This window comes from Pseudomonas sp. FeN3W (assembly GCA_030263805.2).
Classification (GTDB): domain Bacteria; phylum Pseudomonadota; class Gammaproteobacteria; order Pseudomonadales; family Pseudomonadaceae; genus Stutzerimonas; species Stutzerimonas stutzeri_G.
Genome location: CP136011.1, coordinates 402,783 through 518,125 on the forward strand (window position 1 = coordinate 402,783; position 115,343 = coordinate 518,125).

A 115,343-nucleotide genomic window follows, 5' to 3' on the forward strand; every position below is an offset into this window, starting at 1 on the left:
GAATTTCCCCTTTGGTGTAATCGAACTGGTGGTTCAACTTACGCACCGAATCTACAATCACAACCTCTTTCTCACCATTGCGCTGAACTGGCCGAAGAATGACGCCACCATACATACCAGAAACAGTGTTACCACTGATCATGTCAACGACGCGCTTACGGGTGCCGAGTTCATCGGACATGTTCAATCTCTCCAGAAGATGATATTGAACGTCTACGCCAATAAACCATTGCTTACTTGCGCTGTTGTAGAGCGAATGCGCCAAGGCGTCGCGCTCAGCAGAAAATTCGAGCGTTGACATGCCCATGATGGTGTCTGCATCAGGATTTTTCAGGGTGGCTTCCTTGAACGCCTGGTTCATTGCGATCAGCTTGACACGCATTTCCTCAGCCTCTGCGGTCACGGCGAGCTTGCTATTAATTTCCAGAAAGCCGATTCCCGCTCTCGGTTTGGGTGCGTCGTCTACATCTCGCAGAATCGACAGCCAATTGGCCTTATAGTGATTCTTAGCCTTGTCGACCACCTGAACCTGCTCAGCCAAGAACACACCACCACTCATCGTAACGGGGCCATTGTCGGGCGCACAGAAGCATGGATTCCGTGCTTTACGGTGGGTTTCAGCAAGCGAGGCGACCTCAGGAATACTGATGTCTGTTTTCTTTTTGGCCTCTTCAATGAAGCGCTCAGGAATTGAGAGCTCAAGGATGAAAGGATCGCCCGCCTGATCAACACCGCGAATAAAGCTGGTTGATGCGGTTGCGCCGATAACATACTCGCGTGGATAGCCAACGAAACCGGTCGTCTTGCCCGCTTCAAGCCCTTTAATGCTGCCGATAGTGATCATTGGAATTGCGTACCTCTCGTCAATTTGCGCGTATCATATAGAAATGGTTTGTCAATTTCAACCCATACCATAGCTGGATTCATGGCGTGGCTTGTCCTGCTTGAAGCTATTTAACATCTTGCCCCAAAGCCCAGGCTCCTTTGCTTCAATAGCCAGAGGCTCTGGTGATCTGAACGTCGTGAGTCCCTTTGCTACCTCAGTGCGGTGCTCATAGGTTTTGCCAATATCCTTGGTGAGTCGGCCTTTCATCATGTCGCCAAGCCCGGCTGCGTTTTCAACAGCAAAACGGCTAGAGAGCTTCCACGTGCAGGTCATTCGTCCTGGGATGGTAGTTGAGTTTGGCGCGACATCTCTAAGCAGGCTCATTTCTTCGGCATTTAGCCCGGTAGTCACCAGCATCAGCCGAGCTTCTATACCTGTTTGTTTATTGTTGGCTCGTCCAGCGAGACGCGTCTCAAAACTTGACTGTTCAACGACCTTTAAAAGTTCTTCAATACGCACGCTTTGTACGTTCTTCTTCATGTCTTTGGCGAAAAAGTTATCTGCAACTGCCATGACGATACTCCCTGGCAAAGTATATATCCCCACTTTGACAAAGAATCAAAAGAACGATCAATAAGCATATTTTAGATTAATGGTTATACTCTCGATATATAACTAAAACTAAATTAAATGGTAGCGATGAAACTAAAAAGGCCATGCTTGAGCATGGCCTTTTGATTAAATCCCTACGATTAGTCTTCAGACTTCTTCGTTTGGATTGTTTTCATCAGCTCATCAATTGTCTTGCTGATTACGTCCTTTTTAATTCTTTCAGGCTGTGGTTCTCCAGGGTACTGAATCCTCTCATCAATGATCTTCATGCCCCTCTGAGCTTCTTTTCTTGCTAGCTCTTCATCACCGCCATGCTCGACCTCAAGTCTGTACAGTTGCTCAACAGGCGTTGCTTCTGCTTGCGCTTTTGGCGAGAAGCTATCCGGGTGATCATTGATTTGCTGTTGAATATTGGCATTAATAATATCAGTCAGCGAGTTGAAGATAGTTTTAGCTTCATCTCTAATCGTTGCGTCGGTTTCGAAGTGCTCCCTCATAAACGGCATACCAGAATCAAGCTGTTCATCGAGATCTGAATCAGAACTTGATTCGTTGATATCGCTCAGCAACTGTTCTGCCCGATCTTCAGTTGTGCTGCGCGCCGAACCACTGGTTTTCGCCCTGGAATTTCCACCTTTTTCCAGGCTTGGCCCAGGGACTTTTTGATCAGACTTATTACCGCCAAGCAGTGATGAGACAAACTCGTCGTCAGTCAATTGCTCTTTATATTCCATCATCCCAAATGAAAGCCTGGCTGCATTATTCATGTCTTCATCGCGATCCTGGCACAGCTCAAATCCGTTAAACAATGCCTTGAGTCCGCTGTCGAGCTCAAGGTGACCAAGCCTGGATTCATCTGCGCCGCCACGCTCAAACAGGCCATCAATGATCGATTTTGATTCACTAATTTTGTCAACGAGCGTTCTGTTTGGGCGATTGACCATCAGCATTCTATTGATTCGGTACTCAGCCGATGTCCTTGGGTCTGCGAAGAACAGATCACAGCGAACAATGAGGTCAGCGAACATAACATGCCCTTGTCCGGGCTTTTGATTCACCAGGTCGCGAATGTTATTGCGCTTGCGTTTCTCGACTCGCGTTTGAAGGTTGTCGGCATAGCCAGAAAATATCTCTCCCTTAACTTCATGGCCAGCTGTTACAACCGTATCGGCCTCACCTCCGCGCTCCATTGCAAGTTGCAAAGTTTCACCGGCATCTTCAAGTTTCATGAACACCTTGACGTTAGTGTTTGCAATTACCGACTTTGCTTCGTCTTCTCCGCCCTTTTTAAAGCTTGGCAAGTCCTGACCTGCGAAAATTACAGCTACACCAAGGCTTCTGGCCTGCGCTGCGACCACGCTGAAACCTTTAACACTATAGTATCCGTACTCATCTAATATAAGTAGGAAGGGTACGTTTGAGTTTGTTGGCTTGGCGTCCATAACCTCTTCATGGGAGCCCTCGACTTTTTCACCAAGTGCTGGGGCAAGAGCGCTTCGCACACCTGCTACAACAAGCTTTCCTAGACCGGACAATGCATCAGGATCTTTTTCGAGAGCTGGTAGCATTACGAACAGAATACGACGGTTATATACCAAGTCTTTATAGTCAATTTCACCCAGTTCTGCGCCGAAAATATGACTATAGGTTGAGGACAACTCAGACATAACTTCAGTTAGCTGCATGGTTAGATAACCATGTTGCTCATAACATTTGGGGCTTAGTGAGCCAGACAATGCATCTTCTTCGGTGTAGCCTGGAAGGTCTAGCAGGTATTTACGCAACTGATTCATTGCGGGTTCTGGTATGTCGTCACGCTGTGTAAGTTCAAGCACGCGATCTAGTGGCAAAAACTCACGAATCTTGCCAATGTCCAGGTTGATATCACCACGGTCACGCATAAAACAGAGAACATGCAAAACAGCACCGAGCAGAGAAGATGCTCGACCTTTCCACATATCGTCTCCACCTGAATCGCGCATTAGAGATACAATCAAGGATCTCAGTTGCTCAGACGGCCCATAGGCGAATGGGTTTGTGGTATTTGACAATCTGCTGCCATCATTGGCCGCATTTGGATTCTTGGAGCCTGTCAGATAGTTAATGAGGAGAAGGTCGTCCTCGCGCCCCAATCTTCTGACCATCGAGAACACAAGACCGAATACTGTTGTATCGCCCTTACCGTCGACATACATAACTCCCGAACCCAGTAAGAGGGCTTGGTAAAACAGGCTGAGCAGAAATCTTGTTTTGCCACTACCTGTAGAACCGAATACAAGCATGTGAGTTCTGGCATCATCGTTATTAATCCAAACCGCTTCGCGAGTAACAACGTCGTTACCCACGAGAATAATGCCGTCACCTTGCGCTTTCTTGCGCTGTTTTTCATCCTTATGGCTCATGGATGGATCAAGATCGGTTGGATCCATTGGGCGACGAAGTGGATAACTTCGTCTGTTTGACCTGGCTATGAACCAAAAGATAACGGCAAATAGTAGGAGAAAGTCTGAAACTGTCGCGTAACCAAGAAATGGTGTGATGACAGCCGATAGGGCAAGCATTGCAGTAATAGCCCCACCACCAAACTGCATCGCATCCTTGAACCGCATGCCCATAGGCCTGACTTCTCGTTCTAGGAGCGATGGATCGAGATCGGCGTTTTTAGTAACTCCGTGAACCATATCAAGCCCTTCTTATTTTTATTGTAATAGCTTTGTCAATAATACCACTATTTAATCGATGTGGGGCTTAACCCCACATATCATCTTGATCTTTACTCGCCAATTTAGAAGACAAGCCAAGAGCCATACGAAGCGCCTCAATTGCCTCTGTAACTTCAGCATGTGGAACAGCCATCTTTGCTTCCTTTTCAAGAAGCCAGTGCGCAAAGGTGCCTGCCGACTCCGTAAACGCCACCTTCTTTCCGACGCAATTGAGCGCGTACCATAGGGTTCTATTGCGACCTTTCAACCACCGGAACGAAGATGGTGGCAGGGTCGAGCCTTCACGGGCAGCCTCAAGCAAGGTCATTAGCCCCGTAGCTGTGAAAGCATGCCTCGACATCCTGTCATCAGCCATGACGTGACGCAGCACGGACTTAAGATCTGATGAGGAGGCCATTTTTCTTACGTCAATTTCCTTAATACGATATGCACTTCCTTGTTCGACAAGTTTTTGATCAACAAACTGCGTTAGTTTTTCAACCAGCATCTTGTGGGATGGGAAATCGGCGAGATACTTGACTGAAGGCTTGCCGAGCTCATTGATTTTCACTGCCTTGTTTGCCTTGGGGTCTTTTCCAAAGACCTTTTTATTCAACCTGTCTATAAGAATCTGCTTCATATAGTTGGTGAGTATAGGCATTACCTCGTTACGCCTAATGAGAATCTTATTCCTGAATAAATCGAACAGCTTCTTTTCGTCATCATCAAGCTTGTTATAGCCTCTATAGAGCCCACCAACCTGTTTTTCGAAAGATTTGCGACACAGCTCGTTGTCGAATTTTTTTGCTCCATCCCAGATAGGACGCTTAAGGCTTTTATCTTTCTCGGCCTCCTTCATCAGACCAAGAGGCGGAATGCATTGACCAAATTGGCGTTCAGTCATAGCCATGGAATATTCATAACTAGAGGGGTCATCCGGATAGAAATCCAGGGGAGTTTCCTCAGGATGAACATTTAGGAAGCTTTTGTTCCCCGGAAACGCATTTGACATCTTAAGCATCAAGGTTTCCATGTTGTATTTTATGGAAACATTATCGGCGCTCATGAATATTTTTGCGCCGGACGCGGCTATAACTAAACCCGGCAACCAGTTGAAGAACCTTAGATAGATATTATCAAAGCCCCCAATTATTTTGGCGTTCAAATCTTCTGGCTCTGCCTCCAGAAGAAAGGCAAGGCCTCCATTAAAATCCCACCCTGTGAATCGCTGGATGAAATCAGGTACGGCATAGGATGCAATTCCGAGTTCGGCAATGCGTAGCCATCTCCATCCTGTAGCATATATCCAGAAAAGCTCGCTGAATGCCCAGAATACGAGTATAAAAATTACAACGATGAGGAAGACCCACATCTCCATGTTGTTATCTGCCCCGCCACCCCCTTTTGGTTGTGCCATTTCTTATCTCTCTTCAGTCATTTTTTGTAATAAGGCCAGAGGATCCTCGAACACTTCGATGTCTTCTGGCTCGTTGAAAGTAGGCGCAAGCACCTCGGGATTATCAGTAGCAACAATTGATTCAGGAGTCAGTGACGAAGGCTGATGCACCCGCCCCTCATCAAATGATTCGCTGGAATTGACAACATCTTTTGCTTCATACGTGCGCGTCTTTCGTTTGGGTGCTGATTTTTTGGATGTGACGAGGGCACGTTCAATAACGGGCTTCTCTTGTGCGCCAACCAAACGAGCAACATCAGGGTTTCTTGCTTTGAAATAAGCCTCAGGCCCACTTTCGTGCTTTTCAATAACTCGAAAGCCCACAAGCGCCATCTGAAGTAGCGCTTGTTGTCTTCGAGTGTCCCCTTCTATCGCCTCCAGGAAATCCAGCAAGTCCGCATGAGCCGGTTCATCGAGGTAGAAGTTAAGGACTTTTCTTACGCGCATCAGCCCTTTTTCCCCATTACGAGTTCAGCATACTTCAGCATGCCATCAGCATTCGCATAGACAGGGTCATCCATAATCTTTTGATTTTTGAACCAGTCCTGGATATGGCTTTCAAGAAACTTTGTCGTGCCGCCGACAAAAAACACGTTATCAATATCACCGGCCTCTTTGAGGCGGCGCTTGATATTCGAACGCAACCCATTCACAGTCGAAAGTATGCTGGCTTCAACAAGACCTGCAACATCATGCGTCTGCCCATAGACCTTCATTCGACGCGTCATGATGGCTTGCTCCACCTGCTCGTCACTCAGATCCAGTCCATCAAATTCGTCTGAGAGCCTTTCCCTTGCCCCATTGATGATCGAGATCATTCCAATTTCCTCGGTTCCGCTTCGATCTCCATCAAGTTCCCAGTTCTTTACAACCGCAATGTCGAGGGTGCGGCCACCGATGTCGACAATTGCGGTGCGCTCCATCAAGCGCTCACGCTCGACAAATACTTTGCCTTCTTCATTGCGCTGAAGAATATAGGAGATCCATGCAGCAATACCTTCTGACAGAACATCATGCTTCATGATCTGGGCAGGCTTGTATCCATCAAGCCCCTGCACATCACGCTTCAAAAGATTTTCTTTCTTAGCGCTGATGATCTGAGCATTCGGCTTGCCCTTGAGGTAATAGCGCTTAAGAGGGAGCCCTGTGACGACATTGATCATATTTCGATCATCAAGGCCAGCCATCCGCAAAGCATGAGCCACGATAACTCTATTCTGAGCGCTTACCGGATAGCCGTCGTAGGCTGTATCATCGGCATTGTCAATATCGCCTAGTGAAAATGGGCCTTCGGCAGTGTTATAGCTGTATACACTGTTCTTGGAGCCATTGATTGAAATTTTGTTCACGATGCCGCTTGCCGCTCGTGACGCAATTGTCAGTTGAAGGCCGGTCGAAAATTTCGCTTTAAGCTCTCGGTGGCCATCATCAATTCCTGCAAAAATTATTTTCTCGTCGCTCATGCTAAATAGCCCTTTCGTCAATAGACCTAATATAGATTAATAAAACCAACCCCTCAACCCCTATTCTGTAAAATTGATATTGACAGATCATTGCGTGATCGAAGCGGCCTGGTGTAAAATTGCGCCATCAAAATCAGTTATAAATGGCACAATCATGCAAATCTCTACGATCAGGCAGAAGGCCTATGCCACGCCACAGGATCATCAGCAGGCGATTGATCTGCTTGGTGGTGCGATTGAGCCAATTATCGCTGAAATTAATGCTGACATAGCGCGCTGCCAGCAGGCAGTTGAGAAAGGGGATGTGATCGCGTTAGCCATGGCAACGGGGCTATCAGAAGAGGTCGTCATGGCCATGGGTCATCATGGCGCTGCATTTATTGGATCGCTCAGGATGTCCGTTCGAAAATCCATAACTGATCTTCCAACGAAAGCGTTCAAAACCGCCTCTATCAGCAACCCCCACCAGAAGCTTGAGCTCGTAGACGATTCTTTGATTAACGAGGAAATTGCCGCCTCAGCCCTGATCCATCGCGTACACGCAACGACGCAATCACATTCCCAGGCTCTCGCTACGCGGTTGAGCCGAATTTGGCCGAAGGCCTATATCACGGAAAATGACGTCCCCATTTCTGCGGCATTTATGGTTACCCACATTTTGCAGTCTTTAAGAGTCATTGATAGGCAATTTATGACCTCTCAGGCTCGCATTGATATCTTGAAGGGTGCTGCGTTTAAATGGCTGTCAGCACTAGGAAAGTCAGCTGAAACATCTAACCAATCATTGGCAAATAACGGCTGGCTGCCCAGGATTGATCATAAGGATATTGCATCCTGGAAGAACAACCTACTGAGATTTGAGGGTTCTCACAATACTTCAGCGCGTAACAATGATGTTAAATCTACAGAATCACAAAAGATATCAGATTATCAAGAGGCGCCCCGAGCTACATTCACTAAACACCATGTAAAGGCTGATACATTACTTTCATCCATGCACTTCGCGCCTGTGCAAAATGACTTTGCCGATAATGAACGCACAGAATCATCTTTTGGTTACGAAGAATTAGACTTGGGAACAATTCCAGCCATTACTACTATGGTTGCGAATAACTTGCTCAAGCGATATGAGAAAATAGTCTCTGAGTCGCTTCCCCCATTGCTCCTGGAGCAGAATTCGTTCGCCGAGCCCGTTCTAAGTCACATCCAGGAGGTCGTTCGACATCTAGAAGACCCCAAGGTCTTGAATACAGTCGGCATTGTGAATAAAGAGGCGGCTAAAAGAAATAAAGCTCCATTGTCTGATGGGCATGTCAAGCGCATGATTGCGGCTCAGCAGATGATGCATGCAATTCTTGCTGATAAAACGATACCGAGCCAAATTAAGCCTTTCCTGGTTAAGTTTCAAATACCTTGGACACGCTATATTCTTTCGCATCCTGATTCTCTAGCTTCCATAAATGATCCTTTCAAAAATCTACTATGGCGCGTATGCGTTATCAGCAGAAGATCAAGTGAGCCTTTGATGGATGGCACTAAGGAAATTCTGCTTGATGCTTTGGCATTATTTGACCGGGCCACAAGCATTAATAGTGCAGTGATTGAAAAGGCCGCAGGGCTAATCAACGACAAATGGTCGAGCATCTCTAGACGCTCAAAACTTGTTTTAGATAGAGCAAAGATGGCCTGGCAGGGTGAGGCCACAGTAGAACAGGTAAAAGATGAGATACGCTCTACCTTACGTACTTCTTTGGAGGCAAAATTTATATCTGCTCAGTTCGGTTTGGTTATCGATAAATGCATTGTGCCTTCACTGGTGGTGCTAAGACTGAAACAACACCTCTCAGAGCAAGATAAAAGCAATTACAGTCAAGCTCAATCCACTCTTTCTGCATTTATTGACTATAGAACGGGGGGTGCGAGGCTCACTGCCTCTCAACAGAACGATCTTTATGAGAAATGCGAAAGGCTTATTCTTGATTGTGTGGGTGACGCTTCTGCGCTTATAGAAGATAGGCAGGCTGCTTTTAAAGAAATAGCCGCCACCAGTGGCGAATCGGCGATAGGCACAGCCTCTGCGCCCTCCCCTGGTATTTCTGTTGCTCAGCTGTTGCCTATTAAAACTGATGAAGTGTTAAGTCAACACCATAATGCACCCACTGAGTACATAGAGAAAGCAAGGAAGCTAAACGTTGGCGCATGGCTGCACTTTCAAACAGCGGAAAAGGAATGGCGTGGCAGGCTTGCAGCCCGAATCGAGTTTAAAAACACCGTAGTGATTGCTGACCGCAATGGCATGAAAATTGATGAAGTCTCTCATGAGCAGTTGGCTGAATATTTGTACTCAAAAACCATTACGGTCGTAGATGACCTGGCCTCTTTTTCAAAAGCATTGGAATCAATAGTTGTTTCTGTGAGAAAGGCTAAATTACCAAGCTGACGGGTGTCACAGCCCTTCCCTTTTGACCCTGTATGGTAAAATGTCACAGTGTGCTGTTCGGTATGCGCACTCCGCGCAACCGATACAAAAGTCAAAAGGCCCGACTTTACGAATCCCAATTGCCCCCTTTTCGATTCTAATTGAATCTGACATGGAAAAGACCTTTACCTGATAACCAAAAAGGTTTTTCCTTTTAAGCTCTGAGTCTATCCACCCTCTTTCACGAAGTTGCCTTGAAATCCACTCTGGTTTTGCCCATAGAGGTTTGCTGTTATGTAAAAAACCTGTCAGCCCAAGAATCGCCCGCATCCGTAATGATATTTCGATCAGCGTAAACTCCCTCATGCCTTCGCTTGCCATTTTTTCAATGACATAATCAAGCGCATGGTCAGGTGATTTAAAAGTAGACTTTTTTGACTTCTGCTCACCAAGAGCAACGTCGATCATTTCCTGCGCAGCAGGGATTTGGCTTAGTTTTGCCAGAGCCTTCAGCGGTGCGGCTATCTCCTCGTCACGCTGCGAACTCCCTGCGGTTGCTTCCTGATAAACCTCATCGACTACAGCGACATTGTCGAAGGCCCATATATGTAAATCATTTCTGAGCTCATTAAGCTCGCTAATGGATAAGCCCTTACGTGATAAGAACTCGTCAAGATCCTGGCTGCCCATATTTTGAGTTTGGATATGGAGCATTCGACTACCAAGAATTGCATCCACCCCTTTTGTGTTCGACACAATTTTAATGCCGAAGAAGTTCATTACTTCTGTCTTCTTGCGTGCGTTCGTAACAATCTTCGTCGCGGAGGCTTTTTTGTAACTAATTTTAAGAACTTGAACCATTTCCGAGAATTTCTCTTTCCCGCTCGAACCTCCTGTTGTTCCAATGGATTCTAGATCATCTATCACCACCAGCCCTCTTGCCTCATCCATGAGACGCATCATTGTGGATGCACTACTTTGCCCTATCATCAATGCATTGCAAGATACTTCAGTCATTGCAGCACCCAGCTCACTTTTTCCCGTACCAGGTTTACCGTGAAGCAATATCAACGGAACAGCGTCGAATATGGGTTGCAGGTAAGAAGTGATGGCCGTAAAAGTCAAAAGCCAATAATCAGACTCTTCAGGCAGCCAGACTCTGCTCCTCAGGTGCTTATAGACATTGATGGCTAGAACACTTAACGGCTTAGCAACGTAACTACGGGCTAGATATTCCTGAATACTCGACCATGACCAGGTCGAATGGGCAGAAGCCGTAGGCTTTTTCTGCAATAGCGTTCCGTCACCAAGCCTGTAGATTCCAGACAGTTTTCCACTCTCATCAAGCGATTCCTCAATTGTCTGCAAGGTTCTGTCTGACCGCACAACAGCGATATCAACACGCTCAGCCTCCCTAACAGCTCCATCGTATGATTTGACAACTGTGCGCAAAAGCGTCTGGATCGGATAATAAAGACAGCCTCGGTGGTAAGCAGATCCCAGGTTTACAGGTGCATAGCTTTCCCGTTTGACCTGTGTGCTGATTATTGGCTTACCGCTCTTGTGGGATAGCCACTTCAGTACACACTTTTCAAACTCATCCGTTTCGGAAAAACCTACGTCTTGCAGATGATCACGCATTGTCTGAATGGCGTCTGAAAACGCCTTTTCATTTTCGACCACTGAGATCAACCCTTCCTCATCCAAATCATTAGCCGTGCAGAAAGCCTCCAGGGCCATGATGGCTGTAGGCGCAAGGGCTGGGCCAAAGACGTCAATGATTTCAGACTTTGTCATTAATTCGCTCTCACAATCGAACCTGATAAAAATCTACGCAACTCATTGTTTTTAAAGGTTTATTTGATACTCAAGCATAGATCAAGACACTAAAAGTTGATGCCTGATTCTACAGATTTCAATCAAGCAACTCCAACCTGAAATTAACTTGATTTTGAAGTTCTTCAACTTAAGCAGCGCAAAATGGTGATTCACGCAACAGAGTCATCAAGTAAAGACATACATGATCCATACTTGATTTGGATTAAACGTATATAAATCAATGACTTACATCGCCTTTGATCATGTCCAGCCGAATTACGCAGACAAAGTAAACCCATACTGTATATATGTACAGGCAGGTATCCTCCATAGGTGACACGAACAAAGGATGCCACCGTCTTCATTGGGACAGCTTTTCTTTCAGTAACATTCCATCACCCTACTCATTTTAAATAACCACCACCCTTCTCCAATTAGTGAATGCCAACATATGACTTCGGGCCAGATAGTTGTCTTGAAAAAAATCGAAGCTTTCATCATGACCGAAACCTTCAATGTTTCTCGGCAAGACAGGCGCCTAAACAAACTCTTTGAAGGTAAATTCCTCATCTTTTCTCGCACTTGTGGAAGCAAGCGCACCAAAAGACGACCAGCTCAGACATTCTTCTTTATGAGGAATTTTTCCAAAAGCTTAGAAGAGATCAAGAATTTATCTAACTTGATCCACTCCCCATATGCACCCACACCCTGTTTTAAAAGAGCAACCCCCTGTACGCCCTGCTGTATTCAAGTGATCAAACGTTGGTGCTACTAACCCTCGTCCAGGTCTGCATTATTGAATGCTTAAACATCAAATCCATTTTTCTTATTTGTTGGCCTATTCCAGCAGACATGACACGTTTCCATGGAAACGCATTAATATGAAGCGTGTTTGCTGAAGCTTCCATGACATCTAGAATGACGCTGGCTTATGAGCGCCCTCAGGGATAGGCATTCTTGAAGAATTAGAATTGACCCAAGAGTGCTGATTGCGTGACTGGGATGTTTATCAAGCAGTTCCATGGAAACACGCTAGATTTACAGTCCGAGAGATCCTGGTTACCGATAATACACCTACGTTAACCAGACACCCCCTAGCACATGTTTCAATGGATGCTTTCAGTCACCTTAGGCATGGCGGCACTCCCGAGATGGTGCATCACTTACTCAATGCCGCCGTCGTCCTTCCATTAGGGTGTTTCCATGGAAACACGTGAACCTTGTGTGCGGAAACCGGTTTGCCTAGCCTCATGTTAAAATCTTACGCTCACCTTAGCTTCCAGCTGTTTCCATGGAAACATGCGCGACCTCCTGAATCGAGTCCTGGCTTGGCATGTACATTGCCCCTCGTGCTACGGTCATAGCATCGAGCTCGTGTTTCCATGGAAACACGGAATGAGCAAACATTTGCTACAAAGCGGCGCGCCAGAAACACAACCCGCCGCACGCCTATAGGTGATGTGATGAGGCTGTTTCCATGGAAACATGTCAATCATGCTTGGCTTGACATGTCCTGCTTCAACGTGAGCATCAATCCCGCTCACGTTATGCAGCGCAGCAGATACCATGTTTCCATGGGAACACTTAGCATTTTCCTCAAAGCGGCATCACATTTAGTTTCGTGACCCAGATGCGGTCGCCATCATCCCTATTGCGTCTCCATGGAGCTTTTATGGATGCGATTCTGCATAATGCCAGGCAAAGCAAGTCCAGTTCGACTATGGAAGCCGACATCTTTCCATGATTGAGACTCAGGTGTTTCCATGGAAACACTACAAGACACCTTCACACGAAGCGTCTTGCTTCCATCACTGCATGAGCCTCTCATGCGACGCCCAACCATGACATAAGTCCGCTCCCATGGAAACACGGCTTAGTGGCTGAAGCCGCAACCCTTTCTGGAGATGAAGGGCATTTGGCTGTTTCCATGGAAACAAGGCTGGCGACCGTCACATGATGTGTCATGCTCCAATCACGTCATCAGCCTCTCATCCGCCCCAGTCATGACTTAGACACGCTGGCTGGCAACACGGCTTAGCTGGCTGAGGCAGCAACCTCTTTTGGAGATGTAAATGCTTGGTCGTTTCCATGGAAACACTAAAAGCGTCCTGAACACGATTTGTCTAGTATCAATCGCGACATCAACTACTCATGCATCACATGCCAGACATTTATCGAATCCCCATGGAAACGCAGCTTAGCGGTTTAGGGTCGACGCTCAGTCCGTTGATTAAGTTCAATAATCTATTTCCATGGAAACAACCCAGAACATAATAATGCATGCGATGTCAGCACTTTACCTATTGATATTATTTGAAAACGGATGTCGAGTTAGGCTTGGTCGCAGGCTGCTATAATCAAACAATCAAGTGTCACCCGAACTAGGCGCAGCATTGATAATTATCGCGCGTTTCCATGGAAACAATTGAAAAGACTGCTGGTAACAAACAATATCAAAACGCCTTAATGCATAGATGTATTCATATGGAAACTGTTGTACTAGCCTGGGTCTATGCAGCCTTGATTAACAGATCTTTTCTTTCCTAAGAGATTGGCAAAAATAATTGTCTCCATGGAAACACTAGAAACTTCTTAATTGGAAAGTTACGGGAATTAGACATTCAAGGTTCATATTTTCATTAAGTATAGAGAATGCATTAATCCCCAGGCTCACTGGTTTTGTTTTTGATCCCGTGTTTCACTGGAAACACAAGTTCACTCCCTTCGAATTAATATGAGCAATGCAACCACTGAGTTTGCGATTTCATACAGTTTCCATGGAAACGTTAGCAATACCTGTCGTAAACCCGAGATGCATGCATCGGTGCTGAGTAAACACTATAAGCTCTCAGAATATATGCTCACTGGCTGATGTTTCCATGGAAATTTGGTTTTGATGGCATGACTCGTTGGATATTGAAATAAGCTGTCTGCGCGATTTCATTAGTAATGTGTGAGGGGGAGGGGATGGGGAGAGGGTCAGACAGGGGATGCATCGCCCCTTTAAAGCACTAGAGCCACATGTTTCCATGGGATAACTTTGACATTGTGACTGTTCATGGTCTACATTTCTGACTCTTGGTATCGCTCAGAAGGATCTTAATGTGAACGCTTCTCAATTCAAAAAGAAATTCGGAAAGCCAGTGGTAACACTGGATAAATGTCCAGTTCTAGCTATAGGCAATCATAAAGGGGGCGTAGGAAAATCATGGGTCAGCTGCTGGTTTGCAGCAGTTGCGGCCTATGCTGGCTTTAGGGTGCTGCTGGTTGACCTCTGTCCACAGCGCAACGCTACGGATAGACTTGTTGACTCAAGAGAGCATTTCGACAAAAAGTACCTGGATGTTCTTGATCTAATTATTGACCCGGTGGTCAATGTTCCTGATGTGATCGTTGGGAGCAAAATTGAGAATCTGTTCCTCATCCCCTCTGCTCGTGACATTGATGATCGCTTCAATGCCGTGGCCTTCACTCGCTTTTCCACACCTGTTCTGAGTTTAAAAAAGAAACTCGACCCCTATCGCCAGCACGTTGATCTCATCATCATCGATACTGCGCCTAATCTTGGCCTACTTAATAAAACGGCCTTTGGGGCTGCCAGCCACTACATGTATGTGCACGATGGAAGCAGGGACTCAGACTCCGGTGTAATGGGCACCGAAGAGGCATTAAACGCCACCATAAAAGATGTAAATGCAGAACTTCGCTGCCTTGGCGTTTTGTGGAACAACATCCACACTCAAAGCAAGACCATGAAAATTGCGGAACAGACAAATGAAATCATTGATTTGTTTTATTTTCCAAAGGTTATTCCTGCGAGACAGAACGCAAAAAACTCCACCTGGGATGAGCCCGACGAGGCATTCCATTTGAGAAATATTTTTACATCAGATACAAGACTAAAAGATATAGAAGATGCTGTTTATGAAAATGCCTTACATGCTTTTGTAAGCATGGGTCTTTTGATTGATAAGTCTCAAAATAAAGCGGAAGGAAAAGTAAAAAAATTGGATGGGGGTAATTTTAAATGACCGATCTAGTTGAAAAAGCGAGGAAGACCAGGGCTGCTTTTGATATGGGAAGCAAAGCCAAAAACGATACTTTCGCACCCCATCCTGGCGAAAAAGTTCTCAGTGTTTCACCGGATCTGGTGGATGCCAATCCATTCCAATATCGAAAGTCATTCGATGGTCTTGATGAGCTTGCAGAAGACATTAAAAAGAACGGTCAGCTTCAGCCATGCGTTGTTCGCCTTCGTGAGGGTCGCTATCAAATCGTGGCAGGCGAGCGCAGGCTAAGAGCTTGCAGGCTTGCACAGGTCGAGGTTTTGATCATCGTTCGTGAGTACACCGATGTTCAAGCCGCAATACTTTGCCAAGTTGAAAACCAAAGCAGGCAAGATACATCAGCCATCGAAGATTACTACGGAATCAAGATGTTGAAAGTCAATTTCAACATGGGCATTAACGAGATTCTCGAAGAGCGGAAGATATCTAGAACATCACTGTGGCGTATCAATGCATTTGATGATGTGCCCGAGAGCGTTCTTGAGTGTCTTCTCGAAAGTCCTTTACGAGCAATTTTTGTTACAAGAGATGCTCAGTTCATGGGGGATGTATTTAAGAATAATTTTGACCATACCGATGAGATGGCAGAAAAGCTAATTTCATTAATTGGCGACTTAAATATCAAGTTCAACTCACCGAGCGATAAAAACGTAAACAAGGCAAAGGAGGATATGTTCGTCTTTTTCAGCAAGTGGGTTCAGAATAAATATGCAAAGAAAGACGAAAAAACACAGAGCGTTTCTTATAAGGCGGAAAAGGAACCACTTGTTATTGATGGATGTTCTGTTGGCACCATTTTGGAGGGGACTAAAAAGTTAAGTCTCGAAATCAAAAAGGAGGATATGCCGCAGGATAAGTATCAGGAGTTTAAAACCCTGATCCTGGACTTTTTCGCCAACAACAAAGAAGTCCAGGAGTAAAGGGCTTATGCAGCTTTTTCAATATTGTCCGACATTAGTGCTGTAATACCTTCGTGACCTATATGCTGTACGGCCATCAGATAAAACTGATGGCTGTACTCATTGGTTGAGATAGCCATAAGTCGTTCGCGAAAATACTTGATCTTTCCGCATTGCCTGGCGAAATATCTTTTCGACTTTGCAAGCGCATGCTCAAGTCTTGCTTCCCACTCCAGATCTTCTTTTCCACTTAACTTTGCGAGATGCTTTTGCCGAACCATTGACGCCTGGTCTTTGAAGGCGTTCTCAAGCTTTCGGTAGCAGGCTGCGCGCTGCTGGAAGATGATCTGCTTTTCAATTTGATCCTCACCCTGGTGTGCTCTTAGCGCATCTTCTATTTTGAAGAAAAGAGTGGCATTAACTCTGGCAATTTGCTCTATCAGACGTGACTCAAAGAACCTTCGCTTCAATAACTTCAGATTGTATTCCAGATCCAAGTATTCTGATCTGATTTTATTGCGATTATATCGCTTCTCATCCATTTGCTGGGATACGTGCCACAAGTTACCGCCTGTCGGATTCTCACAGGCTACCAGGAGCGCGTTAATGTCGAGTTCAATCTGGCGAAGAGACTCTTCTTTTTCCTGTATTAGTCGCTTTACTCCTTTAAAGTCTAGGTTTTCTTGGCTCATGCTTTCCCACCGCACTGAATCTATTTGAAACTATCCTAATCTATAATTGATTTATTGACAAGTACAAAGTTGTTGTTTTTACTGAGGATCATGGCCAAACTTCATGCATGTCACGGAAAAGGGGCTCTGTCATGAATCTTGATATGACATTACTCGACGTAAAACAAGAAGATGGCTGCATTAAGATATTAAAAAAGCCGATGTTCGCTTACATCGATTACGAAACCATGCCCGGTAGGTGCCTTTTATATCTAGTGGACACCAGCGACTGCTGGGACTACGGATCGTTTGACGGAAGCAAGGCTAAGATTAAAAGGCAGGTGCCTCGCTCATACAACCCTGACAGGGTCGATGGGAAGCTTGTGCCTAATAATCCAATGATGAGAGGCAAATCGGGGGTTTATCAAACGGAAGCGAAAGAACTTTTTGCGATCAAATCTAGGGTTCCATTCTTCATTAACGACGTCGATAGTGAACAATGTAGAGTTCTAGGTTCTAAGGGCGACTGGATTGTTTCTGATGGAAACAAGAACAAGTTCTACTCAGACAATGAATTGAAAGACCAATTTGTTCTTGCAAAGCCATATGATCTGAAATTGGATTTGCGCAGACCCGGCTGGGAGAGAGATAGAAAGGGAATGCCGACAACGGACTTTAAGCTTCTTTCGTTCGGTCGTTAAAAATGGGGCCGGGGCCCCATTTTGATTTAAGCAAGCCTTACAGGCCAAAACCCTTAAGGGTCTTGATCGTAACAACTTTCTTGGCGGCGATTTGTACAATCTCACCGGTCTTGGGGTTGCGTCCTTGGCGAGCAGGCCGATCTTTGATTTTGGCGATGGCAATGCCAGGAACCGTCACGCGGCCAGTGGCCAGGAGCTCTTGGCCTAGCACGAGAGGCAGAGTATCAAGCACTTTCGTGATGTCCGTTTTGGAAGCGCCAGTGGTGTCAGCCAGTTTTTGAATCAGTTCTTTTTTGTTCAAAACCTTTCTCCTCAGAAAGTATAGTTGCATGCGCTTTTAAGAATACCCAAGCTTTCACGGGTTATCTTGTTTATTTGGCTTAGGGGGATACCCTTCGCCTTTTGATATGATGAAACAGTATCATAATCGGGGTGCAGGTCAAGCGCCAGCATGGTTGCATCCTGCTGTTTTTTGTCTAACTTATCAAACGCTGATGATACTGAATCAAGCATTGCATCCATCGAGGCACGATGCTCAGTATCAAAACATGAATACAGCGCTTCAATTTCATGATCACAATTCTGTATGTGCTGAAGTGCTTCAACGGACTCTCTGGATATCTTAAGTTTTTCAGATATCTCAGCAGGCGTCTTGATGCCTGACATTGCGTTGATTCTATATGCAATTTCCTGAGTTCTGGTTGGCATGGATACCATACTCATATTGGCCTGTATGTAGCGCTCTACGTAGACCCGGATCCAGGGCACCGCGTAAGTGCTAAACTTCAAGCCGCGAGATATATCAAACTTTTCGAGGGCTTTCAGCATGCCGAACGCAGCTTCTTGATACAGATCGTCCATCAGATTTTGGGCGTAACCATAACGCCCAATAATCTTCCTGAGCAAGAGGCTGTTGTCCTTCATAAAGACGTTCTTAGCCGTGCGATTGCCTTCTTGAGCAGCAATAAACGTTTCGAGACTTGATCGCGTACCAAATGCAGTCATTTTATCTCTCCCTGTTCTCCTACTATAGCACAAGCTTCTGTTTTGTCAAGCGTTTATTGTTTGCGAAAGGCTTGAATTGACATCGTATCCAAAAGCATATTGAATATATTGATACAGATTTTGAGGCATTTGACATGGCGAGCAAGCAATCACCCTCGGGCAAAAAGCTGATGGCTAAGGCTACACACCTTGTGTACGGCTTTCCTGGCGAGCTTATGGTCGGCTGGGAAGCTCACCCTGCGGGTCTCGACAAGTATGAAATCGTCAGACATGACGGGTCAAGGCGTGTCATGAGTGTTGGCGAGCAGATCAAGGTGAGGGAGCGAGGAGGGCTTGAGCCCTCTACCTCTATCGTGAATCGTAGCGAGTCTGGTGTGCTCATGGTTGGCAATAAAAGCGTGCTGATTGGGGCTGGTTTGAAGCATGGTTATCAAGCTCGCGCACTTGCCCAAAGGAACACGTACCTGCTTCTTTCCGATCAAAAGCATCAGCTTGGCAAGGTTACAATTGGTGAGCATGTTGACGGCCAGTCTGTCTGCCTGGTTGATGGTCACCTTCTAAAGGTTGGCGAGAATATCTACCCGATTGTCCCAAAGCAGCGCGAGATTACGCTATTGGTGATGGGGTCGTCCTATGAAGGTGGATATCTCAGCTACGTCAATATCGTGGAGAAGGGCAATATGCTCAATCGCAAGGACGGCACGATGGGCGCACTGATTCCACCTAAAAACGAAGGAGAGCCTGCTTTGTTCACCGAGGTTTACGGTGGCAAGATGGTTGTCACTGCCAGGTTCTGGGTAGAAAGCAATGGAAGAAAATTAGGCTATCAATTCAGAGATGGTGAGACCGCACTTCAGGAGCTTGTGGCAGAAGAGGCGCTCAATAACGCCCGCAAAATTGCTATCGAGACAGGTATCGAGCCAGAAGAGTATGCTGAGTACATTATTGCATCTGAGAGGCTCGATGCATTCAAGGATCAGTGGCAGAAGGAGGGCATGAGCCTTATCCTGGGTGAAAAATACTTCCGCCCACATGATCCTCGCAAGGAGCTTGAGGATCGTGGGCTATCCTTCTAGAAATCTTATCAGCGCTTAAAGAAGCCCTCTCTTTTTGATGAAGTCCGCAAGGCCACCTTTTTTGGGTGGCTTTTCTGATTTCAGGGCTGCCTCTGTTTTGTCTTCAGAAAGGCTCTCATCGCCGCTGCTTGTGACAATGTTAGCCGCCTCGCTCGGCGAGGTGGTCGGTTGATCAGCTTCGGTTTCCTCGGAATATGCATCTGGCGCTTCATCCAGCTTGGCAATCAATTCCTCATCATCAAGCCATGGAGAGAGTATTTCACTGGAGACAGCCTCATCCATCGCATCAACCACGTCAGCCGTAGCGGTCTGAAATTCTTCCTTCGAGATGTAATCACCATCACCCTTATCGATTGTGAGGATTGCCTCCTCCATGAATGGGTCAAGTTTTATTTTATCAAATGAAATATCCGACTCTCTTCCAAAAAGAGTTTCTCCATCTTCCATGTCGTCACTTTCAATAGGATCTTCATAGTCATCAGATTCCGAAAATAGCTTATCGAGATCATCATCAAGTGTAGCATTGCCCATGCTTTCATTAATTAGGCTTCCATTTTGTTGCTGGTTGTGGGCGCCATCTTTGTAATCTGCTTGGTCAATGATAGATAGCGGATGGTCTTTATGATGGATAATCAAATTATCTTGCTCGACTCCTCCATGCAAATCAGCATTCACTTCAATTACGGTATCAAAGATATTGTCTGTGAGAACATAGGCGTCTTCCGATAATGGTGTGGCACTTTCTTGATCATCAGTCTTTTTGCTTTCTTCATAGACTGGGCTACCAGCCTCACTAGAAGGAGTCGAGAGCAATCGTTCATCCATTCCATCAAGTGATTTAATTTCAACAGGCTTTGGCTTATACCATTGGGCAAATCCTGGGTTTGCTGTAATACTTAAGCCGCTGCTGACAGCTTCAACTTGTTTATCTTCTACTTCCTCATTTACGTTCATGACGTCTAGGCTTGCCACTCCTGATTGACTGAGTTGCAAAGGGGAGCCGACAGACGGGCCAAGTAGGTGGATCTTGTTTAGCAGGCGCTCTTTATTCTCCAGCCGATCAATCTTTACCGCCACCGGGAAAATCCTTGGTTCTCCATTAATAAAATAAGTTTCTTCAAGCTTCAAAAAGTCAGACTGACTTCTAATGCCGTCTTTAAAAACCTTTTTGCCAGCAAACCGCACGATTGGCATTACACGATATTTAAACTCACCAAATCCATCTAGATCGGGATTAAGGTTCCTAAAGTGCTGAAACATTTCTGCCGCGTGCTGATAACGCATGTAGACTTTTTGATAAATTGGAAATATTTCATTATGTATTTCATGCACTACATGCCCGCTGGGTAACTCAACTCGCATCATAAAGCCAATTTCGGGCGTATTCTCATGCTCTCCGAGCTTTTCATTCATGAACGAGAGCATACTTTCCTCATCCCCTTTGCCAAAGAGTTGTTCTTTGTCATAGAGATACCCAAGGAAATAGAAATCAAAACTCTTATGGTCATTGATGACGGCCTCATTTCGCTGAACCGCATCCTCCCATTCATCAGGCTTTGACGTTTCAAGAAACTGTATGCTCTCACGAGCCTCTTTTATCTTCTTCGTCTCCTTGTCAATAAAAAGCCGACCCAGACCGATAAAAGGAAGATCTCCAGAAGATCCATATGCTCCAGCGTTATGCCCACTGCGAAGAATCTGCGCCCATCTTGAGATATAGCTTACAACTGACTTCCTGTTGTTCGTGTCTTCCTCGCAGTCGGTGAAGACAAGTATTCCAGAAGGGTTGTTTGGCCCATTATCCTCAGAGGCCAAGCAGGAGAGCTTGCTCTCTCGGATATCTCGCTTTGCAAAGCGTGAAATGCTTGGGGTCGCCTCCGCCATACGCACGTTGCCCTGGACGCGCAGCTTGATATTGACCAGCCTTCCGTCATGGGTAAGCCCCTCAACAGAGTGAAGGCTTTCGACACCCCGCTGATTGTATGTCCTGGGGTACAAAATGATGATTTTCGATTCACTGCTCATGAATGGCCTTGTCAATAAATGCGCATTCATTTATGATGCGCGACCTCGATGACCTCATTCTACCAACTGATGGACAGAAATCCATGTCAATAGATGCAGAATTGACAAAATGCATGCTTGAATCGAAATTCAGCTTCATGGAGCGGGCTATCGCAAGGGAGCTGCTATCGCTTTTGACCGAAAGCAAGACCATCGGCTCTCATAGCCTGGTGACGAATCTGTGGGCAAATGAATGGATGGTGGAGGAAGCCATCATCTGGAAGGTCATCCAGGCAATTGAAATCAAGGGCATCTGGGAAGTTGTGTCGGGCATGGACGGCGATCTGCTTGTCAGCAAGGCAATCGGTGGGGCGGCCAAATCGATCAGCAAAGCCAAGAAAAATGCCTCGCTGAAAGCGATTAAAAATCGCTCATGCACAGAGCGGGCGGCTGACCTGACCCTTTCTGACGCAAACATCGCGCACCGCTCCATGTTTGCTGAGGTTGTGCAAACCATTCCCTTCGAGGATCGTTTTACTGCACTCAGAAAGCCGTATGACGGCTGGCTCCCTTGTGCTACGTACACGGCTTCTGGCATGGTATATAGGCCTGATGCAGCCCTTATAGACCGCCTAAGACGTGAATACCCAGCGCTGGACATGGAACTCGCTTTTGCACTCATGTATGAAGATCTTCGTGATGCCAAGCGGGATCGACCAAGCATGGACGCCTTTGGCTATTGGATCCGGAACTGGCTAAAGAGCAATACTCAACGCCTTATCGTTGCAGCTGATGCTACAGCGCACTCTGCTGCCATAGACTCACTTTTGGAACAATATTAATGAATCCACCTGATCCAACCAAAAAGACCATCGACCCGGATTTGCTACAGGCATGCCAGCGAATCGCGACCGGCCTTGTTGTGCGATATGGAAACTCGCTTTTCAGTCGCATTCACGGCGAAATGAGCGAGTTTTCAAGGATGCTTGCCATTGTGCTGGGTCGCGCAGGTTGCGACGAGGCAAACGCCATTGCTTTGCAAAATTGGCTACAGCAAGGCTTGAGGCCGCTCAGCGATTATCCGCCAAGCATTGAAGTCCTATTGCACTTGTCGTATCTGATTCGCACATACCCAATGAGCGAATACCAGATGAAAATGAAGCATGTCTGGTATGCCCTGGATACGGCCTATTCACAAACATACTTCAAGAACTGGCGAAACGAAAAACCTCTTGATGAAATGACCCGCGAGCGTGTGTGGCTTAGCGCGTTTGATGAATTGTGCCTAACCGAGGCCGAGGTTACCCAGATACGCCAGCAGTTCAACCAAAGTGGGCTCTTTAGGCAGTTCCCGCCCTCGCTTGAGCAGTTCAAGGACGCGGCCATGGCCATCAGAAAGGGGGCCCCTCTTGTGGAGGTCGCATGGCTGGAGGCGACCAATCGTCAGGCTCAAGACACCCATCCACTGGTTATACAGGCCCGTGGTGCGATTAGCTCACATGACCTTAACGTTCACGCCCGTGAGCGGGATACCGAATACAGATTTAAGGCCATTTACAGAAAGCTCTTGAGCGATGAATACGTGGCGCCTGTGAATGTGATTGAGCACGTTCCTCGCCCAACGGAGTACGAGTCCCGAGAGTCCATCGCTGAGCGGCTGGCTCGCTGGGCCAAATAATGACAAAGCCCGCTTAGGCGGGCTTTTTTTGACTAATGAACTGCCAAGATTAAAATCCTGACGGTATTGCAATCGCAAAATGAGAATTGGTTTTCACTCAAGCATCGAGCGAAGCTTTTGAAGGCTTTTTCCTTCAATCACCCTCACTCTCTCTATTGAAATTCCTAGCGTTTTAGCCAGTGTTGACAGCTTCTGGCGCGGATCCTCAAGAAATCTGGCGGCGATAATCAATCGCTCACGTTCGGACAACCGTTGAAGTGCCGCATCAAGGCGCATCTCAGCCTCTTCATCCATCACAGACGATTCGAACTCCGTCAGCGCTTCTGATGATTCCTGATAGACATGCGCGGTTATAGCGCAATGACTGGAGTACCAATAGGCCACAATTTGCTGAAGGCGGAAAGGATCGATCCCGGTTTCCTCACCAAGACTCACCATAAGCGCCGATGAGATCATTTGGCCTTGCCTGAGGTACTTTTTCAGGAGCTTTAGAAGATCAAGCTCGCGTCGAGATAGGGTAGGGCGGTCATCGGCCTTTTCGGTCAGGTAAGTGAACAGATTGCGGCGCATGACGTAGTGCGCGTAATGATCAAATGAGGCACCCAGGTCAGCCTGCCATGTGAGCGTCGCCTCCCATAGGCCCAGCATCACCTCCTGGATCGCATCGTCCTTGTGCATCGCATTGAAAACATAATCCTTGACCATGGCATGCGCCATCGGGCGAGATGACTGCCAAAGCTGAAGGCGATGAGAGGGTTCCAGTGAATTCATTACACGCTAATTGACGCAATATATGTGAATCACTATAATCGCACGACACTGATGGCCAGGCAACCATCAAATGAACGCTTCGGAGCCGTGCAGGATGATTTTCAAACACCTAAATCTTTACCGTATTGGGGGCAAGGTTGAGCAGGATAGGCTGGAAGCATTCCTGTCGGACAATCCTTTTGTCCCCTGCCTGCCGAATCAGGAGCGATCAGCCGGTTTTCCGACCATCGTCGGCCTGGATCGGCGTGTCTTTTCAGCGCAGGGGTGCATGCTGTTTAACCTGATTGTTCAGGAAAAAATCATTCCCGCCGCAGCGGTGAAAGCCGAATACCAAAAGTCGCTGCAACTCCAAGAGCGAAATGGCGTGAGACTCAAGCGCGAGGAAAAGAAGGCGCTCAAGGAGCAGGTTCGCGAAAGCATGCTGCCCCGCGCGTTCATAAAAAACACGGATCTCTGGGCTTATGTGGACAATCTGAATAAGCTTCTGGTGATTAACACGTCCTCTCGCAAGGCTGCCGATGGTCTTGCCCAGGCGCTACGCGGCGTAATGGACGAAGGTCTCATTTATCCCATCAGGCCGCAGCACGATGTGTCATCACGAATGACCTTCTGGGTCAGTGAGGATCAGGTGCCGGAGCCATTCACCATGGGATACAAGTGCATGATCACTGACGGCGAGGGCTCGATCCGGTATTCCAAGCGCTCGCTAGAGGACGACAATTTACGCCAGTATCTCAGGAGTGACATGTCAGTGACTGAGATGGCACTCGACTTTGGCATCAGAAGTAGTTTCTCACTGGTTGAGGACTTCATGATAAAAGACTTCTCACTAAGCGAAAAGACGCTGGCTGACATCGACCAGGGGAATGGTGAGCCGCTAGAACAGCTGGCTGGGGACATTGTCTTGATGCGTAATGAGGTTAACGATCTTCTAAATAGCCTGCTAAATGTTCTCGGTGGAGAGCCCGCATCGTCAATAGAGTGAAATAAAAATGAAGATCGCTTGGCTATTTAATTGATTGCGTTTAAAATAGCGTGTAATTCAATAACCAAGCCCAGAAGGTTTGTCTTCGCTTGGAGGTGTTGTTGCAACTCAGGCTCCGCAGGGGAACGTGTATAGCAAATACTGTGCATAACAGGTCACGTCTACCACGGGCCACCTTGTGGAGCTTAAGATCAGCCTAACCAGCAGTGATCGAGCAGCCAACGACACACCCAGTTTTGTACAGGCCTTGCTGAGGGATCTTCTGGAGATCGCTCATATGAACATGTCCGCCGAAAAAACACTGATGGATCTTCTCCCTCAAGAAGCCTTCAAGGTTGAGATGCTGCTTAAGGAAGCCGAGCTTTTTGAGCATGATCTTCAGTTTATCTCTTTCACACATGCCCCTGGCCCTGTCGCTGGCATGTTATCCCGCTGGATTGAGGGTGAAGACAACCTTCACACGGGTCGCTTGACTCTATTTATTAAATCCTCCCACGACGAAAGGGCTTTCATCGCACATCCAAAGCGAAAACTGAAGCTGATCGCCGATTCAATTCGTGTCAAGGAAATTCATGAAGCCATTTTGATTGGGCGTGACATAGCCGTCATCAACGTTGAAGGCCATGTTGGCATCTACCGCGACAAGCGCTTCGTTGACTCGCTCAACAAAATTATCAAATCGGTAATTCGCATCTCCCTGATTGAGCAGCAGAGGGAGCAAGTATGAGATATGCATTGGCGATTCTGTCGCTAATCGTTCTGCCTGCAACCAGCGTGCTTGCAGAAAAGAACCCGTTTCTGAAGCCTGATGTTCGAAATCCACCGAAACCTGTTCAGATTGCGCCTTCTACTCAGCACATGATGGGTGTACCAGGTGCCAGTGGTGCTATGCCAGTCATCGATAACGCGATGGCGCCGCCTCAGGAAACAGGCGCGGTTGCAAACGCCAAACTGATCGCCGTTATCAATGGTGAGGAAGTCTGGTTCAAGACCGATGAAAAAATCTACGTTCGGCAAAAGGAGCGCGACGGGTCGAAGATCCGCCTCCAGGAAGCCCTGACCACTCAGCCCGACTCACAAAAGAGTGATCTGCCAGTCGTACCAGCGGGCAGGCCGTCGCACTACCAGGAAATTAGAAGATGAGCACGAACTATAAGTCATTAAAGCTAGCCATTCTGGCGGCAGCGCTGGGCATTGCCGGATGTAGCGGTCTGGATATTCCGCAAGAAGTCGAATTGCCCTCCAAAGAAGAGATGACAGATGGTCTTAAACAGCAGTGGGCGACCACAACACCGGCCATCCGTGAAGTCAGGATGAAAAGAAGCTTTGTCATCGATTCGCCGGAGCGAATTCCTGACAGCATCGCCAAAAAGCGGGTTCAGGTAACCTTTAGCAAAGACTCAACACTGGATGATCTCTCAAGCGTGCTGAACCCGCTTGGGTTCTACATGGTGGTTCCTAATGAGGAGCTGCGAAAGAAAAGCATGGTCATCTATGAGTATGAGGGAGCATTTGGTGACTTCATGAATGCCTTATCCTTTGCTCATGACCTGAGCTTTAGCTGGTTGCCGGGCAATGTCATGATGGTTCAGGAGGATAAACCCTACATTCTTCAAATTCCTCAGAACGAGAACGTTTCCAAGGCCATTCAGGAAAACATCACAGCCCTCGGCGCCAAGGATGCCAAGGTTTCGGTTCAGGCAGGCACCATTCATTATCGGGCGAGCGAGAACAATCAGCGCAAGATCGTTGAGATGGTCAAATCCATGGGTCTCAACGCAGCAGTCGTGTCGATGCAAGTTGCCATCGTCAACGTCACGCTCGACAGGGAGCGCAACACCGGTTTTGACTGGGGATCGCTCAAGGTGGGTATCGGCGCTCAGGATCTTGCGAATACCGAAGAGGAAACTGTAACCCTGCCCACCACAGGAACCGATACTACAGGCACGCCCACGAGCTCAACCGAGGAAAAGGCGACACTCGGCAGCAATCTCAAGGACATGGCGGCCTACATGGGTCTTACGAAAGAGGGCATTGCACTCAACCTGGCAAAGGGTGATTTCAATTTCATGAGCGCCTTCCGCATGCTCTCAACCTACGGTGAAGCCAGAACTGCTCAGTCAGTACTGATGGACTCCCTGTCTGGAGAAGAAGTGACGCTCAAGTCGGGGCAGAAGGTGCCTTACATCAAATCCGTAGGCGTCAACTCATCGAATAACGTAAACAGTGCCAATAGCCTTGGTAGTACAAATATCAGCGAGGTCGATATCGGCCTTGAGCTTAAACTCACGCCGTTCTATGACCATCGCTCGCAGACTGTAACCATCGGCGTCGATTTGTCCTTAAGCTCATTGCTTCGCTATGTGGAGCTCTCGGCGGGTAATCAGCTGGGCTCGGTATCGCGTCCCCTTACCCAGGAGCAGGCGTTCACTGATCTGGTGCGCGTACGGGCGGGTGAGAGCCTGATCATTGGCGGTTTGACCTACGATTCGATCAATGACAACCGATCAAATCTGACGTTTCTCGAAAAGACCGACACAGCCTCTCAGGCCAAGAAGATCAGCAGAACTGCCATGTTTATCTTGATGCGCCCTACAGTCACCGTGTTTGAAAGCAGTGAGGCGCAATAAGATGCCAAACGTTCATGATGATGAATTAAAAAGCCTGCTGAATGATTTGGCGATTGATTCGTCAAGCCCTCATGACCAGGAGCGGCTGATCGATTTATTGCTTGATGATGTAGAGGGCGTGCCAAAAAGCCTGCCTCTAAGCAACCCTGCCAAGGCTGAAGCGGATACCGACGAGGATGACCTCGATGTCAATATTTCTTTTACGAAGGACATTGACTCAACTGACTTGAGTGCAGACGGAATTGATGGGGATGATGTCGATAAAGAGTTATTGCAGCCTGATGAGACTGTCAAAACGGCAGAATTCCCACGTGAGGCTCCGATTGCCCCGATCAAGCTCAAGGCAAAGCGCGAATCGCTATTTGCAAAACTGAAGGGCTTTTTTGATCCCAAAATTTGGCCACAGGATATTCATGTAGGAGATCCTGCCTTTTCCTTGCCAAAGAAGATCTACATTGGCTATCTGACGAATATTCGAAAGAAAGACCTGATCGGATATATCAATGAGTGGGTCTTTGACAACAACTGCAACCGCTCAAGTTGTTATTACCAGACCCTGGCCTGGAATGGGGGGTTTGTTTTCGAGATTCAGGAAGGTGGTTCAGGGCATGGTGTGTTACAGTCTGTGCTGCGAAATCTACAAGCGGAAGATGAAATTACCGTTCCAAGCATTGACCGCTATATCAAAGTGGCCAAAAAGTTTGATGGCTTTTCCGTTTACATGCTCAACGAATATGAGAAGCATGAGGAAAGTGCCTGCATCGAATTCACGGATTCACTGACTCCGTTTTATAAGCGAAACCATGGCCTGATGCTGGGCGGAGTTATATCATCGACTCTATCAATTGGTTTTCTTTTGACTTCATGGTTTATGGTTAACGTGGTTTATAACAAGGATACAGTGCCCGTATACGGGAAGACCTCGTATGAGTTGCCGTCTCAGCAGATCAATAAGATTTCAGACATAGCATCAAGAGAGGATGCCTTTCTCAAATCGCTGACCTTTGCGGCAGGCAAGTGGAAGATCAATCTGGAGACGGTACAGGTTGAGCCGCAGGCTGAGCCAGAGCCTGATGTGGTGCCAGCGGGTGAATCGCCAAGCATTGAGGCAACCGGGCTACCACCCCTTGTCTCAGACGCTCCGCAGGCACGTGTAGATGTTGATCTGATAAACCTGCACCAGGATCTTGTCAGAACCATGGCGGAGGAGGCCAAATGACACGAGGAAATGCTTTTTATAATGCGGTCATCGGTACGTCTGGCCTGGTTGTCTCAGTATTGGCTTTGACATTAAGTACGGCTTTATTGCTGGGGCCGAGACAAGAACCCGATCTCAATGCCATCCGCAAGTCTAATATCGAAAGCTGTCAGCTGGCAGGGCAGCGGGAGGGCTATATAGTCTCCAAACAGGGTATCGGTGTGGAAATGAAGATATCGGGAATAAAGAACTACAGGGAAAAGCTGATGAGCAGTTCATTGGTCATCAAGCAGTGCGAGGGCATGGTATTGAACACATTCTGCATGGGGGAGTGCCTTGACAGCAAAAATTCCAAGTACCAGGGCATCATCATGGACTTGCAGTATAAAGAACCTGTTCTTAAGTAACTTATTTACTGCATAGAAGCGCAAAGCCTGTAAACGGGCTTTGCGCTTTTTTATTCGCTGAACTTTAGTGTGCTCCTTAGGCTTTGCCTGTATTTGACAACCTCCAGAAACAACTTATAGAAATAATTTCATATATACCCGAAACTAATTGATCGTCAATATTTACATATCGAAATAACGTGCGTAATATTCAAAACATCGAAAGGCAATAGAGCCGAACGATTCAAAATAACAAGAAAGAGGCTACGCACCATGTTTGCACTGATTATCGCCATTATCGCTATCGCACTGACCATCTACCTCGCCGTTTCCACCCTGTTCTACGGCGGCGACGCTCTGTCCAACGGTTCGGCTCGCGCCATCGCTTCGGCCTTCATCAACCAGGGTCAGCAGATCAACGGTGTTCACACCCTGTTCAAGAACGACAACGCTGGTGTAAAGGTTGGTGACGAAGGTTTCGGGCTGGCAGCCCTGGTTGACCAGGAATACCTGAGCTCGATCCCAGTACCAAGCAAGGGCAGCGCCTGGACTGTTGACGCCGCGTTCGACACTGGCACTGTTACTAACCTGCTGGTCGTGAAGTCCACTGGCGTCGCCGAGGGCGCTGGTAGCGGTAATGTGGGAGACTCTGGTTATGTTGCTCCTACCGACGCCTCCATCATTCCTGATGAGGTTTGTGACCTGATCAACGAGCAGGCTGGTGTTGGCTCCGAGACCTTCGGTTGCGTAGTTGGCACCACCGACGTTGAAAACACCGTTTGGTATCGCTTGTAATACCCACGGAACAGAAAACCCCGCTTCGGCGGGGTTTTCTTTTGCCCAATCATTATTGATACGCTATTATTGAAAAAAGAGGTGACACATGAACCCAATGAATTTACTTAAGCTTTCACAATCACGTTTTGTTCGTATCCTGGATTTTATCCTTCCCGTTCTGGCGCTTGGTGTGGCCGCGTTTTACTTCTGGGGCAAGGGTGATAACGGCCAGGCATTGATTTGGCTGATAACTGCGCTCGTTGGCTTTGTCCTTACGATTGCCAACATCACAAAAATCATGCACCGCATTTTGACCCGTAAAGTCAGCAACAGGGCCTAACCATGGTTCAGCTAATCGTCATCATTATGGCCATTGCGCTTGGCAGCTATGCCATTATGGCTGGCGTAAGCTATCTGGATCTGGGTGCTATACAGGTTAAAGAGCGTGAGGCAGTGTGGTCAAACACCTCACTCACGCTCTCTGGGGCATGGGTCAAGTTTGGGCACAAGTACAATCGTGCCCCACTTAGTGCTGAAGAGCTCTTGTCCGAGTCTTCAGCGTTCTACGTTGTGCCTGATGGATTTACCCTGACCGTGCCATCTGATTACAAGGGCTGGTGCTTCACGGGGCAGGCCGATGAGCAAGACTTTCTTGCGCTCGCCAGACTGTCAAGGAAGCTCAAGCAAAATTATGGACTGTCGTCCGCATGTGGCCACCATGGCGGAGTCAATGAATCCTGGTATGAAGGCCTGGATAATCAATATCCAAAATCCGTCGCGTTGACATTCAGGATTGCCGAGTAATGATCGCGATGCTGATGCTTGCTGTGCTATTGGTAGGTTCAATAGGCTATATCGTGCAAGCTGAAGTAAAATTGAATATCAAGACTGACAGCCTCAGGCTTGAAAGAAATGAGCGCATAGTTGAAGGGCTGCTTGGAGACGCTGCGCTTCGATCACTCAAGCCCATAGGCCCTGGCGGCGAATACCTTCCGCCAATTGGAACAACCCTGACTGATAGCAATCAGATTCTTGGGCAAACAATGCCTGATTTCTTGGCCATGCCAAAGTCAATCAGTGCTAATAACAAAATCCTTTACTGTCCAGTCGGAAACCAAAAGACTGAGGAGGGATCCGGCGATTTAATGCAGATACCGGATTCGTCACTCAACAATTACAGCATTGAACCCATAACAGTTAATGGTTGGCCGTTTGTTTATAGTAGCTCTTTGTATAATATTCCACCCGACTATAACAAAAATGTAGTAGCATTCATTTTAATTACTAAAAATGGTTGGCAAGGCGCATCCTGTCAGAACATTCAATATGTCTCATCAAGATTCCTTGTGCCAAGACGGGCCGATAAGGTTATTCCAGTGATTGCGCCAGAAGCCAAGACCGCTCCAGTGGATCCGTCTCCCGGCCCTGGCAAACCTGTGGATCCACCTAAGCTTGATCCGAGTGACCCTGCAAACCCAAGTGAGTCTGTATGCAAAAAAGTAAAACCCAAATATTGGCTGTTCCCCTGGTTCTGGAAATGCCTCTCCTTATGGCCATGGTTATGGTAGGCAGTCTTTCATGATTTCAATTCTGATCCTGTCTATTATCATTATCGGTCTGGTCTCCCTCGTGGCTCATTCGATTGTCGGGCTTTATTCAAGCGCGGCTTCTCTTGATCTGCTTACCCAGGAGATGAGACTTGAGGCGTTATGGGTTGATGCGATCTCGCGGCACCTTGTAGCGGCAGGGCCAAATGGCGAATATATTGCCCCAATTGGACAGCCAATCCTCTCGGATGGGGGGCTCGTTATAGGTCATGGCCTGCCAGCCTTTGTAGAGGCTCCAAAGCAGAATAGCCTGGGCATGCCCGTTCGTTATTGTGCGTTAGGCCATGAGCCAGTTTTATCACCCGATAATTCTTTCAATACCAAAATATGGCTTAACTCAACAGCAACTTACCTGGTTGAGGCGATGACGATTAATGGCAAGAATTATGCCTATCGAGGTGATAACATTTCTGGAATGACGCGCAATAGTCACAACATTGTAGCGTTCGTTATTTCACCGACTGAGATAAACGACAACCTCTCATGTCAAGATGTAAGATATGATCATGACAATGGAACCTATCGTGTAGTCGGGATGGATGCTTCAGTGCTGCCAGTTTTGGCACCTCACGTGTTTACACCCTAGTGATTCTTTGGCATAATTTATGACTAATTAGACAGAACACACGCTCAAATAACGAGAATAAGAATGAGCCTTATCAAGCCACTTCAAACCCTGCTGACACCCAGGGAGCATGAATTAGAAAAAATCCTGCTGAGTCGAAATCTTGCCACTCAACGGGCCATTAACGCAGCCAAGCTTGAAAGTTCTATTTCCAAAGAATCAATCGGCACAATTCTTGTCAATAACGGTTTCCTGCGCCAAGTTGACCTCGTTAATGCGCTGCTATGCATTGACCCCGAGTCATTAATTGACGAAGAGCTCGTGCTGGCGCACGTTCCGCTTGATCTGCTGATCAACAACAAGATCATGATTGCCGCAGAGACTGTAAATGCAGTTTACGTGTCCTGCCTATGTGAAACAGCTCGTGCAAAATCACTTCTACGGCCACTGTTTCCAAAGCAAGAAATCATCTTTATCCCGGCCTCAGCTGAGCGCGTCCGAAGCTACGTTGAAAAGCTTAGAATCATTCACGATTCAGACGCCTCAATTCTTGAGATGCTGTTGCGTGAAGCCATTCTGGGGCAGGCATCGGACATTCATATTATTCCGCGCCGCAACTCATTCAGCGTCTTGATGCGCTATCTGGGCGTGCGAACACTCGTTTATGAAAATGAGCTGGATGAATACCTGACCCTATGCGCCAAGATCAAGGACAGGTCGCGCATGGACTTGGCTGAGCGCAGAATTCCTCAGGATGGAAGCTTCTCAATCGAATATAACGGGCGCGTGGTCGATTTGCGGGTTGCTACGATCCCGACTCTTTTCGGTGAGTATGTGGTTATCCGTATTCTCGATCCTGAGCGCGCACAGTTCAACCTGGAGAGCCTTGGTATCAGCTCCGTTGATCAGTGGCTACAAGCATCATCGCGTTCAGACGGGCTATGCCTGATTTGCGGCCCAACTGGATCCGGTAAGACTACAACCCTGAACGCCACAACGCGACAATTGGATCGATTCGAAAAAGCGATCTACACGGTCGAAGACCCAGTTGAATACAACATTCCATTCGTTGGGCAGGTCAACATCAACGAAACCGTGGGCCTGACCTTCCCTCGTGCAGTTCGGGCATTTATGCGCGCCGACCCAGACGTCATCATTGTGGGTGAGGTTCGAGATAACGAAACCGCTCGACACGCCATCAAGGCTGCCGAGACCGGCCACCTGGTATTTGCGACCTTGCACACCGGTTCTATTCATGGTTCTGTACAGCGATTGCGCGATTTGGATGTCGATCCGCATGAATTGAAATACATTCTGCGCTCCGTGATGGCTCAGCGTCTCATGCGTACGCTGTGCCCCGTGTGCAATGGTGTCGATCCGCATTATCAAAATTGCCCTCAATGTCGTGGTCGGCGGTACACCAGCAGAACCATTGTTTCTGAATGCCATTATTTCCCAACCATTGAAGATGTGACCGGACTGCTTGAAAGTCATGAGATCAAATGGACAACCATGCTTGAGGATGCATACGGCAAATATATGGCAGGCATAACGGATGAGCTTGAGTTGATCCGGGTATTCGGCGCCGAGGCTGAAAAAATGCTGCAAACACGAGGCAGGCGCCCATGAAAACCTGGAATATCACGCTCGAAGACCCCGTTAAGCGGAAGATTTCTCAAATCGAGGTTTATGCCGATACAAAAGAGGAGGCGCTTGTAAAAGCCAGGCGCAAGGGTCGCGTTATCTCGATCAAAAAGCAGTTGGCCTTGCTCGAAATGCTCAAGCCAAAGCTCACCCTCGATGATCGTCAGGTTTTCCTTCAGCGCCTGGGCACTATGCAGGAATGTCGCATGGGCGCCTCCGAAGCACTCAAGCTGATCGGCAGCACGTTTAATGGATCCATCCAAAAGGTCGCGCACAAGATGCTCCGCTATGTCGAGCAGGGCGATGACATTCCAACCGCGATGGAGAGCATCGGAGAACCGGATTTTCCTAAAAATATGGTCGCCCTCGTCAAAGCCGGGTCTAAATCGGGTAGCACAGGTACTGCGATCAAGCACGCGGCTGCCTTTGAAATTGAAATCGAGCAGGTCAAGAAAAACAACGTATGGGCCCTATGGTTTTCAGTGATTGGATTCGTGTTTGCTGCAATCACGATTTTTGGAACCAAATTCTATTTCGCACCAGCAATCATGAACTCTCAGCTGGTCAAGATGGCAGGCTCGGCTGTCGACAGCACTTGGGCCATTAACCTCATGAATTGGTCTGCTGTAGCCATGGGTATTTGCGCAATCTTATTCGTGATGCTTGTCAGCCTTGGGACGCTGGGTCGCATGGTTATGCCCATTCAGGCAGACCAGGTCGTTGTCAGGATTCCTTTCTACAAGGATCTGGTGCTGGCCAGGAACAACTACATCACCCTGTACGCCCTGGCCACCCTGGTTGGGAATGGTGTGCCGATGGAGCAAAGCCTGCAACTGGCTGCCGAATCTACACCCAAAGGCATCATGAAAAATGACCTGGAGATGGCGGTCAGTGCCGTCAAGCGCGGCAAGGACTGGGCAGGTGCAATGCGCTATTTGCATCCGACCGACCGAGCTGCACTTTCCTCTGTGCAAGACAGGGATCAGGCAGCCAAGACACTTCGTTCCCTTTCTGATCAGTATCGCTTGATGTACGGGCAGAGGGTGAAGGCAACCACACCTATCTTCATGCTGATTTCAGCCTCATTCCTCGTCGTGTCTGGCCTTGTTTTGTTCGGCATGGGTGTCGAACCTGTTCTTCAAATCGCCGCCAAAGGCGCAATCTAAGGATATTCCTATGAAAAAAATGTTAACAGCACTCGCACTGGCAGCTATGGCCTCAAGCGCCAACGCCGGTTATTTTGCAGAGCGCTCTTTGATTCAGCTCGCAAAGCAGCCAGGAGACACTGAGCTTCAAGCAAAAATTCAGACTCAAATGAGCCAATCACCAGACGCTGCACTGAAGTGGTTCAAAACATGGGCCTCTTATGAAAACCAGCCGGTGATCAGCGCAGCGTGGAGCGAGGTTGGTCTTAACCTCTTACGATGGTCGCAGCCAGGAAAAAGCTACGAGTGGCGATCTGCTGTTCGTGTTGATAACTTGAGCGTCCCAGTCTATCAGCAGGACAGCCTGATAGATCTGGAAAGAGCGCATGCTTACCACCTGAGCTTCCCTATGACGACAGGCACGGTTCACAACTATCAGATCGCCGATACCAGCAATCCAGCGTTCCAGACTATTGCCACCTCTGAGCGTAGACTAACCATGGGCCTGCCACCTGTAGGCCCCGACAACGCCCTGGTCAAGGTCTGCAAGATGGGAAGATCCAGTGCGGCCCCATACATCGAAATGAGCGAAACGCAGCGCCTGGCCTTTGCCCAGTCAAGTGGGCTGGATTTTAATCTCTGCCTTAGCGGGAAGCAGGCCAGCGCCTATTGGCAGGCGCGTTACGATGATTTCGTAGATCGCTTTTACGACCGAACTGAAAATCACAAACCCGGTGCATCATGGTAACGGAATCAGGCGCAGAGGTTGATTTCGCAGCCTTTTTCAATGATCTGCAAGGTTCGATTCTAGCGGTCGCCAATAAACATGGAATAAAGGTTCATCCGTTCCAGGCGCTCTTGGAGGAAGGTGGGCTCCATCTTTCCATGAGTGCCACTAAACATGGAGCCTTGCAGTTCTATGGGGAGATTTGGACTCAATACGGCGAGCAATTGGGTCTTCCTGATTATCTTAAGCCAGGCATGCTCGTTATTGACCCGGACACTGCTGAGCAATGGACGATTCTGGGCCTGGATCCTCTTTACCAGTCTACACCTGTCAGGGTTATGGACGAGAAAATGGCACACCACTGGCTGAGCGTTGAAAAGACCGCACAATTACAGCCAATCTAAATTCTGAATAAAATCAATGGGGCTTTTTCCTAAAGACCCCATTTGAAAATTTTCATACAGCAAGTCCGTCTAATTTACGACCGTATTTTTCAACGTACTCATTCAGACTCTTTCCGTATTGCTTGATCCATTGCTTTGGTACGCCAGCAAGCTCCAGATCATCGGACTCGAATGAATTGGCTGCATGAATCTTTCGCAGAAAGGCTTCCGTCGCAATCGACATCTCGGACGTATCATGCATATAGGCAGCTGCCTTTCTCCATTTATGCAGACACTCTATGGGAAGGCCATGAGCACTACCTTTTGGCTTGGATTCCTCCGTGCTCTTGCATAGCGCATCATCCAGTTTCTGATCAATCAGCTTGCCTTCAAGCCATAGGTCTCCACGATCCGTAACTGAGTGCTGTTTATCCAGCAACCCCATCTCTATCAGTCGCTTTAGCCATCGCTCTAGGTCTCCCAGTGCATAATGCGCAAATCGAGCATACCAGGGCTCTTCTCCCTTGCTCAGCTGTGTCGAAGGGATGGTGCCAAGCAGAACCACTTTCCACCGAGGGCCTACACTGCTGATCGCGCGTGCGAAGTTCATCAGGGTGATCGGACGGACATAGGGTAGTTTCCCTGCCACTTTTGATTTTGAAAGTGCCTCTGACAAACAGGTGTCACAGGTGCCGCAGCGATGATGTGCGGACTTGTCTCCGAAATACTTGAGAACTGTCCAGCGTCTGCATAGGGTTGTTTCACACCATTGCTGCATGGCATTGACTTTCTGCCAGTTATTTCGCCTGATGTCGTCAACCCATGAGTAATCGGCATCAGGCATCCAGTCACCTATTGCATAGACACTGTCCTCACGCTTGATGAGCTCTCCCTGACCCACCAGCAGGTTGAGTGCGGCCTGCACCTGATGTGGGGTTATCTTGGCCCGCGAGACCTTGGCCATCCAATTAACGTCAATAAATTGTGGCCCGGACATTAACTGCTGTAGCAAAAACAAGCGAATCCCTTTCATCGTTTCAGAAGGGGGGACTCCCATTTCGATGAAGAAGCGATGAATGCCCCGATCATTAGAATCATAAAACAAGACCGCTTTTGACGGCTCACCGTCCCTTCCTGCGCGCCCAGCTTCCTGATACCAGGCCTCCAGGGATCCAGGCATTTGCGCATGCAGCACAAGGCGGATGTCTGATTTATCAACACCCATGCCAAAAGCACTGGTTGAAATAAGTATGCGTGTATTTCCCTGAATGAAATCATCCTGAACCCGATCTTTTTCCTCGGGTGACAATTTCCCGTGATAACGATCTACTGGCAACCCAGCGCTTTTGAGGTAGGCACACAGCTGTTCGACTCTTTTTACCGTAACGCAGTAAATGATCGTGCAATCATCGGGATGCTCACCCAGAAACGCCTCAATGTCCTGATCACGATGCTTGCCACTAGGAATAACCGAGTAGGTCAGATTTTCGCGGTCAAAGCCCTGCTGATGAACCACAGGATCACGCAGTCCGAGGATCTTGCAGATATCTTCCTGCACAAGGGCTGTGGCTGTGGCTGTGAAGGCTACTCGCTGCAACCGCTTGCCCAGACTGGTTTCAATGGTTTCGATGGATTTGCCAATCTTGGCATAGTGAGGCCTGAAGTCATGACCCCATTGAGAGGCGCAGTGAGCCTCGTCAATCGCTATGGTATGAATGCCTGATGTCATCAGCGCCTGAATGAAGCCCGAGTCCTGAAAGCGCTCTGGCGCAACGTAGAACAGTCGATAGCCGCCCTCAGCAAGGCGCCTGTAGCGCAGCTGCATATCCTGCGACTCAAGGTTCGAGTTCACATAGGCGGCAGGAATGCCTTTTGCCTCAAGTGCGTCAACCTGATCTTTCATCAGAGAGATCAGGGGGCTGATAACAAGTGTGAGTCCGCCCCGATGCACGGCGGGCAGCTGGAAGCAAAGGCTCTTGCCTCCCGACGTTTTCAAGATAGCCAGGATGTCATGCCCATCCATGACCGATTCGACGATAGGTTTTTGTGCATCACGCAGGCTATCAAAACCAAATACCGACTTCAGGGTCGGCAGCAAAATATTCACGTTATCTTTCATTTTGATAGCCTTGTATTGACAAACCAGCGTTCCGCATTATATACATTACGCAGCGTCATTCATAGTCATGGAGCCTTCGATGGATACTCAGAGCAATTCAGTTGTTTCACTCACTTCACACAAGATCAATTCCCAAGCAAAGATTGAGCTGGACGGTGTTCGTCGCTCTCTTTCCATGTTGTCATGGGATCTTCAGACCCAGCAAGTGCTCTCGTTCGCGGGCCTGCCGGTTTCCGAATCCGTGCTGGCCGAGGATGTGTCCATCGCCATGAGCAGCAACGCGGCTCAGGTGGGGCATACCACCCTCAAGGAGCTGGTGTCTCGTGGCGAGTCTGAATTTGGCCTGGGGCTTGAGTGGAAGGATTTCTCCACCAAACTACTCGCCCTGGTAAACCGTCAGAAGTACTCGATTCAGGAGCGCGACTACAAGGAAATCAATGCACTTGTAGAGGACGCTACCTTCATCCTGGGGCGCAAGCCTGTTGATGTTGCCGAGTTCCACGGCGCCAAGCAGCGCGCACTTCAAGACCAGGTTGCGAGCGTGCAACGCGAAGCGCAGATGCGCACGCAAGATCTTCAGGACAAGAACACTGGATTGATGCGCTCACTGACCGATGCTCAGGCTGAAATTGCGGGCCTGCACGACCAGAACAAGCAGTTGATGACAGAAAGCGCTGAACGCATTGCCAGCATGACACGCGAAATGGCGATGAATCAGGAAATTTTCGAGCGCAAGGCTAGCGAGCGTGTGCGAGACGAGGCCAATCGTCTAAAAGCTGAATTTGATCAAAATCTGGCTCAGCGCGAAAGCGACATGTCGATGCGGATCCGTGAGGCTGACAACAAGCGCATGTTGGCCGAAAATCGATTCAACGAAATACAGATTCGAATCGACCGTGGCGAGCTGATTTCCTCAGAGCAGCTGCGCGACATGGAAGCACGACTCGAAGAAGCCAGAATGGCCGAAGTCGCGCTGCGTAATCAGCTCCTTGAGATGAATTCAGCTCTTACCGACGCCCAGAAGATTGCTCAGGCGATGCGTGAGGAGAATGGTGAGCTTCGCCAGCAAATTGAAAGCCTGAACAACCACGTTGGCAATCTGGAATTGCGCATGCGTGACATCATCGAGGACAAGCTTGGGTCAAGTGAGTTTGCGGTTCTTCAGGAGCGCCTGACAATGGTGCGCAATGAAAAAACTCAGCTCGAACAGTCACATGCACAGCTTTCAATGCTCTCTGACAAACAATCCAGGGCACTGCATGAAATGCGTGGTCGTTTCCAGCAAATGCGCCAGGTTGGTCGAGAGCATCTGCGCTCGCTGCACGCCGACCTGACCAAGGCGAACGAACTCAACCTTGCCCTGGCCACTAACCATGCCCATGCGAAAATCATGGTAGGCATTCTTACCGGTGTCTCACTGACTGCGACGGCAGCTTTGGCTTTGAAATCGCTGGGCATCATCTAAAACAAAAAGCCGGGGCCCGCCCCGGCAACCGGTCACCAATAATGATTAAAAAGATCGCTACCAATGGCTTTGCAACCATCCTCTTGCTCAATTGCGCTTTAGCAGTTGGTTTGTCATATCATGGCAGCCAGGGAAGTCTGACGATACTGGTTATTGCAGGAATCATCGGGCTATTGAGCCTGATATTTATCATCGTCAACCATGCTTTGAACGTATCTGAAATTGATGAGCTACAGCAGCACGTCGTCAATCTAAAAATTGAGATAAACAAAAGCAAGGAATCCGTTCCAAAAAAAGTAGATACATACGTTCAGCCAAGAAGGCCAAGCTCAAACCGCAAACCGTTGCGAGCTATGGATCCAGACCTATAGGAAAGCCCCACTCAGTGGGGCTTTTTCTTAGAACGGAGGCTCAATATCCTCTACTTTAATCTCTCGTCTGGGCGTGGGGATTTTGCGTGGTGCCGCGCTTATCATTTTCCTAAAAAGCTCGCTGCGGTTGGATTTGTCATGCGCCTCGGCAACCATGAAAGATAAATGCGTTCTTCTTTTGGGGACAAAGTTGTTTTTAAGCGCTTTTTCTAGAACATGCTCTTCACCCACAAAGAAAACATGAAACTTGCCTCGGGTAAGCGCCGTAAACATCAAGTTCCTGGTCAGCCTTTTAATGTGTTCTTTTGGCAGTACAAAGATAACGCAGGGGTATTCTGAGCCCTGACTTTTGTGAACGGTCGACGCCCAGGCGTATGTAATATCCTGGTAATTGGCATAGGGAACCCTTACCATTCTCCCTTCTACATCCAAAACAAGCTCTTGAGCAGGCTCATCAAAATCAACGATTGTACCGCATTCGCCGTTTTGAATATCACGATCATAACGGTTGCGCAAATACATAACCCTATCGCCAACATGATAGTAGTTAGAACCCAGCTGACGATAAACCCCAAGATTTGTACGTGAGGATGGATTAAAAATACCCTTCAGCTCACGGTTCAATGCATTTATCCCTGCATCACCCTTGCGCATAGCGCCAAGAATTTGAATGTTCTCAAGCGAGATGCCGTATTCATTCGGAATTATTTTTGATACAAGCTCCTTGACGCGCTCGATGATTTCCATCGAGCTGCCAGCCTTAATTAAATGCAAATCCTTTTCAAATTTCGGCATTTCACCCGCCAAGATATTGTAGGCTCCTGTCACAATATTACTGAGCGCAGCCTGGCGTTGCACATCGGTAAGTCGTGCAACAGGTACGCGACGACTAAGGATCAGATCAAGAAGAACATCTCCAGAATCTACCGAGGCAAGTTGGTCAGCATCTCCCAGAATAACGAGACGCCCTCTTGATCCTATGTGGCGAACGGCATTCGCGAACAGGTGCTGATCAACCATGGACATCTCATCAATTATCAGCGTGTCATTTTCACCAAAACTGGTAAGCATTGAAGATGTACCTGGTGCCATTCCCAGCATTCTATGCATGGTCATGCAGGGCAAACCCGTTACTTCTGCCATTCTCCTTGCCGCTTTTCCCGTAGGTGCAGCGAGAATCACACGCCCCCTGGGAGTGATTGCTCGAATTTCGCGGATCAGTGTTTTCGCGGTTGTTGTTTTGCCGGTTCCTGGCCCACCCGTAATGATCGATGTCTTGTTCGAGAGAGCTAGGTAAATTGCCGTTTTTTGTTCTTGGTTGAGCTCGATATAGGTTCCATCTTGCTTGATATCGCCACGGTAATTTTTGTAATCCGGGGCATTCGGCATTGGCACAATTCGTAAGGCAAGATTTGCACCTACGCTAAGATCGTTTCTGACAGACTTGCCGAGCGAAATTGATGGCATATTGCCGATAAACCTGTAATCAGCCCGGTTATGCAGGATCATGTCGTGAATGGTGGTCTCCACCTTTTCCATTTTAACCTTGAGGGACACGCTGGTCTCATAAGCCGCTGTTTCAAGTGATATGGCGGTTGCCCCGTCACGCCCGACCCTGGCATCCAGGTAGTCGCGCATATTTGCTTCAAGATTTTCAGAAGCAGCATCAAGAACCCCCATCGCCCTGAAAAACTTATCCTGCACAGAACTTTCAAGCTGCATTTTCTGAACGATGCGGTAAGGATGTCGGTTCATTCCAGAAGACTCACCACTGCGATAGGCGTCAATAATCATGTGCGTGTTTCTCACGTCGATTCCAAAACGCAGAAGAACGCGCATTTCGTGCCAGTACTTTCTGATGTTTTCCCATTCATTTTTCAGTCGAAGCATCTGCATATCAGAGAGCTGCAAAATTTTCTGGGCGGCTTCTGTGTTGTGTGATAGCACCATCATCGAAAACTCGCCAAACTCACTGTAGAGTTCTTTCATTTTCTTCTCGACGAACTTGAATCGCCAGCTTTCAAGTGTTTTTTCTATGATACTGGACACGGCGAAATCTTGTGCAGGCAAGGCACTTTCAATTGCAACCCATCGCTTGTTTGCACCCTCCTTGAGCGCTAGCAGCTTGAAAAGGCAGATAACTGGCTTGCCCAATTCAAGCTTTACATTTTCACCTGAAGCAATGACGCCGACGCGCCTGCTCTCAAACGCCTGCACGATCTCCAGGGGAATGTGTTCAGGAATAGGGGCTGGTTCTGCAAGGTACTGATTTCCGCTGATAAGCTTTGTCGGCGTGAAGACGTGCTCATAGTGATGCTCTGCATATTGCTTGAGCGTTTCGAAATCAGGCACTTGATAGCTTGTGCTACGCATACTGCTCTTTCCAAAAAAATTCTGCATTAAACGCAAAATTCAAATAAGATATATTTATTCTATATGGGTAACACGAGATGCTTAAAGAACTATTTATTGCTGGTGTGCTATTACTCTCAGCAGCACCCTTTCTGGCGCATGCAACCAACCAGGACGCATGGCTTCCATTTGATAAAGAATACGTTTTTGCTGCTGAGATATTGATGAGGTCTGAAGGCTTGGAATATTGGGCACTACCGATGCCTGAAGATGAGAAGGGCTATGCAGCGGCCACATCAATGGTTCAGCACATGCAAAGTATATTGCATCGCGTGGATCCCCTCGTCATCCCAATTAGCTTGGCAGGCATCCGATACGACTACAACAAGGGAAAGTCTCTTGCCAAAGATGATTTTATCAATAAGGTTGAAAATGATTTGAACATGATGGGCTCGAAAAAGCTCGCTTACGTCCGCTGCACGGGTCGTTATTCAGGCAGAAACGTTGCCTTTTGCGTTGTGACGCCAGAAAGCGGTAGAAGCCTTCAGCAAGACCTCCTCTCAAAAGGGTATGTAACGCTATCTGATAACCCAAAGGAAGCTCCGCGAGACATCTACCCCCATCTCAAAGCCGCAGAATCCGAGGCCCAACAGGATGAAATTGGCATTTGGGTGCCATTTTATTTCATGATGAAAGGCCTTTGAGAAGGCTAGCGAAAAATTTCTCATTGGTGTAAATTGACAGCCCTGCAACCGCCTGTGGTAGCTTGAAGGTAAGGCAATTGCCTGCCATGACTTCTGACCGCCCCGATCCCGCATCGGGGTTTCACTTCTGTAGGATACCGTAACGTTATGTTGACTGTTATTAAGCGTAATGGGAGCGCTGCTGCGTATGATCCCCAAAAAATCGAGCAAGCCATGCTCAAGGCTTTCTGTGCTGTTGAGGGCGATGTAGCCAAGCAATCGACCCGCATCAATCTGCTTGTTGCTGCACTGATCAAAGACCTGACCCACGAGCTGACAAACCTCGACAGCATTCATGTGGAGAGCATCCAGGATCGCGTAGAGCGTGCGCTCATGGTCAATGGCGAGCAAAAGGTTGCCCGCAGCTATGTTCTCTATCGTGAAGAGCGTGCAAAGGAGCGCCAGAAAGAGGATGCCTCCATCTCCATGGTCAATGCGACTGGCCAGACACAGCAGATCACCGTGAGCTTTCTCAGTCAGCTGCTTGAAGATGCCTGTGAAGGCCTTTCCACAGTCTCGGTAGAAAAGATCGCGCGTGAGTCGCTACGCAATCTGTATGCGGGCGTCACGCTACGCGAAGTTAAGGAAGCGCTGCGCATCACCACCCGAACCCTAATTGAGCATGAACCAGATTACTCGTTCGTCGCGGCGCGCCTGCTGTCATACGATCTTCGTGATGAATCCAGGGCTCTGCTCAATATTGCGCCTGAGGATGCATATGGCCAAGATCTCGTCGCAGCGCTTAAGCATGGTGTGAAGATTGAGCAGCTAGATGAAAGACTGCTTGATGGCCGTTTTGACCTTGACGTGCTTGCTGGCGCAATTTCCCCGGAGCGTGATAACCAGTTCACCTATCTGGGCCTACAGACCCTGTATGACCGCTACTTCCTTCATGACGAAGGGGTTCGCTATGAGCGCCCACAGGTGTTCTTCATGCGTGTGGCAATGGGCGTCTCCATTTACGAGCAGCAGCCTACCAAGGCCGCGTGCGATTTCTACGCATTGCTGTCATCGTTTGACTACATGGCATCAACGCCAACACTGTTCAACTCCGGCACGCGACGTCCTCAGCTGTCTTCGTGCTACCTGACTACAGTGCCCGACGATCTTTCGGGAATTTACGGCGCCATTCATGACAACGCGATGCTCAGCAAATTTGCTGGTGGCTTGGGCAATGACTGGACACCGGTTCGGGCACTCGGATCCTACATCAAGGGCACCAATGGCAAAAGTCAGGGTGTTGTTCCGTTCCTCAAGGTCGTTAATGACACTGCGGTAGCCGTCAACCAGGGTGGTAAGCGCAAAGGGGCAGTCTGTGCCTATCTTGAAACCTGGCACATGGACATCGAGGAATTCCTGGATCTTCGCAAAAACACGGGTGATGATCGCCGACGCACTCACGACATGAATACGGCCAACTGGATTCCGGATCTTTTCATGAAGCGGGTTGCCCGTGATGAGCAGTGGACGTTGTTCTCACCCTCCGATGTTCCTGATCTGCATGACCTGACAGGTATCGCATTCGAAGATCGCTATAAGCATTACGAAGCAATGGCTGATGCAGGCACCATCCGCTTGTCCAAAAAGATCGCTGCAAAAGATCTTTGGCGCAAAATGATCTCCATGCTCTTTGAGACAGGCCATCCTTGGCTCACCTTCAAGGATCCGTGCAATCTGCGCAGCCCTCAGCAACATGTCGGCGTTGTGCATAGCTCCAACCTGTGCACAGAGATCACGCTCAACACAAGCAAGGATGAAATTGCCGTATGCAACCTGGGTAGCGTGAACCTGCCTCAGCACATTGTTGATGGCAAGCTTGATGCGCAAAAGCTGAAGGCCACGGTACGCACCGCCGTTCGCATGCTCGACAACGTCATTGACATCAACTTCTACGCGGTAGAGGCGGCTGCAACCTCCAACTATCGCCACCGTCCAGTAGGTCTTGGCCTCATGGGCTTCCAGGACGCTCTGTATGCCCAGGGCATACCCTATGGATCGGAAGCGGCTGTTCAATTCGCTGACAGCTCAATGGAGCTTCTCAGCTACTATGCAATTGAAGCCTCCTGCGAGCTTGCGGATGAGCGCGGCAGCTACTCGACATTCGAAGGATCTTTGTGGTCGAACGGTATTCTGCCTCTCGATTCAATTGCCAACCTGCGAGAGCAGCGCGGTGCTCAATATCTGGACATGGATGAGAGCTCGACACTTGATTGGACTCCTCTTCGCGAGAGGGTCAAGAAAGGCATTCGTAACTCGAACATCATGGCCATTGCTCCTACGGCAACGATTTCAAACATCACGGGCGTTACGCAATCAATTGAGCCTACGTACCAGAATCTGTACGTCAAATCGAACCTGTCCGGTGAGTTTACCGTCGTTAACCCCTATCTGGTGCGTGACCTTAAGGCGCGCGGCCTATGGGATCAGGCGATGGTCAATGACCTGAAATACTTCGATGGGTCTGTCCAGCAGATCGAGCGTATTCCGGCAGAGCTCAAGGCGCTCTATGCGACTGCGTTTGAGGTTGAGGCGCGCTGGATCATTGAGGCAGCGAGTCGGCGCCAGAAGTGGATCGATCAGGCGCAGTCATTAAACCTCTATGTGGCAGGAGCGTCGGGCAAAAAACTCGATCTCACCTACCGGATGGCTTGGTTCAAGGGCTTGAAGACGACCTATTATCTTCGCGCTCTTGCCGCTACCAGTACGGAAAAATCCACGATTACGACTGGAAAGCTGAATGCGGTATCAGCCCAGTAGAGCGTGACATATGAAAACCCCAGGCACCTGGCCTGGGGTTTTTCATTTTCCGCGTCGGTCATCACCTGTGACAGAGTGTCTTAATGCCTTGATGTTGTTTTGCTTCTGGGTTCTGTTTGCGGCTATCACATCACGAATGAAATCGGCGTGAGGGAATATCTCGTACTTGACGTCGATGGTCGCCTGACCCTCTACGATTTTCTCAACGTTGTAATGATCGATGATCTTGTGCTTGACCAGGTGGTCAAGCGCATTCTTCATGGCTCTGACGTTTTCAGGCATCCTTGGTGAAAGCCCGCGCTCACTGCCCTTGAGGAAGCTTACCAGCATAATGCTGTATGGATTGTCAGTGCTGGCCTGCTTGTAGTTATGGCTCATCTTCTTGTGAAGGAATCTGGCCAAGGGTGAATTCATCGACATGTTCACTACGTAATTGTAGGGACGGAATGTCAATTGCTGGATCGAGCGTGTAACCAGTGGGTTGAAAACAACGACACAGTGACTTCCTGTGGGATTTTTTAACCAGTCTTTTCGCGTACGCAATGCTACGGTGGGAAAGAAGCTTGAGGCGATAACCGTTTCACCGTCTGCGGTATAGCACTCAAGGGAAGCGCCTCTGCACACCATGATGGCTTCCTTGATCTCTTGAATTGAATAGCCGTGCTTGCGCTTTTTCAGCTCCTTGTGAACCTGGTACAGAGAGAAAGTCACTCCGACCTCATCACTTACAATTCTCGATTGCCCCTCAACGGCCAACTTGCGAAGAACCGATTCAACGACATCCTCTCGCGTGCCTGGGTAGATCAGGACATTGTCACCCTTGTCATCCTTGATGATTGCAGGCCGTATGATCACCTTGTAATCAACATTCGCGATTCGACAGTATCTCGTCGTCTCAGCTGAGGCAAGATCTGTCGTTCGGCGTTTGTCAGAGTGCGTGTACTTTGGCAACGCATCGTACAGGTCGATGGTGTTGGAATACTGAGAATTCTCAAGCTCGAAAAGATCCAGGGGCATTTGGTTCGGTGAATTCTTGTACCGATCCCGTGAGATCGACCCTCCATCCACGCTGATGGCCGTGCCTTGCAGAGAGTTTTCGGTTGGATCTAAGTCGTCCACCTCATCGCTTCCTGTCGTTGTTGAGTGGGAGGTAAGGCTAACACCACCCGTGCAAGATCGCCAACCTTCTTGCACGGACAGCTGATCATTTTTTGACCCTTCATTAAATGATTACAAACAGATTAAATGATTGAGAAAAGATTAAGAGCAGGTTAGTGGCAAGGCGACTGGCTTGCAGCCCTTATTCCATGGGGGTTTCATCGATTTTACCCGTGCAACAGACCGCCATATCTGCGTGCAGCGTTCCGCTAACTCTCCGTGCAGCACTCCACCATGTGGATAACATTACCAACAGCATATCCACAGATTTATACACAAAACCCTCTGAATTCCAGGGATCGCGTGCAGCGTTCCGCTATATGATTTTGGGAGCCGTGCAGCATTCCATCCTATAAAAACGACTTTCTTGGCATAACAGAGGCCGAATTCATTCAAAAATTATCTTAGGAGCATGACGACTTCAGGTGTCGTGCAGCCGTCCACCATATTGGCGTGCAGCAGACCAACATATTTTCCGTGATTTATCCACAGCGATACCTGCCTCTTGGTCGATTCCGGATGAATAAAGGCATGGCTCAAACATAATGGAATGCTGCACGCATGGCATGAATTGCCGTTTCCAGGCCTATGCGGCGCTGGAATACACACCAGCGTTACTCGAAAAGCTAATGGAGCGGATCCGGTGATGCATATGGTGGAATACTGCACGAGCATCCTTTCGGAGACGAAGAGAGGCTGGGTGTCTGACATGGGCACATTGACGGAGTGCTGCACGGCTACGCCGTAACCGTCCAGGCTTAGAAGACCCTTTGGAATAGCTAACCTGCACAGGTTCCCTGCGCCCATCTGAAAATTTGCTCTCAAAACAGCCACGGACATTCTCTCTGATAAATCCTTGCAGGTAGTGGCCATGTTGGCTATTTGGAGCTTTCTTTTGCCTGGCGTTATCGTTTTCGGATTACTGAACGCCTTCAAAGATAGGATGAATGAACCCCAATATGATGGAGCATTGCACGGCTAGCGCCTCATTTCTGCCTTCACCCTGTTTTCTGGAGATGGGATCCATGTCATTGAAGTATAACGGATCCTTGCACGCCTTATGGGCCAGCACCCAGATGGCGTGGAAGATGCGTACCCAATTGTCATCGACCTATGACGGACTTCTGCACGGCTAAGGCCATATTCGTATGATGGAATGGTGCACGGGTAGCCATATCAAGGATTGTGCCGATAACAGAATCAAGAAGCTGCCAACCGCCAAAGCTCTAGGAATGCCGGGCGTCATAACCGGATCATGATGCGTCTCTCAAGAGAAAGGTCGGTCATTGGCAGGCATCAGCAGAATTTAGTAGCAGCAGGTAAAGAACATGACGGATCGTTGCACGACCCATGCCCGATGATTTGCTGCCTAATTCGGTAGGCAATACAGGGTGGAGCGCTGCACAGGTTTACTACTGGCCAGTACGATTTAGCGGGCTTTAGATGGCGGAGCACTGCACGAGCGGACTGCTAGAGATGACGGAGTATTGCACGTGCGCTCAGCCAGGAGCATGTCGAGACACAGAACAGCTGATAATTAGGGCACATCGCAGAGCGAGAAACTGAGTGAGATGCAGTAGACGGAAGAGCATTAGGGGGCTGGCGGCCAGAAAGTATGACGGTTCAGTGCACAGGTGGGATACCCAGGTAGATTAGAAAGCACTCCAGGAGATCACGATCTAAGTGTTCCGACGCGCTGATTGGTGTTTCATGTAAGGATGGCGGAACATTGCACGGCAAGGAAGCCTCCAGAGCATCATGGAATGCCTGCATAAGCCCGTATGTAGCTCAGGATGGTAGTTGACGGAGCGCTGCACGGGTAAGCAACCAGTTGGATGACGGAATGTTGCACAAGCATCTGGCCTGATGACAAGGGAGCGTTGCACAAGCAGATCGATCCATAGATTACGGAACGCTGCACGGGATAACGGCCTCGTGGATGGCGGAACGCTGCACGGCAGATGCCTTGGTGGATGGAGGAGCGCTGCACGACCAGATGGTTTGGTAGATGGCGGAACGCTGCACGGGCAGGTGGCAGGATAGATGGCGGAACGTTGCACGGCATATGGCTGGGTGAATAGCGGAGCGCTGCACGACCAGATGGTTTGGTAGATGGCGGAACGTTGCACGGGCAGGTGGCCTGATAGATGGCGGAACGTTGCACGGGCAGGTGGCCTGATAGATGGCGGAACGTTGCACGGCAGATGGTTGGGTGGATAGCGGAGCGCTGCACGGGCAGGTGGCTGGGTGGATGGCGGAACGTTGCACGGCAGATGGCTGGGTGGATAGAGGAGAGCTGCACGGCCAGGTGGCTGGGTGGATGGCGGAACGTTGCACGGCAGATGGCTGGGTGGATAGAGGAGAGCTGCACGGCCAGGTGGCTGGGTGGATAGAGGAGAGCTGCACGACCAGGTGACTGGGTGGATGGCGGAACGCTGCACGGAAAGGTGGCTTGATAGATGGCGGAACGCTGCACGGAAAGGTGGCTGGGTGGATAGAGGAGCGCTGCACGGGCAGGTGGTTGGGCGGATGGTAGAACGCTGCACGAGCATCTAATATGGGGATGGCGGTGCATTGTGCGGGCGGATAGCTTCGTCAATGGCATAACGATGCACGATTGACTGATTTAGAGATGACGGAGCATTGCACGGCCAAGCAATCTGATGAATTGGAGCTTGTAAGCATGCGTGCCTGGCATATTACCAAAAGGCACCGTAAAGCCCCGTCATTGATGGCGGGGATATAAGGTGCCAATCGCGTAGCGATTCAGCTTTTTGGCAACGCCTGGCTTTCAATGTACTGTTTAATCTCCGCCAGCGGTGCCCCACCACAGGACGCGGCAAAATAGCTGGGTGACCACAGCCGACCCTGGTAGTAATGCCTGGCAATATCAGGCCGCTCGCTGCGCAAGACACGGCTGGAAGCGCCCTTAAGGCTATTGACCAACGAGTAAACGGAAATCTTGGGCGGATAGGTCACCAGCAGGTGAACGTAATCCCTCTCGCCATTAAGTTCTTCCAGCGTTGCGCCAAAGTCCTCGCAGATCTTCGCGAACAGCTCACGCAGCCGTGTAATGGTAGCCTGATCAAATACATCCCGGCGGTATTTTGTGACGAAGACCAAATGCACATGAATGTTAAAAATGCAGTGCCTGCCTCGCCTGATGTCATTGACTTTATCCATAGACCTAATCATAATAAGACGATGAGAAGACTGCAAGCCTTTAAATTCGAACTTTGTCCGGACGGTGCCCAGCAGCGCTTAATGCGCCAGTTTGCCGGGGCTTCTCGATATGTGTTCAATCGCGGCTTGAGCCTGCAACAAGAGCACCACAAGAGCAATGGCAAGAAGCTCTCCTATGCGGACATGTGCAAGGCATTGACCGCGTGGAAAACAGATCCTGAGACACCATGGCTAAAAGAGCCTCACTCACAGGTGCTTCAGCAGTCGCTAAAAAACCTGGAAGCGGCTTATCAGAATTTCTTCGCGCAACGGGCTCAATTTCCTCAATTCAAAAAGAAGGGTTTTTCGGACAGCTTTCGCTACCCGCAGGGTGTAAAGCTCGATCAGGCAAAGGGTCGAGTTTTTTTGCCCAAGCTCGGTTGGATGAAGTATCGCGCCAGTCGCACTGTACTGGGCGAGATCAAAAACACCACGATCAGCCTGAAGGCCGGTCGCTGGCATGTTTCATTTCAGACTGAGCGGGAAGTGGACATCGTACGCCACCCGGCTGCTACAGCAGTTGGCATTGACCTGGGGGTTGTCCGCTTCGCGACCCTATGGGATGGCCAGCAGGAAAAGGTGATTGCGCCGCTGCACAGCTTTAAGCGCCATCAGGTTAGATTGGCTAGGGCGCAGCGCCAATTAAGTCATAAAGTTAAATTCAGCAGCAACTGGAAGCGAGCCAAGGCACGCGTCCAGAAGATCCACCACCAAATCGCCAATGCGCGCAACGACTTCTTGCATAAAGCCTCACACAGCATCAGCCAAAGCCACGCGCTGTTGTGTCTGGAAGACTTGCAAGTGAGCAACATGAGTCGTTCCGCCAAGGGTACGCCAGAGTCTCCGGGCCGACAGGTTCGCGCCAAAGCTGGTTTGAACAGGTCTATTCTGGATCAAGGCTTTGGTGAGTTTCGTCGCCAGTTGGAGTACAAGTCGGCCTGGTGCGGGGGTGACGCGATAGCAGTATCGCCGCAAAACACCAGTCGCACCTGCCCCTGCTGCGGCTATGTCAGTGCTGAAAATCGGCTAAGCCAGGCGGTGTTTCTGTGTGTGGCCTGCGCCCACACCGAGAATGCCGACCTGGTCGCTGCCAAGAACATCCGTGAGCGCGGATTGAACTCGCTCAAAGGCCAGGGCTATGGCCGGATCGCCTGTGAAGTGAATGGTGCAGTAGGGCCATCAGCAGCAGGAACCCATCGAAGTGAGCACTTGGCATCTGTCAAGTGACACCGTAGGGAATCCTCGGCATTTATGCCGGGGAGGATGTCAAGGAGAATCACTCAGGCATATCAGACGGATGACGGAACGTTGCACGACAGCATCCATAAACAGCCACAAATGATGACGGAACATTGCACGGGGTGGCGGTAACCATAGGGATCAACGAGAGAGACCGTGTGCCTGATGCTGAGTCCATCAGATTGGCTGAAACTGAACACACTCAATCGAGCAAGCACCTGGCATTTCTCCAGATATGATGGATTGCTGCACGATCTCATTATGAGGGGGAATGCTGCATGAGCAAACAAGAGGCATCGCTGATGTTCGCTGGCGATAGCTGTGAGGAGGCTGTTCGAATTTTAGGCAATCAAGCTGGTACTCGCTAGAAGTTCGGCCCTGGCCCGCATCGTGCAGCATTCCGTCATACGCAGCATGATTTGCGATGGACTATACGTTATGATCTAATTGACAGATTGCCAGGAAATCGGGCTTGTGCCGTCGTGTCGGTTTCCTGAATAATGGATTTATACCTAGGAAATTGACATGCAGAAGCAAACCAAGCCAATCATTGAGCGAACACCTGCGAGCACGCACGAGGTACACCCTCATCCCGTGATCAACCGCGTTCTCCAGAACCGAGGCATTGCGTCAATGGCTGACATGGAGTACTCACTAAGTCAGCTCATCGAGCCATTTTCAATGGCGAACATGAAACAAGCATGCATCGTGCTTGAGGGTCATCTACGCAAGGGTTCGCGTTTCGTGATTATTGGCGATTTCGACTGTGATGGCGCAACATCGACATCCATTGCTGTTGCGGGTCTTAAGATGATGGGGGCAAAGGATGTCCATTTTTTGATTCCTGACCGAGTAATTCATGGATATGGTCTAACGCCTCCGATTGTGAGTCTTGCAGCCGAGCTTGAGCCCGATATTATCGTGACGGTAGATAATGGGATTGCAAGCCTCGATGGCGCCGCTGCCGTCAACAAGCTTGAGCGACCTTGCGATCTGTTAATTACCGACCATCATCTTGCCAGTGACAAGGGGCTTCCAGAAGCGTGCGCCATCGTAAACCCCAATCAGCCAGGCTGCCCTTTCCCGAGCAAGAACCTAGCGGGCTGTGGCGTGATGTTCTATGTGATCATGGCGCTCCGAGCCCACCTCAGGGAAACCGACTATTTCGATGTCATGGGCATCAAGCAGCCCAACATTGGTACGTTGCTTGATCTGGTAGCGCTCGGTACGGTCGCCGATGTCGTTCCGTTGGACAAGAACAATAGAATCCTTGTTGAGGCCGGACTCAATCGCATTCGAATGGGTCATGCTAGGCCTGGAATCAAGGCCATCCTGGAGGTCGCAAAACGCGACCCATCCAAGGTCACTTCCAGCGACATGGGGTTTAGCCTTGGGCCTCGCATCAATGCGGCTGGGCGCCTTGAGGACATGACACTTGGCATCCAGTGCTTATTGACTGAGGATGTTCTGTTCGCCGAGACCATGGCTAAGCGACTTGACGATCTCAACCAGCAGCGCCGAGATATTGAGGCGGGGCATGTATTTGATGCGGTCATCGACATTGAGTCCAACAGCCTCAATCAAAAGAAGGGTGTTGTTCTTTTTGATCCATCGTGGCACCCCGGCGTCGTTGGGATCGTTGCCGCACGCGTCAAGGAGCGCCTGAATAGACCCATCATCTGCATGACCGATTCCGGTGGCGCGAAAGAAAAGCGCCAGGAGCTTCAGCATTTGATAAACACAAATGCCCATGATGATCTGATACAGGCATGCGAAGCTGAGCTTCAGGAAAAAGAGGTCAAAGGAAGTGCGCGCTCTATCGAAGGCATTCACCTTAAGCATGTGCTCGACCACATCAGCAAGCTGCATCCTGACATCCTGACCAAATTTGGTGGTCATGCGATGGCTGCCGGGCTTTCGCTGAAATACAAGAACCTTGAGCGTTTCGTGGAGCTGTTCAACCACGAGGTGGAAAAAGAGATCACCGAAGCACAGATGCTTGGCACCATCGTGGTGGATATCATGAATCTCGACCCCAGAAACATCTCGATTGATCTGGCCAAAGAATTAAGAAAGCTTGGCCCCTGGGGGCAGCACTTTCCAGAGCCAAATTTTCACGCACGGTTCCATAGCGTGAAAGAGCCGAGGATTATGAAAGAAAAGCACGCCAAATTCTTTGTCACCATGGAAGGCGCGCCTGATCAGGTATTTGAAGCGGTGGCCTTTAACGTAATCAATGATGGTGTCCTGCCTGTAGGCGACTTTTTTGAGGGCGCCTTTACTCTTGACATCAATGAATACCGTGGCCGAGAGACGTTGCAATTAATGCTTCGAGATGTTCAGACTCCTCTGGATATGCTTGAGCTTAAAGCAGATAAACAAACGGCCCAACCAGAAAAGACCCCAGAGCCAGGGACAATCGAAGCTGCACAATTGCTTACTGTTACCGATAAGGTGAGCGAAGTAGCGCCTGCGCGAGTTGATGGTTTATCCAAACTCAAGCATGACAACCCAGTTTCAAAGGTTCGTGACGATTTACAGAGCGCTCTAGCTGCAATTCGTGAAGCAGGTCGCCGCCATAAGGCTGCGACTAATGATGATCCTTCTCCATTTTGAGATAACGCCATGAGTCTAATTATTACACTGACAGGCATGAGCACGAGTGGTAAAAGCACACTAGCGAAAGCCATGTCATCCAGAGAAGGCTTTAAAGAGGCGGTCAGTGTCACTACCCGGCCAATGAGACCAGGCGAGATTCATGGTGTTGATTATTACTTTGTAAATGACGATGAGTTCAACAAGTACGTCGCTGAGGGTGTGCTGCTTGAGCACGTGCGCAGTCATCATGCAGCGTATGGGGTGCCGGCGTTTGAGGTTGAAAATATTTTGGCGGAAGGTAAGTCGCCCGTCATTGTATTAGAGCCCATAGGGGTTCAGGCAATGTACCAGGTTGCCAAAGACAAGGGTTATAACTTCATGTCCGGCTTCGTGTGTACCGACATGCTAACAATATTCCACAGATTCTTTAATCGAATTGATAAACAACTATCACTCAATAAACCTGTTGATTACCTCGGCGAAGCCAAACGCCTTCATACAATCCTGACTATTGAGCGATCATGGTCGTGGGCCTGGCCTTGGGACAAGCTAATGACAGACCTGCATCAAGGCGACAATTTGATAAAGCAAGTCAATGAGCTCGAATCACTTCATTATGGAGAGCGACAAATCCAGAGTAAGGCAAATTGTCGTCTAAATAATGAAGTCACCATCCCTGAGTGCATGGATCCGCATCAGTTATCGATTCACATCGCAGATGTCGCACAAGGTAATTCGTCGCTTAACTCATTCTTAAGAAAAATGACGCAACGCAGCAACAAGGCAGAAACTTGCTTTGAACTAAAATAATAAGAGCCTTAAATATGAACACTCCATATCAAAAAGCTATTGCCTTAGCCAGTGGACACCAGGAGCAAAACCTTGGTGATATTAATCTTGCGTTAAGCGAGGCTATGGAGCATGTTGCTGGCCATGCCACGGGAAGTTCCATAAAAAACATTAACATGCTGTTGATTGGTGGTGCCTCACTCCATGCGACTGGATTCAGAAAAAATTTCTCTGATGTGGATTTACTGATTGAAACTATTGAGTTGTCTACGCGAATGGAGCAAAAAATGCTCGTGTGCAAGTCGAGCAAAATGAATGTCGAACTTTTCTATGACAATAAAATTGGATCACTGGTCGACCCAGAGATGTTTAATCGGGCAATACCGATTCAAAATAAAGAAATTGGAGGCGTGTCTGTAAGCGTTGGGCTTTACCCTCCAGAATTTTTCCTGTTGGTAAAAATGGAGGTTGGTCGGGAGAAGTGCCAAAATGACATTCAGGCCATGTTGCAGGGCATTCCGTTGCCGTCTTTGCTAAAAGCCTTCAATTCTATCGCTTTGCACAATGAGAAATGGCTCATGAATGACATGGCCGACATGCTCGTAACTGATTTGATTATGCTCTATCTGCCGGGGAAGCTGCATGGTGAGTCACTATCTACGCTTAGGCAATTTTGCATGGATCTCGATATAGAGCCTGATAAAAAGAAAGAGCTTGTTATGATGTGCAGGCATTTGGAGCATAGTCAGAAAAAGCCAACTCCAAAAGCCAGTCACGAAGGACTACAGCCCTAGTTAGGGCGTAGTCGTCTCGGTATTTTCGCGAACCTTCAGCCGCGCTTCAGCCTGTATCTTGCTAAACTCCTGCCTGCTGAGTTTTGCAATATCCAACACCTGTTTGTCATCCATCTGGCCAATCATCTCAACTGCTGTCCTTGGTGAATGATTCTTCTGCTGAAGAACGCGCTTAAAGGCGCCGCAGGCAGCCTGAATCTTTATGCAATAATCTTTCACGGCACTGCATAGCTTGTATACACGCCCAATAAGATGTTTGTCATGTCCCTTCGCTTTTTTGAATGAAGAAGTCATTGGCATTAGCAGCTTATTATCAATCATTCTGGCAAAATGCTTGGCAGCCAGCCCTATGTTTTTGACCTGGGAAAAATCGGAGCCGCCATTTGTTGATGAGATAAGTGCTGCCACAAAAGCAGTCAATCCTATTGCTGGAAGATGATAGTCGCTTGGCAATAGGGCCATGATTTGGTTTAGCTTTGGGTGATCCGCTTTCTCAATAGCATGCATCATCCCATATCCAAGCGCACTCGTTGAGAAGATGATATTCTTTAGCTCATGATATCCCTGCTTGATGTCCTTTTTGTTTGTCTCCATCGTGCTCTTGGTGTGTTCCTCCGCCCAAAGAGGTGCATTACCAACAAGTGGGTGCAGCTTGTTAATGATTCCAGAGCAAGCCATTACTGCGTAGGGTGAGGAGTCGACGTATTTTTTGGTAATGACCTGGTCGCCCGAAAAACACCAGTTTGCAATCTGGCTGACGTTAATCATGTAAAAAAAGTCATTCGATGTAGTAAATTTTCCGTTGTTAAGCACTATGTCAAGAGGTGTCTGCCCACTCAAATCCGCTTCTTCCAATGAAGCGCCACCATCTAGAAGTGCATAAAATATCTTAGATGAAACACCTGGTTTGTTATCAAAATGATGAGCAACATAGTGCATAGCCGTCATGCCGTGATCATTTTTCTGATTGATTGCGCAGCCATTGTTGATCAAAAGATCCACGGCCTTATCATCATTTGCCTTGACCGCGTAAATTAACGCGGTGTGATTGTCTTTTTGCGAAGAACTGGCGTCCATGCCTTTTTTGCAGTGCTCAAGGTAGGCATAAAGTGATTCCCAGCAACCGAGCCTGGCAGCAAGCAGCGGAATGCTCAGGTTTTCGCCGATTCTCTCTTCAGTCATGGCATCTATGGATTGAACGACCTTTTCCTCATCAATCTTGAAAAGCTCATGAACCACATGATGGTTGTTGTGATAAACGGCAGAGCTTAATGCTGAGACGCCCTTGCCGCTGATCCATGAAATGTCTGCCCCCAGATGAACCATTTCATTCAGCACATGCGTATTGCCGAGTTTGCAAACATCCATTAAGGCTGTTCTGTCTTGTGCGTCTGGTGTGTTGATATCCATCCGCGCACTTAGCCACTTGAATGCGTCAACAAGATTGGCTTCAGTGTTGTTGCCCATTCGCCCACTCAACCGGTAGGCAACAATATGTGCAGCGTTTTTGCCAAAGCTGTTGCTGTGAGAGATAAGGCGCATATAGGTAAGCGCTTCTTCGCTTAGCAGACTTCTAGAATTCAGAAGCCCATTAGAAAAAGCATCCAGTACATCGATTCTAATCACATCGGTTAGGCGCAGGTAGTTGATAAGCGCGGTGTTATCCCGGCTATCAATGCGGTAAGGATCAACCAGCGAAGCCCCTTGCCGCTTCTTGGTCAGTTCGTGAATCATGCCAAGATTTCCACTGATCATGGCCTCAAGCAAAAGGGTAACCCCATTTTCATCACGCATCACTGAGGCAATGCGAGGATCTTCGATGGCTGCATCGAGCGCACCCTGATCATTACCCTCTGCCAAAGCCATTTTGGCAAGAGACCCCTTTTTGAAAGCTGACATCGAGCGCTTCGCTACCGCCAAGCCGAAGATTCTTGTTCCAAGCGCCATTTGTTCGCCTGTTGCATTCTTGGCAATCAAGCTTATTGGCGACCCCCCAATGGATGGAACATATGAGTCCAACGTATCGACCATAAGATCCAGGCTTGGTAACACTTTTTCGGATGAGAAATTCTCTGAAAAAAAATGTTGCCAGGCCGATTCGGCGGGCAGCGCATGCGCAACGGCAGATGATTCATCATTCGCAATCACCTGCGGTGTTGTGACTATAGTGCTAGGCGTATTAGCGGTCATATTCATTGTTTTTATATAGCTTTCAATTAGGGGCTAGGTGGAAAATCGTTAGACTGTATTTTCTTTTTTTCTTTAGTAAGCTCTACAAGTAGAGCCGACCTCATGAAAACTCTCTTTTCAGCATCAATTTCGCTCAAAATACCATCGCCAGATTTGATTAGATCGGTAAAATCTCTGATCTGGCCGCTTAATTCATTTAAAACTGCTGCCTCCGGTTTATTGGCGATATTAGAAAGGTAGCCTTTGCAAAAGCGAATAAGCGCCTTGGCCAAATCTTGATAATTAGGCTGATCAGCCTTTAACTCAGCCAGGGTGAATTTAATGAATAATGCGCGGGCGTCTCCATTTTTGACATACTCCTTCAGTGCCACGCGGTGTGCTGCACGATAGGCTTGGTAAGAGGTCTCGGCAGGTGATTCCTCTGGCTTTGTCAGGTTGCGCTGATGCATATGCTGATAGTTTTTCTGCGCCCAATCCACTTCGTCTATCAGCCAGGTCACGGCCCGATCACCGTAGTCATTGATAAGCTTTTCAGTGGCTTCTGGTGCGTACTTCTGCATGGCGCTAAGCAACATGTCAGGCAGCTCCTCAACCGTATTACCGGCTTCAAGGGGTTTGCTTCCTTGAGCAGCTACCTGGTAGAGAAACAGCAGCATGGATCTGACATCCACGCGAGGCCCTAACATGTAATATTCGCGTGACGTTATGGAAAGCGCGAGGTTATGCCTTGAGTCATCTTTTGCGTAATCCGCGATGGAACGCGCATGACGCTGCTCATAATCTTTGCGATCAAAAGACATGACTGTAGGAAGCTTGTCGTAATGAGCCACCACTTTTCCCGAAAAATGACGCCTTGCCCTGACATTTTTAACAGGGAGTGTCCCTATCGTGCGCATTTTCAGCGGTGAAAGACTTGACCTGACCTCGGCGGTTCCCAGCGCAATAATTTCTTCAGCGCTAATGGCTCGCCCAGATCTGTAGAATGCGCGAGGGGAGATGTGTGCATCAACCGAGTGACTCGGGTAGTAATAGCACCGAGAGGGGTTGCGGCACGACGGATCAAGCTCGATACGCGATTTAAGCGCGTCGAAGCACGTTGGCCAATCCTCAACCGCAATGGGCTCAGCCAGCCGCACAATCATGCGGTATTTCCATGGCGTTTCCGGCGTGAAGTTGTGGGTTGAGTACACCACGTACTCATATCCCTCGAAAATTTGCTCAGAGGCCTCAAGCGCGCCCGGCTTGTCGATGTCAATGACAAGCGAGGTAATCGCCTCAATGTTGACGTCGAAACGGTAGTGCCAGATGTCGGCCTTCTTCGCTTTTTGCAAAACCCACTCATGCTCGGGCTTCATCATTACAGGAATGAAGGCGGGGCCGTCTTTGAAGCGCCGAACCTGATGAGTCATCAGGGAGTCCCTGAAGTCCTCCCATGAGGGCTCTGAGATGCCTCGCTCGACATCGACATCGCGGGCATTATTCAGATCAACAATGTAAAGAAAATCGTTTGGCATGGTCATGGTGATTTATTTTTCCTACCTATGTTTCCATAGTAAAGGTAGCGTGTTCAGCCGCTCAAGCGAAAAAATGACTTGCAAAGATGTCAATAATTGGTTATAAAAATAGACGAACTGCCCACGCGCGCTCCGCCATTGTGATCGTGCGCGGTGCCAAACTCGCTGATAACGCAGCCAAGGAGAAATACGAGCTGGGCATGCAGCTACCCCAAGCAAGCAACATCGCCCCGTCTTCGTTGGAAAAAATGATGAATAAACCCTTCGCAATTGATATCGATGACGTATTGGGTCACATGTCGGCAGTACTGCATCCCGCACTCAGCACGCATACGAACCAGCAGCTCAAAATCAGTGACTGGCATAGATTCGACATTTACAAGCTGTACGGCATTAGTCTTGATTCGTTTTTGGGGTGCATCATCGAAAATGAATTGCTCAGCAAAATGCCGCCATGCGAGGGCGCAAAGGAGGCGCTTGATGCGCTGAAAATGGCTGGGGCAGACGTCGTTCTCATAACCTCAAGAGGCTATTACCCAAACGCTGACCAGGTCACTGCCGACTGGTTAGACAGGCTGGGAATGGCTTATGACGATTTGATCGTCGTTCCTGAAGGTACGAGCAAGGGCGAAATCGCCAAATCCCGCTACCCTCGTGGATTTTCGGTGATGGTGGATGATCATGCCGCAAACCTCGATTCGATGAAGGAACATGGTCTTGTCGGTCAAACTATCCTGGTAGATCGCCCTTGGAACAAACATCGCGATGATTATCGGTTTGGCATCAACAGGTTCAATAGCCTGTCTTGCTACGTCAATGCACTAAAAGCGGAATCAGTGCCACAGCGAAAGAGTGATCTATGCACGCTAGCCATGTGATGAAGCTGCTGGGAGTCGGGTTGATATACCTGATGCTTTTAATTTCATTCGCAATTATTGGCATTGTTGCCTGCTCTTTCGATAAAATAGCCCAATCAATATTCAAACCAAAAATGGAAAAACACCCATGAGTCAAACAACAAAAGAAGTGGACGGCGTCCCCAAGAGAACCGTTAGCGATATCCTGGCTGATATTCGCAATGGCGCTATCATTCTAGCGGCTTTGGTTTTCTCATTTCACTGGGCAACACAGGGCTCGTCTGGCGCAACGGAAGAGGTTTCAAAAAAAACAATTGAGATCGCGCCTGTAGCCATCCCATCGAAGGCACCAGCCATCGAGCCTCAGGGCGAGCCAAGCATGGTCGCCTCGCACAAGATTACGGAGGCGTTGGGCAAAAGAATTGCCGAGCTTAAGGACAGCAAGCCCGTTGTTCTCAAGAGCGTGGCTGCCATCAGAGAATCACAGGCCAGGCTGTCAGCAAACAGCCAGGAAGAACAAGCTCCTCAGGACGTAACGCCAGGCTCGGCAACCATAACAACCCCTGACGGTCAAGCCACAATTCCAAAGCTTGGCTATGCGCCGGACGGAAGCCGTCTTTCTGCTGCGCAAAAGTCTGAGCAAATCAAAACAATGCTTTCCAATATTCCTGAAAATTTCACGATCAACTGGAAGGCCGAAAACGAAAAAGTAAACCTTTATGTGTTTACTGACCCAACGTGTCCCTATTGCAAAAAACTGCATCACGCCATTCCCGAGTTGAATGCGGCAGGCGTTACCGTTCGCTATTTCCTGTTCCCCAGGGATCTTCCTAACTCAACTGCTGAGCGCCTCTCTCCTACGGGCCAACAGGTTAGCAACATTTGGTGTTCGATTGATCAGAAAGCAGCATTTGATGAAGCATTCGATGGATTCAGGGTAAAGGATGCGTCGTGTGGCGACTTGCCTGCCGACATGCAACGAATAGCGCCTCCACTGTCCGAGCACTATTTCCTCGGTAGCCTCGTAGGAATTAATGGAACACCTACATTCCTGACTGACCATGGAATCAAAGGCGAAGGATTCAGCTCAGTTCAAAGGCTGATGGAACAAATTCTTCCCTAAATGGTTGAAATCAAATAAAAGGGGAGCAATGCTCCCCTTTTGCTTGTCAATTAAGCCTTTACGCTATTTGCCAAATATGGAATAATTACCCCAAATAACTATAAAAAAGGGGTATTTATCAATGTTTGCAATTATTCTCGTTCTCATTGCAATCGCATTAACCATCCTTGCATCAATTGTCACATTATCCTATTTGCTGGATGACGGTCAGAATGCTGCAAAGGCAGAAGCTGCCAAGATCTTGAATCAGGCTTCTCAAATCCAGGGCGCCATCGTCATTGCGCGTACTGACGGCGTTCAACTCAACACCGAATCTTCTCTTGATGAACTCCATCCTAGATATCTTGCAGATATACCAGAAGGGGCCGAGAACTGGGGCTTTGGCGAGAACAATGTATTTAAAACAGATGTAAAGGATAATGTCTGCATTGCAGCCAACCTTTCATTGGGTCATGTCTTTAAGGAAGGTGATCCTGACGTTAGGAAGGCAGATTCGCTCGATGCCTATATCCCTTACTGCGATAATCCAAACCTGAGCCCCAATGTCCCATGCTGCGATAATTCAAGAACTGCAACCCCTGATGAGACGCCTCAGGCATAAGGTGGTCGGAAGCATAAAAAATCCCGCAGAAGCGGGATTTTTTTTACATACCAAAATTAGGCGATTCGCCACCAGACTCTTTCGCTACGCGCTGCAACAGCCTGTTGTGCCGAGCAAGCTCATCCCCTGAAATAGTTGCCAAAACCAGATCTGGATGGTCGAGTCGCTCCACCCGAAGTGATGAACCAGTGGTAATTTGCTTTCCATCAAAGCTGAGATTGTTCTGCTTGACAGTCATCAGCAAGTAGACACGAGCCAAAAGACTGGCATCCAGCAAGGCTCCGTGATAATCACGCTCATAGTTATCAGTGCCGAGATATCGCTTCAGCAGTGCATCGAGACTATTGGATTGACCAGGATGTTTGGCATTTGCTACCTGCAAGCTATCGGTCACTACGACATCGAAGCTTCTGATCGCAGGCATGCCGATATTGCGTAATTCAGCATCGATAAAATCAACGTCGAATCGTGCATTGTGTGCAATCAATTCAGCGCCACGCATGAATTCAACAAATTCACGCGCAATGTCTTTGAATGTGCGGCCTTTAGACAGGACAACAAGATCATCACGGGACAATTTGTGTACGTTGTACGCTTCTTCGGGAACGTCACGCTGAGGATCCAGGTAAACGTGATAGGTGCGACCGGTCGGCACCCGGTTGATATATTCAATAGCACCAATTTCAACAATCCTGTCTCCACCATCGTGCAGAAAGCCTGTCGTTTCAGTATCTAGAAAAATCACCCGCTCGTCTGTATCGACTTTGACTACATCACTCATATTTTCGAATACCTGGCTGCACGGTGTGCGGCGGTCAATAAACCTTTAATAGTTATATTATGCAAGTTGATCACGCACATTCGCCAGATGTTCTTGATTAGATTCTGGCAATTCCTGGTGCCCAGAGCTGCTCAGTAGATTTGAGAAATTACCCCCTTCAGCCTCATAATTGGCTACTGAGGCCGCAATTTCCTTTTTTGAAAAGCCTTTGGGCGATGAACCCCCTTTCTCTTTCTTCTCTTCTTTTTGCTCCAGTCCCGCAAGACGCGCTTTCTGCTCCTCGCTCAGTGAACAGAAGCGTGACTGTCCTTTGGCAAACGAAAGAAACGCTGTTCCCAGGGGGCCATTTCGCTGCTTGCCAATGATGATTTCAACAATACCTTTCTGCGGACTATCCTCGTTGTAGACCTCATCGCGGTACACAAACATGATGACGTCAGCATCCTGTTCGATGGAGCCCGAATCGCGAAGATCAGAGTTCATTGGACGCTTGTTGGGGCGTTGCTCAAGGTTACGTGAAAGCTGAGAAAGTGCGATGACCGGGCATTTCAGGTCGCGAGCCAATTGCTTGAGGCCCCTGCTAATTTCCCCAATGCCCTCATTTCGGTTTCCAAGGTTATGTTTAGCCACCTGCATCAGCTGGAGGTAGTCAATGACGATGAGGCCGAGCCCTGACTCTTCATTTTGCAGGGACTCTTCATTTTGCCTGTGGGCACGAGCGCATAGCTGCTCCAGGGATAGGGCGGGCGTGTCATCAATGAAAATAGTGGCGCCATCAAGCGTTTCGATAGCAAGCTCGACCTTCTCGAAATCCCCGACCTTGAGTTTACCGGCTCGCAAATCTTCGTAATCAACGCCGCCGATACTGCTCAGGCTACGCTGATAAATCGCATCACATGGCATTTCCATTGAAAAAACCATGACCGACTTGCCTTTTTGCAGAGCCGCGTTTTCGGCAATGTTCATGGCAAATGTGGTTTTGCCCATCGATGGTCGAGCGCCAATGATGATCAGGTCTTCAGGCTCAAGACCCAGGATAATTTTATCCAGATCGGCATAGCCTGTTTCGGTGTAGCTAACGTCACCCGCTACCCTTCGGGCAAATTTACCTTTCCAGATCTGACCAACCGCGCTAAATGATTTGGTGGAATTTTCGTTTGAGATCAAACGCTGGTTGGACGATTGAATGAAGCGACTCATCTTAGAAAGCTCGTGCTGAACGAGGCCTTCGCCGGTTGCCAGTGAGCCTATGGTCTTTTGGAGAGCCTTGATCGTTTCATGCCGCAGGGAAAGCTCCCTTAGCTCTTCAGCCTGGCGCTTGATGGCGTTGGGGGAGGGCAGGTTGCTCAGGATGTCAAACAGGTGCGGCTCGACCTTCTGATCACCCGCGAAATGCGACATCGCTACCGCACTGTCGACCATGTGCCCAGCTTTGTCCTCTGCTTTTAGCCAGGCGAAGATCGCCTTGGATGCCTCGTTGAAAAAGTCGTCAGGCTCAATGATCTCGCTGACGGTTCGAAGCAGTGAGAGGTTGTCCAGGAGGGTCGCCAGCAGCACGCGCTCAATAGGCTCTGCGCTGGCAAAAAGGGATTCATTGGTTTCAGAAAGGAAGGGCTTGGTCATGATGGACTCGAAAAATCTAAGCGTGGCGGGATTATAAGGCGAAGCTGGAGTTTGTCAATTGATGTCAAACGATATACTCTGTCACCCTTACTGTATCAACCGACCTGGCTCAAGGGATCTCGCTGTGAGTTTCGTTCATCTCTCTGTTCACTCTGAATATTCATTGCATGACTCGCTGATTCGAGTCAAACCTCTATTCGAGCAGGTCAAGAAGCAGGGAATGCCTGCCATTGCCATCACAGATGGCTCAAACATGTTCGCCGCCATCAAAGCTTACAAGCAAGGCATGGCCAAAGGCGTAAAGCCTATTATTGGCGCCGAGCTCGTGATCAAGACAAGCCGCTTGCCGCGCTCGACCATGGGCTTTCTGTGCAAGAACGATGAGGGCTACCGTGATCTGTGCGAGCTGCTCTCCAGGGGTTACCTAGAGGCTCCGCGTGACGAGCTGGATCGTCCAATCATCCCAATCGAATGGTTTCAGGGCAAATCCACGAATCTTGTCGTCCTGTCTGGTGCTCGGGAGGGCGAGATTGGCAAGCATCTTTTGAGTCAGCGCAAAGACGCTGCTCGCGAATCACTTCAAGAGATGAAGGTGCTGTTCGGCTCAGACTTCTATCTGGAGCTCCAGCGTATTGGGCATGCTGCCGATGACCGCTATGTGAAGGCCGCCGTTTCACTGGCAGCTGAAACCTCGACCCCTGTCGTCGCAACGAACCCTGCGCGCTTTCTATCACCGGATGAATACACCTCTCATGAGCTGCGTATCGCAATTGGACAAGGCCGATCTGTCAAGGCGCTAAGGGAAGATCTCAACTCACCCTGCACGCACCATCAGTATCTCAAGTCGCCAGAGGAGATGCGCGAGCTTTTCAGCGACATCCCTTCGGCCATCGATAACACCATGCTCATTGCGGTCAAGTGCAGCGTTGATCTCACCCTTGGAAAAAACTATCTGCCTCAGTTCCCGGCCCCTGCTGGCATGACTGAAGGCGAATACTTGGAAAAGAGCTCCCGCGAGGGTCTTGAAGATCGCCTGAAATTCTATTTCAAGGATGATGCGGTCATTGCCCAGCATCGCAAGGAGTACGAAGACCGCCTGGAATTCGAACTCAATACCATCAAGAACATGGGCTTTCCTGGCTACTTTCTGATCGTTGCCGACTTTATCCGCTGGGCAAAGAAAAATGACATCCCTGTAGGGCCTGGCCGTGGATCGGGAGCGGGCTCGCTGGTTGCGTACGCCCTTGGCATCACCGACGTCAACCCGCTGCCCTACGCACTTCTATTTGAACGCTTTCTAAATCCTGAGCGGGTGTCGATGCCTGACTTCGACGTCGATTTCTGCATGGATAAGCGCGACCTTGTCATCCAGTACGTGGCCAATACTTATGGGCACGATGCGGTGTCCCAAATCATCACGTATGGCACCATGGCTGCCAAGATGGTGGTCAAGGACGTTGCGCGGGCCCTGGGCCACCCGTATCGCTTCGGAGACAATATCTCCAAGATGATTCCAAAGGTGCCCGACATCACGCTCAAGCGCGCCATGGAAGAAGTGCCTGCGCTTCGGCTCATGTATGAAACTGACAATGAAGTTCATATCGTGCTGGATCACGCTTTTGCTCTTGAGGGCATTACACGTGGCCGAGGAAAGCACGCGGGTGGCGTGGTTATCGCCCCGACAAAACTGACGGATTTTTCACCCACCATCTGCGAGGCTGATGGTTCGAGCCTGGTAACCCAATACGACAAGGATGACGTCGAGGCAGCAGGCCTTGTGAAGTTCGACTTCCTGGGATTGCGCAACCTCACGATCATCAACAGTGCTGTTAAATCGGTTAATAATCGAAGAGCCAAGCAAGGCCAGTCGATGATCGACATCCTGGATATTCCTCTGGATGACAGGTTGACCTATGAGCTTTTGCAGCGCTGCGAAACAACGGCGGTTTTCCAGCTTGAGTCCTCAGGCATGAAAAACCTGATCAAGAACCTCAAGCCAGACTGCATTGAAGACATCATCGCTCTGGTGGCTCTCTTCCGTCCAGGCCCTCTGCAATCGGGCATGGTGGATGACTTTGTTAACCGTAAGCATGGTCGAGCAGAAGTTACTTATCCGCACCCATTGCTTGAACCCATCCTGAACATGACCTATGGCGTTATCGTCTATCAGGAGCAGGTCATGCAGATCGCCCAGGCAATGGCCGGTTATACACTGGGCGAGGCAGACATGCTCCGTCGTGCCATGGGTAAAAAGAAGCCTGAGGAAATGGCCAAGCAGCGGGCGATTTTCGTAAAGGGCTGTTTGGGAAATGGCATTGATGAGGCATTGTCTGGTTCGGTTTTCGACCTCATGGAGATGTTTGCGGCATATGGCTTCAACAAGTCTCACTCAGCCGCATACGCCTTGGTCGCGTATCAAACCGCATGGCTCAAGGCTCACTATCCGGCTGACTTCATGGCGGCGGTTCTGTCCTCGGATATGGATAACATCGACAAGGTCGTGCGCTTTATTCATGAGTGCAGAAGCATGGGCCTTGAGATCATGCCGCCTGACGTAAACCTGTCTGAGTGGAATTTCACCACGCATGACGGGAAGGTTGTCTACGGCATGGGCGCGATCAAGGGACTAGGAGAGGCAGCTGCTCGGAACATCATGGAGGAGCGCAAAGCCGGTGGTCGGTATGAAAACATGGTTGATTTTCTGTATCGCAACTCAGTCAACAAGAATGTGACCGAGGCGTGTATCAATTCAGGCTTGTTCGATTACACCACGATGGACAGGGCCGAGCTTCTGGCAACGTACCCGCTGGCGCTTCAGGCCAGCAAGCAGATGAAGAAAACCATCATGCAGGGCTCGCTATTTGACTTTGAGCTCCCGCCTGCACCTCGCAAGCAGGTCGAGGCCATGGAGATTGATATTCGCCTAAACGGTGAACGTAAATCACTGGGCCTGTATCTGACAGGCCATCCTTATTCACGGTTTGCGCCCATGCTGCGCAAATCCATGACCGGAACCTTGGCCCAGGTGCTGGATAATGCCGAGGATGAAAGCATTGCGCCACACGAAAAATGGCAGTCAGTGACCATCTCTGGCCTGATCACTGATGTCGAGGTTAAGAGCAATTCACGTGGCTCCTATGCCTTCTTCAAGATCGATGACAACACCGCTCGGGTTGATTGCAGCATCTTCAGCAAGGCATATCACGACTACCAGGCATTCATCCGAGACGATAGCATGGTCGTGATGAAGGGCTGGGTGAAAACCAATGCCAAGACGGGGGCGGTTTCGCTGACGGTTGATGTTGTGCAGCCACTTTCAAGCTTTATGGAAAACCAGCCTGGACAGCTTGTGATCACGCTGAACCCTGGCGAAAGGCCAATGCGCATCATGGGGGCTCTGCACGCACTTCTTGCGAACCAGGAAGAGGGCAACATCAATTTTGGCGTAAGAGAATCCGCCGATGGCGAAGTGAGCGACCTCCCCGCTCAAGGGGTGCCAGGAAACGCTCCGGTTCTGCGCAAAATCCTTGAGAAGTTCGAGGGCCGCGCAATGATCGAATACGCGAGTGCCGAACTCAAACGCGGATCCAGAAAGCAAGCGTCAGACATTCAGCCAATGCAGTCGATTGAAGACCTCGAAGCCCTGAAGTCATCGTTGCGCAAGGAGCTGGAAAAATACCTCAATGATGCGGCATCAGTCATGAGCCGCTCGGTTGAAATGACCCCTTGACCAACCCTAGAAAGGCCTCCAGATGGAGGCCTTTTTCATGCCGCCACCCTGATAAGGCAACTTTAAGCCTGTAGAACTCATGCTTACGCAAGATTTTGCGATTTTCCAATATTGGTTATATTTAATTTAACGTGTTCGTGGAGCTTGATAAGTAAGGGTTTGATAAACATGTATTTAGCACCAGTTCGAACAAAGCCGACTTATTCCGAATTCATCCAACTTCCTTATTACGGCAATTGTCTGTTTCTGTTATGTTTTTTGTATAACGCTTATTGACGAACAGGAATAGCTAATATAGAGTTGGTTTATTGACTAAGCGTCACATCCCATAATAATAAAAATAGGGGTCACCATGAATACCTTCCGCGCCGAGATTCTTGATCTCGTAAAATCTGCCGTACCCGCAAAAGAGCCTGCCCGTGATATCGAAATTTCGCTCCAGTACTTTGGCTGGGATGGCCTAGGTGGTTGCAGTATGCAATCGGTAGGTGAAAAACATAAGCTCACCCGCGAACGTGTCAGACAGATTACTGGAAAAATTTCGCGCCACATGGCTGCACAGTCCGAAGAAAAGTTGACGACTCTGCCCTCCCTTTTATCCATGATCAATGCTTACGCGCCCGCCAGCGCTGATCGCATTGAAAGCCTCCTGAAGAATCACGGACTGGGAGAAGACCGCCTTGAGGGTGTCTTGCAGGCAGCAAGACAGTTTAATCGCCCTGGCAAGCACCTTCGGGTAACCGAAGAATTTGGCAATCGCTTTGTTATTCTGCCTGATATGGAAGGCAGCGCTGAAAAAGTTATGGCCAAAGCCCAAAAATTAACCAGCCATGTTGGTTTTATCTGCCTTGATGAACTGATGTATCTACTGCCAGGCATTCCTCGTGATGCTGCACTTGATTTCATTCGTGATGTTTTATCGCTACGTGATGACGTGGTGTGGCTTGATGAGGCTCACGAATGGGTTTGGTTGAAGGATGCCCCTCGTAATCGACTGGTCACTTGCCTGTCAAAAATGCTGACATTGTTCGCAAGCACAACGCTCGACAATGTCCGTGCCGGGGTCAATCGTTACTTCCGCAAAGGAGACTCTGCCCCGCCGAAGTTATACGCGCCCGATCAGGTTCTTAAAGCGTTTCTTTCTGCCTGGGGCCAGGCATCCTGTTCGCCCGCTGGCATCGTGCGCAAAACAAGCGCTTTCGAACCTTCTGTCGAGCCTCTGGAAATGGAAGAGTCAATCGCACTTCACATCCTTAATTCACCAGAAAAGATGGTTCGCGAAAAAGAACTTGAAAACGTTCTTGTTCCAGAGATGGATGGAACAACACACCCAAAGAAGTACAATTTCTCAATCGCGCTAAATTACTCCCCACTTATTCGTAAGGGAGAAAAGCGTGGGCAGTATGTGGCAACTGGAACAATCTGAGTCAGCATGAAGAAAGAAAAGGTCAGCAAAAGCTGGCCTTTTTCTTTAACAGGTGGGTTTGAAGTCTCACTTGCGCCAGGAATATACTGATTAAAAGAGGTGCAACCGATGAAAATTCAATTTACACTAATTGATCCCGACTTGATTTCTCGCTCTGATGGAAATCAAACCATCGTGATGGGTATAGCCAAGACCAAGGAGGTTATGTCCAATTACGATCTCAAATATTTATCCCTTGGCCATGCACTGGGAATGAAAGCAGGGGTTTTGTTTGATACCCATGAGAACCTCATGCATAGGGATGAATACATCACCCACGATCTTCATTCAATGCTTACCAAACCGATCTGGGAGCGCACTGAGGCATTTGATAACGTCTCCGGTGAAATCACATTTCTTAAAACGCAGCCTATCGAAGTTGATGAGGCTCTGCCTCACAATTATATATTCCTTGGACTGCTTTGTGGTCAGCGGGAGCACATCAAATCATTTGTTGGTCACATCAGTGAAATCCAGCTGCCAAGTGACCCCGAATCTGGGCAACCAAGAATCGCCCCGGTCAGCACATCCAGCATCGAAGCCAATCACATCATGGGATCACGCTTCACGACGATGCTCAGTCAGGTGATATGGGGGTGGGGCTGTGAAAAGCGCGGCATGCGCTACCTCAACAGTGAGCAAGAGGCGCTGAAGACATTCAGTGCCGTCAAGAGCTACTTGGATACAGGCAAAGTAACCCCGGAGATGACGCAATACGGCGTCAGCCGTGACCCGGATTATTTACGCTACCTGCGGGCCCTTAACAAGTTTGAGCCTTTGACCTTCAGACAATGGGAAACCAAGAGTGAGCGTGATCATGCCAAAGCGCTGGCGAACAAGGCGGTGAGGCAAATGCAATGCGAGGTAGAGCCAGGCTGAATGCTCTACTCAATGGCCTTACAGGCAAAGCTCATCCTCGCGTGAATCGACGGCATGGACGCCGAACGATCTTAGATCCGGCAATACAGGGCACGGCATGACGAATGCCTTGTTCAAGGCGTCTGACAGCAAGCGCAAGGTCTGTTCATCGTCGTACTCAAGCCCATTTAAAGCCATAGAGATGCGGCTCATCTGACGCTCTGTTTCCGCTTCAGCCAAGGCAATGCCGAGTCGGAATGGATTCGGGTGCTGAGCGCTGGCAGAATCAATGTGATCTACCAACAGGCTGTAACGACCATCGTGCGCAGCAATGTACAACGCAAGCGCTCGCGCAACCTGGCGCATTTCTGACTTGGTCAAAGAATCGGTCAACGCGAACGCAGGTGCTGGCGAGCTGCTGACCATCTTCACATGCTTCCACTGCTCCTTCACCCGCCCAATCTCTGGTGAGGTGAATTGAGACCACAGATCAGGATGGCCGATCTTAAGCCCAGCATTGAAGTCGAGGGCCTTCTGTATCGAATTGAGCAAAGACTGGCTTATTTTGAGTGCAAACATGGCTTTAAACCGAAAATGAGGATCCGCATCCACAGGTTGTTGATGCGTTTGGGTTGTTGATTGAGAAACGGGCACCAGCCAGAGACTCCTGATAAGCAATCGTAGCGCCTTCAAGGTAGGGATAGCTGAGCGGGTCGATAAGCACTTTGAGCCCATGTAGCTCACATACGACATCGTCTTCACCTGGTTCATCCTCAAACGTGAAACCGTATTGAAAGCCGGAGCAGCCGCCACCTTGCACGAAAACACGCAGGTAAAGGTCATCCTCGCTCTCTTCATTCATGAAGTCACGAACCTTTTGGGCCGCCTCCTCTGACATATGTACCAGCGGCGCATTAGGGTCAAATGCTTCTACGCTCATCATGATTCTCCAAAGCAGAAACCCCGAAAAACGGGGATCTGTATCAATTTTGATTGATGGTAAAGGGTAGACAAAGGTGTGTCAATAACTCTAATATATCAGCCCTCAGGAGAACCGCATGACATCCGACAACCAACTCAGGATACCGCAGGCCGTTATTGACAGCCTCGTCACCAACACCGACATCGTGCACACCGTAGGAAGCGCCATCAAGCTCAAGAAGCAGGGTAAGGACTACGTCGGACTGTGCCCCTTCCACAAAGAGACGACACCTTCGTTCAGCGTCTCTACGGTCAAGCAGTTTTACTACTGCTTTGGATGTGGTGCGGGTGGCAACTCCATGAATTTCAAGATGGAATACTTCGGCAAGTCTTTCATCTCGGTCATTCAGGAGATGGCTGAGGACAACGGGATTGACCTCACGCCCTATCTCAGGATGGCTCAAAGCGGCCAGCTGGAGTTCAAGCTGCTGCCGGCTATGGCCAAAGCATCTGCGTTCTTCACGGACGAGCTGTCAGCCTGCTCGGCTGACTCTACCGTTAGACAGTACCTGCAAGGTCGATCCATCAGTCAGGCGGCTATTGATCGTTTCCAGCTTGGGTTTGCGGGCAGCAGCCCCCGAATCGTGGAGGCGCTTTCGAATGTCAAGGAAGAGATGGTGCTAGGCGGAATTCTTGAGGAGGGTGAGCGCGGCATCTTCTCCTCATTCCGTGATCGCTTGATGATGCCCATCCGCGACACCCGTGGCAAAACGATTGGCCTGTCTGGTCGAACGCTTAAGGAAGATGTCAAACCAAAGTACAAGAACTCAAAGGAAAGCCAGCTGTTTTCTCGCAACAGTGTGCTCTATGGGCTCTACGAGGCGCTCGAAACCTTTGGTGTTGAGAAGCTTGATCACATCGATGTGGTTGAGGGACAGATCGATGTAATTGCACAATGGATGATCGGTCGCCCTGCTTGTGCAGCAATGGGATCTTCTGTATCGCCCCAGCAGCTGCGGTTACTGATGCGGCACGCCAAAAGCATCACCTTCATGTTTGATGGTGATGCCGCAGGCATCAAGGCAATGATACAGGTGTGCCTGCTGCTGCTTGAGCATGTTGCAGAACATGACACGAACTTCAATGTGACCATGCTGCCCACGGGAGAAGATCCGCACAGCTTGATTACCCAGAACATGGCGCTATTCGAGCAGAGCATTCAGAACCCCATGCCTTGGCTGGATGCGCTGTTTATGTACATGCCAGAAGCCGCCGATCTTGAAACAGACCGGGGGCGTGCGGAATTCGCAAGTCGCTGTGTCGAGCTTATTCACGATACACGCGACCCGCTTCTGCGCCATCAGGCAATTGAAAAAGCCTCCAGGGCATGTGGCATTCCAGTTCAGACACTGAATGAGCGTTTGCTGTCACTCCCTTTATCGCGCAGCGGTCAAGCAAACAAAAATCCTCAGCGCCTTGTCGAGGATGCGGCCATTCGTTTTGCTCGGATGATTTGGGACGAGCCTCACCTGGCGGCTCAGGTGAAGCATCCCACCCTTTGGGTGGAAGAGGGCGATGCTCTAACAGCCTTGCTTGGGCAGTGGGTTGCAGATTGCCATGCGGGTGCTTTCGACGGGCAATACTCCGAGGCGGATATGGAGGCATTGAATGCCAGCCCTGAGCGACTTGAAGAGATTGAGGCAAAAAGCCGCTGGCGGGTGGCTGGCGCTGCGTTGGGCAGGCGCCTTGTCGGAGCGCAGATTCCAGGTCTTACCGAGCTCCTGATGAAGGAGGAGCCTGAATCTGGCTCAAGCGTGGCTCTTGCTCATGCCTGGCACATTACTGGATCTTGCGCAGCCAAAGCGATGGCGTCCATTTCCCAGAAAGCCAGCATGAACCTGCTTAGTCCAGAAGATAGAACACGGTTTTCCTCCCTTATGCTTATCAGAAAGGATGCAGCGACCCGATTAAGGGCGTGATTAAAGCCTTCAATATAGGCTAAACTAATTGGAAAAGAGGGTATACAAATGAGTGATGCATTCAACAAACAAACGCTAAGCCGCTTGCGTAAGATGGATATTGACGAGCCCTGGGAGCTTGTCATGCACCTGCCGTCCAGTTACGACGACTATACCGCACCACTCAAGAGTATCCCTGCTATCCATGCCCTTGGTAATGGCAAGCCTTTCTATGCAATGCTCAAGCTTGATAACGTCATCACCATGGCTCAAATCAAGCAGGAGAAGGCGGCCAAAGGTCAAAGCACTGACTCCAAGGGGCCAGACTATGTCCGCGTTGAGCTTTCTGATGGGCTTCGCAAAACCACATCGCTCGTCTTTGGTCGTGTAGACCCCTGGCTTCAGCTGAAGAATGGATCCATCAATCGGATCATTCACCTTTCGGGACGAGTCGACGTAAAAGGGCAATTCACCAATCTGGTTGGTCTTGAGGTTGTCCCAGCCGCCGACCAAAACAAGCTGGTTGCGCGCTATCGCGGGAAGAAGGGTGTACTAACGCCCATGAAGGTGGCTGAGCTCACCAAGATTGCGCTCATCCATTACGCGGATCGGGCGGTCGAAGAGATGCTTGATGAACTCGGTGTCGATGAGACCACCGTCATGTCCCAGTGCCGCATTCCATTTAATAACCTCAAGCAACTTCTGATTACGCTTCACGCGCCACGTAACCAGGAAGATTTGAACAAGGCTCTCAAGTCAGCGCGTCGACTCAGTGCGTATTCAGGCATCCGCAAGGCCATGGATGCAACAGTGCGCATGCCGAGACCTGATGCAAGAATTCCCCTGGATCGTGATCTTATTCGCGATCTGGTCATGCAACACCCGTTCACGCCCACAAAGGATCAACGCCAGGCCATTTGGGATGTGGTGTGCGACCTGGATAACGACACGCCGATGGATCGCCTGCTTTCTGCTGACGTCGGCAATGGTAAAACCATGGCTTATGGTATTCCTGCCGCATACGTCAGCAAGACAGGTCGTAACGCCGTGGTGATGCTGCCTACGGAGCCTCTGGCTGGTCAGGTCGCCCAAAACATTCAGAATTGGTATCCCGAGATCAAGGTTCGGCTGGCTACGGCTGGGTTCAATGAAAAGGCTGAGCAGGGCGATATCCTGGTCGGGACAACCGCGCTACTTCCATGGCTTGCTAAAAATCCAGACTGGAAAGTCGATTTCGCCATTGTCGATGAACAGCAAAAGATGGGCACGGCTCAGCGAGAGGCCCTGAATGGCCTAGGAACACACGTGTTGGAAGCTACGGCCACACCGATCCCAAGAACCATGGCGCAGACGATCTTTGGCGGCAAGAAAGTATCTCTGATCAAGGATTGCCCTGTTGTCAAGAACATCACTTCACACATGCTTGGAAATAGCCAAGACCACAAGCTTGAGGCTTACAACATGCTGTCGAAGTGGTTGGCAGCTGGGCGACGCGTAGCGGTGATCTACCCGCTTGTTGCTGAACAGCAGGCTTATTACTTTCACATTACGGCAGATGATCAAAAGTCAGCGGAAAAGATCGGGGCGCTCATCAAAAAGGTTGGCCTGAGCATGAAGTGGGTTCGCGCTCATGATCACGAAGATAACAACACCATCCTCAATGAGCTGGATAACACCATCAACAGTGGATTTCTGGCCGAGTTTCATGGTGAAGAGTCCGTCTTCAACAGGCTTCAAAAGCGATTCGCACGCTACATGGGTGAATCAGCAGGATCCATCGAATATCTGGGCTCCAGAGTCGACAGTGATCTGAACGAGCGCAACCGCATGACCATTATCCGCAACAAGGACAATTGGGAGAAGAAGCGCCCAGGTCGAATCGCCATGATTCATGGTCGATCAAAGCGCGATGAAAAGATCGCCATCATCAACCATATGAACTCCGGTGGGGCAGACATCCTGATCTCGACAACACTTATCGAAATCGGCGTGGACGTTAAAGACCTGAATGCCTTGCTCGTTGTGAACGCTGAGCAGCTCGGCGCCTTCACGCTGCACCAGCTGCGTGGCCGAATTGCACGTAACGGGGGTGAGGGCGACTTCATGATGATGACCGGATGCCCGATCAGCGAGCTCGAAGACACCGCACGAGAGCGTCTGGATCTTTTGATGAAATTCAAAAGTGGTGATGACATTGCGCTGTACGACATGGAGCAGCGCGGCTTCGGCAACCTTGCAGCCGGGGGCAAGAGCCAAAAGGGCTTCGAAGATGGACTGTTCCCATCCATCAAGCTATCCCCATCTGAGCTCGACACCTTCCTCAAGGAGTTTGCGAGGGACATTCAGGCCCAAAAGGCATTGCCGTCTGCACCTGTCTGCGAGGGGCCATGATTCGAAAATATTGCCATTTTTTATGGCGTTTATCGAGTACGCCTATCGACATTTGGGCTAAAGCGCATGGTGATTTATTGACGCCAATGGTGCGCTAAAGCCTTGAAATCTATTCAGAATGAGGCCAGATCGGTTTGATTGGCCTTAAACCCATTCTGTTTGGGCTTAAATTCAACTAACAGTTGACTATTCACTTAGTTATGGGTATATTGCCAATCAAGGACTGGAGTGAGAGAGGCAAAGCCTCCTCACGTGACGGAAATAGGGCTCATTCAGTAAAATGGGCTCGCATGGAGGTCAACTAAGATGCGATTCACTCAAGAACACGTTGCAAAACACCCATCCCTTACAGACTTTGCGCCAGCTACCAAGAACCTATCCCGCTTGGAAGCCGAAGTTACAGCCATCTATAGCCAGATGGACATCGAGCCTGAAGAAGCCAAGATGACCCTTGAAGCCCTGCGTCGCGAGGCTCTCAAGTGCCACAATACAGGTCTTGAGCTCAAGAATGAGTACGAGATGACGCTTGGTCTAGACTTCGTGGCGGGTGATGAGGCTGACAAGGTTATGGAGGTTGCCTCCGCTCGCCAGTTGGTTGCTGAGCCATACCTGAAGGCATACAACCTCGAAATCATTTCCAACCGAATCCTTCGCGCTGTTCGCAGCGGCTCGAACAATACTGCTGTGACTGCGACTCGCAAGCTGCACAATGAAGTTGTCGGTTGCCGCAAAAGTCTGCATGTCATGTTCTACAGCCTTCCCGACCTGGGCATGACGTTTGACCAGTGGTACGGAATGGCAGAGCCCATGCGCAAAAAACTGCGCAAGGCTGGTCGCCCAGGCATGCCGCTTGAATGCCGCCTGATGCAGGTTGCGGCTGATGAAAAGAGCCTGATGAGCAAGATCGTCAAGGAGTCCGGTGGAAAGATCGATACGCTCGACAAAGCCATTGAAGGCGTTTCTCTGTCCAATCGTGGTCGTCCAGCCGCAAGCCCGCTTAACAAGCTGGATCGTCGACTGGCCAACCTGCGCAAGGATCTGGAGGCTCTGATCGCTTCGCCTGATGAACCCCTTCCTCAGCGTGAGCAGGGTACGCCAGGGCGTCTGCCGGCGACTCGTGCCGAGAAGATTGACAAGATGCTTGATCGCATCAAGGATGTCGAGGCACTGATTCTTGCCGAAGAATCCGAGCTCCAGGGTGTCGAGAGGCCGCGTCGAGAGCTTGAAAAGCTGCGCGCTGCTCACCGTGATCTGGTTGGCATGGAGTCGACCGTCAAGGGCAAGGAGCTGACTCACCTTCTGCTATCGACGCTGAAGAACGAAGAAGATCAGCTTGAAATCGTGCAGAAGATCTACGAGTTGGATCCAAACGCGAAGGAAACGCCGACTCATCAGGTCAACCCCAAGGCGACCCGCGACCGTATCAATCGCCTGCGCATGAGTGGCGATCTGGATGAGGCGGAGCTCAAGGTTCTTGACCACATCGAAGAAAGCATGCGCAATACCAAGGTCATCCGCGCCCGATAAGGTGGATGGCACCCAAAAGTCCGGCAATGCCGGGCTTTTTCGTTTGATTCTTGGCTTGAGATTGGGTCGCTTAAACGACTTCACATGATCAGCACTAAGAAGTCATACTGTAAAAAAGGTGGAATCACAATGAACGATAAGCCACTAGCAGTAGACATTGCCAAAGATCTTGTTTCCTTGACATCCTCCCCGCCCTAAAGAGCGGGGATTCCCCCAGCGGGACGCTCATGCCCGAGCGCGAGAACGTTCCTGGCCGCGTTGATATCGCGGTCGTGCGTGACACCACACACACATGTCCATTCTCTTATTCCAAGCCCTGCGATACCTTTCGGCCTCGTGCTGGGTAAGGCACCACAGCACGAACAGGTTTGGGAGGTGTAGGCTTCGTTTGCGACCCTGAAAACACCGCCTGCGTAAGCGCATTTGTATTCCAGCAATGTTTTCAACTGACCCCATCCCGCATCGAGTACGGATAGGGCCATCTTGGTCTTGACGAGTTTTTTCGAACTGACGTTACCCACCACGATAAGCTGATTGACTTTTACGAGCTCGGTGGTGAATTTGTGTAGCGAATCCTTTCTTCGATTCCTGATCTTGGCATGCAGTGCGCGGGTGCGCGTCTTGTTGCCTGAACGCTGAGCGATTTTCGGCTTTGGCAGTAAGTCGCGATAGAACCTGCCAGCCTCAAGCTTGCTCGTGTCGCTGCACGTAGCCGTGGTCTTGAGGCCCAGGTCAATACCGACCTTGCCTGCACCTCAAGGCCTGACCTGCTTGACCTCTACCGCGACATTAAAATACCAGCGCCCTCTGGCGTCCTCGCTGAAGCTGCCTGCGAGAAATGTGTAGTCGACCAGACCATAGCTGTCCCAGACCTTGAAAAATTGTCCGTTGTGATAGACCTGACCGTTTTTCCAGGTGGCGGCGCCTGTATTGAACGGAATCCATCCGAGAGATCGCTTAGCGCCCACGCTTTTGCGCCAGTTCAATTTGTACTTTTTAAATTGCTTGCGGCGAGTGACGTACTCCTTGGCGACCACCTGAAGCGTCTGGCTGTGCAGGCCGAGAAGCTTCCCAGCGCCTTTGGTATAAGGGTGGAGGTCGAACTCGGAGAGGAATACGCCTCTTTCTCGGATCGATCTCGCGCTGAGGTCGTTGATGTAATTCCAGACGAAATTGACACTCGACGCCATTCGCTTAAGTGCGGGCGCGTGCTTGTCCTTGATTCGGACGCGGAGTGTCTTGATGATTTTCATACCCTAACTATGAGAGCAGTCCTGACGGTTTTAAAGGGCAAAGATCGCTTCGCGATGGGGTCTTATATCCCCACCCTGAACGGCGGGGTTTTACGACCCGCTTGATAACGAAAAGCAAATTGGGCTGATCATGCATAACAAGAAAGACAGCGGCGAAACGCTGAAAAAGGTTTATGAGGTGGTTGGTGACAGATTCATTCTTAAGAAAATGGATGGACGGCGTCGTAAAACAACCCTCATGTCTGAGATGGATCTTTGAATACAAACCGCTTTTCTGGCGCCTTGTTTTTGATTTTTGACTGGACACGATGAACCTTGACGCCGTTTTTCACGGGGTAAAAGGTTGTCCAGTACGAAAGGCTAAATGCAGTGCCGTACCATTTGGCCTCATGCCGATTGATGTAAAAGAGATGGGAGAGCCAAAACAGCACCCCTGCGATGCTGCCCATGACCCATGAAAAAGCGGGTGGAAGCGTTTCAATGCGGCCATTGGCAAGCAGGCGAAGCCCAATTTCGCGAAGGCTTTCTGTAAGCCCGAGCTGATCGGCCTCATTGACCCAAAAGATTGGCATAGCCTGATTTAGAATCAATGGAAAGGATGTCATGACAAGGAAGACAATGCCGAGCAATGAAAGGGCAGCGGCTGAAATCACTCGAACGTTATGGCGCTTCCTGAGCCTATGCGCAGCCTCAAGCTCGTCTTCAGAGAGCAGCTTAAACCCGCTGATTGTTTTTTGCTGCATGGCATTTCTCGTACAGTCTTGAATAATCGTTGATTATTATAACGCTTATCCACAGGCAGTAAAGGCTTTCCAGTAAATCGTGAGTCTAAATTGACAGAAAACACCTAAGTGCTCGCGTTTTTTCATGAATCTTGTCACTAATAAGCGTATTTCGAGTTCACTTTTCGTTGTCAATTGTGCTGTAATGAAAAAAGCAGTCTACAGGCACAAGGGGGCTCCTATGGAGAGCCTGAGAAATATATTCAATAAAAAATTCAGGCAGCACTATCAGCCCATTGTGGACATGCAGACGCTTGACCTCATTCGTTACGAGGCACTGTTGAGGCCACTTGGCTTTTCCAATGACACCGAGTCGCTCATCAGAAACATGGAGCGGGCGGGTGAGATTACAGAGCTTGATCTATGGGCCATCAGAAGCGCGATAAATAACGTCGCCGAGCTTGATGAAAAACCAACCATTGCAATCAACGTATCTGCTAGCAGTATTTGCGATCCCCTTTTTCATGAAGAGGTTGACTGGCTTCTCAGGCACAAATCCAGCGACACCAAGATTGGTTTTGAAATTACAGAGTCACAGCCAATTTCGGACATGCGCCTGGCCCATCGCTTCGTCGAAATGGCCAAGAAGTCAGGTTGCAGTGTTGGGCAGGATGATTTCGGTACTGGTCATGCAAGATTCAGGGTTGCCGAGCAATTAGAGCTCGACTATGTAAAGCTATCGGCACGACTGACGACCATGATTGAAAGCAGTCAACAGGCACGCTCCATGATTGAAAAGACTGCAAAACTCTGTGATCTTTTCGCCATGCAGGTGGTCGCTGAGCATGTGGACAATCCCAAGCAGTATGGCTGGCTTCGAGATGTTGGTGTTGAACATGGGCAGGGATGGCTCTTTGCTAAAGCCTCAAGCTCACTCGATGTGAGCAGGAATTTCCGCAACGAACTTCAGCAGGCAATTACTGCTGCATCATCACCCGCCCAGGTGAGAGCCAACGTGCTGGCCATTGGGATTTAATCGCTGCCTGGCCAGAAGCGGCTTTGCTGGTCAACCCGACGTTACTGATCCCAGGTCTCGCTACAGCAATCGCCCTGGAGCCGTCTAACCAGATTCCAGTTACGCATACTCGGCGCGCCTGCGCGCTTCGCTTGCCTCGACGATTTCGGCCAACAACCCTCGCCATGTATCCACGTCGATCAATCCGGCATCATGCATCGCAGTGACATAGCCAAGCGTCATCGAATGCTGGGTGTTCGCCATGCTGATCGTTGGCTGCAATCCGATAAGCTGAATATCCATGTACACCTTCGCCAGCAGACTGGCTGTCTTCGGTGGCGCATCACTGGCAAGAAGGTAAGAAAACTGATCGCGGCGATTCTTGCTCATGACAAGAAGGGCTCCTCACTGGTGCGGCTGAACTTCAACACCAAAATGACTGGACAGTATGTGTATGAGTTTCGCGTATAGCCTTGGGCTTTTTTGTTTCATTTTTGCGCTTGCAGGGCAGATGCCATCCTCAGGGAAAACCAGCACATGATGCTTGCCCAGTAAAAACAATGCCCTCAAGGCCTCTGTCATCATTGAGTCTTCATCTGGTCGATCTGCAAAAAAGGCATCGTTGCGCAGATGCGGATATCGCCTGATCGGAATTCCAAAGGCATTGGGCTCATGCCGGATACAGGCGCTACCGCCTGTACCCTGGTGCACGAGATCATCACCAAACACAAAGATCTTATCCGGGTTTAGGCGGGCGATTTCGATGCTGAACTGCTTCGCCACTTCGATCTTCATGCCTGGTCGCTCTTACTTTTTCTTGACGTGCTGGTCAATGAACTTGCGGCACGCATCCATGCGGGTAAAAACCTCAGGCTTTGGCTTTTTGTCCTCAGGCAGCTTTGCCGCAATGTCCTTGGCCCATTTCAGCATCTTCTCGCTTGGCGGCTGGGCACTCATCGCGCCCTTATGCTTATCAATGAATGCCGATAGTTTTGCTCGATCATTTCGCTCTTCCTGTGTGGCTTTGACGCCTGCTGCCTGCTCAATTTTATTGAGCAGGTTCAACTGCGCTTCGCTTGGAGCGAAGCTCGAACCACTTGATCCTGAGCTGGTCGCGCCTTCTGACGCATCCTTCTTTGGGATATGCTCGTTTAGAAATGCCTGGGCCTTGGCCGGATCGGTCAGCGTTCCGGGTGGGGGCTTGATGCCCTTGCGGGTTGCTATGTTCTTGATCACTTCCTTCATGCGGGGTGTGACAGCTGAAGGTGCGCGATTAACGGCCTTGGACTCCTGGCCTCGATACGTATCGTTTACCTCACGGATGAATCGCTCGATGTCGCACAAGGTCTCTTCAATAAACTCGTCACGCATTTTGCTGGCTTTGAAATCATCCTCAAGTTCAGTCATATCCGAGAGCTTGCCCTCCCATTGCGCCGTGGTTTCAATTCGGTACATTTGGTGGTGGCCGTTTTTCATCAGGTAATTGATGAGCTCTTCACCTTTGGCCTCAAGGAAGAAGGTGTTGCTCTTGTCGGCACGAATGTAGTTTCGCACCTTCAGTGTCGGAATGATGTCCTTACGTGTAGCGGGCGTACCAATACCCTCAGGCTTGTTGGTGCCATCAGCCAGATACTTGCGCAGCTCAGGATCGTTCACTTCACGCGCTGCACTCTGCATGGCGCGCTCGAAGTTCTTTTCGCTGTAGCGACTCGGGGCCTTGGTTTGCCCTTCATCCATTGTAACTTTCTGGAGTGGAGCGGGAGTTCCGTTCTTGATTCTTGGGAGCTCATTGGCCTTGTCACCACCAGCATTCATGATGGCTTTCCAGCCAGGATCCACAGTGCGCTCGGCATTGGCCACGAAGATCGAGGAGTCATGACCAAGCATATCCTGCGTTGGCACTCGGAACGTGATTTTCTGGGTAGCCAGTTTGACCGGTGGCAGCATGGCCTGTACGAATCGCTCAGCGATCAACTGATAGGCGACACGCATATGCTCAGCGGTATGAGGCGTCTTGTTGTTGACGCGCTTTTTAGGCGACATACCGGCAAGCACGCTCGCGTTGACAGTCTTCTGAGACGGAATCAGGCCAAAGTGTTCCAGTTTTTTGTTAACAAAGACTTTTGGCTTGAAGGGCTTGTAATCGGCGTCTTTGCCATTGTGAATCGCGAGCGCCTTGTTCGCCGCCGCTGTTAGTCCAGGCAGCCCTGCCACGCAGCGTAGTCGCGAATCTCGCTCTGCTGGAGCATACATGTTCATGGGCAGTTCCCCGTGCGCAGTACGCGGATACGAAATAAAGCCCTGCTCGTACAGGTCTTCGATGACAACCTGCGCGACATCACCATTGATCTTGCAAGCGCCAGAAAGGGCTGACTTGGCGGCCACCAGATCAAACGTAATCGGCGGATGTTGCTCCTTGGTGCCCTCGGAGTATTCTTCCACGACCGCAGCGGCTGCGTTATCCAGCAGACGCTTGCGAAATGCCTTGACCTGCTCAACGCCTGTGAACAATGGCTTGTCCATCTTGCCTTCGCCTTCAAGACCCTGTGGCTCCCAGGTAACGCCTTCTGGCATGCGTTCGATGATTTCACGCGTGACCTTAGGGCGATACTCGGCATTAAGGAGCACGCTGGCAGCCAGAAATTCTGCGTTGATCTTGTAGAAGGTCTTCGGCACGAAGTGCCTGATCTCCATTTCGCGCTTGAAGATCATGTAGAGCGCAGCAGACTGAACCCGTCCAATTGAAACAACAGACTCGCGTCCAGCGCCAGTGCCAAGGTGGGAGCCGAGCAGGCCACGACGACCGTAGAATGTAAGCAGGCGAACAATGTACATGTACGCCCAATCACACCGTGCACGGGCTTCTGCTGCGCGAGCCAGCGATTTCTTGTCAGATGCTGGCAACAAGGACTTCATGGCCTGAGTCATGGACGTCTCGTCCATGCCGGATGCTAGCCAGCAGCGTCGGACGGGCTTGCGCCAATTGAAGTATTCAAGAATCGACCAGCCAATGTATTCACCTTCGCGATCCGAGTCGGTTGCCAGAATGACTTCGTCAGCATTGGCAAGTGCCGCCTTGATGACGTTCATACGGCCCTTGATGCTTCTAAATTCCTCAACGCCTGGCTCTTCGATGATCTTCATCTTCACGGCGCGGGGAATTGGGGCTAGTCGCTCAGGATCATTCCACCCAAGCGTCGGGTCAATCTCTTCAGGGCTTTGCATGGTCAGCAGGTGACCTCGTGCCCATACGACCTTAACCGGCGCGCCTTCGAAAGTGCCTTCGTAGCCGCCTTGTCCTGCGCGCCATTTCATCGCTTTTGCCATGGCATCGGCGACGTCTTTTTTCTCAGTAATAATTACACGGCCTTTCATCAGTCGATAAACCTCAAAACTTTTCGTTTGCTATTAATTGTCACTACATTTGGTTTGGCCTGCGGTCGCCTGACCTTCCCGCTCGCTTGTGCCTGGTTTGATCTTTTGGCCGATCCCTCCATCCTGCCATCGGCGACCAGCGCTTCAAGCTCCTTGATGGAGGGGAACTGCTGCTCATTTGCGGCCATGAGTGGTACTGCCTTCCCCCAGTTGGTGGTGCGCCCAATGGCCTTTGCTTCGCCCGGCTTGCCATAAACAGGCATTAGGCCCGAATAGGCCTTCTCAACTTTAGAAAGATAATTGTGCCGTTTGGCGGGTGTTTTCGAGTGGTAGTTGCCGACAGCAACCCACAGCTTTTTGGGGGTTTCCTGCATTCTCTGCCACAGCAGCCATGTCCCAGCCATTATGTTTTTGCAGGGGTCTACGATCAGATCCCGCATGCTGTAACCGAACTTCTTGCTTATCGCCTTGAAGTTAACGGTGTTGATCTGCATGACACCCATGTCATAGGTGTTATTGGTGTTGCGCATGTTGGTGCCAATCTGGCCACCCTCAACAGCGATCAATGTCTTGATGAAGATCGGGTGAATCCCGTGCACCTGTGAGGCCTGGGAGACGCATTGATTGAGTGTCGTCATGTCGACGGGCACTTCGGTATAAGGCATTACGAGCTCCTTCGCTGGGCGCGTTTTTTATTATTCTGGCGATGACCTGTCTCGAAGATGTCGATATCGAGCAGTTTTTTCATCAGCTTTTTCTTGAGCTGGTATTCCTTTGTCTTGAATCCTTTTGAATCCTCTACTACCAGCTTCCCGTTTTCTTCGTAAACGAAGTCAGCGATATAGGTGCATACCAGCGTATCACCAGCGATAAGCGGGTAACTGACCTGCTTTTTCAGATTGCTGATCTTGCCTGCTCGCTCCAGGAGCTGAAGCTGCAAGAATCGCTGATATTCCATTTTCGAATCGAAACGACCATGCTCGGTCTGGATGGCAATTGCATTGAATTTGCTTGGCCGTCCTTGTTTTTTGCCTTCGCCCTTCGCGCCTGACTTGCTGTCTTCCTGGAGCTGCCTGAACTCATCGAGAGACAGTGAGGTTTTGCCTTCTGGCAGCCTCAGGTGAGGAAAGCGAAGGGCGGACATCAGGCGTCTTCGCCTTCGAACATGGCTGGCATTTCAATTGGTGCCTTGCCCAGTCGCCTGCGCTTTGCATCTTCTTCGCGCTGCCAGTCGTCGCGACAGTAGGTGTCGCACCAGCGATGACCGGTCTCTAGCGGCTCTTCGCAAAAAAGACACTTTCCCGTTGCCTTCAAAACAGAGCTTTGCTCTGTGCGGTGACGCTGGAGGCTGTCTGCAATAAAACGCTCCTGGAATTCATCTGCCAGGTCGGCTTCGTCTGCCATGGTAAATCCTTTGATTCTATAGATTGATTGATGGTGATAGTGGCCGCTGGTGCCAAGGTGCGCACAATCTGCCACTGCGAAATGCATCTGTCAATATTAGCCTATTGAAATATGTGACGTAAAGGCCTCACAATAGAACAATCACGATCAGGGACGCCCCATGAGTCAGAATCAAGCCATCACATTAGAAAGCCTGTCGGCCTTACCTACCGTTCAGGAACGCATCGATCTATTGATGAGTCCGCTTAACCCCGGACAGCGCGAAGCTGCCATGCAGCTTGAGGGGCCTGTGGCCGCGATTGCTGGCGCCGGAGCAGGCAAAACCAAGACCCTGATCCATCGAACCGCGCACCTCTTGGTCAAGGGCGTTCCAGCCACAAGCATCATGCTTGTCACCTTCACCAACAAAGGGGCTGAAGAGATCAAGACGCGTCTGGAGGCGATGGTGGGCAATAATGCTCAATACATCTCCGCAGGCACCTTTCACTCCATCATCTTCCGCATCATTCTCAAGGGCAATGCAAGCCATCCTTACATGGAGAAAATCGGCCTGAACATGGAGGAGTGCGCGATCCTTGATGACTCAGACTCCAGCGAGCTTTTCAAAGAGGCTATTAAGCTGCTCGGTAAGGATGAGCAGGCCATGATCAAGGAGAAAAGCTGGGATAAGGAGATCGAGGCACTGATGGCATCGGCTCGTGCTCTGGGACAGGGCCCTGAAGAATTTGCCCGTGAAAAGATTGGCTTTGGGGACAAGGCAGACATCCTTTTTCGCCTGACCCACGATGTATGGCAGATCTACACACGCCTTTGCCGTGAATCAAATGGTATCGACTTTGATGACATCCTCGTCGTTGCCTCCCGCTTTCTTGAGGCGGCGCCAGATGCAGCCAAAGAGCTTGCTGAGCGGTATCGCTACCTGATGCTTGATGAATACCAGGACACCAACCCTGTTCAGATGAAAATCATGGACAGCATTGCCAGACACCACCAAAACATCTTTGTCGTGGGTGATGAAAAGCAATCGATTTATCGCTTCCGTGGCGCAGATGTCAAAGTCATCCTCGGGTTCAACAAGCGCTACCCCAAGGCCAAGATCGTCGAGATGGGCCTGAACTATCGGTCGACACTCAGCATCTTGAATGCAGCAAATTGTGTTGCGGGCCAGATGAGCCAGAAGGTCTCTGAGGGCATGCTCAAAAAAGGCCTGAACAACAACGCAGCCGACAAGCCTGTGGCGCTGGTTCAGTTTGAAAGTGACATCCAGGAGGCCAAGACCATTGCGGCCTCAATCAGAAAGGAAATGGCGCAAGGCGTGCCGGGTGAGGACATGGCCATCCTGTATCGCTCCCGTGTCCAGAAAAGCCTTATTGAGCGTGAACTGGTCAGCAGCGGCATCACCTATCAGGTTGTGGGTGACGTGGGCTTTTATCAGCGACGCGAAGTGAAGAACACCATCGCTTTTTTGCGCATGCTGTTTCGTCCATGGGATTCGATGGCTGTATTGCGCGTGCTTAAAAACACGAGCTTTGGCGTGTCTGACAAGAGCGCGAAGAAGGCCATGGCCAAAGGTCAAACGGCCCACGCCTTCCTCAAGGAGATGTCTGAAAAATGCCTCAAGGGCAATGAGCCTACGGCAGTTGCGCTAAAGCTCAAGCCTTTGCTGGGCGCCATGCAGTCAATCAGGCGATTGGTCGCCTACAACGAAGATCATCAGTACATTCGTGACTCCATCGAGCGGCTTTGGAAGGCTTATATGTCATCCAGCGTCAAGCGCGACGCTGAAAAGGACGAGGGGGCGGCGATTGACGAGGCCATGTCCTCTCGCATGCAAAACGTTAACTTCCTGTTGGATCGATTCTTTACCGACCTCAAAGAGGGCAGGAAGGCTGAGGACATCATTGATGAACTCAGCATGATGATCGACAACAGCAGCCAGGCGCGCGAGAAGTCGAGCATGGTCAAGATGATGACCATTCACGCATCCAAGGGGATGGAGTTCAAGCATGTCTACATGCCCGGCATGGATATGGATACCACACCCGGCGAGAATTGCGAAGATTTCGACGAGAAGGAAGAAGAGCGCCGGATTTTCTATGTGGGAATGACGCGCGCCATGGAAAAGCTGGTGATCACATTTGCCAAAACCAAGGTCAAGTATGGTCAGAAAATGGTTACCACGCCATCTCCGTATCTTGGTGAACTCAGCAGGGCGTTGAACCAGGACATCTTGATCTATAAGGCCAAAACACCTTATCGTGACGGCCCTTCCCGATAGCGCATAATTGACAAGCTTGTCAAATCCAGCTATACTCATTGTCAATAAACGAATTCCCTAAAGGCTTGAAAGGAGCCTTTAGGCGATCCCGCTGACATGAGGATATCCACATGACCCAAGCCGCCGCAAGTGACCTGACCACTCAGCTTTCCAAACTGCGCGAGCAGGAGAAAACAAACCGAGAGGCCGAGATCCGCTTGCTTGCCGAGCAGGACAGTATCGAGCGTGAGCTCGCAGCGGCCCAGGCAGAGGCTATCGGCAAATTCGAGACAGCCGATCTTGGTAAGCTTCGCGGCCTTTATCAGCAGTACGTCGAACAGGACAAGCAGGCAGTTTCTGTGTTCGCTGATGTAGTAACCCGCCGAGCGGCCATGCTTGAAGACATTCAGCGGCGCCTTGCTGCCCATCGTGCTGGCCAGACACAAAAGGCTTGAATCCCATGAGCGCCATGAATCTCGAAGACCTTGCCCTGTCTGTCAGAAGGCTCGAACAGGCGGAAGTGGGCATGCAGGAAAGTGCCCGGATTGCTCAGCAGGACTTAGCTCGAATTGCTGTCGAAATGTCAGATACCGAGCGATTCCTGCTGCGCAAGGATGACATGCTCGCCGCCTTGAATCGTCTTCAGATCAAGGCTCAGGAAAAGAACAAAGGTCTTTTCGAGAACCTTTTGACCAATCTGATCCAGGAAGTCATTCCGGGTAAAAAAGATCAGGTTGTATTAACCAGCACGCTCAAAAACAACCGTGCCAATCTCGATTTTGACATCCTCTGCAATGGTGAGCTTGAGAACATCATCAAGGACAAGGGTGGCTCGATTGCCAATATCGTTGCCATGGGGCTTCGCTTCATCGTTCTGGCTCGGCATCCCAATCGTCGCATCCTCCTGCTTGATGAGGCCGACTGCCATCTCAAGAGTGAGTACATCCCTGCCTTCGCAGCTGTGATGCGTCAGCTGGCAGTAAAAATGGGTATTCAGGTTCTGTACATCAGTCATCACTCTGCCACCAATTTCGTGGGTTACGGGCGCGTGATCGATATCTATCGAGAGTCTGGCAAGACCCATTCGCGCGTGCTTCACGAAGAAAGCGATGAAGACAAGGCTATCGAGTCAATGAGTGCCTTCCGTTATATCCGACTTCGTGATTACGGCCCCCATGAAAACCTGCTCGTTGAGCTTTCTCCCGGCCTGAACGTCATCACGGGTGACGTAGACCTTGGCAAGAGCAAGGTGATTCAGGCTGTAGCGGATCTTCTTGAAAACAATGGAGAGGAGCGCCGAATCCGCCATAACCGCCCCTTCTTCAATGTCGAGATTGGCCTGGAAGAGGGTATGAGCCTGAGCTGGGATTATCAGCGCAAGGGCTCTAAGCGAACCCGTATGGTGCTCAAGGATGCGCAGGGTCAGGAGATCGAAACCTCTGACTCAGGTACTGGCGTGCCTGAGTGGCTGGATATGTATCTTTCGATGCCGCTGGTGAGCGGCGAGAGCATTCATGTTCACGATCAGAAACACCCGCATTACCTGCTGTCCGAGACCGAGTACACCTCCATCAAGCGGGCTGAAATGTTGCCGCTTGGTCGAGAGTCCAGGGATGTTCAGCGCATGATTCAGCTGTTTAACAGCAAGCTCGCTTCCGCCCGACAGGATTTCACCCGGCTGCAAAAAGAGCTCAATCAGGTCAAGAACACGCTGGCCATCCTGGCGCCCGTCCTCGATGAGCCGATGGATCTGGATGGTCTGCATGAAGGGATGGTGGGCATCCGTGCGATGGTGGCTGATCATGCGAAGCTGCAACAGAGCATTCAGCGTATCGAAAGCCTGGTGTCGATCTCCGAAGACATGAAGACACTGATGGGCGATCTCAAGGCGCAAGCGCCCGCTGACGTAGCGCTCAAGGCCACACCAGAGATGAGAAAGACCATTGTCGACTTGCAGTCAGCAAGTGCGCGCAGGGATATTCTGGCCGAACTTGCAGGCATCCCGAAGGCTGTTGATGCGCCAACGCTCAAGGATGTGGAAGGCGTGAAGTCAATTGGGATCCGCCTTGGCAGCCTAAGCAAGATTTCGGAAATGATGAAGGGCCTCAAAACACTTGAGAAGGCCCCAGTCATTGAGCTTAAGGCATCTGCTGAAATGGTTGCCACCCTGGCGAGTCTTGAGTCAAAAACCACCCGGCGCAAGGAGTTGGTTGATCAGCTTGGCATCTGCAAGCTGACGGCAGAAAAAGTCGCCTCGGCCAAGTCAGTCCTCTTTACCAAAATGGGTGGCATTTGCCCCACCTGCGAAAAACCACTGGAAGGTCACAACCATGATTGAATTCAGCCCCCAGAATGTCGATTTGCAGGTCGTCAGCGGCTTCAAGGGTATCCTGGTAATCGGGGATCCTCTTTTAGGCCCCCACAAGCGTGTTGGGCGTGTTGATGACGTCTGGCAGGCAGGCCTTGCCAAGCTCGAAAGTGCATTGGCGCTTGCTGAGTCCAATCAATGGATGCCGCTTATCGTTGGTGATGTGCTGCATGACGCGCGTGACATTGGTCAGCTACTTCCGCTGATCCAGCTACTCAAGGGCAAGCGAGCAGTGCTTCTGCCTCGCAATGCTCGATGGGCAGAGCGCAACCAGGGCCATTTGGCCGCCATTCTTCAAGCCTCGGGGGTGGCTTCTGTCGCAGGGTTCTCAGCCAAGAGATTCCAGATTCCGATTGCCCATGAAGGGGCCTGGATCAACCTGACGCTTGAGGCCAACACCTCGTGGGGCGGTCATGTTCGATTGGAGCCTGGCAGCAAGCCGAAAATGGTGATTCCTGAGTTGGGTCTGTCCATCGAGACGAGCTCGGGTCTTCCGACCATTGAAGGTGATGCAAAAGGTAGCCGGATCGAAGCAGGGCGCCTGCTGCGCCTTTCAAACGCAGAAGAGGGGCAGACTGTTTGCGTGTTTTCCTTGACGGTGGATGGTGTTCAGCAACACCAGCTTGAAATCACCCCTATCGTTTTCTCTGATAGCGCAAACAATGCGCTGGTCAAGAATATCGAGCTCAACCGCGATAGCCTGTTTGTAGACAAATTACGTGCTTCAACCGAAGAGGCTCTGGAGGAAGAGGGTAAGGGCAGCCTTGTTGCATTGATTGGAGACGTCTGCAAGGAGCTGGAGTCTGACAGCTGGATTGAGGAAACTCTTCTGTCACTCGCAAACGAAGTTGCAGCATGAATCGATGTCGAGGTGAAACCATGCACTACTTGAGCGCGGAATTTATGACGGCCAAAAGGCTCTCTCCAAAGCAGGTTCCAGCCAAAATCAAGGCGGGATGGGTGTGGAGGAAATTAGTTCCTGGCTTTGGTACGGCAGGTGGGGCAGGAAGCTATCGCCGAGCACTGGTATCACCGGATGGCGTTGTTGCGTTTGTCAGTGACAGGGCCCCTGGGATTGAATTGCTGGACACGTTGCCCGAGCTATTGGTTGACTATCACCTGGTAGCCTTGGAAGTGCCATATGAGCAGCGCGCTGAGGCATCGGCGAGAGGCGCGGTGTGGATTGGGCACAAGAAGGTCTGGGCATGCGCGCCTGATCGCTCCATCGAGTTTTCGCAGTGGATATCGGGCGAGCCGCTCATATTCGATCTAATGAGCGACTAGGCGGGTGCCTTCGCAAAAAATCGTCAAATTCGCCCGCTTGCGGGCGGCTTGTCTTAAGCTGATGACGTGTTGGCGAGTGGGTCGATGAATACTCCCACTCATCATGCTGCGCATGATAAGGGGTATCTGCTCTTCGTTCCCCAGAGGGTCGAGAGCGTCACCGGTATTCTCGGTGCTGCGCAGGAACTTTGGCCTTTCGCAGCCTGCTCATCCTTTCGGTGAGTCAGTTTTAACACCATGGCCCAGTATCGGGCCGCAATGTTGTAACTGGCATTCAGATCACAGTTGTATTTCTTGCCTGTGCTGAAGGTTGCCAGTTCGTACTGTTTAGGATCGCGCTTGAGTTTTCCAGATCCGTCATAGGCCCAGGAAGACGTTCCTCTGGCATACATGTACACCACTTTCCCGCCCATCTCGACAAACTTCATCTCGATCAGGTTGGCGAGCCTGCGGTGCAGCCATTGATGGAACTTTTGCTTCAGCGCTGAACGCTTGCGCCCGCCTTGCGGGCGCCAGCCTTTCAAGTGCTCCAGCACTATCGTGTCAGCCTGGTGTTCACGGGCAAAGTCGACCAGCTGACGGGAAGTCAGCTGCGCGATCTGCTCGTTAATATGCCGGGCCTTACGGTAATGGCCTTTGCAGAATCCCTTGCTCAGTACAGCGGTTTTACGCGCTTTTTGGCGAATGGTATTCGCCCGTTGGTTACGCCGGTCTATGTCGGCTGCGGGGTGGAAAAATCCACGCGCAGTCACAGTGCCGGATGAAGTCACCACGCTGGCCGTTGCCAGGGTGTTGATGCCGATATCCACCGCCAATACCCGTTGACGGTTGGTCAGACGTGCCGGTGTCAACGACACTGGCACCGAGAGATGAATCGATTTCCCGATGATCAGCGAAGGGGATTTTAATTCACCCTGGGTATGGCGCTGACGCGTTGCTTTAATAGGGATCTGGTGCCACAACCACTCTTTACCATCCCACAGCTTGAGTGAGGCAGTTTTGAACGTGTCGTCGAGCTTGTACAGCTGACCTCGGTACAACGCTGGATAACAGCCAGAAACGGGGTTGAATACAGGCGGCTTGGCGTGTGCATGCTTACGCTTACCATCGAGCCAATCGCTATAGCGGCTCATGTACGACGAGACCTGGCCATACGCAAAATTAATGGCAGCACGACGCAGATAAGATGGGAATTTGTAAAAGCGATTATTGAAATACTGATGCTTGGGCTGAGGGTTTTTCGTGGTCGGATGCATCAGCCGCTCAACGGCAGGCATGAACGCAGGCTCATTGGCCAACTTGGGCCAGTTGTTGAGGATGACAATGCACAGGGCGCGGCAATAAGCACGGTACTCATTGACCGTGAGCTGCGCCAATCTCTGCTGTTCGGCGGTGGCTTGAAGCGGCCACTTATCCGTGCGTATAATTGCCTTTGCCATAGTTGAATTATGGGTGGAGTGCGTGGAGATTTCAAGCCTTAAAACCGTCAATCACAGTGCTTACAGGCTCTATTACCATTTGGTGTTGGTAATGAAGTATCGGCACAAGTGCCTGAACTCAGCCATGCTAATGCGCATGGAGGAGTTATTTGGCGACCTGCTGGTCAAATGGGATGGTCGCCTGGTGGAATTTGGTGGTGAAGGTGACCACGTACACCTACTGTTCGAAACAGCGCCGACCACCAAATTGTCAGACCTGGTGAAGAACCTGAAATCGGTGACGGCACGCAAAATGCGGCAGGAGTTTGCGGAAGAGCTAGCGCCCTATTATTGGAAGCCCTATTTCTGGAATCACGCCTACGCGTTAATCAGTGTCGGCGGCAGAGCCAATATCGAAACCTTGCTGAAGTACATCGAAAACCAAGATGATCCTCGCAAGCTCGGATAGCGCCTAGACTAGCGTATCATGCTGCGCATGAAACGTAGTATGCGGCGCTAAAATCTTGATCAAAATCCCATCGCCATCGCATGGCCTTCCTGTTGAGGTTGTGCGCGCGTTTGCTGGCTCCTTCCAAGGTGCATCTCAAGGCACTTCCAGCCAGCATGCCGGGTATCGACCAATAACTGACTTTCATAACCTCGCATAAAAAATCCTTTATCCACCAGCCTTTCGGCGTTGACGAGCTGCTTGATGGGAACATCAACCGCCACCATGTTTACGCCGGAGCGCTGAGCGCCCTTTGCTTGACGGTGAATATGCTTGAACAAATCAAGCATGTCGGCAGAAGGTGTCTCCATCATGTCAGCATAGACTTTTAATCCCTGGTTCAGCGCGTCCTTTTCGTGGCGAGCAAAAACCCTGAAGACCAGGAAATCGTCAGGGTATGAGGGCGCAATGGGTTGCACCTCCCAGAGTTTAAGCTGTGGGTCAAAACCCACGTAGTACGTTTCTCTCATGTTGTTCTCACTTATGGAGTGCTTGGGCTTGGGCTTGCACCGCCAAAGAGGTTTTGCAGCATCTTGAGCAGCTCTGAAACCATTTTGGTTATGCTTTCCATTGCCTCCTTGCATTGGTTTGCAATCTCGGAAATGGCTTTGTTGTTCATAATTGAATCCCTGAACAGGCCTGCGGCTTTTTTCATTTCTCGCCCGATGCCCTTGAGTCGTTCAGAGGCGCCTGGTTTGTTTGGGTTTTGTGCAATATTGCTTACCTCGTCGCCGAGGTTGTCCAGCGATTTCTTGTAGTCATTCCAGCTACCTGGTTTTGCGTCCAGTCCTTCGCGCGCCTGCTTGGTGGCTTCAAGTGCATCATTACCCCCATTATAAATGGTGTCGCCTCCCTGCCAGGAGAATCCGATTGAGGGCATCCCACCACCGCCTCCGCCACGTCTTGGCTTTTTCTGAATGGGTAGTTCACCTGGCTTCTTGCCTTTCTTGAGCCGGCGATTGAAGTCATTCAGCGGGTTGCGTGGTCTATTGCGACGCCTGTGCTCTGGCCCATCGATATCCATTTCTGCCACGTCTCTTCCGAGTGGGGGCGTTATCTGTCCGGTATGCTCGTTGTATTCCCTTCGCGCCCTGTGAGCCCTCGCGCGCCGTGCTTCGTCTTCCGTTGGCTCATCGTCACGCGATGACTCCACCATGTGCTTGGCCTGCGCGATCTGCTGGTCAGACGTCAGCGCTGGCGCATGGAGCTTGAAGTCAATGATGTCCTCGTCAGGCTTCTGCTGCACTGCTGCCTGCTTGATGCTGTCGAGTATCGGCAGCACTTCGTCAGGATGAAATATCTCAACCTTTTCATTATTCAGGACGAGGTAGTAATTGCCTGTCCCATCGTTGAGCGGCTCGATTCTGGCTGGAAAGTTAAGCTTCTTAAGCAGGCCATCACTCATTTCATCGCGAACGGCTTCGGCAAAAAGAATTGGGATATCCTCCCTGCGCATGCGGGCCAGCTCGCCACGGTTGATACCTGACATGAAGTAGTCACGCAGGATCCAGTCCTGAATGGCGCAAAATCGCTCAGGGATCAGCGGCCACTGGTTCGCAAGAAAGTCGTCACGCAACATGGCGAAGCGGGCCTTATTGTACAGTTTTTTAGAAACCAGGTTTGGCCGCATTTTCTTGAGCTCATCCTCTGTGGGCTCATCGTTCGAACAGCTCTTGAAGCTGTCGTGTCCGATGTAAACCTTTGCCCAATGCGAATCATCACGCATGTGGCGATTCATTTCCATATCCCACGTCATGCCTCTTGAACCCATGTTTTCATCACAGGCGTGAAATGCCGCAGGGTCACTCAGAAACTCATGACTTACGTACTTCTCTTTGGCTATCGCCAATTTCTCACGCTCATCTTGTTTGAGCATTTCTATTTTTTGCAGGATGGTCTGCGATTCAAAACTGGATTCGAACTCATCATTGAACGCCTTGAGTTCATGATCGTTATCATCAAGGGTGATGTTATTCAGCTTGGCCTGCTCGATAGTTCGCTGGGTTTCCTCAGGGCTCATACCTTCGCTGCCGCACACCTTGTCAACCAGCTCAAAGAATCGCTCCGAGACCTCTGACTCCATGAACCGATCTTTCCACAACAGGTTGTGCTTGAATCGCAGCTCCTCGATGGTCTTTCGATTGTCAGGCACCTCGCCAGGCGCGGCCATCATTCTGGCCATGTGCTCGCGGCACTCTTCTTTTCTGTCCTGTGACCATGTTTCGAAATGCAGGTTATCCACCACATAAGGTGCGGAGTATTCCATGAGAAAATGACGCTTATTATCAATGTCGTAGACACCCTCGATTCCACAAAAGGCGAAAAATTCCTTTACCTTCAAAAAGTCGATGGTTGCAGCATCTTTGTTGACATGGTAGTCAAGATGATAAAACAGCTCGTTCTCTATTTCTTGTGGAAGATTTGCGCTATAAACCATGCGCTGAATCTGATCGTAGTAAACCTCCGTGGGGGCTTGCGGACTGCGCGCCAAAGCCTTTCCTGTATCATAATCGTAAAAGTCGCGAATATTTTCCTGGTCGAACTTGGCAATCCATTGATGAAAGAAGCGCTCGCGAATTGGGTTACCCTTCAGAATATCTCTGAAGGTAAAGTTAATGCCCAAGTCATACGAAGGGGATAGGTTGTAGCCCGAGTCGCTTGTAATTTTCTTTGCCATAATCACTTCCTAATTATTTATTATTATTGACACGGGCTCGGGCTTTGTTTCAACTTACTTTTTCGGATTATCAAGCTTGTTAGCCGCAATCATGAGCAAATGATGCTCAAGGGCAAGTGTCTGCTTGTAACGCTCAATGGCGCCGCTGAGTTGGACGGATCTCATGATGATTTTTTCGCGACTGGTTGCGCCCTCGCCAGGATTCTTCATGGCTATCTTTTGCATAAAGGATTCCTCGCTCTTGTCAAAGCTGCCATCTGGCATCAGGCGAACCTTTGATGCAATCTGCATTGCCCCGAGTCGGGATGGAAAGCCCTCCTTGACCGGTGCTTTCAGCGCAATATGCTTGGCGACCACCTGCGCGGACATCTCCTGGGCCAGCACCTTGCGCCTTTCCAGAACGCTCACCCGGTCAGTGGCCGGATCGTCACCGGATAGGTTGACGTAGGGTGGATACTCAAGAAAAAGGCGGCTCTTGGCGATATCTAGCTCTTCTGGGGTAAAGGTAAATGGAGAGCTGTCATGAATAAGAAATAGCTCAGGATTTGTAACCTGCTCGTCTCGACCAGCCGCAGTGTGAGCCTTTAGTTTTGCAAACTCGCCCAGGGTGTTCTTTTCAAACTCTTCAACAGCTAGCTGGGCAGCTGTTTTTACAGGTGTATTCGATTTTGATCCACCCGTGCTTTGAGCCAGACTCATTTCACCAATCTGATGGTCTTGTAGGGTCACGGCATCAACATAGCCTGATACGGATGAGTATATCTTCGTGCGCAAACTGTTTATTTGCGAGAAAATGCTCTGTTCTTTACATAGCGCATCCTCAAGACTTACGCTAACCAGCGTAGTGCTACAGGTCTCTGGTGCGGGCATTGAACGCTCCATCTGAAGAAGATTTTGAATATCTGTCTTTGCCTGGTTGATTCGAACTATTGCATTGTTTGCCGCGTTATTCATTTCATCCATCTTGTCAGCGGATGTTTGGTTGGCTAGCAGCATTTCTTTTTGAGACATCGCAAAATCAGCCGCATGCTGCATGGCGGATTCCATTCTCTGATAAACCTGCTTTGCGATTTTCAGTACATCGGTTTGTGGAAAGCCAAAGGCATGACTCTGACTGGTTACGCCCATGGTCAGGCAGATCACTGTGGCAATAACTGTCTTTCTAAACATATCAATCTCCCGGCAAATTCTCTTTGCGCGCTGCGATAAGTGAATCCGAAACGCCCCACATCCATGCCAGGTGTTTTTTGGCCTTGTTGGTCACTTCGGTAAAATCAATCTGAATCATGCGTCCTGGCCTATCAAGGGTTGAGAGGCGCTCAATAACCCTGACTTCGAATCGTGAGAAATCCATAACGTCATGCGTCTCAACGTAAATGGTGCGATCCTCCTCGGACATCTCTTCTATCTCTTCAAGAAGATCGCTAGAAGCCTCCTCCCAGGCTGAGGCCATGGCCTTGTCAATATCCTCAAGCATCGCATTGCGCCAGATGATCAGCTCATCCTGGCGCAGCGCTGGTGTCTTGGCGTGACGGATGTATTGCGCTGCCATGCGGCTTACGCGCTGCTTCAGCTCAACCATGCCTTCATCGACATACCCCATGTACATCTCATCAGCCGTGTCTTCGAAGTAGGCAAGAGTGGGCTGGTCACTCAAGCTATTGTAATTTTCACCATTCATCAGACTCAGGGCGATTTCCTTGTAGGCCATCTCTGCAATCTTGAGACAGTGGGGTAGTGCACTGGAAAACAAGTTCTCGCGGTCTGAAACCTGGGATCGCTTACTCCAGCTAAACGCGACTTCCTTTGCTAGCAAAATGGCGATTCTTTGCAGCTCAAGCATGACTTCTGAAGGCTGGTGCCCGCACCACATGCCATCTAGCGACTGATAATACTTAAGCGTTGCCGTGAAAAGAGAAAGCTTGACGCTGAGCCATCCGTCTCCCGTCCCGCTATCGGATCCTGAGTTTTCGAAATCCTTGCTTTGCGCCGCCCAGTTTCTGGCAACATCAATCAGGCCATCGAGCTCGTCAATGGAGTAGTGCTCGTAGAGTTCGGCAAGATTTTTTGCCAGGGATCGGCGCTGATAACGCAGCATGATGTCCTGCGTATTGGCGTTATTGATTTCCAGGCACTTCTCAACCAGGCTCAGATGCTTTCCGCATAGGGTTCCAACATTTTGCCTTATGTCAGCTTCAGGCACATCGGGGTTTCTTGACTTTTCACCCAGGTAAATAGGCGCAGCTTCGCTCATCGCTTGCAGAAAGCCTTGCAGTGAGCGATAGAATTGGATCCGGCTCCCGCCTTGATCGGAGGAGGGTGCAGGAGTGGGTTCGGACTTGCTTGTCCTTTCGCTGTCTTGAGCGGGTGCCTGGCTGGCGAAAACGTGATTCGGCCTTACGGGACGGTTGATCGTCTCGCGCGCTGGTGCCTTTGGCTCTTCGAACGGGTCATCATCAAACAGCGAATCGAAGTCATCGTCATCCAAGTCGTCATCATCGTCTTCTTCAAGGGCGTCTACGATGTCGAGCGCATCGTCATCATCGAGAATGCCTCGCACACTTCTGTTATCACGTGTTGTCGACATCGTAGCCCGCCTCTTTTATTGCCGCATTTCTTTCTTTCGCCAATTGTTTGCGCAGCATAATGTCCCTGAGCAATTCGTCTGCCTTGGCTCGCGCCTTGTTGAGCGCCTTGATTGGTGCATCTTCCAGCAGCAGGCCCTGAAGATCGTTGATGGCAATCATCTCTGGACTCATCAGTGGCAAGCCCATTCCGTTTTCGAATTTCGGGCCATTGCGATACAGATTGTGCATGATGAAGGCATGGGGTTTGATTCGGACAACCTGCATCTCCTTGTCAATTTCCAGTGTATCGGAAATGGCTGATTCGAGAATCAGCTCCCTATGCCCAACAGTCATGTCATCAAGGGTTGCAACCTCCAGTTCGCGAGATTCCTGGATATTCTTGTCCAGCATCTGGTTTTGCATAAGGTCATCGAAATGATCAATGATTATTCCTGTTGGGGTTTCGTTATTGACCACATAGCACGCATTCGGGAAAAGTCGCACGCCAAAAATCAGAATGGATGTCTCTTCGGCCTTCATTGCCATGCGCGCCAACAGCACGTAGGGATGTGTGATAAGGTCAATCGGATGCCGTTCACCCTCGACTTCTAAGGAGAACTGGCTGAGCCCAAGTCGAGAGATCGCGTTATTGAACGCTCCCTGGATTTCTTCGATACGCTCGATGGTTATAGTTCTTTGGGTCATGCCGACACCTTGCATTGTTGTTTTTTTAATCATATTATTGACAAAGCATTTTAACAAGAAGAAAACATCAATGTCTTCATCTAAGAACAAGAATAACCCCTTTGCGGGGGAGACGCCGGAAGAAACGCTGCTTATCAACCTTGGTCATGAAATCATGAATTTCAGGCCGGGATTTCCAAAGAGCTCGCTTAAGCACACATTTATACTTAGTCTTTACGGCTCAGCGATGTTTGGGCTCATGCCTAAGGACGGCCAGGTATACCTTGGCATTCCAAAGAGGTTCTATGAGCGATTCAGGGCAGCCAAATGGCTTTTTGCCTCCAGGATCAAAGGGCAGCCGGGTCTTTTTCTGGTGATGCAAATAGGCAATGGGTCAAATTCCCAGCCCATTGCCATCAGGATATTTGTGAGAAGCCGTCGCTTGAGCGCCATGAGCGATAGTCTGACAAGCCTAAGGGCTGTACCAATGAGTCGCGAAGGCATTACCCGAGAAGATGACCTTCTTCAGGGGTTCAACCTCAGATATGTTGTGAGTGACGAATATACCTGGGAAAACCAAAATAAAAAGAATGATTTCTAAGGTGAAATATGACTAATTTAATTATAGGGCTTATTGCAATTGCGCTAAGTATTCTAATTGGCGTTGTAACGATGAGCTATTTGGGTGAGGAGTCCTCGAACAAGGGCGCAAAAGCTGAGTTCATGAAATACATGAACGAATCTCAGCAGATCGCTGGAGCCATCACAATCTATAAGAATGATGGTAATTTCATTACCAAGGAATTCAAGCTACAGGATTTGCAGCGTGACAAATACTTGTCGTCCATTCCAAAGGGTGATTGGCGTATCGAGCCATTTAAAGTTTTCACCCCTGTAAACATCAACATTTGTTATGAGACAAATAAAGAACTGGGTGAAACCTACGAAATAACGGACACGGATATTTATATCGATCCAGAATACCCAACAAAGCCGATCCCTTATTGCAGCAAGGAAGGTCTGGCCAATGCCACCATCTGCTGCTACTCGCCCGAGATTGAAGCGCCTGAGGCTAGCACTGGGACGTAACCGGCACCTTGAAGGATTCTTCAGATCCCCCAATGTTGGCAACGTAAAATGCGGTTCCAGACTGAATCGCATCAGCCAGTATTGTAGGGATGGTGAATGTTATTGACTGAGTCCGGCTTGTTATAGTGATTTGATTATCTTCAGCATGCGCGCTAAGTGGCGCATCTTCGCAATCGAAGTACGAGGTTATCAGGCCGCAGATGGGTGTATCGTCATCAGGATGACTCCCAACGAAAGTAAGCGTGGCTTTCTGGGGGCGATTCATGGAAACCTCATTTGAACGTAGCCATTGGGACGCTGCATACTAACAAGAAAGAGCATTCCATGAAAACATTTGATCTTATTAAGAACGCATATATTCTCCAGAGTGGCGAATCTTCTGCACAAGAGCCAGCGGTGCAAGGCCTGATTGCCAAGGCTCGTGGATTGTCAATTAGTCGATCAATTATGTATACCGCGTCTTACTTCTTGGCAAAAAGAGACCCGATCAGCAAATCGTTTCTTACCGAAAGACCGGCTCCTACGCTAAAAGAAGCCTTGTCTAGCGCCTCTCAGCTAACAAGAAACTTGAATAATCGTTTTGGTCGATCTGGGCTAGTAATTCTAAATGCCGATGATGAAGAATTCCTAAAGACAATGGCCAGGATTCCAGAGCCCTATTTCAAAAACACTTTGATGGGCTTTGAGGGTTATATTCGGCCAATCAAAAAAGCACACGAAAGCGCCTTGATTGGCGCCCTCCAGGATTCACTTGCCAAACTTGGTCGCCTTGTCCTTCATTATGGCGCATCACTTGATACCTTCATTCGCTCGGGGCATGGTGACCAGTACAACAGCTACTCTCGGGTGGCGTTCAGCCACAACATTATGACCAATGATGAGCCTGTTGCCTATTTTCTGAACAACAAAGAGCAATATGGCGTATCTGTAATTAACCTTTGTGAGAAAGGCGGAAATAAAGCCTCCAACATCCATTCCTTCCCTTTTGCTCAAACACTGAGCGAGCAAAAATGGTTTTATATTTTCTCTCATGAGCTTGGACATTGTTTAACCCCGCTTCCTGACTACAAGGCTATCGAGGGTGAGTGCCTGGCTGATCACCAGATGAGTAAGGGGTGGATTCTTGAGTGCTTTGCCGACACTTTTTCGGCTTGCCTGTGCGCCAAGTTGACTGGAAACTGGGATCTTCTGCGAACAACCATTCTGCCATTGAGGGCTTACGCAGAAAATGAGCACAACACCTTTTCGGTTTTGGAGCCCCTGCTTAAAGAAGATCCTATGCTGTTCATGCAAGTCGATGAGTCGAGGCTATTTGAGGTCGTTGACGGGTTAACCAGGCGCAATGTTCAAGCCTACCTGGACAAGGGGCTGGTCTCTCAAGATCATGCAGCATCCCGTTATGCGGCAAGTCTTATGCGAGGAGACGCTGAGCATGCAGTGTCTGATCTCGATCCGGAAACCTATCGGAATTTATTGAATAGAACCCAGTCTGTTATCGACGCGGTTGCGATTGAGTCAGTTGCTTCTGAGCGCGTAGACATCAAGGCGCTTGACGCCATCGTCACATGGGTATCGAAGATCGGTCAGGAGAAGGTGGCGGCGCAGCTATCTCAGGCTCGCACTCTAGGTAAGGAGGGCATGAAGTCTCATCTGCTCTCTTTTGCAAGCAAAGACTCACTGCATCTGGCGAATCGCGTCGCCAGCAATGAGTTTCAATTGGCAGACTATGTCCAGGGTTTGAAGGACGATTCACCAATGAATGCATCACCTGATGGTGGTTTAGAAATGGCTGAGATCGGAATGGAATATGAGAAAGAGGTTTATTGCCCTCGACAGTGACTGGCGAGGGCATAAACGTTCTACTTATGACTCAAGAAGCTCCATTGCTTCATCAAGAGACCTGGCGGCTTGCTTAAGACTCTCGGAGGCGCTCCGGATTTTGAGAGCCATCTCGCTTATGTTCGCCTGCTGGTTCGATTGCTGCTCATTAAGCTGGCGCTGAACCAGTTTTTTGACCAGCGATGAAATTTGCTCCATCACAGCTGAATCATTCAAGCCGCCAAAGCTCTGCTCTGACTCATCCTGGGCGTACTCCTCACGCACCACAACCGGCTCAGGAAGAATGTCGTGAGATGGCTCAGGGTGTTTCTTGGCCACCTTCTCAACGGGAGCGGGCTCTACTTTACGTTCGAGAACCTCAGGCTCTTTCGCAGCCACCTGGTCGGCTTTTGGAGACTCTGCCTCCTGCTTCTGTAGTGGTGCCTCCACTTTTGCTTGAACCGCTGGCTCTGCCTTTGGCGGCTCGGTTTGCGCCTCGGGCTTAGGCTCAGCGAGGATCTGCTTTGCCTTTTCTTCGTCTTTGAGCTCAGGGTATTTCTTCAGCACGTTATCGTGATTCAACATGAACACATACTGATCAATGATGTAGGTTGATTCAACCAGATCCTGGCTCTTGAGCGCCTCGATGTCCTCCTCGCACTTACCAAACGTGGCGTTAAGGTCATCCATGGATCGAGCCTGCAAGCGCAGGAAGGCAAGGATTTTCAGCTCGTTACTGTACTCAGCGGCATTTGACACAAGGTTTTGTGTCGGGACACTCTTAGGCTCGGTTTGCGCTTTCGGTGCATCGGCTGGCTTGTGTGCAGCCTTTGTGTTTTCTGTGCTTACGCGCTTGGTGACGTTCAGGCGAGAGACATTCGGAGGAAGGTTGGCCTGATCCTGCTTTTTGGCTTGAGGTTCAGCATCAACCACGTGCGAGTCGACCAGCTTGAAAAGCGGGATGCCCTGAGTGTTGTCAATCTCTTTGGATAGAATCCCTCGGTTAAGCATGCTGCCTATAACCGGATTTAGCGTATGACGCAAAACACCCAGGTTGTTGGCAATAGCATCAATGCTTAACGCAGCATGATTGCTGCTGATAACACTGATGACCTCATTATCGGTCACTGAATTCTTCATGATCTAACTCCATATCCTGTTTACAGAGCGGCGCGAAACGTCTTCGTGCCATGAATATGGAGCAAATCACGCAGGTTTTCAAGTGCTGGAAAGCTTATTTCGCAGCTTCAACCTTCTTTTTATTCTTTTTCTTGCCCATTAGCCGCTGACGGTTCTGCAAAACGACAGCCACAAACCCCTCTTCAGGCACCTGGGTTCGCAATTGCGGGTTCAATTCCTTATAAAGCTCTTTGGCAAAAGCGGTCATGCCTTCATCTGACTCAAGCGCGGTTGCAACCTGATCTTTGCTTCTCTTTTTTACAAGCCGTGAAACCTCTGGAACAAGCTTGGCGGCCAGCATTAGGTTGGAACCGCGCCCACCGAGGAATTTGATAGTACTCATAACGCCCATGGAAAACTCCTGTCCTAAATTGGGTTAGAAGAGTATGTTCACAGACGCTTATGATGTCAATATAAACTAATCAAAACTAAACGAAGGTGGTTCGTTTCCGATATCCTGCTCTTTGTGCGCCTCAGCATGATCATTGTTCAATTTCTCGGGCTGCTGGGGCGTGACACTCGGCTTAACGTCGGTCGTTTCGCGAAGCGGCTTTTGACGCAGGAGCTGCCAAGCAAGCGACAGTCTGTCGGCCACTGACCTCTTTGCTCCGTCAGCAATTAACGCCTGTTCCACCTTTTGTGCGACGCCATTTTTCAGAAGCTCCGGGCAGCGCTCGTTGACCTTGTGCAGCATGAGTTTCCCTCGACCATTGACCTGGCCATTTTCATCAAGGTAGTTCTTTGCGGCTTTGCCAGCTATCTGGCTTATCGTTGAGGGCCTGCCCAGGCCCATCTCGATCATCCGCTTTGCTGCGGTCAATGCAGGACTGTCCTTCCACATTCTGACCCTTGTGGATTCGAAATTTGGCTTTTTCTTGGTAATAACCCTTGCTCTTGGAAGTATCGCGCCATCTTCACTGCGAACCCTTTCAATCGAGAGGTGAGGAATGAAATTCTTTACGACCTTCGCCCACTGCTGAGAGGCCTGATCATTGCCAAATTTTCCCCGCTCAAGCTTGAGCGTGGTGGTGGGGCTGCCTATATGCGCACAATGTCTGGAAATCGTGGCTAAAACCGCATCCTCGGTACTTAGGTGCTCGGATGAGATCGTCCTGGACGCCATGTAGTCGGTTAGGGGAGTCAGAGCCTCGTGCGCATCGAAGGATCTTTCGCAGGCCTCGTTTTGCCTTTTCTCCAGATGATCCAAGGAGAATGGGATGCCCTGCGCCTCGGCCATTCGTTTAGCCCATTTTGTGGAGATTTCTCCCATTCGCCTGCTGTCAGTTCTTGGATAGGATAGTCTTCCCTCCATGTAGTTGGACTGTAGAGATGCCATGATTTCATCAATGGGCTTATTTATTTCGTTTGAGCAGAGCAATATAGCCTCTGGCCCGGTTAAGGGCTTCTTTTCCTCGGTGACGGTTTCAACACTCTCAAGGATTGGCTCGACCGGCTTTAGGTCACTCAGGATAGAGCACAGGATCTGAGCCTGGGAGCCAAGATGACTCGGTAGCGAAAAAACCGCTTTCCATCCATCTTTCAAGTCGCACTCGACTCGGGTTGTTATCGCAGGCTGCTCCAAAAGACTCTGCACCAGCGGAGAAACCACGCGCCCCATGCTCATTCGAAAGTGATCTTCTTCAGAAATGAGCTGATAGCCAAGGTGGCGATCAAATAATCGCCTGGCAATCGCTGAGAACACACGGTTGGTGTCAATAGCCCTCCTGGCTTGGGTCGCTTCACTGACGTGCTCGGCAGTAAACCCCATAAGGTAGGCACGCGAGAAAGCAACCCCTGGTCGTGCGAATGCCTTGACGAAGTGGTGTGCTATCAACTCGCCCTCAAGATCTGCGTCTGTTGCAATGACAATCTCAGATGCATTTCGAGTGAGATCCATCAGTTGATTGATCTGCTCCTTGCGAAGAGGCTCCCACCTGATGGTATTTAAGTCTTTCAGAATCTCGTTGCTAACCCTGTGCAGGTCGTCCGCCAGATCATAAAGTCGACCATGGGTTGCCAGCACCCTATCGGAAGGGTGCCCGGCATCAGCCAGCGCACGCTTGAGTGACTTGACTTTACCAGCCGCCTCTATGATCCATATTCTGCTCATGCTTAATAGGGTACGTAGCTAGGCGTTGCGCCCTGGGCTGCCTGATTGGTTTTTTGCTGAAGGATCGTGGAGAGATCCACTTCATTATTAAGCACATTTGTACCAATGGCATCCTGTGCAGTTTTGTTAATGGTTCCCACAGCTTGATCCATTTTGTTTCTGGCCTCAGTGTTTACAGCATCAACCATGCCACCAAACACGGTTTTCGCAAGGTTACAGAGGTTCAAGCCATCTCCAACTTTTGCCCCGAACGTTGGAAGCCCAGGCATCTGAAGGCCAATGTCGCACCCTGCGTCAGGATTGACATAAATAAAAGGACTATTGGCTTTAACGCTGGTATCAACACCCGCGCACACTGTTCCTAGACCCTTGTTGAAGATTCGGTTGCTGGCCTCATTGATTGCATTTCGGCATGTTCCCGCCTGCGAATAGTCGGCTACGAATGGAAGTGCTAATAGCACAGATAGGGCAAGAATTTTTTTCATGGTAAATACCTCAAGCTGATTTAAGCGGCCACTGAGAAAACAGGCCAATAATTTTACGTGTTCGCATGACGGTTGCCATCCGCTCAACCATGGCTTTGGCCATTCCATAATATTCATGGTCAGGAATATTATTGGTGATGTTTACCGCTTCCAGGTAACAAAGTGCTCCCCATCCAATCGGGCTTTCGCCTGCCTGGTGGTTGAGCCAATGAATAGCGAAAATACACTGTCTGAATGGCATGCTGGCCAGAAGAGGAATCAGCTTGACCAGTACGCTCTGGCTGCCTTCATCGACAGGAAGCCCGGCGACTCGTGGCAGGGCTTCAGCCATTTTCACGAACAATTCAGGAAATTCTGTGTATTGATAAGACCAGCGCTCTTTGTTCTCAAACATATCGAGACAAGCCCTGGCATCAGGCTGCATCTCCTCCCAGAAAGCATTTTGAGCCTCTGGGGTAAATAGCAGCGCATCAACAGGCGGCGTATTCAAAAGGGGCGTCCTCATTTTGTTTTTTATATATTGACCGATTGACGCAAAAATTGCTAGCCCGTATCATCGAGTTATAGAACAATAATTGCCGGTGTTACGCATGAGCGCATTGACCTTTTCAAGCAATCCAGCTTTCCCGTTCACTCTGGAAGAATCATTATCGAGAGGTGCGTCTTATCAACGGACGTCGCCAGGTATCGATGTGATCGCACATACCGTATCCAGTCTTAAGCGATATTTCGAGATCGAGCATCGACAGTCATTGGGTCGAAATCGAGACCATGCGCCATCGCCAAGCCCAAAATTCTGATTCAGAGGTTCATATGAGGCCATTTATAAAAAGCAAACTTGCCGCAGCCACAAGCGCCCTGGCGTTATCTGTCGCTCTGCTAGGGTCTGCCACCCTTTTCACGCAAAGAGCCGAGGCGCAAATCCCTGTAACGGATGCAGGCTCTCTAATGCAGATGATTCAGGACGGCATCATGCGCGCCATGGAGTCTGAGATCATGCAGACCATTGAGGAAACCAAGCTTGATCTTATGTCACTGTTTTCCGAGCTCGAAATCGACAACGTCAATAATGCCATTGGCAACATGATCGTTCGTACCGGCAAGGCCATGCAGGACATCCAGAACACTGAGCAGCTTGAAAAATCCATGCCTGCACAAGACGTCTGCGACACGCTAAGCATGGCGGCCAACCTTGATGATCTTCTGTGTGGGATGGAGTCTCAATCCTATGCGGAAAACGTCAAAAAGGCTGGTGCACGAGCTATGGCAAGCGGCAAGTCAACCGTTGTATGCCCGCCTGGCGTCACGGATACCAAGCTTTGCACCGTTGTTAACAGGGCGCCAAGCGTAGAAGAGGTATCCAAATACAATGCGACCAAATCAAGCGAAATCGTCAACAAATGTAAGGCGATTGCAGATGCGGTAGGCAGCGATGCCTGTTCAGATCCAAGTATTTTGATATCGCCTCCGCCTCAAGGGGCTACCGATCAGCAATACATGGCAATGAAAAAGCAAATCGAGTTAGCAGTCAATCCAATCATCAAGGCCCCATACGCCGACAACACCATGGATAGCCTGAAGGGTACTGCTGCGCACGACAAGGCGCTGGTAATTGACCAGAGGGCTACAAATTTCAGGGCTGGAATCGAGAGTGCCTTGAACCACAATTTGATGCTTCAGCACGGCACCTACAACGAGGCGACCAAAGAGCGCGCGCCTGGTGAAGTCTTCTTGCTGGATAAATACCTCGCTGAGCGCCTCGGTAGCGAGAACTGGATGTGTGAGGTGACCAACACCTGTAAGGGTGGTGACAAGGCGCCCTATGTTGCCCCAGCCGAACTTGAGAAGCGCAAAATTCAGATGGATGCAGTCATGCTGTACATCAATTTGCAGCAATATAAATCTTCACTGAGGATTGAGAAGACGCTGGCTGATATCGCGCTACTGGAGCTTGATCATCCGACAAAATAATCTACAATAAAGACCAATCAAAAATAACAATAAGAAAGGCAGTATGAAAAAGATCGCTTTCAGCATCGGGGCAATGCTGCTCTTTGCAGCAACCCCATCCTTTGCCGACACGGTAGATGTTGCCGCTAATTTCACTCAAATGATTGATGTGGCACGCGTCTTTGCCGTGTTCATCGGCTTTCTGCTGTTTGCCAATGCTCTGTACGGATTTTATACCTGGTCTAAAACAGGTGGCTCCCAAGGATCTACGCCTGGCAAAAGTGTCACCAAACTCATCATTGGTTCGATGCTCGTAATTACGCCCTGGGTTTATGAATTTTTCAAGGCGAGCCTTGGTGTAGAAACGAATAGCACATCAGTCAGTGGTGACAGTACTCGCATGATCTTGGCTATCGACGCCAACCTTGGCTCTGACGTTGCGGCTGCGGCAGGAAAGGGATTTCTGGCCTTCATGCCATCTGGAACGCTGAAAGCCATCATTGCCTTTGTCATGTTCATTGGGTTTGTTGCATTCGTTTCAGGCATTTACACCCTAAAAGATGCTCATGATCCACATGGTGGTGGTAAAGCACCATTCCTTGCGCCCGCTCTAAAAATTCTGGGCGGGATTGTTTGCATGAACCTCATGTGGTTCAGCTGTTTTGTTTCCGCCCTTATCGGTATTTCAATGCTTTGCATTAAGTGAGTCAGCATGATTAGTCAATTTATACAAGTGCTAAAAAGTTCCGTGAGACCAGTCTACCGATGGGGATCTCTTGTTCAAAGCATAAAACATGGAAGGGAAGGGGCGGAGCCTCTTGTTGTCGTTGGTGAAGACACGGATAGAAAGGAATTTTCGGTTCGTTACCGAAACGTAAGATTCACAGCCTGCGTGTCGATGCTGTGTTCATTTCTATCACTATTATTTCTAGCGTTTGCAAGCAACATGAATGAATTCATATTCTGCTTGTCGGGAGTGGTTTTATTTGGCCTGTTCTATATCAGGTATTCAATGCTCCTATGGGTTTCAAGAAAATGCTGGAACAACTGGGACAAGAGGCACAATAAAATTAGTATTAATGGAAAAACATTCTTCCGGGTAGTGGCTAACAACCCTGAAGAGTTGCTTCCATTACCGTTATCGGCCATTGGGGGCGAAAAAAGATGAGATATATAAAAGGCCTATTATTAGCCTGGGTAGCTGTTATGACATTGGGCATGGCTAACATTGCCATGGCGCAGTCTACAGCGCCCTCTGACGCTCAGGCAAAAAGCTACCTGAATGAAATTCTGGCAATTGAATACCGAGACACTGATCTTGCCCATGCAAGTTTTGGGAGACTGTTCGGTACATTCATCTTCAAGCCATTTGGAGGGGTTGAGCAAAGCACGTCGCCAACTGTGCTTGCCCATGTGCTTGGCTATACCAACGTAATCGCCATGATCCTGGGCAGCGTGATCATGGGTTACGTCATTCTGGGCGGTGCTGTAAACACGGCTGCCTCTGGTGAGTTGCTGGGTAGAAGCTGGTCAAGCGTTTGGCTTCCAATGCGGACAACCATCGCGTTCGGCGCCATCATGCCGGCCTCGGATGGGGAGAGTGTGTTTTCGGTGGCGCAAAGTCTTGTTATCTGGATGGTAATCCTTGGCTCAAACTCAGGAACCTGGATATGGGAGAAAGGCGCTGCTGAACTTAAGGTAGGGGGTGCGGTAATCAGCGGTACATCCTTCTATGACGCCGAGCAGTATCGAAAGGTTGTGGAGGTTATGAATTGCGCGATTGCTCGCCGTAATATGTATATCGACGTGGGAGATAGTGATGAGGTTGCCTATGGGATTGGTATGGCATCGTCTCCTTCCGGGTTTAAACAGGTAGACATTACTGCTGACGGAATTACTAACTTACCTGGCGACTTTATTAAAGTTGATTTCTATGATTGTGGAACCATCACCTCACCACTGAATACGAGCGCAAATCGAAGTGAGGGTGAGGCGACAGATAATGCAGCGACTTCCACAGGCGAATCATTTTGGTTCAGTCGGACGCCGACAGAATGGGAACGCAAGGTTGTAAGTGACTTCAGGTCAAAGATTAAAACAGCCCTGCCTATCTACTTAAACGCGACGGCTTCAGCGATCCATTCGCTTCATTCTTCAGGTTTTAGCGCTAAATCTATTGACGCTGTACTGACCGAAACGGCTGAGAAAAGAGGCGAAAAGGGCAAAGAAATAATCAAAGATCTAAATGAAATGGCAATTGCCTATAGGAGTCTTGAGGACAGTTACACCAAATACTACGAAGACGTATCCAAATCCATTTCAGAAAATAAAGCGGCGCAGAAGTATTTTGAGGATCAGTTGAAAACTGGCGGATGGATGCGTGCCGGTGCATGGTTCTTTGAAGCATCGCGCTTCCAGGGCTTATCCATGACATTGATGAGTGAAGTTGGGAACGTCGGCGCATTGTCTTCTAATAAGGGCGTTGGGTTGGTTTGTAACTTCTCGGAAAACGCGCCTGGAATCTTTTTTGTTCAAAAATATGTAGCAAAGAAACTGGGTGGCTGCGAAGAAAAAATGCAAAAGCTTGCGGAGCATTTGGCCCTTCTTCCTGCGGTTGAGAAATATGCACAGAAGCATGGTGTTCAATCCAGCGGTGCGATTTCTTCAACAGTTGGAAAGGCTGTCAAAATATCAGGGAAAACGGAAACAGGGGATCTCGATCCAAAGATCATCAACACACTGGCAATGAGTGGCGGACAAGTTGTCATGAATGCCCTGGCCTGGCTCGGTTGTGACAACGCAACAGGTGGTGGAAATGTCACAAAGTGTACAGCCATGACGACAGACACGTCTGGCATGACATCGCCATTCACGATGCTCTCATCAATTGGTCATGGTTTGATTCAGCTTTCCACGACCATGTGGTGGATCTGTCTTGGTCTTGTCGCTGTGGCTGGTGGAGTAGGCGGCTCCGTATTGTCATTGGGTGGAGGTGGTGCGGTAAGCGCTGCTGGCTACTACATAGTTGCTAGTGTAACGGCGGCACTTGGAGGATTCATCGCCATGGGCTTCATGTTTGCCTATGTGCTGCCGTTCATGCCAGTTATGGCCTGGATCATGATCATCATCGGCTATCTGATTACGGTTGTGGAGGCCGTCGCTGCGGCACCCCTCGCAGTCATCATGATGGCCACACCTGAAGGAGAAGGGTTGAGTGGGGCAAACATGCAAAGGGCGATTCAGCTGATCAATGCGATCATTCTCAAGCCATCCTTGGCGATTGTGGGATTGTTCGCGGCGATGACGATGGGCTATGTGGCCTTTGCATTGATTAACAACCTTTTCTGGACGGTTGCGTCGATGCAGAACAGCGGGGCCATGATTGGCTTCCTTGCCACCATGAGCATCTACACAGCACTCTGCTACAAATGCGTTCAGGCCATGATTGATATCATGCATAGAATCCCTAACGATATTCTTGAGTGGATGGCTGGTGGTGTGTCTCGCGAGTTTGGCTCAAACATCTCCGAAAGCATCAATGGAATGCGCGGTGTTGGTCAAGGTGTTGGTGAAGTAGGTGCCGCATCGGCAGGAAGCAAAGTGCTGAACGCGCTACAGCGCGAAAAGATGGCCAGAGGAAATGATGACGACAAGGACAAGGGCGGCGATAAAAGCCCTAGCCCTAAGGGAGGCACCAACTAAAGGTTGATGTCTGACCATCAAAAGACCCCGGATCTCTCCGGGGTCTTTTTTTTGCCATTGCATGGATTGCCTTCATAGCCCTCTTCGAGCGAATGAGGCATCGGCAGGCCACAGCCATCTGCCTTCACTGCCGCTCTGCCAGGAGTGATCTGAACCATTCGGCTTTCGCTGTTAACGCCGAATCTTCAGCGGCGGCAAACCAGGTGATAGCCCTCTTCGAGTGAAGGAGAAGTGTCTCGACAAGGTTTGCAGGCCGTGCACAATCGCCATGAAGAGCTAGCCCTCTTCGAGCGAATGATGTGCGCACCGCACAGGATCCAGGATACTCAGGTACAAAAAACCCCGGACTAGCCGGGGTTCTTTATGTGGATCGCCTTAAGCGTATTCGGCTGCTCTTCTGCGCGCCAGGTTAGGCAGCTTGGGCGCCCTGGTGGTGAAGAAGAACAGGACAAGCATCAGGAAAACCAAGTCCTTATCAATCATCAGGCCGAACAGGTAGGCGTTTGCGGTAAATCCTGCTGGCATCAGGTAGCCGATTGCGGCAGGGATCAGTGTAATCGCTTTGCAGAGCGCATAGAGATCCATGGACATGTAGATCATGGACGGGTACTTGACCACAAAGTTGGTGAGCATGGTGTGCGTTTGCCCAAACGACTCCCCATTGAAAAAGATCCCGGCGTATACCGCAAGCGGCAGAATGACCAACTGAATGATTCGCCACACAAGAGTATTGATCTTTTTCATGACTTCACCTTTTTATGCGAGAGTTTCGCTTCCATGGCCTCATTATAGTAACCTTTGACGTCTTGTCAATACTAGGTTAACGGATTCTGCTTGATTTATATCAAAACAGGATGTGCATAATGAGTTAGATATTATAGGAGTGGCAAAATGCAATCAACTGACTATGGGCTTTCTGATAGCCATGAAAGATATAGTATCAAAGAATGGTCTGACTCACTTAAGGCTGAAGAGGTTGTGGCCACTTTTACTTTTGGTGCTGACAACATCCTGCACATCCAGGCAGGGGAGCGCTATGCAGCAAAGCTGAGAAAAATTGGAGCAATAAGCGCTGGTGGCAATAGCTTCGAATTAGATATGCTCGAAGCCCCTTACGAGGTAATTGCGTCTGCCATTGGTCTGCCAGGTCAGAATCCAGAGTTCCGTGCTGAGTGCTCACGTCGATTCAATGGCTACGTTACAGCTGCAAATATGTTGGAAATTGCATTTGAAGGGCACCCCATGCAGTCTGGTCGCATTGATATGGGAGGCCCATCAAGACTTGTAATCATGAACATGGCGCAACTCGTGAATCTGGAGAAGAGTCTGCCAACGGTGCCAACGCTTCCGGGTTATCTTGGTGCTGTCCGTGAGCAATACAGCGGCCTTCTTGTTAAGAATGTGGTCTGCATCAAGGGGTCAGCCCTGCTACCTGGCTACATCATGACAGCATGCCCTGGTGAATCATTCGAGAGTGCTGTAGATCGTATTGCCTTGTCATCAGCCTATGCCGAGCAGGTTGCAAAAATAACCGGGGCAAAGGGAGATCGAGCCCTTAAGGTCGGGGTACTTGAGGATGGTCGTCCCTACGCTGTTTTCAGTGACTCAACGAGAAATGCAGCGAAGATAGTTTCTCAAGGTGTAAGCAAAAAAGATCCAGGTTTGACAATGGTATATGCAAAGTTCGAGGATCTTCGTGCAAAACGTGGCGTTTCATATTCGGCTACCGAGTTAGGGGCGGAACCTGATAAATTTCCGACATACTATCAAGTCTGCACACTTCGCCAAGCAATGGAGGATCGAATGCACACGATGCCATCAGCAATGGGCTTCATGGGCCAAGAGCGACAACTTCATGCCGACGTACCGCGTCTAGGTTTAAACGCCTCCATTGAGGGAATTAAAGTCGCTATAAGTGACTATTCAGCACAAGCAGAGCAAACAATTAAGATAGCTAAAATGCATGCTAGAACTCAGCTTTCAGGTGGGATGGATCTAGTGCTGCAAGTCAAAGGCCATATCAGGTCAGTTGGTCAGCAAGCGGCAATGGTGAAGGAGCTTCTGACAGTGGAGCATGCAAAGCAAAAATATAGCCAAAGCAGGCCTGATCGCTTTTACAGTAATACGATTTCACTGGAGCCTTAAGAGAGCAAAGGAGTTGGTGGGCAGCGCATAAAGACGCCCAGCCTAGCGTCTTTTACCGCAGTCACCATATATGCGGCATAGTCGGCTTGAAATTCTGCGCGGAACTCCTCTGTCACAATGACTGGCATTGTCACCTGCGCTGGTATTGGGTGAAGTCCATGAAACTTCACTGCTGCTTTAAAGAGATGATAGAGGCGAAGGTCGAGGGTGAGTGCGCCCAGGCGAGAAAGATAATGCTCAACCGAGTAGAGTTCACAGTCTGAAAACGGAAGGTGAAGGCAGTAGGAGTGTCTACTCTGCACTGCCTTGTAGTTTCGTCCAAGGTAGTTCTGTATCGGCGCGCCATCTTCGAATGAAGTATTATTGAGATAGTCAACCATCAGCTTCATGCAGACTGATCTGTAGAAATCCCGGCTAACAGGTCGATTCACATCACCAAACAGATCAAGGCAATGATGATAGGACAGAAACTCTTGATAATCTATTTTCAGTATGTGAATTGCCATGACCAGACCATCCCCGGTTAGGAGATAGTATAGTCAGGCATTTGCAGATTGTCAATTAAACCGCAATGGGTAACTTGAACGATGGGTGTGGGTCATACCCGCAAATCTCAAAGTCACTCAGTTTGTAATCAAAGATTGAATCAGCCTTTTTAAGCTTAAGCTGTGCTTGCGGCCTTGGGGCTCTATTGAGCTGTTTTTCCTGAATGATCTCGATGTGGTTCGTATAGAGATGCGTATCGCCGCCAACCCAAATCATTTCACCAACATCCAGACCAGCCTGCTGAGCAAACATGTGTGTCAATAATGCCGTTTCAAGAAGATTCCATGGCAGCCCAAGCCCAACATCAACACTGCGCTGATACATCTGGCAATTTAACTTTCCGCTCGACACGCTGTATTGATATGTCATGTGGCAGGGTGGAAGCGCCATTTCATCCAACTGAGCAACATTCCATCCGGTAAACAGAATGCGCCTGCTGGCAGGATTGTTGATTAACAAATCAAGCACATTGGCAATTTGATCGGTGTGGCTTCCATCAGCGTGTTCCCAGTGACGCCATTGGTGACCGTACCCTTTGCCGATATGCCCCCACTTTGATTCAAAGGCTGGATCCGAAAGAACCATCTGCTCAAATTCCTTGAGCGTCACCTCGCAACCCGTTTGGGTGCAGTAGTTCTTATGCGGCCACTCTGTCCAGATGTGAACATCATTTTCCAGCAGTGGCTTAATGGATGTGTTACCCGAGAGAAACCAGATAAGCTCGTGTATGGGCTTGTCTACGGCGATTTTCTTTGTCGTTAGCAGGGGAAGTCCATCAGCCAGGTTGAAGCGCATGCGGGTTCCAAAAAGCGCGCACGTGCCTACTCCGGTGCGATCCATGCGGTAGTCTCCGTGCGCGATAATATCGCGCACCAAGCTAAGGTACTGCTCATCAATATGCTCGTATTGCATTACTTCCTCACGTAAATTCAATGCTTGAAGCGTTTGCTCTCGCTTCGCGGCTCTTGCGCTGCGCATCGAGACTTCCCACGCTCAGGCTAATGTGCTCTTCGGCCTCTGCCGAGTCAGCGAGTTTAGCACAAATGTTTTGCATGCTTTCTCTCATCATCGTATTGGCTTGAACATAGCACTCCAGCTCATCAAGTGCTTTCTCTTGCTCAGCGGTCAGAGCAAAGGTGGCGCGAACCTCTTTCAGGCTTTCTGTGTACTTTTCGAGATTAAGACCATGCTTACCGCGAGGCTCACCCTCCCAGCATTTATCCAGATAGGTCGACCACTCCTTGATCTCGGCAGGGGTATAGCTTCCTGATGCAAGCACTTCTTCCCCAAAGTTTGACCATTTCGCCCTAAGCGTGAGCTCGAACATCCTTAGTCCGTCTTTGACTTGCGCGGTTGAAAGCGTAAAAGGATCTGCCTTGATGATTTCTGGCATTGGTTTTTCCATCCCTTCAATCTCGGTCATGCG

The 115,343-nt window shown here is 49.6% G+C and carries 97 protein-coding genes and 2 pseudogenes (2 of these 99 cut by a window edge); 54 read left to right on the top strand and 45 right to left on the bottom strand.

The window, feature by feature from the left end:
• From P5704_025665 to P5704_025690, 6 genes are all read right to left on the bottom strand, one after another.
• Nucleotides 1-844, bottom strand: the 5' portion of a protein-coding gene (locus P5704_025665; protein ID WOF82178.1) for a hypothetical protein. 461 nt of this gene lie to the left of the window's left edge; the window shows 844 of its 1,305 coding nt (coding positions 1-844); it begins with the start codon at nucleotides 842-844; its stop codon lies off the left edge, out of view.
• A gap of 57 nt (nucleotides 845-901) precedes the next feature.
• Complete coding sequence (locus P5704_025670) at nucleotides 902-1,399, bottom strand: hypothetical protein (GenBank protein ID WOF82179.1); 498 nt, start codon at nucleotides 1,397-1,399, stop codon at nucleotides 902-904.
• Between the two features lie 179 nt (nucleotides 1,400-1,578).
• Nucleotides 1,579-4,047 (bottom strand): TraM recognition domain-containing protein, encoded by a 2,469-nt coding sequence (locus P5704_025675; GenBank protein ID WOF82180.1) that lies wholly within the window; start codon nucleotides 4,045-4,047, stop codon nucleotides 1,579-1,581.
• A 139-nt stretch (nucleotides 4,048-4,186) separates the two neighbouring features.
• Nucleotides 4,187-5,557, bottom strand: coding sequence for an IcmP (DotM) (locus tag P5704_025680; protein ID WOF82181.1), 1,371 nt, complete (start codon nucleotides 5,555-5,557; stop codon nucleotides 4,187-4,189).
• 3 nt (nucleotides 5,558-5,560) lie between these two features.
• Entirely contained in the window at nucleotides 5,561-6,043 is a 483-nt protein-coding gene (locus tag P5704_025685; GenBank protein ID WOF82182.1) for a hypothetical protein, read from the bottom strand.
• Nucleotides 6,043-7,059, bottom strand: a complete 1,017-nt coding sequence (locus P5704_025690) for a ParM/StbA family protein (GenBank protein WOF82183.1) — start codon at nucleotides 7,057-7,059, stop codon at nucleotides 6,043-6,045. The genes P5704_025685 and P5704_025690 overlap by 1 nt, the downstream gene beginning before the upstream one ends.
• Nucleotides 7,060-7,153: 94 nt before the next feature.
• Between P5704_025690 and P5704_025695 the strand changes: the two genes are divergently transcribed.
• Nucleotides 7,154-9,499, top strand: coding sequence for a DUF1631 family protein (locus tag P5704_025695; GenBank protein ID WOF82184.1), 2,346 nt, complete (start codon nucleotides 7,154-7,156; stop codon nucleotides 9,497-9,499).
• Between the two features lie 6 nt (nucleotides 9,500-9,505).
• On the opposite strand, the gene P5704_025700 is transcribed toward P5704_025695, so the two are convergent.
• Nucleotides 9,506-11,275 (bottom strand): hypothetical protein, encoded by a 1,770-nt coding sequence (locus P5704_025700; GenBank protein ID WOF82185.1) that lies wholly within the window; start codon nucleotides 11,273-11,275, stop codon nucleotides 9,506-9,508.
• 3,125 nt (nucleotides 11,276-14,400) lie between these two features.
• On the opposite strand from P5704_025700, the gene P5704_025705 reads away from it, so the two are divergent.
• Nucleotides 14,401-15,327 carry an AAA family ATPase gene (locus P5704_025705; GenBank protein WOF82186.1) on the top strand — a complete coding sequence of 309 codons (927 nt, stop codon included), beginning with the start codon at nucleotides 14,401-14,403 and terminating at the stop codon, nucleotides 15,325-15,327.
• The gene (locus P5704_025710; GenBank protein ID WOF82187.1) at nucleotides 15,324-16,283 is read left to right on the top strand and encodes a ParB/RepB/Spo0J family partition protein; all 960 of its coding nucleotides are present in this window, start codon (nucleotides 15,324-15,326) and stop codon (nucleotides 16,281-16,283) included. The genes P5704_025705 and P5704_025710 overlap by 4 nt, the downstream gene beginning before the upstream one ends.
• Nucleotides 16,284-16,288: 5 nt before the next feature.
• Here the strand turns inward: P5704_025710 and P5704_025715 are convergent, their stop codons facing one another.
• Entirely contained in the window at nucleotides 16,289-16,954 is a 666-nt protein-coding gene (locus P5704_025715; GenBank protein ID WOF82188.1) for a hypothetical protein, read from the bottom strand.
• Between the two features lie 131 nt (nucleotides 16,955-17,085).
• Here P5704_025715 and P5704_025720 point away from each other — a divergent pair, with 131 nt between their 5' ends.
• On the top strand, nucleotides 17,086-17,634 hold the full coding sequence (locus P5704_025720) for a hypothetical protein (GenBank protein ID WOF82189.1): 549 nt from the start codon (nucleotides 17,086-17,088) through the stop codon (nucleotides 17,632-17,634).
• A gap of 37 nt (nucleotides 17,635-17,671) precedes the next feature.
• On the opposite strand, the gene P5704_025725 is transcribed toward P5704_025720, so the two are convergent.
• Both P5704_025725 and P5704_025730 read right to left on the bottom strand, forming a co-directional pair.
• A complete protein-coding gene (locus tag P5704_025725) occupies nucleotides 17,672-17,935 on the bottom strand; it encodes an HU family DNA-binding protein (GenBank protein WOF82190.1) in 264 nt (87 codons plus the stop codon).
• Nucleotides 17,936-17,946: 11 nt separating this feature from the next.
• Complete coding sequence (locus P5704_025730) at nucleotides 17,947-18,639, bottom strand: sigma-70 family RNA polymerase sigma factor (GenBank protein WOF82191.1); 693 nt, start codon at nucleotides 18,637-18,639, stop codon at nucleotides 17,947-17,949.
• Nucleotides 18,640-18,773: 134 nt separating this feature from the next.
• Here P5704_025730 and P5704_025735 point away from each other — a divergent pair, with 134 nt between their 5' ends.
• Nucleotides 18,774-19,715, top strand: coding sequence for a hypothetical protein (locus tag P5704_025735; protein WOF82192.1), 942 nt, complete (start codon nucleotides 18,774-18,776; stop codon nucleotides 19,713-19,715).
• A 15-nt stretch (nucleotides 19,716-19,730) separates the two neighbouring features.
• Here the strand turns inward: P5704_025735 and P5704_025740 are convergent, their stop codons facing one another.
• The gene (locus P5704_025740) at nucleotides 19,731-21,740 is read right to left on the bottom strand and encodes a hypothetical protein (protein WOF82193.1); all 2,010 of its coding nucleotides are present in this window, start codon (nucleotides 21,738-21,740) and stop codon (nucleotides 19,731-19,733) included.
• A gap of 32 nt (nucleotides 21,741-21,772) precedes the next feature.
• On the opposite strand from P5704_025740, the gene P5704_025745 reads away from it, so the two are divergent.
• Together P5704_025745 and P5704_025750 are read left to right on the top strand one after the other, a co-directional pair.
• Nucleotides 21,773-22,561: a hypothetical protein gene (locus tag P5704_025745; GenBank protein ID WOF82194.1), complete on the top strand. Its 789-nt coding sequence runs from the start codon at nucleotides 21,773-21,775 to the stop codon at nucleotides 22,559-22,561.
• Nucleotides 22,561-23,397, top strand: coding sequence for a hypothetical protein (locus tag P5704_025750; protein ID WOF82195.1), 837 nt, complete (start codon nucleotides 22,561-22,563; stop codon nucleotides 23,395-23,397). Before P5704_025745 ends, P5704_025750 begins: the two co-directional genes overlap by 1 nt.
• A 93-nt stretch (nucleotides 23,398-23,490) precedes the next feature.
• Here the strand turns inward: P5704_025750 and P5704_025755 are convergent, their stop codons facing one another.
• Nucleotides 23,491-24,168 (bottom strand): sigma-70 family RNA polymerase sigma factor, encoded by a 678-nt coding sequence (locus P5704_025755; protein WOF82196.1) that lies wholly within the window; start codon nucleotides 24,166-24,168, stop codon nucleotides 23,491-23,493.
• A 94-nt stretch (nucleotides 24,169-24,262) separates the two neighbouring features.
• Between P5704_025755 and rdgC the strand changes: the two genes are divergently transcribed.
• The 15 genes from rdgC to P5704_025830 all read left to right on the top strand — a co-directional run bounded on the left by rdgC (nucleotide 24,263) and on the right by P5704_025830 (nucleotide 36,236).
• The gene (gene rdgC, locus P5704_025760; protein ID WOF82197.1) at nucleotides 24,263-25,153 is read left to right on the top strand and encodes a recombination-associated protein RdgC; all 891 of its coding nucleotides are present in this window, start codon (nucleotides 24,263-24,265) and stop codon (nucleotides 25,151-25,153) included.
• 178 nt (nucleotides 25,154-25,331) lie between these two features.
• On the top strand, nucleotides 25,332-25,880 hold the full coding sequence (locus tag P5704_025765) for a hypothetical protein (protein ID WOF82198.1): 549 nt from the start codon (nucleotides 25,332-25,334) through the stop codon (nucleotides 25,878-25,880).
• Entirely contained in the window at nucleotides 25,877-26,296 is a 420-nt protein-coding gene (locus tag P5704_025770; protein ID WOF82199.1) for a hypothetical protein, read from the top strand. The genes P5704_025765 and P5704_025770 overlap by 4 nt, the downstream gene beginning before the upstream one ends.
• Nucleotides 26,293-27,783 (top strand): hypothetical protein, encoded by a 1,491-nt coding sequence (locus tag P5704_025775; GenBank protein ID WOF82200.1) that lies wholly within the window; start codon nucleotides 26,293-26,295, stop codon nucleotides 27,781-27,783. Before P5704_025770 ends, P5704_025775 begins: the two co-directional genes overlap by 4 nt.
• 1 nt (nucleotide 27,784) lies before the next feature.
• On the top strand, nucleotides 27,785-29,002 hold the full coding sequence (locus P5704_025780; protein WOF82201.1) for a hypothetical protein: 1,218 nt from the start codon (nucleotides 27,785-27,787) through the stop codon (nucleotides 29,000-29,002).
• On the top strand, nucleotides 28,999-29,388 hold the full coding sequence (locus P5704_025785) for a hypothetical protein (GenBank protein WOF82202.1): 390 nt from the start codon (nucleotides 28,999-29,001) through the stop codon (nucleotides 29,386-29,388). The genes P5704_025780 and P5704_025785 overlap by 4 nt, the downstream gene beginning before the upstream one ends.
• A gap of 252 nt (nucleotides 29,389-29,640) precedes the next feature.
• A complete protein-coding gene (locus P5704_025790) occupies nucleotides 29,641-30,162 on the top strand; it encodes a hypothetical protein (GenBank protein ID WOF82203.1) in 522 nt (173 codons plus the stop codon).
• An 88-nt stretch (nucleotides 30,163-30,250) separates the two neighbouring features.
• Complete coding sequence (locus P5704_025795; protein ID WOF82204.1) at nucleotides 30,251-30,484, top strand: hypothetical protein; 234 nt, start codon at nucleotides 30,251-30,253, stop codon at nucleotides 30,482-30,484.
• A 2-nt stretch (nucleotides 30,485-30,486) separates the two neighbouring features.
• Complete coding sequence (locus P5704_025800) at nucleotides 30,487-30,948, top strand: hypothetical protein (protein ID WOF82205.1); 462 nt, start codon at nucleotides 30,487-30,489, stop codon at nucleotides 30,946-30,948.
• Nucleotides 30,948-31,712: a hypothetical protein gene (locus tag P5704_025805; protein WOF82206.1), complete on the top strand. Its 765-nt coding sequence runs from the start codon at nucleotides 30,948-30,950 to the stop codon at nucleotides 31,710-31,712. The genes P5704_025800 and P5704_025805 overlap by 1 nt, the downstream gene beginning before the upstream one ends.
• 10 nt (nucleotides 31,713-31,722) lie before the next feature.
• Nucleotides 31,723-32,337 (top strand): hypothetical protein, encoded by a 615-nt coding sequence (locus tag P5704_025810; protein ID WOF82207.1) that lies wholly within the window; start codon nucleotides 31,723-31,725, stop codon nucleotides 32,335-32,337.
• A 63-nt stretch (nucleotides 32,338-32,400) separates the two neighbouring features.
• Complete coding sequence (locus tag P5704_025815) at nucleotides 32,401-33,945, top strand: GspE/PulE family protein (GenBank protein WOF82208.1); 1,545 nt, start codon at nucleotides 32,401-32,403, stop codon at nucleotides 33,943-33,945.
• Complete coding sequence (locus tag P5704_025820; GenBank protein WOF82209.1) at nucleotides 33,942-35,126, top strand: type II secretion system F family protein; 1,185 nt, start codon at nucleotides 33,942-33,944, stop codon at nucleotides 35,124-35,126. The genes P5704_025815 and P5704_025820 overlap by 4 nt, the downstream gene beginning before the upstream one ends.
• 10 nt (nucleotides 35,127-35,136) lie before the next feature.
• Nucleotides 35,137-35,853: a hypothetical protein gene (locus P5704_025825; protein WOF82210.1), complete on the top strand. Its 717-nt coding sequence runs from the start codon at nucleotides 35,137-35,139 to the stop codon at nucleotides 35,851-35,853.
• Nucleotides 35,847-36,236, top strand: a complete 390-nt coding sequence (locus P5704_025830) for a hypothetical protein (GenBank protein ID WOF82211.1) — start codon at nucleotides 35,847-35,849, stop codon at nucleotides 36,234-36,236. Before P5704_025825 ends, P5704_025830 begins: the two co-directional genes overlap by 7 nt.
• Before the next feature lie 52 nt (nucleotides 36,237-36,288).
• Here the strand turns inward: P5704_025830 and P5704_025835 are convergent, their stop codons facing one another.
• Nucleotides 36,289-38,334, bottom strand: coding sequence for an ATP-dependent DNA helicase RecQ (locus P5704_025835; GenBank protein ID WOF82212.1), 2,046 nt, complete (start codon nucleotides 38,332-38,334; stop codon nucleotides 36,289-36,291).
• A gap of 79 nt (nucleotides 38,335-38,413) precedes the next feature.
• Here P5704_025835 and P5704_025840 point away from each other — a divergent pair, with 79 nt between their 5' ends.
• A complete protein-coding gene (locus P5704_025840; GenBank protein ID WOF82213.1) occupies nucleotides 38,414-39,799 on the top strand; it encodes a hypothetical protein in 1,386 nt (461 codons plus the stop codon).
• Between the two features lie 41 nt (nucleotides 39,800-39,840).
• A complete protein-coding gene (locus P5704_025845) occupies nucleotides 39,841-40,170 on the top strand; it encodes a hypothetical protein (GenBank protein WOF82214.1) in 330 nt (109 codons plus the stop codon).
• A gap of 27 nt (nucleotides 40,171-40,197) precedes the next feature.
• Here the strand turns inward: P5704_025845 and P5704_025850 are convergent, their stop codons facing one another.
• A complete protein-coding gene (locus P5704_025850; protein WOF82215.1) occupies nucleotides 40,198-42,543 on the bottom strand; it encodes an AAA family ATPase in 2,346 nt (781 codons plus the stop codon).
• 77 nt (nucleotides 42,544-42,620) lie between these two features.
• Here P5704_025850 and P5704_025855 point away from each other — a divergent pair, with 77 nt between their 5' ends.
• Together P5704_025855 and P5704_025860 are read left to right on the top strand one after the other, a co-directional pair.
• Nucleotides 42,621-43,226 carry a hypothetical protein gene (locus P5704_025855; GenBank protein ID WOF82216.1) on the top strand — a complete coding sequence of 202 codons (606 nt, stop codon included), beginning with the start codon at nucleotides 42,621-42,623 and terminating at the stop codon, nucleotides 43,224-43,226.
• A gap of 150 nt (nucleotides 43,227-43,376) precedes the next feature.
• Nucleotides 43,377-46,016 (top strand): annotated as a pseudogene (locus tag P5704_025860) (ribonucleoside-diphosphate reductase subunit alpha).
• Nucleotides 46,017-46,064: 48 nt separating this feature from the next.
• On the opposite strand, the gene P5704_025865 reads toward P5704_025860, so the two are convergent.
• Entirely contained in the window at nucleotides 46,065-47,141 is a 1,077-nt protein-coding gene (locus P5704_025865; protein WOF82217.1) for a plasmid replication protein, read from the bottom strand.
• Between the two features lie 2,805 nt (nucleotides 47,142-49,946).
• The gene (gene tnpA / locus P5704_025870; GenBank protein ID WOF82218.1) at nucleotides 49,947-50,363 is read right to left on the bottom strand and encodes an IS200/IS605 family transposase; all 417 of its coding nucleotides are present in this window, start codon (nucleotides 50,361-50,363) and stop codon (nucleotides 49,947-49,949) included.
• A 21-nt stretch (nucleotides 50,364-50,384) separates the two neighbouring features.
• On the opposite strand from tnpA (P5704_025870), the gene P5704_025875 reads away from it, so the two are divergent.
• The 4 genes from P5704_025875 to P5704_025890 all read left to right on the top strand — a co-directional run bounded on the left by P5704_025875 (nucleotide 50,385) and on the right by P5704_025890 (nucleotide 55,822).
• Nucleotides 50,385-51,629: a transposase gene (locus P5704_025875; GenBank protein ID WOF82219.1), complete on the top strand. Its 1,245-nt coding sequence runs from the start codon at nucleotides 50,385-50,387 to the stop codon at nucleotides 51,627-51,629.
• A 537-nt stretch (nucleotides 51,630-52,166) separates the two neighbouring features.
• Complete coding sequence (locus P5704_025880) at nucleotides 52,167-54,257, top strand: DHHA1 domain-containing protein (GenBank protein ID WOF81328.1); 2,091 nt, start codon at nucleotides 52,167-52,169, stop codon at nucleotides 54,255-54,257.
• A 9-nt stretch (nucleotides 54,258-54,266) separates the two neighbouring features.
• Entirely contained in the window at nucleotides 54,267-55,049 is a 783-nt protein-coding gene (locus tag P5704_025885) for a guanylate kinase (GenBank protein WOF81329.1), read from the top strand.
• Nucleotides 55,050-55,063: 14 nt separating this feature from the next.
• A complete protein-coding gene (locus tag P5704_025890) occupies nucleotides 55,064-55,822 on the top strand; it encodes a hypothetical protein (protein ID WOF81330.1) in 759 nt (252 codons plus the stop codon).
• On the opposite strand, the gene P5704_025895 is transcribed toward P5704_025890, so the two are convergent.
• Entirely contained in the window at nucleotides 55,823-58,018 is a 2,196-nt protein-coding gene (locus tag P5704_025895) for an ankyrin repeat domain-containing protein (GenBank protein ID WOF81331.1), read from the bottom strand.
• 20 nt (nucleotides 58,019-58,038) lie between these two features.
• Entirely contained in the window at nucleotides 58,039-59,532 is a 1,494-nt protein-coding gene (locus P5704_025900; GenBank protein ID WOF81332.1) for a DNA primase, read from the bottom strand.
• An 80-nt stretch (nucleotides 59,533-59,612) separates the two neighbouring features.
• Here P5704_025900 and P5704_025905 point away from each other — a divergent pair, with 80 nt between their 5' ends.
• The 3 genes from P5704_025905 (at nucleotide 59,613) to P5704_025915 (ending at nucleotide 62,107) form a co-directional block, all read left to right on the top strand.
• Nucleotides 59,613-60,404, top strand: coding sequence for a hypothetical protein (locus tag P5704_025905; GenBank protein WOF81333.1), 792 nt, complete (start codon nucleotides 59,613-59,615; stop codon nucleotides 60,402-60,404).
• 127 nt (nucleotides 60,405-60,531) lie between these two features.
• Nucleotides 60,532-61,506 carry a DsbC family protein gene (locus P5704_025910; protein ID WOF81334.1) on the top strand — a complete coding sequence of 325 codons (975 nt, stop codon included), beginning with the start codon at nucleotides 60,532-60,534 and terminating at the stop codon, nucleotides 61,504-61,506.
• A gap of 121 nt (nucleotides 61,507-61,627) precedes the next feature.
• Nucleotides 61,628-62,107: a hypothetical protein gene (locus P5704_025915; GenBank protein ID WOF81335.1), complete on the top strand. Its 480-nt coding sequence runs from the start codon at nucleotides 61,628-61,630 to the stop codon at nucleotides 62,105-62,107.
• A gap of 43 nt (nucleotides 62,108-62,150) precedes the next feature.
• On the opposite strand, the gene dnaQ is transcribed toward P5704_025915, so the two are convergent.
• Together dnaQ and dnaB are read right to left on the bottom strand one after the other, a co-directional pair.
• A complete protein-coding gene (gene dnaQ / locus P5704_025920; protein ID WOF81336.1) occupies nucleotides 62,151-62,888 on the bottom strand; it encodes a DNA polymerase III subunit epsilon in 738 nt (245 codons plus the stop codon).
• 57 nt (nucleotides 62,889-62,945) lie between these two features.
• Nucleotides 62,946-64,511 (bottom strand): replicative DNA helicase, encoded by a 1,566-nt coding sequence (gene dnaB / locus P5704_025925; GenBank protein WOF81337.1) that lies wholly within the window; start codon nucleotides 64,509-64,511, stop codon nucleotides 62,946-62,948.
• Nucleotides 64,512-64,635: 124 nt separating this feature from the next.
• Here dnaB and dnaE point away from each other — a divergent pair, with 124 nt between their 5' ends.
• The 3 genes from dnaE to P5704_025940 all read left to right on the top strand — a co-directional run bounded on the left by dnaE (nucleotide 64,636) and on the right by P5704_025940 (nucleotide 70,585).
• Nucleotides 64,636-68,241 (top strand): DNA polymerase III subunit alpha, encoded by a 3,606-nt coding sequence (dnaE, locus tag P5704_025930; GenBank protein WOF81338.1) that lies wholly within the window; start codon nucleotides 64,636-64,638, stop codon nucleotides 68,239-68,241.
• Nucleotides 68,242-68,593: 352 nt separating this feature from the next.
• Nucleotides 68,594-69,667, top strand: a complete 1,074-nt coding sequence (locus P5704_025935; protein ID WOF81339.1) for a hypothetical protein — start codon at nucleotides 68,594-68,596, stop codon at nucleotides 69,665-69,667.
• A gap of 108 nt (nucleotides 69,668-69,775) precedes the next feature.
• Nucleotides 69,776-70,585: a hypothetical protein gene (locus P5704_025940; protein ID WOF81340.1), complete on the top strand. Its 810-nt coding sequence runs from the start codon at nucleotides 69,776-69,778 to the stop codon at nucleotides 70,583-70,585.
• An 18-nt stretch (nucleotides 70,586-70,603) separates the two neighbouring features.
• Here P5704_025940 and P5704_025945 read toward each other — a convergent pair whose 3' ends face one another.
• Both P5704_025945 and erpA read right to left on the bottom strand, forming a co-directional pair.
• Nucleotides 70,604-71,143, bottom strand: coding sequence for a hypothetical protein (locus P5704_025945; GenBank protein ID WOF81341.1), 540 nt, complete (start codon nucleotides 71,141-71,143; stop codon nucleotides 70,604-70,606).
• Between the two features lie 4 nt (nucleotides 71,144-71,147).
• A complete protein-coding gene (erpA, locus tag P5704_025950) occupies nucleotides 71,148-71,504 on the bottom strand; it encodes an iron-sulfur cluster insertion protein ErpA (GenBank protein ID WOF82222.1) in 357 nt (118 codons plus the stop codon).
• Between the two features lie 118 nt (nucleotides 71,505-71,622).
• On the opposite strand from erpA, the gene dnaG reads away from it, so the two are divergent.
• The 3 genes from dnaG (at nucleotide 71,623) to P5704_025965 (ending at nucleotide 77,361) form a co-directional block, all read left to right on the top strand.
• Entirely contained in the window at nucleotides 71,623-73,464 is a 1,842-nt protein-coding gene (gene dnaG / locus P5704_025955; GenBank protein WOF81342.1) for a DNA primase, read from the top strand.
• A 48-nt stretch (nucleotides 73,465-73,512) separates the two neighbouring features.
• Nucleotides 73,513-75,834: a DEAD/DEAH box helicase gene (locus P5704_025960; protein ID WOF81343.1), complete on the top strand. Its 2,322-nt coding sequence runs from the start codon at nucleotides 73,513-73,515 to the stop codon at nucleotides 75,832-75,834.
• 306 nt (nucleotides 75,835-76,140) lie between these two features.
• Nucleotides 76,141-77,361, top strand: a complete 1,221-nt coding sequence (locus tag P5704_025965) for a hypothetical protein (protein ID WOF81344.1) — start codon at nucleotides 76,141-76,143, stop codon at nucleotides 77,359-77,361.
• Nucleotides 77,362-77,555: 194 nt separating this feature from the next.
• Here the strand turns inward: P5704_025965 and P5704_025970 are convergent.
• Nucleotides 77,556-78,614, bottom strand: a pseudogene (locus P5704_025970) (transposase).
• 236 nt (nucleotides 78,615-78,850) lie between these two features.
• Nucleotides 78,851-79,357 carry a hypothetical protein gene (locus P5704_025975; protein WOF81345.1) on the bottom strand — a complete coding sequence of 169 codons (507 nt, stop codon included), beginning with the start codon at nucleotides 79,355-79,357 and terminating at the stop codon, nucleotides 78,851-78,853.
• 184 nt (nucleotides 79,358-79,541) lie between these two features.
• On the opposite strand from P5704_025975, the gene P5704_025980 reads away from it, so the two are divergent.
• Complete coding sequence (locus tag P5704_025980; GenBank protein ID WOF81346.1) at nucleotides 79,542-80,372, top strand: EAL domain-containing protein; 831 nt, start codon at nucleotides 79,542-79,544, stop codon at nucleotides 80,370-80,372.
• A 99-nt stretch (nucleotides 80,373-80,471) separates the two neighbouring features.
• Here P5704_025980 and P5704_025985 read toward each other — a convergent pair whose 3' ends face one another.
• From P5704_025985 to P5704_026010, 6 genes are read right to left on the bottom strand one after another with little or no spacing between them, the layout of a single operon-like run.
• Nucleotides 80,472-80,741 carry a hypothetical protein gene (locus tag P5704_025985; protein WOF81347.1) on the bottom strand — a complete coding sequence of 90 codons (270 nt, stop codon included), beginning with the start codon at nucleotides 80,739-80,741 and terminating at the stop codon, nucleotides 80,472-80,474.
• Between the two features lie 15 nt (nucleotides 80,742-80,756).
• Entirely contained in the window at nucleotides 80,757-81,146 is a 390-nt protein-coding gene (locus P5704_025990) for a hypothetical protein (GenBank protein WOF81348.1), read from the bottom strand.
• A gap of 12 nt (nucleotides 81,147-81,158) precedes the next feature.
• Nucleotides 81,159-83,726 (bottom strand): DNA topoisomerase, encoded by a 2,568-nt coding sequence (locus tag P5704_025995; protein ID WOF81349.1) that lies wholly within the window; start codon nucleotides 83,724-83,726, stop codon nucleotides 81,159-81,161.
• Complete coding sequence (locus P5704_026000) at nucleotides 83,726-84,391, bottom strand: lytic transglycosylase domain-containing protein (GenBank protein ID WOF81350.1); 666 nt, start codon at nucleotides 84,389-84,391, stop codon at nucleotides 83,726-83,728. The genes P5704_025995 and P5704_026000 overlap by 1 nt, the downstream gene beginning before the upstream one ends.
• A complete protein-coding gene (locus tag P5704_026005) occupies nucleotides 84,391-84,870 on the bottom strand; it encodes a DUF1064 domain-containing protein (GenBank protein ID WOF81351.1) in 480 nt (159 codons plus the stop codon). The genes P5704_026000 and P5704_026005 overlap by 1 nt, the downstream gene beginning before the upstream one ends.
• Complete coding sequence (locus tag P5704_026010) at nucleotides 84,870-85,130, bottom strand: hypothetical protein (GenBank protein ID WOF81352.1); 261 nt, start codon at nucleotides 85,128-85,130, stop codon at nucleotides 84,870-84,872. The genes P5704_026005 and P5704_026010 overlap by 1 nt, the downstream gene beginning before the upstream one ends.
• 160 nt (nucleotides 85,131-85,290) lie before the next feature.
• Between P5704_026010 and P5704_026015 the strand changes: the two genes are divergently transcribed.
• The 5 genes from P5704_026015 (at nucleotide 85,291) to P5704_026035 (ending at nucleotide 91,039) form a co-directional block, all read left to right on the top strand.
• The gene (locus tag P5704_026015; GenBank protein ID WOF81353.1) at nucleotides 85,291-87,408 is read left to right on the top strand and encodes a UvrD-helicase domain-containing protein; all 2,118 of its coding nucleotides are present in this window, start codon (nucleotides 85,291-85,293) and stop codon (nucleotides 87,406-87,408) included.
• A gap of 110 nt (nucleotides 87,409-87,518) precedes the next feature.
• On the top strand, nucleotides 87,519-87,842 hold the full coding sequence (locus P5704_026020; GenBank protein ID WOF81354.1) for a hypothetical protein: 324 nt from the start codon (nucleotides 87,519-87,521) through the stop codon (nucleotides 87,840-87,842).
• Between the two features lie 5 nt (nucleotides 87,843-87,847).
• Nucleotides 87,848-89,725, top strand: a complete 1,878-nt coding sequence (locus P5704_026025; GenBank protein WOF81355.1) for a DNA repair ATPase-like protein — start codon at nucleotides 87,848-87,850, stop codon at nucleotides 89,723-89,725.
• Nucleotides 89,718-90,614: a hypothetical protein gene (locus P5704_026030; protein ID WOF81356.1), complete on the top strand. Its 897-nt coding sequence runs from the start codon at nucleotides 89,718-89,720 to the stop codon at nucleotides 90,612-90,614. Before P5704_026025 ends, P5704_026030 begins: the two co-directional genes overlap by 8 nt.
• 20 nt (nucleotides 90,615-90,634) lie before the next feature.
• Nucleotides 90,635-91,039, top strand: coding sequence for a hypothetical protein (locus P5704_026035; GenBank protein ID WOF81357.1), 405 nt, complete (start codon nucleotides 90,635-90,637; stop codon nucleotides 91,037-91,039).
• A gap of 101 nt (nucleotides 91,040-91,140) precedes the next feature.
• Here P5704_026035 and P5704_026040 read toward each other — a convergent pair whose 3' ends face one another.
• The gene (locus tag P5704_026040) at nucleotides 91,141-92,478 is read right to left on the bottom strand and encodes a transposase (protein ID WOF81358.1); all 1,338 of its coding nucleotides are present in this window, start codon (nucleotides 92,476-92,478) and stop codon (nucleotides 91,141-91,143) included.
• Nucleotides 92,479-92,500: 22 nt separating this feature from the next.
• Between P5704_026040 and tnpA (P5704_026045) the strand changes: the two genes are divergently transcribed.
• Complete coding sequence (gene tnpA / locus P5704_026045; GenBank protein ID WOF81359.1) at nucleotides 92,501-92,926, top strand: IS200/IS605 family transposase; 426 nt, start codon at nucleotides 92,501-92,503, stop codon at nucleotides 92,924-92,926.
• 59 nt (nucleotides 92,927-92,985) lie between these two features.
• Here tnpA (P5704_026045) and P5704_026050 read toward each other — a convergent pair whose 3' ends face one another.
• Genes P5704_026050 through P5704_026070 form a run of 5 tightly spaced genes read right to left on the bottom strand, consistent with a single transcriptional unit; the run spans nucleotide 92,986 to nucleotide 99,004 of the window.
• On the bottom strand, nucleotides 92,986-93,435 hold the full coding sequence (locus tag P5704_026050; protein ID WOF81360.1) for a hypothetical protein: 450 nt from the start codon (nucleotides 93,433-93,435) through the stop codon (nucleotides 92,986-92,988).
• An 11-nt stretch (nucleotides 93,436-93,446) separates the two neighbouring features.
• Nucleotides 93,447-95,642: a hypothetical protein gene (locus P5704_026055; protein WOF81361.1), complete on the bottom strand. Its 2,196-nt coding sequence runs from the start codon at nucleotides 95,640-95,642 to the stop codon at nucleotides 93,447-93,449.
• Nucleotides 95,643-95,696: 54 nt separating this feature from the next.
• Nucleotides 95,697-96,812, bottom strand: coding sequence for a hypothetical protein (locus P5704_026060; GenBank protein WOF81362.1), 1,116 nt, complete (start codon nucleotides 96,810-96,812; stop codon nucleotides 95,697-95,699).
• 1 nt (nucleotide 96,813) lies between these two features.
• Nucleotides 96,814-98,229, bottom strand: a complete 1,416-nt coding sequence (locus tag P5704_026065; protein WOF81363.1) for a hypothetical protein — start codon at nucleotides 98,227-98,229, stop codon at nucleotides 96,814-96,816.
• Nucleotides 98,213-99,004 (bottom strand): hypothetical protein, encoded by a 792-nt coding sequence (locus P5704_026070; protein WOF81364.1) that lies wholly within the window; start codon nucleotides 99,002-99,004, stop codon nucleotides 98,213-98,215. The genes P5704_026065 and P5704_026070 overlap by 17 nt, the downstream gene beginning before the upstream one ends.
• Here P5704_026070 and P5704_026075 point away from each other — a divergent pair.
• The 3 genes from P5704_026075 to P5704_026085 all read left to right on the top strand — a co-directional run bounded on the left by P5704_026075 (nucleotide 98,985) and on the right by P5704_026085 (nucleotide 101,821).
• The gene (locus P5704_026075) at nucleotides 98,985-99,494 is read left to right on the top strand and encodes a hypothetical protein (GenBank protein ID WOF81365.1); all 510 of its coding nucleotides are present in this window, start codon (nucleotides 98,985-98,987) and stop codon (nucleotides 99,492-99,494) included. The two genes, P5704_026070 and P5704_026075, sit on opposite strands and share 20 nt — an antisense overlap.
• An 8-nt stretch (nucleotides 99,495-99,502) precedes the next feature.
• Nucleotides 99,503-99,982, top strand: coding sequence for a hypothetical protein (locus P5704_026080; GenBank protein WOF81366.1), 480 nt, complete (start codon nucleotides 99,503-99,505; stop codon nucleotides 99,980-99,982).
• Nucleotides 99,983-100,306: 324 nt separating this feature from the next.
• Entirely contained in the window at nucleotides 100,307-101,821 is a 1,515-nt protein-coding gene (locus P5704_026085) for a hypothetical protein (protein ID WOF81367.1), read from the top strand.
• A gap of 24 nt (nucleotides 101,822-101,845) precedes the next feature.
• Here the strand turns inward: P5704_026085 and P5704_026090 are convergent, their stop codons facing one another.
• From P5704_026090 to P5704_026110, 5 genes are all read right to left on the bottom strand, one after another.
• Nucleotides 101,846-102,940 carry a hypothetical protein gene (locus P5704_026090; protein WOF81368.1) on the bottom strand — a complete coding sequence of 365 codons (1,095 nt, stop codon included), beginning with the start codon at nucleotides 102,938-102,940 and terminating at the stop codon, nucleotides 101,846-101,848.
• Between the two features lie 94 nt (nucleotides 102,941-103,034).
• Nucleotides 103,035-103,331 (bottom strand): hypothetical protein, encoded by a 297-nt coding sequence (locus P5704_026095; protein WOF81369.1) that lies wholly within the window; start codon nucleotides 103,329-103,331, stop codon nucleotides 103,035-103,037.
• Nucleotides 103,332-103,397: 66 nt separating this feature from the next.
• Nucleotides 103,398-105,089, bottom strand: coding sequence for a DNA topoisomerase (locus P5704_026100; protein WOF81370.1), 1,692 nt, complete (start codon nucleotides 105,087-105,089; stop codon nucleotides 103,398-103,400).
• Nucleotides 105,090-105,091: 2 nt separating this feature from the next.
• Entirely contained in the window at nucleotides 105,092-105,574 is a 483-nt protein-coding gene (locus P5704_026105) for a hypothetical protein (GenBank protein WOF81371.1), read from the bottom strand.
• Nucleotides 105,575-105,584: 10 nt separating this feature from the next.
• Complete coding sequence (locus tag P5704_026110; GenBank protein WOF81372.1) at nucleotides 105,585-106,064, bottom strand: hypothetical protein; 480 nt, start codon at nucleotides 106,062-106,064, stop codon at nucleotides 105,585-105,587.
• Between the two features lie 281 nt (nucleotides 106,065-106,345).
• Between P5704_026110 and P5704_026115 the strand changes: the two genes are divergently transcribed.
• Genes P5704_026115 through P5704_026130 form a run of 4 tightly spaced genes read left to right on the top strand, consistent with a single transcriptional unit; the run spans nucleotide 106,346 to nucleotide 111,226 of the window.
• Nucleotides 106,346-107,545, top strand: coding sequence for a hypothetical protein (locus P5704_026115; protein ID WOF81373.1), 1,200 nt, complete (start codon nucleotides 106,346-106,348; stop codon nucleotides 107,543-107,545).
• A gap of 43 nt (nucleotides 107,546-107,588) precedes the next feature.
• Nucleotides 107,589-108,230, top strand: coding sequence for a hypothetical protein (locus P5704_026120; protein ID WOF81374.1), 642 nt, complete (start codon nucleotides 107,589-107,591; stop codon nucleotides 108,228-108,230).
• 6 nt (nucleotides 108,231-108,236) lie between these two features.
• Nucleotides 108,237-108,692, top strand: a complete 456-nt coding sequence (locus P5704_026125) for a hypothetical protein (protein WOF81375.1) — start codon at nucleotides 108,237-108,239, stop codon at nucleotides 108,690-108,692.
• A 50-nt stretch (nucleotides 108,693-108,742) separates the two neighbouring features.
• Nucleotides 108,743-111,226, top strand: coding sequence for a DotA/TraY family protein (locus P5704_026130; GenBank protein ID WOF81376.1), 2,484 nt, complete (start codon nucleotides 108,743-108,745; stop codon nucleotides 111,224-111,226).
• A gap of 375 nt (nucleotides 111,227-111,601) precedes the next feature.
• Here P5704_026130 and P5704_026135 read toward each other — a convergent pair whose 3' ends face one another.
• Complete coding sequence (locus tag P5704_026135; protein WOF81377.1) at nucleotides 111,602-111,970, bottom strand: hypothetical protein; 369 nt, start codon at nucleotides 111,968-111,970, stop codon at nucleotides 111,602-111,604.
• Between the two features lie 147 nt (nucleotides 111,971-112,117).
• On the opposite strand from P5704_026135, the gene P5704_026140 reads away from it, so the two are divergent.
• The gene (locus P5704_026140) at nucleotides 112,118-113,371 is read left to right on the top strand and encodes a hypothetical protein (GenBank protein WOF81378.1); all 1,254 of its coding nucleotides are present in this window, start codon (nucleotides 112,118-112,120) and stop codon (nucleotides 113,369-113,371) included.
• Here P5704_026140 and P5704_026145 read toward each other — a convergent pair.
• The 3 genes in view from P5704_026145 to sbcB are tightly spaced (at most 55 nt apart) and all read right to left on the bottom strand, a layout consistent with a single transcriptional unit that may run on beyond the window.
• A complete protein-coding gene (locus P5704_026145) occupies nucleotides 113,368-113,877 on the bottom strand; it encodes a hypothetical protein (GenBank protein WOF81379.1) in 510 nt (169 codons plus the stop codon). The two genes, P5704_026140 and P5704_026145, sit on opposite strands and share 4 nt — an antisense overlap.
• A gap of 55 nt (nucleotides 113,878-113,932) precedes the next feature.
• Nucleotides 113,933-114,829: a thymidylate synthase gene (gene thyA / locus P5704_026150; GenBank protein ID WOF81380.1), complete on the bottom strand. Its 897-nt coding sequence runs from the start codon at nucleotides 114,827-114,829 to the stop codon at nucleotides 113,933-113,935.
• Nucleotides 114,830-114,836: 7 nt separating this feature from the next.
• On the bottom strand, nucleotides 114,837-115,343 hold the 3' portion of the coding sequence (gene sbcB, locus P5704_026155) for an exodeoxyribonuclease I (protein ID WOF81381.1). It continues 1,149 nt past the right edge of the window; 507 of the gene's 1,656 nt are visible here — the last part of the coding sequence; the start codon falls outside the window, past its right edge — the gene reads right to left on this strand; it ends in the stop codon at nucleotides 114,837-114,839.

Excerpts from the sequence above, each read along its gene's own strand:
- P5704_025670 (WOF82179.1), bottom strand. The coding sequence starts at position 1,399 with ATGGCAGTTGCAGATAACTTTTTCGCCAAAGACATGAAGAAGAACGTA.
- P5704_025675 (WOF82180.1), bottom strand. The coding sequence starts at position 4,047 with ATGCGGTTCAAGGATGCGATGCAGTTTGGTGGTGGGGCTATTACTGCA.
- P5704_025680 (WOF82181.1), bottom strand. The coding sequence starts at position 5,557 with ATGGCACAACCAAAAGGGGGTGGCGGGGCAGATAACAACATGGAGATG.
- P5704_025685 (WOF82182.1), bottom strand. The coding sequence starts at position 6,043 with ATGCGCGTAAGAAAAGTCCTTAACTTCTACCTCGATGAACCGGCTCAT.
- P5704_025690 (WOF82183.1), bottom strand. The coding sequence starts at position 7,059 with ATGAGCGACGAGAAAATAATTTTTGCAGGAATTGATGATGGCCACCGA.
- P5704_025700 (WOF82185.1), bottom strand. The coding sequence starts at position 11,275 with ATGACAAAGTCTGAAATCATTGACGTCTTTGGCCCAGCCCTTGCGCCT.
- P5704_025710 (WOF82187.1), top strand. The coding sequence starts at position 15,324 with ATGACCGATCTAGTTGAAAAAGCGAGGAAGACCAGGGCTGCTTTTGAT.
- P5704_025715 (WOF82188.1), bottom strand. The coding sequence starts at position 16,954 with ATGAGCCAAGAAAACCTAGACTTTAAAGGAGTAAAGCGACTAATACAG.
- P5704_025720 (WOF82189.1), top strand. The coding sequence starts at position 17,086 with ATGAATCTTGATATGACATTACTCGACGTAAAACAAGAAGATGGCTGC.
- P5704_025730 (WOF82191.1), bottom strand. The coding sequence starts at position 18,639 with ATGACTGCATTTGGTACGCGATCAAGTCTCGAAACGTTTATTGCTGCT.
- P5704_025735 (WOF82192.1), top strand. The coding sequence starts at position 18,774 with ATGGCGAGCAAGCAATCACCCTCGGGCAAAAAGCTGATGGCTAAGGCT.
- P5704_025740 (WOF82193.1), bottom strand. The coding sequence starts at position 21,740 with ATGAGCAGTGAATCGAAAATCATCATTTTGTACCCCAGGACATACAAT.
- P5704_025745 (WOF82194.1), top strand. The coding sequence starts at position 21,773 with ATGATGCGCGACCTCGATGACCTCATTCTACCAACTGATGGACAGAAA.
- P5704_025750 (WOF82195.1), top strand. The coding sequence starts at position 22,561 with ATGAATCCACCTGATCCAACCAAAAAGACCATCGACCCGGATTTGCTA.
- P5704_025755 (WOF82196.1), bottom strand. The coding sequence starts at position 24,168 with ATGAATTCACTGGAACCCTCTCATCGCCTTCAGCTTTGGCAGTCATCT.
- rdgC (WOF82197.1), top strand. The coding sequence starts at position 24,263 with ATGATTTTCAAACACCTAAATCTTTACCGTATTGGGGGCAAGGTTGAG.
- P5704_025770 (WOF82199.1), top strand. The coding sequence starts at position 25,877 with ATGAGATATGCATTGGCGATTCTGTCGCTAATCGTTCTGCCTGCAACC.
- P5704_025775 (WOF82200.1), top strand. The coding sequence starts at position 26,293 with ATGAGCACGAACTATAAGTCATTAAAGCTAGCCATTCTGGCGGCAGCG.
- P5704_025780 (WOF82201.1), top strand. The coding sequence starts at position 27,785 with ATGCCAAACGTTCATGATGATGAATTAAAAAGCCTGCTGAATGATTTG.
- P5704_025785 (WOF82202.1), top strand. The coding sequence starts at position 28,999 with ATGACACGAGGAAATGCTTTTTATAATGCGGTCATCGGTACGTCTGGC.
- P5704_025790 (WOF82203.1), top strand. The coding sequence starts at position 29,641 with ATGTTTGCACTGATTATCGCCATTATCGCTATCGCACTGACCATCTAC.
- P5704_025795 (WOF82204.1), top strand. The coding sequence starts at position 30,251 with ATGAACCCAATGAATTTACTTAAGCTTTCACAATCACGTTTTGTTCGT.
- P5704_025800 (WOF82205.1), top strand. The coding sequence starts at position 30,487 with ATGGTTCAGCTAATCGTCATCATTATGGCCATTGCGCTTGGCAGCTAT.
- P5704_025805 (WOF82206.1), top strand. The coding sequence starts at position 30,948 with ATGATCGCGATGCTGATGCTTGCTGTGCTATTGGTAGGTTCAATAGGC.
- P5704_025810 (WOF82207.1), top strand. The coding sequence starts at position 31,723 with ATGATTTCAATTCTGATCCTGTCTATTATCATTATCGGTCTGGTCTCC.
- P5704_025815 (WOF82208.1), top strand. The coding sequence starts at position 32,401 with ATGAGCCTTATCAAGCCACTTCAAACCCTGCTGACACCCAGGGAGCAT.
- P5704_025820 (WOF82209.1), top strand. The coding sequence starts at position 33,942 with ATGAAAACCTGGAATATCACGCTCGAAGACCCCGTTAAGCGGAAGATT.
- P5704_025825 (WOF82210.1), top strand. The coding sequence starts at position 35,137 with ATGAAAAAAATGTTAACAGCACTCGCACTGGCAGCTATGGCCTCAAGC.
- P5704_025830 (WOF82211.1), top strand. The coding sequence starts at position 35,847 with ATGGTAACGGAATCAGGCGCAGAGGTTGATTTCGCAGCCTTTTTCAAT.
- P5704_025835 (WOF82212.1), bottom strand. The coding sequence starts at position 38,334 with ATGAAAGATAACGTGAATATTTTGCTGCCGACCCTGAAGTCGGTATTT.
- P5704_025840 (WOF82213.1), top strand. The coding sequence starts at position 38,414 with ATGGATACTCAGAGCAATTCAGTTGTTTCACTCACTTCACACAAGATC.
- P5704_025845 (WOF82214.1), top strand. The coding sequence starts at position 39,841 with ATGATTAAAAAGATCGCTACCAATGGCTTTGCAACCATCCTCTTGCTC.
- P5704_025850 (WOF82215.1), bottom strand. The coding sequence starts at position 42,543 with ATGCGTAGCACAAGCTATCAAGTGCCTGATTTCGAAACGCTCAAGCAA.
- P5704_025855 (WOF82216.1), top strand. The coding sequence starts at position 42,621 with ATGCTTAAAGAACTATTTATTGCTGGTGTGCTATTACTCTCAGCAGCA.
- tnpA (WOF82218.1), bottom strand. The coding sequence starts at position 50,363 with ATGGATAAAGTCAATGACATCAGGCGAGGCAGGCACTGCATTTTTAAC.
- P5704_025875 (WOF82219.1), top strand. The coding sequence starts at position 50,385 with ATGAGAAGACTGCAAGCCTTTAAATTCGAACTTTGTCCGGACGGTGCC.
- P5704_025880 (WOF81328.1), top strand. The coding sequence starts at position 52,167 with ATGCAGAAGCAAACCAAGCCAATCATTGAGCGAACACCTGCGAGCACG.
- P5704_025885 (WOF81329.1), top strand. The coding sequence starts at position 54,267 with ATGAGTCTAATTATTACACTGACAGGCATGAGCACGAGTGGTAAAAGC.
- P5704_025890 (WOF81330.1), top strand. The coding sequence starts at position 55,064 with ATGAACACTCCATATCAAAAAGCTATTGCCTTAGCCAGTGGACACCAG.
- P5704_025895 (WOF81331.1), bottom strand. The coding sequence starts at position 58,018 with ATGAATATGACCGCTAATACGCCTAGCACTATAGTCACAACACCGCAG.
- P5704_025900 (WOF81332.1), bottom strand. The coding sequence starts at position 59,532 with ATGACCATGCCAAACGATTTTCTTTACATTGTTGATCTGAATAATGCC.
- P5704_025905 (WOF81333.1), top strand. The coding sequence starts at position 59,613 with ATGTCAATAATTGGTTATAAAAATAGACGAACTGCCCACGCGCGCTCC.
- P5704_025910 (WOF81334.1), top strand. The coding sequence starts at position 60,532 with ATGAGTCAAACAACAAAAGAAGTGGACGGCGTCCCCAAGAGAACCGTT.
- P5704_025915 (WOF81335.1), top strand. The coding sequence starts at position 61,628 with ATGTTTGCAATTATTCTCGTTCTCATTGCAATCGCATTAACCATCCTT.
- dnaQ (WOF81336.1), bottom strand. The coding sequence starts at position 62,888 with ATGAGTGATGTAGTCAAAGTCGATACAGACGAGCGGGTGATTTTTCTA.
- dnaB (WOF81337.1), bottom strand. The coding sequence starts at position 64,511 with ATGACCAAGCCCTTCCTTTCTGAAACCAATGAATCCCTTTTTGCCAGC.
- P5704_025935 (WOF81339.1), top strand. The coding sequence starts at position 68,594 with ATGAATACCTTCCGCGCCGAGATTCTTGATCTCGTAAAATCTGCCGTA.
- P5704_025940 (WOF81340.1), top strand. The coding sequence starts at position 69,776 with ATGAAAATTCAATTTACACTAATTGATCCCGACTTGATTTCTCGCTCT.
- P5704_025945 (WOF81341.1), bottom strand. The coding sequence starts at position 71,143 with ATGTTTGCACTCAAAATAAGCCAGTCTTTGCTCAATTCGATACAGAAG.
- erpA (WOF82222.1), bottom strand. The coding sequence starts at position 71,504 with ATGAGCGTAGAAGCATTTGACCCTAATGCGCCGCTGGTACATATGTCA.
- dnaG (WOF81342.1), top strand. The coding sequence starts at position 71,623 with ATGACATCCGACAACCAACTCAGGATACCGCAGGCCGTTATTGACAGC.
- P5704_025960 (WOF81343.1), top strand. The coding sequence starts at position 73,513 with ATGAGTGATGCATTCAACAAACAAACGCTAAGCCGCTTGCGTAAGATG.
- P5704_025965 (WOF81344.1), top strand. The coding sequence starts at position 76,141 with ATGCGATTCACTCAAGAACACGTTGCAAAACACCCATCCCTTACAGAC.
- P5704_025975 (WOF81345.1), bottom strand. The coding sequence starts at position 79,357 with ATGCAGCAAAAAACAATCAGCGGGTTTAAGCTGCTCTCTGAAGACGAG.
- P5704_025980 (WOF81346.1), top strand. The coding sequence starts at position 79,542 with ATGAAAAAAGCAGTCTACAGGCACAAGGGGGCTCCTATGGAGAGCCTG.
- P5704_025985 (WOF81347.1), bottom strand. The coding sequence starts at position 80,741 with ATGAGCAAGAATCGCCGCGATCAGTTTTCTTACCTTCTTGCCAGTGAT.
- P5704_025990 (WOF81348.1), bottom strand. The coding sequence starts at position 81,146 with ATGAAGATCGAAGTGGCGAAGCAGTTCAGCATCGAAATCGCCCGCCTA.
- P5704_025995 (WOF81349.1), bottom strand. The coding sequence starts at position 83,726 with ATGAAAGGCCGTGTAATTATTACTGAGAAAAAAGACGTCGCCGATGCC.
- P5704_026000 (WOF81350.1), bottom strand. The coding sequence starts at position 84,391 with ATGCCTTATACCGAAGTGCCCGTCGACATGACGACACTCAATCAATGC.
- P5704_026005 (WOF81351.1), bottom strand. The coding sequence starts at position 84,870 with ATGTCCGCCCTTCGCTTTCCTCACCTGAGGCTGCCAGAAGGCAAAACC.
- P5704_026010 (WOF81352.1), bottom strand. The coding sequence starts at position 85,130 with ATGGCAGACGAAGCCGACCTGGCAGATGAATTCCAGGAGCGTTTTATT.
- P5704_026015 (WOF81353.1), top strand. The coding sequence starts at position 85,291 with ATGAGTCAGAATCAAGCCATCACATTAGAAAGCCTGTCGGCCTTACCT.
- P5704_026020 (WOF81354.1), top strand. The coding sequence starts at position 87,519 with ATGACCCAAGCCGCCGCAAGTGACCTGACCACTCAGCTTTCCAAACTG.
- P5704_026025 (WOF81355.1), top strand. The coding sequence starts at position 87,848 with ATGAGCGCCATGAATCTCGAAGACCTTGCCCTGTCTGTCAGAAGGCTC.
- P5704_026030 (WOF81356.1), top strand. The coding sequence starts at position 89,718 with ATGATTGAATTCAGCCCCCAGAATGTCGATTTGCAGGTCGTCAGCGGC.
- P5704_026035 (WOF81357.1), top strand. The coding sequence starts at position 90,635 with ATGCACTACTTGAGCGCGGAATTTATGACGGCCAAAAGGCTCTCTCCA.
- P5704_026040 (WOF81358.1), bottom strand. The coding sequence starts at position 92,478 with ATGGCAAAGGCAATTATACGCACGGATAAGTGGCCGCTTCAAGCCACC.
- P5704_026050 (WOF81360.1), bottom strand. The coding sequence starts at position 93,435 with ATGAGAGAAACGTACTACGTGGGTTTTGACCCACAGCTTAAACTCTGG.
- P5704_026055 (WOF81361.1), bottom strand. The coding sequence starts at position 95,642 with ATGGCAAAGAAAATTACAAGCGACTCGGGCTACAACCTATCCCCTTCG.
- P5704_026060 (WOF81362.1), bottom strand. The coding sequence starts at position 96,812 with ATGTTTAGAAAGACAGTTATTGCCACAGTGATCTGCCTGACCATGGGC.
- P5704_026065 (WOF81363.1), bottom strand. The coding sequence starts at position 98,229 with ATGTCGACAACACGTGATAACAGAAGTGTGCGAGGCATTCTCGATGAT.
- P5704_026075 (WOF81365.1), top strand. The coding sequence starts at position 98,985 with ATGTCTTCATCTAAGAACAAGAATAACCCCTTTGCGGGGGAGACGCCG.
- P5704_026080 (WOF81366.1), top strand. The coding sequence starts at position 99,503 with ATGACTAATTTAATTATAGGGCTTATTGCAATTGCGCTAAGTATTCTA.
- P5704_026085 (WOF81367.1), top strand. The coding sequence starts at position 100,307 with ATGAAAACATTTGATCTTATTAAGAACGCATATATTCTCCAGAGTGGC.
- P5704_026090 (WOF81368.1), bottom strand. The coding sequence starts at position 102,940 with ATGAAGAATTCAGTGACCGATAATGAGGTCATCAGTGTTATCAGCAGC.
- P5704_026095 (WOF81369.1), bottom strand. The coding sequence starts at position 103,331 with ATGGGCGTTATGAGTACTATCAAATTCCTCGGTGGGCGCGGTTCCAAC.
- P5704_026100 (WOF81370.1), bottom strand. The coding sequence starts at position 105,089 with ATGAGCAGAATATGGATCATAGAGGCGGCTGGTAAAGTCAAGTCACTC.
- P5704_026105 (WOF81371.1), bottom strand. The coding sequence starts at position 105,574 with ATGAAAAAAATTCTTGCCCTATCTGTGCTATTAGCACTTCCATTCGTA.
- P5704_026115 (WOF81373.1), top strand. The coding sequence starts at position 106,346 with ATGCGCCATCGCCAAGCCCAAAATTCTGATTCAGAGGTTCATATGAGG.
- P5704_026120 (WOF81374.1), top strand. The coding sequence starts at position 107,589 with ATGAAAAAGATCGCTTTCAGCATCGGGGCAATGCTGCTCTTTGCAGCA.
- P5704_026125 (WOF81375.1), top strand. The coding sequence starts at position 108,237 with ATGATTAGTCAATTTATACAAGTGCTAAAAAGTTCCGTGAGACCAGTC.
- P5704_026130 (WOF81376.1), top strand. The coding sequence starts at position 108,743 with ATGGCTAACATTGCCATGGCGCAGTCTACAGCGCCCTCTGACGCTCAG.
- P5704_026135 (WOF81377.1), bottom strand. The coding sequence starts at position 111,970 with ATGAAAAAGATCAATACTCTTGTGTGGCGAATCATTCAGTTGGTCATT.
- P5704_026140 (WOF81378.1), top strand. The coding sequence starts at position 112,118 with ATGCAATCAACTGACTATGGGCTTTCTGATAGCCATGAAAGATATAGT.
- P5704_026145 (WOF81379.1), bottom strand. The coding sequence starts at position 113,877 with ATGGCAATTCACATACTGAAAATAGATTATCAAGAGTTTCTGTCCTAT.
- thyA (WOF81380.1), bottom strand. The coding sequence starts at position 114,829 with ATGCAATACGAGCATATTGATGAGCAGTACCTTAGCTTGGTGCGCGAT.